Source organism: Burkholderia sp. BCC1988 (assembly GCF_905339895.1).
GTDB lineage: Bacteria > Pseudomonadota > Gammaproteobacteria > Burkholderiales > Burkholderiaceae > Burkholderia.
The window spans coordinates 57,110-170,073 of sequence record NZ_CAJPHA010000003.1 but is presented as its reverse complement, the minus strand read 5'-3'; the positions used below and the strand labels follow the sequence as shown (position 1 = coordinate 170,073).

106 protein-coding genes and 1 other RNA gene (1 of these 107 cut by a window edge) are annotated in these 112,964 nt (G+C 68.2%); 44 read left to right on the top strand and 63 right to left on the bottom strand.

Annotated features, from left to right (window positions below):
* The 4 genes from U4012_RS05690 to U4012_RS05675 all read left to right on the top strand — a co-directional run.
* Positions 1-212: the final stretch of a site-specific recombinase gene (locus U4012_RS05690; protein WP_321796858.1), read on the top strand. The gene continues 1,912 nt to the left of window position 1, outside the view; the window shows 212 of its 2,124 coding nt (coding positions 1,913-2,124); its start codon lies beyond the left edge, outside the window; the stop codon is at positions 210-212.
* A gap of 168 nt (positions 213-380) precedes the next feature.
* Entirely contained in the window at positions 381-1,679 is a 1,299-nt protein-coding gene (locus U4012_RS05685; protein ID WP_044848269.1) for a THUMP domain-containing class I SAM-dependent RNA methyltransferase, read from the top strand.
* Between the two features lie 279 nt (positions 1,680-1,958).
* Positions 1,959-2,369, top strand: a complete 411-nt coding sequence (locus tag U4012_RS05680; protein WP_044848270.1) for a VOC family protein — start codon at positions 1,959-1,961, stop codon at positions 2,367-2,369.
* A 73-nt stretch (positions 2,370-2,442) separates the two neighbouring features.
* Positions 2,443-3,129, top strand: a complete 687-nt coding sequence (locus U4012_RS05675) for a helix-turn-helix transcriptional regulator (RefSeq protein ID WP_044848271.1) — start codon at positions 2,443-2,445, stop codon at positions 3,127-3,129.
* Between the two features lie 220 nt (positions 3,130-3,349).
* Here U4012_RS05675 and U4012_RS05670 read toward each other — a convergent pair whose 3' ends face one another.
* Complete coding sequence (locus tag U4012_RS05670; RefSeq protein ID WP_044848272.1) at positions 3,350-4,273, bottom strand: carbon-nitrogen hydrolase family protein; 924 nt, start codon at positions 4,271-4,273, stop codon at positions 3,350-3,352.
* 80 nt (positions 4,274-4,353) lie between these two features.
* Here U4012_RS05670 and U4012_RS05665 point away from each other — a divergent pair, with 80 nt between their 5' ends.
* The 4 genes from U4012_RS05665 (at position 4,354) to U4012_RS05650 (ending at position 9,022) form a co-directional block, all read left to right on the top strand.
* Positions 4,354-5,274, top strand: coding sequence for a LysR family transcriptional regulator (locus U4012_RS05665; RefSeq protein WP_124520272.1), 921 nt, complete (start codon positions 4,354-4,356; stop codon positions 5,272-5,274).
* A 343-nt stretch (positions 5,275-5,617) separates the two neighbouring features.
* Entirely contained in the window at positions 5,618-6,127 is a 510-nt protein-coding gene (locus tag U4012_RS05660; protein WP_321796851.1) for an NUDIX hydrolase, read from the top strand.
* The gene (gene mnmA / locus U4012_RS05655; protein ID WP_321796849.1) at positions 6,124-7,284 is read left to right on the top strand and encodes a tRNA 2-thiouridine(34) synthase MnmA; all 1,161 of its coding nucleotides are present in this window, start codon (positions 6,124-6,126) and stop codon (positions 7,282-7,284) included. The genes U4012_RS05660 and mnmA overlap by 4 nt, the downstream gene beginning before the upstream one ends.
* Before the next feature lie 118 nt (positions 7,285-7,402).
* Complete coding sequence (locus U4012_RS05650) at positions 7,403-9,022, top strand: FMN-binding glutamate synthase family protein (RefSeq protein WP_044848276.1); 1,620 nt, start codon at positions 7,403-7,405, stop codon at positions 9,020-9,022.
* A gap of 94 nt (positions 9,023-9,116) precedes the next feature.
* Here the strand turns inward: U4012_RS05650 and U4012_RS05645 are convergent, their stop codons facing one another.
* Positions 9,117-9,728, bottom strand: coding sequence for a glutathione S-transferase family protein (locus U4012_RS05645; protein WP_044848297.1), 612 nt, complete (start codon positions 9,726-9,728; stop codon positions 9,117-9,119).
* A 187-nt stretch (positions 9,729-9,915) separates the two neighbouring features.
* Here U4012_RS05645 and U4012_RS05640 point away from each other — a divergent pair, with 187 nt between their 5' ends.
* The 9 genes from U4012_RS05640 to U4012_RS05600 all read left to right on the top strand — a co-directional run bounded on the left by U4012_RS05640 (position 9,916) and on the right by U4012_RS05600 (position 19,301).
* On the top strand, positions 9,916-11,313 hold the full coding sequence (locus tag U4012_RS05640) for an aminopeptidase P N-terminal domain-containing protein (protein ID WP_321796846.1): 1,398 nt from the start codon (positions 9,916-9,918) through the stop codon (positions 11,311-11,313).
* 113 nt (positions 11,314-11,426) lie between these two features.
* Positions 11,427-12,605: a UbiH/UbiF/VisC/COQ6 family ubiquinone biosynthesis hydroxylase gene (locus U4012_RS05635; protein ID WP_321796843.1), complete on the top strand. Its 1,179-nt coding sequence runs from the start codon at positions 11,427-11,429 to the stop codon at positions 12,603-12,605.
* 136 nt (positions 12,606-12,741) lie between these two features.
* The gene (dusB, locus tag U4012_RS05630; protein WP_006751898.1) at positions 12,742-13,809 is read left to right on the top strand and encodes a tRNA dihydrouridine synthase DusB; all 1,068 of its coding nucleotides are present in this window, start codon (positions 12,742-12,744) and stop codon (positions 13,807-13,809) included.
* Entirely contained in the window at positions 13,806-14,039 is a 234-nt protein-coding gene (locus U4012_RS05625) for a Fis family transcriptional regulator (RefSeq protein ID WP_006476892.1), read from the top strand. The genes dusB and U4012_RS05625 overlap by 4 nt, the downstream gene beginning before the upstream one ends.
* A gap of 44 nt (positions 14,040-14,083) precedes the next feature.
* Positions 14,084-15,649 carry a bifunctional phosphoribosylaminoimidazolecarboxamide formyltransferase/IMP cyclohydrolase gene (gene purH, locus U4012_RS05620; RefSeq protein ID WP_044848279.1) on the top strand — a complete coding sequence of 522 codons (1,566 nt, stop codon included), beginning with the start codon at positions 14,084-14,086 and terminating at the stop codon, positions 15,647-15,649.
* 151 nt (positions 15,650-15,800) lie between these two features.
* Positions 15,801-16,343: a crossover junction endodeoxyribonuclease RuvC gene (ruvC, locus tag U4012_RS05615; RefSeq protein ID WP_044848280.1), complete on the top strand. Its 543-nt coding sequence runs from the start codon at positions 15,801-15,803 to the stop codon at positions 16,341-16,343.
* Positions 16,344-16,565: 222 nt separating this feature from the next.
* Positions 16,566-17,147, top strand: coding sequence for a Holliday junction branch migration protein RuvA (gene ruvA / locus U4012_RS05610; protein ID WP_044848281.1), 582 nt, complete (start codon positions 16,566-16,568; stop codon positions 17,145-17,147).
* A gap of 108 nt (positions 17,148-17,255) precedes the next feature.
* A complete protein-coding gene (gene ruvB, locus U4012_RS05605; RefSeq protein WP_044848282.1) occupies positions 17,256-18,323 on the top strand; it encodes a Holliday junction branch migration DNA helicase RuvB in 1,068 nt (355 codons plus the stop codon).
* A 24-nt stretch (positions 18,324-18,347) separates the two neighbouring features.
* Complete coding sequence (locus tag U4012_RS05600; RefSeq protein WP_321796837.1) at positions 18,348-19,301, top strand: oxygenase MpaB family protein; 954 nt, start codon at positions 18,348-18,350, stop codon at positions 19,299-19,301.
* Between the two features lie 40 nt (positions 19,302-19,341).
* Here the strand turns inward: U4012_RS05600 and U4012_RS05595 are convergent, their stop codons facing one another.
* From U4012_RS05595 to tyrS, 3 genes are read right to left on the bottom strand one after another with little or no spacing between them, the layout of a single operon-like run.
* A complete protein-coding gene (locus U4012_RS05595) occupies positions 19,342-20,007 on the bottom strand; it encodes a histidine phosphatase family protein (RefSeq protein ID WP_321796835.1) in 666 nt (221 codons plus the stop codon).
* 23 nt (positions 20,008-20,030) lie between these two features.
* Positions 20,031-20,489 carry a D-aminoacyl-tRNA deacylase gene (gene dtd, locus U4012_RS05590; protein WP_006751891.1) on the bottom strand — a complete coding sequence of 153 codons (459 nt, stop codon included), beginning with the start codon at positions 20,487-20,489 and terminating at the stop codon, positions 20,031-20,033.
* A complete protein-coding gene (gene tyrS, locus U4012_RS05585) occupies positions 20,486-21,727 on the bottom strand; it encodes a tyrosine--tRNA ligase (RefSeq protein WP_044848285.1) in 1,242 nt (413 codons plus the stop codon). Before tyrS ends, dtd begins: the two co-directional genes overlap by 4 nt.
* Positions 21,728-21,869: 142 nt before the next feature.
* Here tyrS and U4012_RS05580 point away from each other — a divergent pair, with 142 nt between their 5' ends.
* Positions 21,870-23,018: an anhydro-N-acetylmuramic acid kinase gene (locus tag U4012_RS05580; RefSeq protein WP_321796831.1), complete on the top strand. Its 1,149-nt coding sequence runs from the start codon at positions 21,870-21,872 to the stop codon at positions 23,016-23,018.
* A 158-nt stretch (positions 23,019-23,176) separates the two neighbouring features.
* Here the strand turns inward: U4012_RS05580 and erpA are convergent, their stop codons facing one another.
* From erpA to rplM, 3 genes are all read right to left on the bottom strand, one after another.
* Positions 23,177-23,548, bottom strand: a complete 372-nt coding sequence (gene erpA, locus U4012_RS05575) for an iron-sulfur cluster insertion protein ErpA (RefSeq protein WP_006401687.1) — start codon at positions 23,546-23,548, stop codon at positions 23,177-23,179.
* Positions 23,549-23,755: 207 nt separating this feature from the next.
* A complete protein-coding gene (gene rpsI / locus U4012_RS05570; RefSeq protein ID WP_011883283.1) occupies positions 23,756-24,148 on the bottom strand; it encodes a 30S ribosomal protein S9 in 393 nt (130 codons plus the stop codon).
* An 11-nt stretch (positions 24,149-24,159) separates the two neighbouring features.
* Positions 24,160-24,588 (bottom strand): 50S ribosomal protein L13, encoded by a 429-nt coding sequence (rplM, locus tag U4012_RS05565; RefSeq protein ID WP_009687896.1) that lies wholly within the window; start codon positions 24,586-24,588, stop codon positions 24,160-24,162.
* Positions 24,589-24,899: 311 nt separating this feature from the next.
* On the opposite strand from rplM, the gene U4012_RS05560 reads away from it, so the two are divergent.
* Together U4012_RS05560 and U4012_RS05555 are read left to right on the top strand one after the other, a co-directional pair.
* Positions 24,900-25,205, top strand: coding sequence for a DUF1090 family protein (locus tag U4012_RS05560; RefSeq protein WP_044848287.1), 306 nt, complete (start codon positions 24,900-24,902; stop codon positions 25,203-25,205).
* Positions 25,206-25,641: 436 nt separating this feature from the next.
* The gene (locus tag U4012_RS05555) at positions 25,642-26,106 is read left to right on the top strand and encodes an OsmC family protein (RefSeq protein ID WP_072465471.1); all 465 of its coding nucleotides are present in this window, start codon (positions 25,642-25,644) and stop codon (positions 26,104-26,106) included.
* 70 nt (positions 26,107-26,176) lie between these two features.
* Here U4012_RS05555 and rnpB read toward each other — a convergent pair.
* From rnpB to pyrC, 3 genes are all read right to left on the bottom strand, one after another.
* Positions 26,177-26,588, bottom strand: an RNA gene (rnpB, locus tag U4012_RS05550) — RNase P RNA component class A.
* A gap of 12 nt (positions 26,589-26,600) precedes the next feature.
* Positions 26,601-27,479, bottom strand: coding sequence for a DUF3025 domain-containing protein (locus tag U4012_RS05545; RefSeq protein WP_321796827.1), 879 nt, complete (start codon positions 27,477-27,479; stop codon positions 26,601-26,603).
* Positions 27,476-28,540, bottom strand: coding sequence for a dihydroorotase (gene pyrC / locus U4012_RS05540; RefSeq protein WP_044848289.1), 1,065 nt, complete (start codon positions 28,538-28,540; stop codon positions 27,476-27,478). Before pyrC ends, U4012_RS05545 begins: the two co-directional genes overlap by 4 nt.
* Before the next feature lie 202 nt (positions 28,541-28,742).
* Between pyrC and U4012_RS05535 the strand changes: the two genes are divergently transcribed.
* Both U4012_RS05535 and U4012_RS05530 read left to right on the top strand, forming a co-directional pair.
* Positions 28,743-29,657 carry a class II glutamine amidotransferase gene (locus U4012_RS05535; RefSeq protein WP_321796823.1) on the top strand — a complete coding sequence of 305 codons (915 nt, stop codon included), beginning with the start codon at positions 28,743-28,745 and terminating at the stop codon, positions 29,655-29,657.
* A 630-nt stretch (positions 29,658-30,287) separates the two neighbouring features.
* Positions 30,288-35,525 (top strand): autotransporter outer membrane beta-barrel domain-containing protein, encoded by a 5,238-nt coding sequence (locus U4012_RS05530; protein ID WP_321796821.1) that lies wholly within the window; start codon positions 30,288-30,290, stop codon positions 35,523-35,525.
* A gap of 126 nt (positions 35,526-35,651) precedes the next feature.
* Here U4012_RS05530 and U4012_RS05525 read toward each other — a convergent pair whose 3' ends face one another.
* The 6 genes from U4012_RS05525 to U4012_RS05500 all read right to left on the bottom strand — a co-directional run bounded on the left by U4012_RS05525 (position 35,652) and on the right by U4012_RS05500 (position 41,548).
* The gene (locus U4012_RS05525; RefSeq protein ID WP_044848292.1) at positions 35,652-36,377 is read right to left on the bottom strand and encodes an amino acid ABC transporter ATP-binding protein; all 726 of its coding nucleotides are present in this window, start codon (positions 36,375-36,377) and stop codon (positions 35,652-35,654) included.
* On the bottom strand, positions 36,374-37,051 hold the full coding sequence (gltK, locus tag U4012_RS05520; protein WP_044848293.1) for a glutamate/aspartate ABC transporter permease GltK: 678 nt from the start codon (positions 37,049-37,051) through the stop codon (positions 36,374-36,376). Before gltK ends, U4012_RS05525 begins: the two co-directional genes overlap by 4 nt.
* Positions 37,051-37,791: an amino acid ABC transporter permease gene (locus U4012_RS05515; RefSeq protein WP_044848294.1), complete on the bottom strand. Its 741-nt coding sequence runs from the start codon at positions 37,789-37,791 to the stop codon at positions 37,051-37,053. Before U4012_RS05515 ends, gltK begins: the two co-directional genes overlap by 1 nt.
* A gap of 84 nt (positions 37,792-37,875) precedes the next feature.
* A complete protein-coding gene (locus U4012_RS05510) occupies positions 37,876-38,769 on the bottom strand; it encodes a glutamate/aspartate ABC transporter substrate-binding protein (RefSeq protein WP_321796817.1) in 894 nt (297 codons plus the stop codon).
* 252 nt (positions 38,770-39,021) lie between these two features.
* Positions 39,022-40,308, bottom strand: coding sequence for a Glu/Leu/Phe/Val family dehydrogenase (locus tag U4012_RS05505; RefSeq protein ID WP_226211072.1), 1,287 nt, complete (start codon positions 40,306-40,308; stop codon positions 39,022-39,024).
* 286 nt (positions 40,309-40,594) lie between these two features.
* The gene (locus U4012_RS05500; RefSeq protein ID WP_044848296.1) at positions 40,595-41,548 is read right to left on the bottom strand and encodes a LysR substrate-binding domain-containing protein; all 954 of its coding nucleotides are present in this window, start codon (positions 41,546-41,548) and stop codon (positions 40,595-40,597) included.
* A 298-nt stretch (positions 41,549-41,846) separates the two neighbouring features.
* On the opposite strand from U4012_RS05500, the gene purB reads away from it, so the two are divergent.
* Complete coding sequence (gene purB / locus U4012_RS05495) at positions 41,847-43,235, top strand: adenylosuccinate lyase (protein ID WP_044844148.1); 1,389 nt, start codon at positions 41,847-41,849, stop codon at positions 43,233-43,235.
* Positions 43,236-43,382: 147 nt separating this feature from the next.
* Here the strand turns inward: purB and U4012_RS05490 are convergent, their stop codons facing one another.
* From U4012_RS05490 to edd, 4 genes are all read right to left on the bottom strand, one after another.
* Entirely contained in the window at positions 43,383-43,880 is a 498-nt protein-coding gene (locus tag U4012_RS05490; RefSeq protein ID WP_044844149.1) for a gluconokinase, read from the bottom strand.
* Positions 43,881-43,893: 13 nt separating this feature from the next.
* Complete coding sequence (locus U4012_RS05485; protein WP_044844150.1) at positions 43,894-45,255, bottom strand: GntP family permease; 1,362 nt, start codon at positions 45,253-45,255, stop codon at positions 43,894-43,896.
* A 219-nt stretch (positions 45,256-45,474) separates the two neighbouring features.
* Positions 45,475-46,101 carry a bifunctional 4-hydroxy-2-oxoglutarate aldolase/2-dehydro-3-deoxy-phosphogluconate aldolase gene (gene eda, locus U4012_RS05480; protein ID WP_321796810.1) on the bottom strand — a complete coding sequence of 209 codons (627 nt, stop codon included), beginning with the start codon at positions 46,099-46,101 and terminating at the stop codon, positions 45,475-45,477.
* Between the two features lie 19 nt (positions 46,102-46,120).
* Positions 46,121-47,977, bottom strand: coding sequence for a phosphogluconate dehydratase (gene edd, locus U4012_RS05475; RefSeq protein WP_124519971.1), 1,857 nt, complete (start codon positions 47,975-47,977; stop codon positions 46,121-46,123).
* Between the two features lie 293 nt (positions 47,978-48,270).
* On the opposite strand from edd, the gene U4012_RS05470 reads away from it, so the two are divergent.
* A complete protein-coding gene (locus U4012_RS05470; protein ID WP_044844153.1) occupies positions 48,271-49,119 on the top strand; it encodes a MurR/RpiR family transcriptional regulator in 849 nt (282 codons plus the stop codon).
* 151 nt (positions 49,120-49,270) lie between these two features.
* On the opposite strand, the gene U4012_RS05465 is transcribed toward U4012_RS05470, so the two are convergent.
* The 9 genes from U4012_RS05465 to U4012_RS05425 all read right to left on the bottom strand — a co-directional run bounded on the left by U4012_RS05465 (position 49,271) and on the right by U4012_RS05425 (position 58,568).
* Positions 49,271-49,693, bottom strand: coding sequence for a CopD family protein (locus tag U4012_RS05465; RefSeq protein WP_124488267.1), 423 nt, complete (start codon positions 49,691-49,693; stop codon positions 49,271-49,273).
* Between the two features lie 17 nt (positions 49,694-49,710).
* The gene (locus tag U4012_RS05460) at positions 49,711-50,982 is read right to left on the bottom strand and encodes a glutamate-5-semialdehyde dehydrogenase (RefSeq protein ID WP_044844155.1); all 1,272 of its coding nucleotides are present in this window, start codon (positions 50,980-50,982) and stop codon (positions 49,711-49,713) included.
* A 138-nt stretch (positions 50,983-51,120) separates the two neighbouring features.
* A complete protein-coding gene (holA, locus tag U4012_RS05455; protein WP_124488266.1) occupies positions 51,121-52,215 on the bottom strand; it encodes a DNA polymerase III subunit delta in 1,095 nt (364 codons plus the stop codon).
* Between the two features lie 18 nt (positions 52,216-52,233).
* Positions 52,234-52,788: an LPS assembly lipoprotein LptE gene (lptE, locus tag U4012_RS05450; protein WP_044844157.1), complete on the bottom strand. Its 555-nt coding sequence runs from the start codon at positions 52,786-52,788 to the stop codon at positions 52,234-52,236.
* 38 nt (positions 52,789-52,826) lie between these two features.
* Entirely contained in the window at positions 52,827-55,421 is a 2,595-nt protein-coding gene (gene leuS / locus U4012_RS05445) for a leucine--tRNA ligase (protein WP_044844158.1), read from the bottom strand.
* A gap of 311 nt (positions 55,422-55,732) precedes the next feature.
* Complete coding sequence (locus U4012_RS05440; protein WP_321796801.1) at positions 55,733-56,188, bottom strand: biopolymer transporter ExbD; 456 nt, start codon at positions 56,186-56,188, stop codon at positions 55,733-55,735.
* A gap of 22 nt (positions 56,189-56,210) precedes the next feature.
* Complete coding sequence (locus U4012_RS05435; RefSeq protein ID WP_044844160.1) at positions 56,211-56,879, bottom strand: MotA/TolQ/ExbB proton channel family protein; 669 nt, start codon at positions 56,877-56,879, stop codon at positions 56,211-56,213.
* Between the two features lie 19 nt (positions 56,880-56,898).
* Positions 56,899-57,696: a 4-hydroxy-tetrahydrodipicolinate reductase gene (gene dapB / locus U4012_RS05430; protein WP_044844161.1), complete on the bottom strand. Its 798-nt coding sequence runs from the start codon at positions 57,694-57,696 to the stop codon at positions 56,899-56,901.
* 65 nt (positions 57,697-57,761) lie between these two features.
* Entirely contained in the window at positions 57,762-58,568 is an 807-nt protein-coding gene (locus U4012_RS05425) for an outer membrane protein assembly factor BamE (protein WP_321796798.1), read from the bottom strand.
* Positions 58,569-58,710: 142 nt separating this feature from the next.
* On the opposite strand from U4012_RS05425, the gene fur reads away from it, so the two are divergent.
* On the top strand, positions 58,711-59,139 hold the full coding sequence (fur, locus tag U4012_RS05420) for a ferric iron uptake transcriptional regulator (RefSeq protein WP_011350926.1): 429 nt from the start codon (positions 58,711-58,713) through the stop codon (positions 59,137-59,139).
* Between the two features lie 209 nt (positions 59,140-59,348).
* Here the strand turns inward: fur and U4012_RS05415 are convergent, their stop codons facing one another.
* The 3 genes from U4012_RS05415 to U4012_RS05405 all read right to left on the bottom strand — a co-directional run bounded on the left by U4012_RS05415 (position 59,349) and on the right by U4012_RS05405 (position 62,318).
* The gene (locus tag U4012_RS05415; protein ID WP_044844245.1) at positions 59,349-59,873 is read right to left on the bottom strand and encodes an ureidoglycolate lyase; all 525 of its coding nucleotides are present in this window, start codon (positions 59,871-59,873) and stop codon (positions 59,349-59,351) included.
* 14 nt (positions 59,874-59,887) lie between these two features.
* Positions 59,888-60,895 (bottom strand): allantoicase, encoded by a 1,008-nt coding sequence (gene alc, locus U4012_RS05410; protein WP_321796795.1) that lies wholly within the window; start codon positions 60,893-60,895, stop codon positions 59,888-59,890.
* Positions 60,896-60,998: 103 nt separating this feature from the next.
* Complete coding sequence (locus tag U4012_RS05405) at positions 60,999-62,318, bottom strand: C4-dicarboxylate transporter DctA (protein WP_044844246.1); 1,320 nt, start codon at positions 62,316-62,318, stop codon at positions 60,999-61,001.
* Between the two features lie 202 nt (positions 62,319-62,520).
* Here U4012_RS05405 and U4012_RS05400 point away from each other — a divergent pair, with 202 nt between their 5' ends.
* On the top strand, positions 62,521-63,243 hold the full coding sequence (locus U4012_RS05400) for a FadR/GntR family transcriptional regulator (protein ID WP_185640885.1): 723 nt from the start codon (positions 62,521-62,523) through the stop codon (positions 63,241-63,243).
* A 57-nt stretch (positions 63,244-63,300) separates the two neighbouring features.
* Here U4012_RS05400 and cynR read toward each other — a convergent pair whose 3' ends face one another.
* Positions 63,301-64,191, bottom strand: coding sequence for a transcriptional regulator CynR (gene cynR, locus U4012_RS05395; protein WP_321796791.1), 891 nt, complete (start codon positions 64,189-64,191; stop codon positions 63,301-63,303).
* 305 nt (positions 64,192-64,496) lie between these two features.
* On the opposite strand from cynR, the gene U4012_RS05390 reads away from it, so the two are divergent.
* Positions 64,497-65,696: an MFS transporter gene (locus tag U4012_RS05390; RefSeq protein WP_321796789.1), complete on the top strand. Its 1,200-nt coding sequence runs from the start codon at positions 64,497-64,499 to the stop codon at positions 65,694-65,696.
* 103 nt (positions 65,697-65,799) lie between these two features.
* Here the strand turns inward: U4012_RS05390 and U4012_RS05385 are convergent, their stop codons facing one another.
* The 4 genes from U4012_RS05385 to U4012_RS05370 form a co-directional block, all read right to left on the bottom strand.
* A complete protein-coding gene (locus U4012_RS05385) occupies positions 65,800-66,858 on the bottom strand; it encodes an L-idonate 5-dehydrogenase (protein ID WP_124488258.1) in 1,059 nt (352 codons plus the stop codon).
* 10 nt (positions 66,859-66,868) lie between these two features.
* A complete protein-coding gene (locus U4012_RS05380; protein WP_321796786.1) occupies positions 66,869-67,825 on the bottom strand; it encodes a 2-hydroxyacid dehydrogenase in 957 nt (318 codons plus the stop codon).
* A 73-nt stretch (positions 67,826-67,898) separates the two neighbouring features.
* Positions 67,899-69,353 (bottom strand): MFS transporter, encoded by a 1,455-nt coding sequence (locus tag U4012_RS05375; protein ID WP_321796784.1) that lies wholly within the window; start codon positions 69,351-69,353, stop codon positions 67,899-67,901.
* A 180-nt stretch (positions 69,354-69,533) separates the two neighbouring features.
* Positions 69,534-70,307 (bottom strand): SDR family NAD(P)-dependent oxidoreductase, encoded by a 774-nt coding sequence (locus tag U4012_RS05370; RefSeq protein ID WP_321796782.1) that lies wholly within the window; start codon positions 70,305-70,307, stop codon positions 69,534-69,536.
* Between the two features lie 149 nt (positions 70,308-70,456).
* Here U4012_RS05370 and U4012_RS05365 point away from each other — a divergent pair, with 149 nt between their 5' ends.
* On the top strand, positions 70,457-71,347 hold the full coding sequence (locus tag U4012_RS05365) for a LysR family transcriptional regulator (protein WP_321796780.1): 891 nt from the start codon (positions 70,457-70,459) through the stop codon (positions 71,345-71,347).
* Positions 71,348-71,426: 79 nt separating this feature from the next.
* Here U4012_RS05365 and gap read toward each other — a convergent pair whose 3' ends face one another.
* On the bottom strand, positions 71,427-72,437 hold the full coding sequence (gene gap, locus U4012_RS05360) for a type I glyceraldehyde-3-phosphate dehydrogenase (protein ID WP_044844172.1): 1,011 nt from the start codon (positions 72,435-72,437) through the stop codon (positions 71,427-71,429).
* 87 nt (positions 72,438-72,524) lie between these two features.
* A complete protein-coding gene (gene tkt, locus U4012_RS05355) occupies positions 72,525-74,597 on the bottom strand; it encodes a transketolase (RefSeq protein WP_044844173.1) in 2,073 nt (690 codons plus the stop codon).
* 215 nt (positions 74,598-74,812) lie between these two features.
* On the opposite strand from tkt, the gene speE reads away from it, so the two are divergent.
* The 3 genes from speE to U4012_RS05340 all read left to right on the top strand — a co-directional run bounded on the left by speE (position 74,813) and on the right by U4012_RS05340 (position 77,086).
* Positions 74,813-75,670 carry a polyamine aminopropyltransferase gene (speE, locus tag U4012_RS05350; protein ID WP_044844174.1) on the top strand — a complete coding sequence of 286 codons (858 nt, stop codon included), beginning with the start codon at positions 74,813-74,815 and terminating at the stop codon, positions 75,668-75,670.
* Positions 75,671-75,884: 214 nt separating this feature from the next.
* Positions 75,885-76,301 (top strand): VOC family protein, encoded by a 417-nt coding sequence (locus tag U4012_RS05345; RefSeq protein WP_044844175.1) that lies wholly within the window; start codon positions 75,885-75,887, stop codon positions 76,299-76,301.
* Between the two features lie 17 nt (positions 76,302-76,318).
* On the top strand, positions 76,319-77,086 hold the full coding sequence (locus U4012_RS05340; RefSeq protein ID WP_321796776.1) for a 16S rRNA (uracil(1498)-N(3))-methyltransferase: 768 nt from the start codon (positions 76,319-76,321) through the stop codon (positions 77,084-77,086).
* 191 nt (positions 77,087-77,277) lie between these two features.
* Here the strand turns inward: U4012_RS05340 and U4012_RS05335 are convergent, their stop codons facing one another.
* The 3 genes from U4012_RS05335 to U4012_RS05325 form a co-directional block, all read right to left on the bottom strand.
* Positions 77,278-77,841 (bottom strand): barstar family protein, encoded by a 564-nt coding sequence (locus tag U4012_RS05335; protein ID WP_044844247.1) that lies wholly within the window; start codon positions 77,839-77,841, stop codon positions 77,278-77,280.
* 16 nt (positions 77,842-77,857) lie between these two features.
* Positions 77,858-78,289: a ribonuclease gene (locus U4012_RS05330; RefSeq protein WP_006760307.1), complete on the bottom strand. Its 432-nt coding sequence runs from the start codon at positions 78,287-78,289 to the stop codon at positions 77,858-77,860.
* 375 nt (positions 78,290-78,664) lie between these two features.
* A complete protein-coding gene (locus U4012_RS05325) occupies positions 78,665-81,007 on the bottom strand; it encodes an NADP-dependent malic enzyme (RefSeq protein ID WP_311766318.1) in 2,343 nt (780 codons plus the stop codon).
* A 100-nt stretch (positions 81,008-81,107) separates the two neighbouring features.
* On the opposite strand from U4012_RS05325, the gene thiL reads away from it, so the two are divergent.
* From thiL to U4012_RS05310, 3 genes are read left to right on the top strand one after another with little or no spacing between them, the layout of a single operon-like run.
* Complete coding sequence (thiL, locus tag U4012_RS05320) at positions 81,108-82,142, top strand: thiamine-phosphate kinase (RefSeq protein WP_321796771.1); 1,035 nt, start codon at positions 81,108-81,110, stop codon at positions 82,140-82,142.
* On the top strand, positions 82,132-82,677 hold the full coding sequence (locus U4012_RS05315; protein WP_044844179.1) for a phosphatidylglycerophosphatase A: 546 nt from the start codon (positions 82,132-82,134) through the stop codon (positions 82,675-82,677). Before thiL ends, U4012_RS05315 begins: the two co-directional genes overlap by 11 nt.
* Before the next feature lie 31 nt (positions 82,678-82,708).
* Positions 82,709-83,209: a CinA family protein gene (locus U4012_RS05310; protein WP_044844180.1), complete on the top strand. Its 501-nt coding sequence runs from the start codon at positions 82,709-82,711 to the stop codon at positions 83,207-83,209.
* A gap of 42 nt (positions 83,210-83,251) precedes the next feature.
* Here the strand turns inward: U4012_RS05310 and U4012_RS05305 are convergent, their stop codons facing one another.
* The 18 genes from U4012_RS05305 to mpl form a co-directional block, all read right to left on the bottom strand.
* A complete protein-coding gene (locus tag U4012_RS05305) occupies positions 83,252-84,310 on the bottom strand; it encodes a haloacid dehalogenase-like hydrolase (protein WP_321796768.1) in 1,059 nt (352 codons plus the stop codon).
* Positions 84,311-84,518: 208 nt separating this feature from the next.
* Positions 84,519-85,346, bottom strand: a complete 828-nt coding sequence (gene pyrF / locus U4012_RS05300; RefSeq protein WP_044844182.1) for an orotidine-5'-phosphate decarboxylase — start codon at positions 85,344-85,346, stop codon at positions 84,519-84,521.
* Between the two features lie 39 nt (positions 85,347-85,385).
* Complete coding sequence (locus U4012_RS05295) at positions 85,386-86,450, bottom strand: aldose 1-epimerase (RefSeq protein WP_321796766.1); 1,065 nt, start codon at positions 86,448-86,450, stop codon at positions 85,386-85,388.
* A 74-nt stretch (positions 86,451-86,524) separates the two neighbouring features.
* On the bottom strand, positions 86,525-87,340 hold the full coding sequence (locus tag U4012_RS05290; RefSeq protein ID WP_321796764.1) for an SDR family oxidoreductase: 816 nt from the start codon (positions 87,338-87,340) through the stop codon (positions 86,525-86,527).
* A gap of 23 nt (positions 87,341-87,363) precedes the next feature.
* Entirely contained in the window at positions 87,364-88,380 is a 1,017-nt protein-coding gene (araH, locus tag U4012_RS05285; protein ID WP_044844185.1) for an L-arabinose ABC transporter permease AraH, read from the bottom strand.
* 80 nt (positions 88,381-88,460) lie between these two features.
* Positions 88,461-89,981, bottom strand: coding sequence for an L-arabinose ABC transporter ATP-binding protein AraG (gene araG / locus U4012_RS05280; RefSeq protein ID WP_321796761.1), 1,521 nt, complete (start codon positions 89,979-89,981; stop codon positions 88,461-88,463).
* Positions 89,982-90,048: 67 nt separating this feature from the next.
* Positions 90,049-91,044 carry an arabinose ABC transporter substrate-binding protein gene (locus tag U4012_RS05275; RefSeq protein WP_257768646.1) on the bottom strand — a complete coding sequence of 332 codons (996 nt, stop codon included), beginning with the start codon at positions 91,042-91,044 and terminating at the stop codon, positions 90,049-90,051.
* 102 nt (positions 91,045-91,146) lie between these two features.
* The gene (locus U4012_RS05270; RefSeq protein WP_321797086.1) at positions 91,147-91,926 is read right to left on the bottom strand and encodes an SDR family oxidoreductase; all 780 of its coding nucleotides are present in this window, start codon (positions 91,924-91,926) and stop codon (positions 91,147-91,149) included.
* On the bottom strand, positions 91,926-92,603 hold the full coding sequence (locus U4012_RS05265) for a 2-dehydro-3-deoxy-6-phosphogalactonate aldolase (protein WP_321796758.1): 678 nt from the start codon (positions 92,601-92,603) through the stop codon (positions 91,926-91,928). The genes U4012_RS05270 and U4012_RS05265 overlap by 1 nt, the downstream gene beginning before the upstream one ends.
* A 22-nt stretch (positions 92,604-92,625) precedes the next feature.
* Positions 92,626-93,651, bottom strand: coding sequence for a 2-dehydro-3-deoxygalactonokinase (locus U4012_RS05260; RefSeq protein ID WP_321796756.1), 1,026 nt, complete (start codon positions 93,649-93,651; stop codon positions 92,626-92,628).
* Positions 93,648-94,547 carry an IclR family transcriptional regulator gene (locus U4012_RS05255; RefSeq protein WP_321796754.1) on the bottom strand — a complete coding sequence of 300 codons (900 nt, stop codon included), beginning with the start codon at positions 94,545-94,547 and terminating at the stop codon, positions 93,648-93,650. The genes U4012_RS05260 and U4012_RS05255 overlap by 4 nt, the downstream gene beginning before the upstream one ends.
* 345 nt (positions 94,548-94,892) lie before the next feature.
* Positions 94,893-95,297 (bottom strand): hypothetical protein, encoded by a 405-nt coding sequence (locus U4012_RS05250; RefSeq protein ID WP_044844191.1) that lies wholly within the window; start codon positions 95,295-95,297, stop codon positions 94,893-94,895.
* Positions 95,298-95,381: 84 nt separating this feature from the next.
* Positions 95,382-96,992, bottom strand: a complete 1,611-nt coding sequence (locus tag U4012_RS05245; protein WP_321796751.1) for a S10 family serine carboxypeptidase-like protein — start codon at positions 96,990-96,992, stop codon at positions 95,382-95,384.
* Between the two features lie 428 nt (positions 96,993-97,420).
* On the bottom strand, positions 97,421-98,158 hold the full coding sequence (gene mtgA, locus U4012_RS05240; protein WP_321796749.1) for a monofunctional biosynthetic peptidoglycan transglycosylase: 738 nt from the start codon (positions 98,156-98,158) through the stop codon (positions 97,421-97,423).
* 14 nt (positions 98,159-98,172) lie between these two features.
* Positions 98,173-99,039 carry a shikimate dehydrogenase gene (gene aroE / locus U4012_RS05235; protein WP_124892855.1) on the bottom strand — a complete coding sequence of 289 codons (867 nt, stop codon included), beginning with the start codon at positions 99,037-99,039 and terminating at the stop codon, positions 98,173-98,175.
* Entirely contained in the window at positions 99,036-101,135 is a 2,100-nt protein-coding gene (locus U4012_RS05230) for an RNB domain-containing ribonuclease (RefSeq protein WP_321796746.1), read from the bottom strand. Before U4012_RS05230 ends, aroE begins: the two co-directional genes overlap by 4 nt.
* A gap of 81 nt (positions 101,136-101,216) precedes the next feature.
* Complete coding sequence (locus U4012_RS05225) at positions 101,217-101,786, bottom strand: YqiA/YcfP family alpha/beta fold hydrolase (protein ID WP_044844196.1); 570 nt, start codon at positions 101,784-101,786, stop codon at positions 101,217-101,219.
* On the bottom strand, positions 101,783-103,321 hold the full coding sequence (gene mpl, locus U4012_RS05220) for a UDP-N-acetylmuramate:L-alanyl-gamma-D-glutamyl-meso-diaminopimelate ligase (RefSeq protein ID WP_321797084.1): 1,539 nt from the start codon (positions 103,319-103,321) through the stop codon (positions 101,783-101,785). Before mpl ends, U4012_RS05225 begins: the two co-directional genes overlap by 4 nt.
* A gap of 80 nt (positions 103,322-103,401) precedes the next feature.
* Between mpl and U4012_RS05215 the strand changes: the two genes are divergently transcribed.
* The 10 genes from U4012_RS05215 to U4012_RS05170 all read left to right on the top strand — a co-directional run bounded on the left by U4012_RS05215 (position 103,402) and on the right by U4012_RS05170 (position 111,678).
* Complete coding sequence (locus tag U4012_RS05215) at positions 103,402-104,046, top strand: UDP-N-acetylmuramate--alanine ligase (RefSeq protein WP_124488239.1); 645 nt, start codon at positions 103,402-103,404, stop codon at positions 104,044-104,046.
* A gap of 7 nt (positions 104,047-104,053) precedes the next feature.
* Complete coding sequence (locus U4012_RS05210; RefSeq protein WP_124488238.1) at positions 104,054-104,608, top strand: TlpA family protein disulfide reductase; 555 nt, start codon at positions 104,054-104,056, stop codon at positions 104,606-104,608.
* 194 nt (positions 104,609-104,802) lie between these two features.
* Complete coding sequence (gene aroQ, locus U4012_RS05205; RefSeq protein WP_040143361.1) at positions 104,803-105,255, top strand: type II 3-dehydroquinate dehydratase; 453 nt, start codon at positions 104,803-104,805, stop codon at positions 105,253-105,255.
* 64 nt (positions 105,256-105,319) lie between these two features.
* Positions 105,320-105,793, top strand: a complete 474-nt coding sequence (gene accB, locus U4012_RS05200; protein ID WP_044844199.1) for an acetyl-CoA carboxylase biotin carboxyl carrier protein — start codon at positions 105,320-105,322, stop codon at positions 105,791-105,793.
* Between the two features lie 85 nt (positions 105,794-105,878).
* Complete coding sequence (accC, locus tag U4012_RS05195) at positions 105,879-107,246, top strand: acetyl-CoA carboxylase biotin carboxylase subunit (RefSeq protein WP_044844200.1); 1,368 nt, start codon at positions 105,879-105,881, stop codon at positions 107,244-107,246.
* Positions 107,247-107,248: 2 nt separating this feature from the next.
* Positions 107,249-108,151 carry a 50S ribosomal protein L11 methyltransferase gene (gene prmA, locus U4012_RS05190; RefSeq protein ID WP_257768705.1) on the top strand — a complete coding sequence of 301 codons (903 nt, stop codon included), beginning with the start codon at positions 107,249-107,251 and terminating at the stop codon, positions 108,149-108,151.
* Between the two features lie 45 nt (positions 108,152-108,196).
* Entirely contained in the window at positions 108,197-109,576 is a 1,380-nt protein-coding gene (locus U4012_RS05185; RefSeq protein ID WP_321796738.1) for a DUF3426 domain-containing protein, read from the top strand.
* 72 nt (positions 109,577-109,648) lie between these two features.
* A complete protein-coding gene (gene tpx, locus U4012_RS05180) occupies positions 109,649-110,152 on the top strand; it encodes a thiol peroxidase (RefSeq protein ID WP_321796736.1) in 504 nt (167 codons plus the stop codon).
* Positions 110,153-110,246: 94 nt separating this feature from the next.
* Positions 110,247-111,185, top strand: a complete 939-nt coding sequence (locus U4012_RS05175) for a carbohydrate kinase family protein (RefSeq protein ID WP_321796734.1) — start codon at positions 110,247-110,249, stop codon at positions 111,183-111,185.
* Between the two features lie 19 nt (positions 111,186-111,204).
* Positions 111,205-111,678, top strand: coding sequence for a glycine zipper 2TM domain-containing protein (locus tag U4012_RS05170; RefSeq protein ID WP_011883213.1), 474 nt, complete (start codon positions 111,205-111,207; stop codon positions 111,676-111,678).
* 215 nt (positions 111,679-111,893) lie between these two features.
* On the opposite strand, the gene U4012_RS05165 is transcribed toward U4012_RS05170, so the two are convergent.
* Together U4012_RS05165 and U4012_RS05160 are read right to left on the bottom strand one after the other, a co-directional pair.
* Positions 111,894-112,601: a histone H1-like DNA-binding protein gene (locus tag U4012_RS05165; RefSeq protein WP_044844205.1), complete on the bottom strand. Its 708-nt coding sequence runs from the start codon at positions 112,599-112,601 to the stop codon at positions 111,894-111,896.
* Between the two features lie 28 nt (positions 112,602-112,629).
* On the bottom strand, positions 112,630-112,956 hold the full coding sequence (locus U4012_RS05160) for a hypothetical protein (RefSeq protein ID WP_321796730.1): 327 nt from the start codon (positions 112,954-112,956) through the stop codon (positions 112,630-112,632).
* Positions 112,957-112,964 lie beyond the last annotated feature (8 nt).

The window sequence follows — 112,964 nt, the reverse complement described above, 5'->3', positions numbered from 1 at the left end:
CCGGCGCCGGCGTGCTGAGCATGGCGATCCTCAACGTGCTCGTAAGCTTCGCGCTCGCGTTCACGATGGCCGTGCGCTCGCGCAGCCTGCGCCGCACCAAGGTGCGCGCGCTGGTCGGCGCGATCGTCCGCACGGTGCTCGCGAAGCCGTCCGCGCTGTTCTGGCCGGCCGGCGGAACGGCCGCGCGCGCCGGCCAGACGGGCTCGCACTGAGCGTTCGACGGCGGTGCGCCTGCCCGGGCGATTGCCGCCGCGCGGGGCCCGGCGGGCCGCCCGTCACGGCCGGCCGACCCGCGCCGGCGTCCCGAATCCGACGCAACGCCGGCCCCGGGCGCCCGCGCCGCGTACAATAGTGGACTTTTGCACGTCCTCACCCGCCTTATGTCCTCGCCCACCCTGTACGAATTCTTCGCTCCCTGCCCGCGCGGCCTCGAAGCGGCGCTTGCCGCCGAGCTGGCCGAAATCGCCGGCCGCCATCTGGATGGCGCGCCGTTCACCGCGGGCGCGCAGGTGCCGGGCGGCGTCCACTTCCGTGGCGGCTGGGCCGCCGGCATGGCCGCGAACCTCCATTCGCGAATCGCGAGCCGGATCCTGCTGAAGATCGCGCACCGCCCGTACCGCAACGAACAGGACGTCTACGCGCTCGCGCTCGAGCAGCCGTGGGAACGCTGGTTCGCGTCGACGCAGACGCTGCGCGTCGACATCACCGCGATCAAATCGCCGCTGAAGAGCCTCGAGTTCGCGACGCTGCGCGTGAAGGACGCGATCTGCGACCGGATGCGCGACAAGACCGGTTCGCGCCCGAGCATCGACACCGGCGCGCCGGACGTGCGCGTGTTCGCGTTCCTGACGGCCACCGAGTGCACGCTGTACCTCGATACGTCCGGCGAGCCGCTGTTCAAGCGCGGCTGGCGCCTCGACAAGGGCGCGGCGCCGCTGCGCGAGAACCTCGCGGCCGGCATCCTGCGCCTGACGGGCTGGACGCCCGGCACCGCGCTGTACGACCCGATGTGCGGCAGCGGCACGTTCCTCGCGGAAGCCGCGCAGATCGCGCTCGGCGTCGCGCCGGGCGTCGAGCGCCGGTTCGGCTTCGAGAAGCTCAAGCAGTACGACATCACCGCATGGCAGGGCCTGAAGGTCGCAGCGCTCGACGCGAAACGCGCGGCGCGCGGCAAGCGCGATTCGCTCGGCGTATACGGCAGCGACATCTCGGGCGACATGCTCGAGAAGGCGCGCGCGAACCTCGAGCGCGCGGGCGTGCCGTCGGTGTGGCTCAAGCAGGTCGACGCGCGCGGCATGACGCCGCCGTGCGACGGCCCGGGCATCATCCTCGCGAACCCGCCGTACGGCGAGCGGATCGAGGTGCGCGGCCGCAGCGCGCGCGGCGAGGTGCGCGAGACGGGCCGCAACCGCGGCAACGACGACGCATTCCGCCGCACGCACACCGACGCACCGGACAGCGAGTTCTTCAACGCGCTCGGCGATGCGCTCAAGCAGCGCTTCACCGGCTGGCAGGCGTTCCTGCTGACGTCGGACCGCTCGCTGCCGGGCCAGCTGCGCCTGCGCGAATCGGCGAAGACGCCGCTGTTCAACGGCGCGCTCGAATGCCGGCTGTTCCGCTTCGACCTGATCGCCGGCAGCGTGAAGGCACGCCCGGCCACGCCGGAAGGCGACGCCTGATACGCGAGGCGGCGGCTGCGGCCGCCTGCTGACACCGTGACGATGCCCGGCCAATCGGCCGGGCATTTTTCTTTCCGCCGCACCCAGGCGAGCGGCGCCACGCGCGCCGCCGAGGTTCCGTGCGGTCGGTGTGGGAGCGAAGCCGCCATTTGTCGGCGTCATTTGTCAGCGTCGCCACGACTACTGACAGCACGCTGTCAGCAGCCCCCGGTCACACTGCAATCCCGGCGCAATGCAAGGCTGGTTTCCATCAAGAACCCGAACAACACGGAGCTCGTCATGACGTCCGCAACTGCAACCGACACCGCAACCCTGGAACGCGCGATCGCGTGGTTCGACATCCCGTCCCTCGATTTCGACCGGGCGATCCGTTTCTACGAAACCGTGCTGCAGACGACGCTGCAGCGCGAAGTCATCGGCGGCGTGCCGATGGCCATGTTCGATCACGAAGCGTCGAGCACGGGCGGCAGCATCGTGTTCGATCCGCAGCAGATGAAGCCGAGTGCGAACGGCGTGCTCGTCTACCTGAACGCCGGCGAGTCGGTCGTCGCGGCACTCGAACGCGCGAAGCGCGCGGGCGGCGTCGTGCAGGGTTCGGTCGTCGAGTTGCCGAACAACTACGGCTACATCGGCTACCTGATCGACACCGAAGGCAACCGCGTCGGCCTGCACGCGCCGAAATGCCACTGAGCGCGTCTACCCTTCGGCCGGCGCGGCGCTATCATCGCGACGTCCCCGTAGCCGTTGGAGTCGAGGTGCAGCCATGACGCGCCGTGCCGACCGCCTGTTCCAGATCGCCGAGCTGCTGCGCGGGCGACGTCTCACGACCGCGCAACAGCTCGCCGACTGGCTGTCGGTGTCGCCGCGCACGGTCTATCGCGACGTGCGCGACCTGCAGCTGTCGGGCGTGCCGATCGAAGGCGAAGCCGGCATCGGCTACCGGCTGAACCGCAACGCGAGCCTGCCGCCGCTCACGTTCACGGCCGAGGAGCTCGCGGCGCTCGCGGCCGGCGCGCGCATGCTCGAGACCTGGGGCGGCGCGCGCTTCGCGGGCGGCGCGCGTTCGGCGCTCGCGAAGATCGCGTCGGCGATGCCGGCCGACAAGCGCACCGCGCTCGATCGCCTGCCGGTGTTCGCGCCGTCGTTCCACATCGACGAGACGTTCTGCGCGAAGGTCGACGCGATCCACCAGGCGGTCGACACGCATCACGTCGTCAGCTTCGACTACCGCGACCGGCTCGGCGCGCACACGAAGCGCCGCGTGTGGCCGCTCGGGCTCGTCTACTGGGGCGGACGCTGGACGATCGGCGCATGGTGCGAGCTGCGCGACGACTTCCGCACCTTCGACATCGCGCGGATGGGCGACATCTCCGTGCACGAGCAGTTTCCGGACATGGAAGGCCGGCGGATCGCCGACTACATGCGGATCGCGGAAGCGCCGATGCGCTGAGGCGGGCAGGCTCGGGCCGCTGCCCGCTGAATGACGCGCCGCTGTTCGGCTGTTCGGCTGTTCGGCTGTTCGGCTGTTCGGCTACCTGGTTGTCCGGCGGTCTGGCTGGCTGTCCGGCCGCCCGACTGTCTGGTTGTCCGGCTGTCTGTCCGGCTGCCCGACTGTCAAGCCACCTCGCCGCCATTCGCACGCCGGGGCGTCCGCGCCCCGGTCGCGCCCGTCACTCGCCGAACACCACCGACCGCTTCGGCCGCTCGTCGACGTGCAGCGAAAACACGTCCGGGCGCGCATAGTGCCCGACCACATCGAAGTCGTAACGCGCGCGCACGAGTTCATCGGTATCGATACGCGCGGTCACGAGCCCGGCCTCGCCGATCAGCGGCTCGGTCAGCAGGTCGCCGAGCGGCCCGACGATCACGCTGCCGCCGCGGATCAGCGGCCGCTCAGGATCCCAGCCCGGCACGTCGATGCCGAGCGCGCGCGGCGACGGCTGCACCTGGCAGGCGCTCACGACGAAGCAGCGTCCCTCGTGCGCGATGTGCCGCATCGAGCTTTGCCACAGGTCGCGCTCGTCGACGGTCGGCGCGCACCAGATCTGCACGCCTTTCGCATACATCGCGCAGCGCAGCAGCGGCATGTGGTTCTCCCAGCAGATCACGGCGCCCGCGCGGCCCGCGGCCGTGTCGACCACCGGCAGCGTCGAGCCGTCGCCCTGCCCCCAGATCAGCCGTTCGGTGCCGGTCGGCATCAGCTTGCGGTGCTTCGCGACGAGCCCGTCGCGCGGATCGAAGAACAGCGCCGTGCAGTACAGCGTGCTGCCGCCGCGCTCGATCACGCCGACCACGAGGCTCGCGCCCGTGCGCTGCGACAGCGCGGCCAGTTCGTCGGTTTCGGGGCCCGGCACGTCGATCGCCTGCGCGGCGTAGCGCGCATACGCGTCGCGGCCCTCGGGCAGCCGGTAGCCGAGCCGCGTGCCGAAGATCTCGCCTTTCGGATAGCCGCCGAGCACGGCCTCGGGCAGCACGACGAGCGACGCGCCGCTGTCGCGGATCGCGGTTTCGTAGCCGAGGATCGTGTCGAGCGTGGCGCGCGTGCCGGCGGGCGATGCGCCGATCTGCAGCGCGGCGATGACTGAGGTGGACATGAGGACGTCTCCGGTGAATGGGGTGACGCCATCTTTATCGATATCATTTCATCGATCAAATCGATACAACGATAACTGACATGAATACGGATGATATCGCCGGGCTCGACCTGAACCTGCTGAAGGTGTTCGAGGCGCTGTACGAGGAAGGCGGCGCGAGCCGCGCGGCGCTGCGGCTCGGCCTCACGCAGTCGGCCGTCAGCGCGGCACTCGCGCGGCTGCGCGTGATCTACGCCGACCCGCTGTTCGTGCGCACCGGCCGCGGGCTCGCGCCGACGCCGCGCGCGGACGAGCTGAAGCCGATCCTGTCCGACGCGCTCGACCGCTGCCGCGCGAGCCTCGCGATCGCGGCCGACGGCGGCGAGCGGGTCGGCCGCACGATCTCGATCGGGCTGTCGGACGACTTCGAGATTGCGCTCGGCCGCGCGCTGATCGACGCGGTCGCGCGGGAAGCCGCGGGCATCCGGCTGATCTTCCGGCAGACCCACAGCGGCATCGCGGGCGACGCGCTGCTGCGGCACGGCGTCGATCTCGCGATCGCGTCGGGCGGGTTCTCGGCGAACGGGCTCAGCCGGCGCGCGGTCGCGACGGGCGGCTACGCATGCCTGATCGATCCGGCCGGCCGGGCGCGCGCGCCGCGCACGCTCGCGCTCGCCGATTTCCTGCGGCGCGATCACCTGCTCGTGTCGTCGGGCGGCGTGATCGGGATCGTCGACGAGGCGCTGGCCGCGCTCGGCCACAAGCGGCGCGTGGCGGCGTCGACCACGCATTTCGCGGCGCTGCCGTACCTGCTCGCCGGCTCCGACGCGGTGGCGACGATACCGGCGCACGCGGCCCGCGCGATCGCGCAGTCGACGTCGCTGCGTGCGCTCGCGTGCCCGGTCGAGCTGCCGCGCTACCCGGTGGAAATCGGCTGGCGCACGAGCACGCAGCGCGACCCGGCGATCGTGCGCGTGCGGGACACGATCGCCGCCTGCGTCGCGACGATCGTCGCGCCATAAAAGGGCGCGATACGGCGTGCATCGGTGAAGGGCGTTCGTCCCGTTCACCCTATTCGTCCGCTTCGCCCCGTTCGTCCGGTTTGCCCGATTCGTCCGGCTTGCCCCCTTCATCCGGCTTGCCCCCTTCGTCCGGCTTGCCCCGTTCGTCCGGCTTGCCCTCTTCGTCCGCTTCGCGCCATTCACCCGGCCCGCCGGTGGTCCGGCTTATGCGCCGCGCCGTGCGGAATGCGGCGCATGTCGTTCGACCTGCCATCGACCGGGCCACGGGCGAAAGCAACCGGGGTCGGATTCGTCTGACTTGATGGCCGGCAGCGTCCGGGCGCAACCGGTAAAATGCCAATCCATGAAACCCGAAATCTGGACCCCGCATGTGACCGTCGCGGCGCTCATCGAGCGCGCCGGTCGCTTTCTCGTGATCGAGGAAGAAACCTCGACGGGCCTGCGCATCAACCAGCCGGCCGGCCATCTCGAGGCCGGCGAGACGCTCGCCGACGCCGTAATCCGCGAGACGCTCGAGGAAACCGCGCATCCGTTCGTCCCCGATGCGCTCGTCGGCGTCTATCTCGCGCACTACGACCGCCCCGGCAGCGCCGGCGCGACCTACCTGCGCTTCACGTTCTGCGGCACGGCCGGCGAGCCGCTGCCGGGCCACGTGCTCGACGACGGCATCGTCCGCACGCTGTGGATGAGCGCCGACGAGTTGCGCGCGTGCAGCGAGCGTCACCGCTCGCCCGCGGTGATGCGCTGCGTCGACGACTATCTGGCCGGGCGGCGCATTCCGCTCGATTTCGTGCACACGCATTCGGTCGCGCCGCGCCCGGACGCATTCGACCGTCAGGCGGTAAACAAATGAGCAAGCGCCGTGTAGTAGTGGGCATGTCGGGCGGCGTCGATTCGTCGGTGACCGCGTGGCTGCTGAAGGAACAGGGATACGACGTGGTCGGCCTGTTCATGAAGAACTGGGAAGACGACGACGACGGCGAATACTGCTCGACGCGCCAGGACTGGATCGACGTGGTGTCGGTGGCCGACCTGATCGGCATCGACGTGGAAGCCGTGAACTTCGCGGCCGAATACAAGGACCGCGTGTTCGCCGAATTCCTGCGCGAATATTCGGCCGGCCGCACGCCGAACCCGGACGTGCTGTGCAACGCCGAGATCAAGTTCAAGGCGTTCCTCGACCACGCGATGTCGCTCGACGCGGAAATGATCGCGACCGGCCACTACGCGCGCGTGCGCGAGCGCGACGGCCGCTTCGAACTGCTGAAGGCATTCGATCATACGAAAGACCAGTCGTACTTCCTGCACCGGCTGAACCAGGCGCAACTGTCGAAAACGATGTTCCCGCTCGGCGAGATCCCGAAGACGAAGGTACGCGAGATCGCCGCGCAGATCGGCCTGCCGAACGCGAAGAAGAAGGACTCGACCGGCATCTGCTTCATCGGCGAACGGCCGTTCCGCGACTTCCTGAACCGCTATCTTCCGACGAAACCCGGCCCGATGAAGACGCCGGACGGCAAGGTGGTCGGCGAGCACATCGGCCTCGCGTTCTACACGTTCGGCCAGCGCAAGGGCATCGGCCTCGGCGGCAGCAAGAGCGGCAGCGGCGAGCCGTGGTTCGTCGCGGCGAAGGACATCGCGTCGAACACGCTGTACGTCGTGCAGGGCCACGACCATCCGTGGCTGCTGTCGCGCGAGCTCGTCGCCGGCAACGTGAGCTGGGTCGCGGGCGAACCGCCGGCCGACGGCTTCGCGTGCGGCGCGAAGACGCGCTACCGGCAGGCCGATGCGGCATGCGCGTTCGGCGCCGCCGCAACCGGCCCGGCCGGCGAAGCCCGCTTCTCGCTCGCCTTCGACGACGCGCAATGGGCGGTCACGCCCGGCCAGTCGGCCGTGCTGTACGACGGCGAGATCTGCCTCGGCGGCGGCATCATCGAGTTCGCGGCCACCGGCCAGACGGCGCCGGCACCGGCGGCCGCCCGCGCGGGTGCGCTCGCCGAAGCACGCTGACATCCATTCGGTTTAGACTTGCGGCACGCCGCGCCCGGCGGAACACGATTCCGCCGCGGCCGGTGCGCCGCCGCGCAGCGTACGCATGGCGGCATTTCAAGATTCTTACGGAGTCCCCATGCTTTCCAGACGCTACCTCGCGATGTGGTGTGCCGTCCTGCTGCTCGTTGCCGCGGCCGCGCTCGCGTCGATCCACGTGCTTTCCTGGCTGTGGATCATCATCCCCGTCGCCCTCGTCGCCGTCGGCCTGTACGACCTGAACCAGGACCGCCACGCGATCCTGCGCAACTACCCGCTGTGGGGCCATTTCCGCTTCCTGTTCGAGTTCATCCGGCCTGAAATCCGCCAGTACTTCGTCGAGGACGACACCGACGAGAAACCGTTCTCGCGCGCGCAGCGCAGCCTCGTCTACCAGCGCGCGAAGAACGTCGCCGACAACCGTCCGTACGGCACCGAACTGAACGTGAAGTCCGTCGCGCACGAATGGATCAGCCACTCGCTCGCGCCGACGAAGCTGCCGAACCACGACTTCCGCATCCGGGTCGGCGCGAATCGCGCGCAGCCGTACGACATCTCGATCTTCAACATCTCGGCGATGAGCTTCGGCTCGTTGTCCGCGAACGCGATCCGCTCGCTGAACCTCGGCGCGAAGAAAGGCGGGTTCGCGCACGACACCGGCGAAGGCTCGCTGTCGAAGTACCACCGCGAGAACGGCGGCGACATCATCTGGGAAATCGCGTCCGGCTACTTCGGCTGCCGCAACGAGGACGGCACGTTCAACCCGGACAAGTTCGCGAAGCAGGCCGCCGATCCGCAGGTCAAGATGATCGAGATCAAGCTGTCGCAAGGCGCGAAGCCGGGCCACGGCGGTGTGCTGCCGGCCGCGAAGATCACGCCCGAGATCGCCGAGACGCGCGGCGTGCCGATGGGCAAGGACTGCATCTCGCCCGCGACGCACTCGCAATTCTCGACGCCGCGCGGGCTGCTCGAATTCGTCGAACGGCTGCGCACGCTGTCGGGCGGCAAGCCGACCGGCTTCAAGCTGTGCATCGGCCATCCGTGGGAATTCTTCGGGATCGCGAAGGCGATGCTCGAGACGGGCATCGTGCCCGACTTCATCGTCGTCGACGGCGCGGAAGGCGGCACCGGCGCGGCGCCGCTCGAATTCACCGACCATGTCGGCGTGCCGCTGCAGGAGGGCCTGCTGCTGGTGCACAACACGCTCGTCGGGATCGGCGTGCGCGATCGCGTGAAGATCGGCGCGAGCGGCAAGATCATCAGCGCGTTCGACATCGCACGCACACTCGCGATCGGCGCGGACTGGGTGAACTCGGCACGCGGCTTCATGTTCGCGGTCGGCTGCATCCAGGCGCAGCACTGCCACACCGACCGCTGCCCGACCGGCGTCGCCACGCAGGACCCGGTGCGCCAGCGCGCGCTCGTCGTGCCCGACAAGGCCGAGCGCGTGTTCAACTTCCACCGCAATACGCTGCACGCACTGCAGGAACTCGTGCAGGCGGCCGGCCTCGGCCATCCGTCCGAGCTGCGCGCGCATCACATCGTGCAGCGCGTCGCGCCGCACGAGGTGCGGCTGATGTCGCAGCTGCTGAAGTACCTGAAGCCCGGCGCGCTGCTCGACGGCCAGACCTGCGGCTATACGCTGTACGACAAGTGGTGGCCGATCGCGCGCAGCGATTCGTTCGTGCTCGGCGAAACCGTTTACACGTCGATCGAGTAACGCGCGAGCGCCCGCCGCCGGGCGGCTCGCCAAAAAGAAAAGCGCCCCGCGGGGCGCTTTTCTCTTGTCTGCCCGATCCGCCGGCGGCGGCCGGTCAGCCTTGCGGCAGCGTGTCGACGAACGTCTGCCGCTGCGACAGCTTCACGAAATGCTTGTCGAGGTTCGGATGGCGGTCGCGCCAGTTGAGTTCGGACATCCGGAAGTCGAGGTAGCCGAGCGCGCAGCCGAGTGCGATGTCGGCGAGCGTGTAATGATTACCGACGCACCACGTCTTGCCGCCGAGGCCCTGCGACATCGCGACGAGCGCGTCGTCGATCTTGCGCTGCTGGCGCGCGATCCAGCTCGCGCTGCGCTGCGCTTCGTCGCGCAGCGTGTGTTCGAGACGGATCGCCACGGCCGCGTCGAGCACGCCGTCGCCCAGCGCTTCCCAGCACCGCACTTCGAGCCGCTCGCGCCCCGACGGCGGAATCAGCTTGCCGACCGGCGACAGCGTGTCGACGTATTCGCAGATCACGCGGGAATCGAACACCGCGGCACCATCCTCCATCACGAGACACGGGACCTTGCCGAGCGGATTCGATGCATGAATGTCCGTCTCCGGCGCCCATACATTCTCGAGCTCCAGCTTGTAGTCGATCTTCTTTTCAGCAAGCACGATCCGCGCCTTGCGGACGTACGGGCTGCTGAGCGAACCGATTAATTTCATCATCTGCCTTTTCAAGGGAACTGCCGAGAGTATACGTTGTCGCCGATCATAACCGGCCGGCGCGGCCCGATAGAAAATCGCCCGTCCGGCCTGTGGATGGTTTGCAACAGCCGCCGCCGAGCCCCGTCCGGCGCGGCTTGCGGCCGTGTCTCTCACGCGCCGCGTCCGGCGGCGCTACAATCGCACGATGAATGCGCCCCTCGATACCGCCATCGCCGTCGACGTCTACCGCCAGCGCCGTGAACGCGTGCTTGCCGCACTGCGCGCCGCGGGCGGCGGCGTCGCCATCGTTCCCACCGCGCCGGAAATGCTGCGCAATCGCGATACGGCCTTTCCGTACCGGCATGACAGCTACTTCCACTACCTGACGGGCTTCACCGAGCCGGACGCCGTGCTCGTGCTGAACGCGGCCGGGTCGCACGGCGCGCCGGAATCGATCCTGTTCTGCCGCGCGAAGAATGCCGACCGCGAGATCTGGGAAGGTTTCCATTACGGGCCCGAGGCCGCGCGCGATGCGTTCGGCTTCGACGCGGCCTACGCGGTCGACGTGATCGACACCGAAATGCCGCGCCTGCTCGCCGATGCGGGCACCGTGCACTACCGGTTCGGCGCGTCGGCCGAGTTCGAGCGCCAGCTCGCCGGCTGGATCGATGCGGTGCGCGCGCAGGCGCGCAGCGGCGTCGCCGCACCGGACGCGCTGCTCGACCTCACGCCCCTGCTCGACGACATGCGGCTCGTGAAGGACGAACACGAACTCGCGATCATGATGCGTGCCGCACACATCTCCGCGCTCGCGCACCGTCGCGCGATGCAGGTGTGCCGCCCGGGGATCCGCGAGTACGAACTCGAGGCCGAGCTGCTGTACACGTTCCGCAAGCATGGCGCGCAGGCACCCGCGTACGGCTCGATCGTCGCGGCCGGCGCGAACGCGTGCGTGCTGCACTACCCGGCCGGCAACGCGGCCGCGCGGGACGGCGACCTGATCCTGATCGATGCCGCGTGCGAACTCGACGGCTACGCGTCGGACATCACGCGCACGTTCCCGGCCAACGGGCGCTTCTCGCCCGCGCAGCGCACGCTGTACGACATCGTGCTCGCCGCGCAGCAGGCCGCGATCGACGCGACGCGCGCGGGCGTGCCGTTCGAGGCGCCGCACGACGCGGCCGTGCGGGTGCTGGCGCAAGGGCTGCTCGATACGGGCATCATCCCGAAGACGCGCTTCTCGAGCGTCGACGACGTGATCGCCGAGCGCGCGTACGCACGCTTCTACATGCACCGCACCGGCCACTGGATCGGCATGGACGTGCACGATTGCGGCGACTACCGCGAGCGGCTCGCCGCGCGCGACGCCAACGGCGCGCTGCCGTGGCGCACGCTGAAACCCGGCATGACGCTCACCGTCGAGCCGGGCCTGTACGTGCGGGCCGCCGACGACGTGCCGCCCGAATACTGGAACATCGGCATCCGCATCGAGGACGACGCGATCGTGCGCGAGCACGGTTGCGAGCTGATCACGCGCGACGTGCCGGTGGCGGCCGACGAGATCGAGGCGCTGATGCGTGCGGGCGCGGCGCACGGCGCGTGAGCGTGCCGCAGGTTGCCATCGCGCCGGTGCCGGGTCGCCGTTGGCCCGGTGTTGATCTGCCGTTGACCTGCCGTTGACCCGCAGTTGACCGTTACCCCGTTTCACGAACACAGATGACGACCGCTTCCTCCCCGGCCACGCCGGACCATGACCTCGCCATCGTCGGCGCGGGCCCCGTCGGGCTCGCGCTCGCCGGCTGGCTCGCCCGACGCAGCGCGACGCAGCACGCGTCGATCGCGCTGATCGACGCGCGCGAGCCGGCCGCGAGCGCGAACGACCCGCGCGCGATCGCCGTGTCGCACGGCAGCCGCGTGCTGCTCGACACGCTCGGATGGCCGGCCGACGCAACGCCGATCGAACACATCCACGTGTCGCAGCGCGGCCATTTCGGCCGCACGCTGATCGATCGCGACGAGCACGACCTCGCCGCGCTCGGCTACGTCGTGCGCTACGGCTCGATCGTGCAGGCGCTCGCGCAGGCCGTGCGCGGCACGCGCGTCGACTGGCTCACGTCGACCACCGCACACACGCCGCAACAGGACGCCGACGGCGTCACGCTGACGCTCGACGGCCCGCAAGGCGAGCGCACGCTGCGCGCGCGCATCGTCATCAACGCCGAAGGCGGGCTGTTCCACGAACAGCAGGCCGATACCGGCAAGCAACGCCGCGACTATGGCCAGACCGCGATCGTCGGCACGGTCACCGTCTCGGCGCCGCGCCCGAACGTCGCCTGGGAGCGCTTCACGCACGAAGGCCCGCTCGCGCTGCTGCCGCTTGGCGGTGCCGATTATTCGCTCGTGTGGTGCTGCGCGCCCGACGAGGCGGCCCGCCGCGCCGCCCTTCCCGACGACGCGTTCCTGCGCGAACTCGGCGCTGCATTCGGCGAGCGGATGGGCCGGTTCGTCGCGATCGCGGGGCGCGCATCGTTCCCGCTCGGATTGAACGCGGCGCAGACGCTCGTCAACGGGCGCATCGCGATCGTCGGCAACGCCGCGCAAACGCTGCATCCGGTCGCCGGCCAGGGGCTGAACCTCGGACTGCGCGATGCGCACACGCTCGTCGACGCGCTGTCCACGCAGGGCTTCGAAGCGACCGCGCTCGCCACCTTCAACGCACGGCGCGCGCTCGACCGGCGCTTCACGATCGGCGCGACGGACACGCTCGCGCGCCTGTTTACCGTCGACGCCGGCCCTCTTCCGCTGCTGCGCGGCGCTGCGCTCACCGCGCTCGAATTCGTGCCGCCGCTCAAGAAGGCGATCGCACGCCAGATGATGTTCGGCCAGCGCAACTGACACGCCGCGCGTTGCGCGCCGTCAGGCCGCGCAAACCGGGTCAAATCGGCGGGGCATGGGAATACGGTAAAATAGCCGTTTTCCCTCTGCCCTTTTTTGTCCGCGACGCCCGGCGCTCGCGGGCGGTGCCATTGCGATGCCCGTTATCGGCTCTCACGTATTGCGTAACAACCTGTTCGTCGCCCCGATGGCCGGCGTGACGGATCGTCCGTTCCGCCAGCTGTGCAAGCGGCTGGGGGCCGGGTACGCCGTGTCCGAGATGGTCGCGTCCAATGCGCAGCTGTGGAAGAGCGCGAAGACGATGCGACGGGCGAACCACGAAGGCGAGGTCGAGCCGATCGCGGTGCAGATCGCCGGCGCCGATCCGGCGATGATGGCCGAAGCGGCCCGCTACAACGTCGACAACGGCGCGCAGATCATCGACATCAACATGGGTTGCCCGGCGAAGAAGGTCTGCAACGTCGCGGCCGGCTCCGCGCTGCTGCAGAACGAGCCGCTCGTGCAGCGGATCGTCGAGGCCGTCGTCGCGGCGGTCGGCACGGGGCCGGATGCGGTGCCCGTCACGCTGAAGATCCGCACCGGCTGGGATCGCGAGCACAAGAACGCGATCACGGTCGCGCGCCTCGCCGAGGCGGCCGGCATCTCGATGCTGACCGTACACGGCCGCACGCGCGCCGACCTCTACCGCGGCGACGCGGAATACGACACCATCGCGGCCGTGAAGGCGGCCGTGCGCATCCCGGTCGTCGCGAACGGCGACATCACGTCGCCCGCAAAAGCGAAGGCCGTGCTCGACGCCACCGGCGCCGACGCACTGATGATCGGTCGCGCCGCGCAAGGCCGGCCGTGGCTGTTCCGCGAAATCGATCATTTCCTGCAAACCGGCGAGCTGCTGCCCCCGCCGCGGATTGACGAGATCCAGCACGTGATGAACGAACACCTGGAAGACCACTACGCGTTCTATGGTGAATTCACGGGCGTCCGTACTGCGCGCAAGCACATCGGCTGGTACACTCGCGGCCTTTCCGGTGCCAACGGGTTCCGGCACAGGATGAACACGCTCGATTCCACCCGCGAGCAACTCGCCGCCGTCAATGCATTCTTCGAGGCGCAAAAGGCGCTGTCGGACCACCTCGTCTACGTCGATGACGAAGAGGAAAACGGCCAGGGCGAGTCGGACGACCATAACCAGTTAGCAGCATGAGCAAGCACAACATCGAACAATGTGTCCGCGAGAGCCTGGACGTGTATTTCCGGGATCTAGACGGCTCCAATCCGCACGACGTCTATGAAATGGTGATGTCCTGCGTCGAAAAGCCGATGCTCGAGGTCGTGCTCGTACAGGCCGGCGGCAACCAGTCGCTCGCCGCGGAGTACCTCGGCATCAATCGCAATACGCTGCGCAAGAAGCTGCAGCAGCACGGCCTGCTGTAGGCGGCCGTCCCGTCCCCGTTTCCCTGGCTATTGGTGGTTCCATCATGATCAAGCAAGCGCTCATTTCCGTTTCCGACAAGACCGGCATCGTCGACTTCGCGAAGTCGCTGTCCGACCTCGGCGTCAAACTCCTGTCGACCGGCGGCACCGCGAAACTCCTCGCCGACGCGGGCCTGCCCGTGACCGAAGTCGCTGACTACACGGGCTTCCCGGAAATGCTCGATGGGCGCGTGAAGACGCTCCACCCGAAGGTGCACGGCGGCATCCTCGCCCGCCGCGACCTGCCCGAGCACATGCAGGCGCTGGAGCAGCACGGCATCCCGACGATCGACCTGCTGGTCGTGAACCTGTACCCGTTCGTCGCGACGATCGCGAAGGACGACTGCACGCTCGCCGACGCGATCGAGAACATCGACATCGGCGGCCCGACGATGCTGCGCTCGGCCGCGAAGAACCACCGCGACGTGACGGTCGTCGTCGACCCGGCCGACTACGCGGTCGTGCTCGACGAAATGAAGGCGAACGGCAACGCGATCGGCTATGCGACCAACTTCCGCCTCGCGACCAAGGTGTTCGCGCACACCGCGCAATACGACGGCGCGATCACGAACTACCTGACGAGCCTGACCGACGAGCTGCAGCACGCATCGCGCAGCGCGTACCCGGCCACGCTGAACATGGCGTTCGACAAGGTGCAGGACCTGCGCTACGGCGAGAACCCGCACCAGAGCGCGGCGTTCTACCGCGACCTCGCGGCGCCGGCCGGCGCACTGGCGAACTACCGCCAGCTGCAGGGCAAGGAACTGTCGTACAACAACATCGCGGATTCGGACGCGGCGTGGGAATGCGTGAAGACGTTCGACGCGCCGGCCTGCGTGATCATCAAGCACGCGAACCCGTGCGGCGTCGCGGTCGGCAACGACTCGGCCGACGCGTACGCGAAGGCATTCCAGACCGACCCGACGTCGGCGTTCGGCGGCATCATCGCGTTCAACCGCGAAGTCGACGAGACGGCCGCGCAGGCGGTGGCCAAGCAGTTCGTCGAAGTGCTGATCGCGCCGTCGTTCACGGACGCCGCGAAGCAGGTGTTCGCCGCGAAGCAGAACGTGCGCCTGCTCGAAATCGCGCTCGGCGACGGCCATAACGCGTTCGACCTGAAGCGCGTGGGCGGCGGCCTGCTCGTGCAGTCGCTCGATTCGAAGAACGTGCAGCCGAGCGAGCTGCGCGTCGTCACGAAGCGTCAACCGACCGCGAAGGAAATGGACGACCTGCTGTTCGCATGGCGCGTCGCGAAGTACGTGAAGTCGAACGCGATCGTGTTCTGCGGCAACGGCATGACGCTCGGCGTCGGCGCAGGCCAGATGAGCCGCGTCGATTCGGCACGCATCGCGAGCATCAAGGCGCAGAACGCGGGCCTCACGCTGGCCGGTTCGGCCGTCGCGTCGGATGCGTTCTTCCCGTTCCGCGACGGTCTCGACGTCGTCGTGGCGGCAGGCGCGACCTGCGTGATCCAGCCGGGCGGCTCGATGCGCGACGACGAAGTGATCGCGGCGGCCGACGAGCACGGCATCGCGATGATCCTGACGGGCGTGCGCCACTTCCGTCACTGATCGCACGCGGCCCGTGTGGCCGCCGCACGAAAACCCGGCGGCATCATACCCGCCGGGTTTTTTATTGCGCGGCGCCGGCGCACGCAGCCACGCGGCCGGCCCCGCGCACCATTCGTTGTAGTATCGCGGCATCAGGTTTTTCTCCTCACTCATGCGAATTCTCGGCATCGACCCCGGCCTGCGCGTCACCGGCTTCGGCGTCATCGACGTCAGCGGCCACCGGCTCGCCTATGTCGCAAGCGGCGTGATCCGCACGCCCACGGCCGACCTGGCCACCCGGCTCGGTACGATCTTCCAGGGCGTATCGACGCTCGTGCGCGAACACGCGCCCGACCAGGCCGCGATCGAACAGGTGTTCGTGAACGTGAACCCGCAGTCGACGCTGCTGCTCGGCCAGGCGCGCGGCGCCGCGATCTGCGGGCTCGTCTCCGGCGGCCTGCCGGTGGCGGAATACACCGCGCTGCAACTGAAGCAGGCGGTCGTCGGTTACGGCCGCGCGACCAAGTCGCAGATGCAGGAGATGGTCACGAGACTGCTCAACCTGACCGGCCAGCCTGGCAGCGACGCGGCCGACGCGCTCGGGATGGCGATCTGCCACGCGCACAGCGGCAATACGCTCGGCACGATCGGCGGCCTCGCGCCGGCGCTCGCGAAAAGGGGGCTGCGCGTGCGGCGCGGACGGCTCGTCGGCTGACGCGACGGCACGCATCCCCTCGGCGCGGCGCGCGGCTACCCGCATCGCGCGTATTGCGCCTGCCACCGTCCTGCCTACCCGCCCGCCTGATCGCCTGATCGCCTGATCGCCTGATCGCCTGATCGCCCCGCGTCGCGCGGCGCCCCGACCTGACGGCCAACCCATCGGCATCGCGCCGCAGCTGCGCTACACTCGCGCTTTCTTCCTCGCATCCCGCCATCCATGATCGGTCGCATCGCCGGCATCCTGCTCGAAAAGAATCCGCCTCACCTGCTCGTCGACTGCAACGGCGTCGGTTACGAAATCGACGTGCCGATGAGCACCTTCTACAACCTGCCGCAAACGGGCGAGCGCGTCGTGCTGCTCACGCAGCAGATCGTGCGCGAGGACGCGCACCTGCTGTACGGCTTCCTGACGCCGCAGGAGCGCACGACCTTCCGCGAACTGCTGAAGATCACCGGCATCGGCGCGCGCATGGCGCTGGCCGTGCTGTCCGGCATGAGCGTGCAGGAACTCGCTCAGGCGGTGACGATGCAGGACGCCGCGCGCCTCACGCGCCTGCCCGGCATCGGCAAGAAGACCGCCGAGCGCCTGCTGCTCGAGCTGAAGGGCAAGCTCGGCGCGGACCTCGGCGCACTCGCCGGCGCCGCGTCCCAGTCCGACCACGCGACCGACATCCTCAACGCGCTGCTCGCGCTCGGCTATTCCGAAAAGGAAGGCCTCGCCGCGATCAAGAACGTGCCGGCCGGCACCGGCGTGTCCGAAGGCATCAAACTCGCGCTCAAGGCACTGTCGAAGGTGTAACGGCCGCCCGAGCCGGCTGTCGGAGCCAGTGTCGCGCCGTCGCGCGGCACGCGCCAGTCGGCCGTTCGGCCAGTTCGGCCTCGCGACGGCGCGCGGTACAATGGCCGCATGATTGAAACCGACAAACTCGCCGCCGAGCGGATCATCGCCGCCACGCCCGCCTCGTCGCACGAGGAGGTGTTCGAACGCGCGCTGCGGCCGCGCCAGCTCGACGACTACGTCGGCCAGGAAAAGGTGCGCGGCCAGCTCGAGATCTTCATCGAGGCCGCGAAGCGCCGCGCCGAGCCGCTCGACCACGTGCTGCTGTTCGGGCCGCCCGGCCTCGGCAAGACCACCCTCGCGCACATCATCGCGCGCGAGATGGGCGTGAACCTGCGCCAGACGTCGGGCCCCGTGCTCGAACGCGCGGGCGATCTCGCCGCGCTGCTGACCAACCTCGAAGCGAACGACGTGCTGTTCATCGACGAGATCCACCGGCTGTCGCCGGTCGTCGAGGAAATCCTGTATCCGGCGCTCGAGGATTACCAGATCGACATCATGATCGGCGAAGGGCCGGCCGCGCGCAGCGTGAAGCTCGACCTGCAGCCGTTCACGCTGGTCGGCGCGACCACGCGTGCGGGGATGCTGACCAACCCGCTGCGCGATCGCTTCGGGATCGTCGCGCGCCTCGAGTTCTACGATGCCGAGCAATTGTCGCGCATCGTGCGGCGCTCGGCGTCGCTGCTGAACGCGCAGATCGATCCGAACGGCGCGCTGGAGATCGCGAAGCGCTCGCGCGGCACGCCGCGGATCGCGAACCGGCTGCTGCGCCGCGTGCGCGACTATGCGGAAGTGAAGGCCGACGGCCAGATCACCGCGGCCGTCGCCGACGCCGCGCTCGCGATGCTCGACGTCGATCCGGTCGGCTTCGACCTGATGGACCGCAAGCTGCTCGAGGCGATCCTGCACAAGTTCGACGGCGGCCCGGTCGGCATCGACAACCTCGCGGCTGCGATCGGCGAGGAGCGCGACACGATCGAGGACGTACTCGAACCGTACCTGATCCAGCAGGGCTTCCTGCAGCGCACGCCGCGCGGGCGCGTCGCGACGCTGCTCACGTACCGCCACTTCGGGCTCTCCGCGCCCGACGCCGGCAACCCGGAACGCGGGATGTGGGATACCGCCGACGGGAAGTAACCCGCTGCCCGTGCCAAGCTCGCCATGACCACGCCGCCCAGCCCGCACCCCGCCCCGCCCACACCGGGCCCGCGCTGGGTCGAACCGATCCGCAAGCGGCTCGTGGCCGGCATCACGCACCTGACGACGGGCGGCGGCGGTCCGTCGATCGATCTCTCGTCGCCGCCCGGAGACCCGGGGCTGTTCGGCCCCGACGCGATCTGCTGGCGCGTGCATGCCGATTTCACGTCGATGATGACGGGCGGCATTGCCGCGCTGCTGCTGCAGGCGCTCCATCCGCTCGCGCTCGCGGGCGTCTGGGATCACTCGTCGTTTCGCACCGACATCCTCGGCCGCTTGCGGCGCACCGCCACGTTCATTACGGGCACGACGTTCGGCAGCCGCGCGGACGCGCTCGCGCTCATCGAGCGCGTGAAAACGATCCACGCGCGCATATCGGGCACGGCGCCCGACGGCCGGCCGTATCGAGCCGACGATCCGGCGTTGCTGACCTGGGTGCATGTCGCGGAAGTTTCGAGCTTCCTCGCCGCGCATTTGCGCTATGTGAATCCGTCGCTGTCGGGCGAGCTGCAGGACGGCTATTACGCTGAAACGGCATTGATCGCGGAGTTGCTCGGCGCCCGGGATGTGCCCCGTTCACGCGCCGAGGTAGCGGCCTATTTCGCGCGCATGCAGCCCGAACTCGAAGCCGGGCCGCACACCTTCGAGGTCATGGACATCCTGCTGAACGTGCCGGTCGCAACGCCCGCGCTGCGGCCAGCCGCGTCGCTGATCATGCATGCGGGAATCGACCTGCTGCCGCCCTGGGCGCAGCGCATGCTCGACGTGTCGACGTTCGCGCCGCTGCGACGCGCGGTGGTCCGGCCCGGTGTGCGGGCAGTCGCGCCCGTGCTGCGCTGGGCGCTCGTCAACGGCGCGTCGAAGCGCGCACGCCGCCGCGCCACCGCGACACCGCCCGACGACACCCCGCCCGCCTGACGATCGGCTTCTTCCGCCGGGCGGAGCCGGTACGACCGGATCAGAGTACCTTGCGATACCCGTCGTCGTCGTCGCTCGCGGCGTCCAGGTGCGACACGTCGGCCCATTGCACGACCTGTGCGCGACCATCGACGTAATCGACGACGTTGATGCTCGTGTTGAGCAGCTGATAGCTGCGCGGCGCCGACAGGTCGATACCGTTGGCGAAGCGGTACACGCAGTCGAGCACGCCGCCGTGTGCGACACACGCGATCCGGCCGCCCGGATGCGCGGCGACGATCGGCTCGAGCGCATGCAGCACGCGATGATAGAACTCGCGCTGCGACTCGCCGCCGTCGGGCGCGAAGCCCGGATCGCGCGTCTGCCACGCGGCGTAGGCGTCCGGAAACAGCGTCTCGATCTCGGTGCTGTCATGCCCCTGGAACACGCCGTACGCGCGTTCGCGCAGCCCTTCGCGCAACTGCAGCGGCAGCCCGAGCGCATCGGCAAAGGGTTGCGCGGTTTGTTGCGCGCGCATCAGGTCGCTCGAATAGATCGCGTCGATCCGCTGCCCTTCGCGCGCGTCCCGCGCGAGCCGGACGGCCAGCCGCTGCGCCTGCGCGAGCCCCGTGTCGGCCAGCGGAATGTCGATATGGCCCTGGATGCGCTTGATGCGGTTCCAGGCCGTCTCGCCATGGCGAATGAAGAGAATCTGCGTGGTGGCCATCGCGGCGCGTCTCCGGGAATGAATCAGGGCCGCACTTGCAGCCAGAACGTCACGGGGCCGTCGTTGACGAGCGACACCTGCATGTCGGCGCCGAACTCGCCCGTCTCGACGACCGGATGACGCTCGCGCGCGGCCGCGACGAAATAGTCGAACAGGCGCGCGCCTTCGTCGGGCGGCGCGGCCGGCGTGAAGCTCGGCCGCAGCCCGCTGTTGGTATCGGCCGCGAGCGTGAACTGCGACACGAGCAGCAGGCCGCCGGCGCCGCCCGCGCCGTCGATGTTCGACACCGGCAGGTTCATCTTGCCCGCCGCATCGCTGAACACGCGATAGCCGAGCAGCTTCGCGAGCAGCTTGTCGGCCGCGGCCTCGGTGTCGCCACGCTCCGCGCAGACGAGCGCGAGCAGCCCTGCGCCGATCTCGCCCGTCGTGCGGTCGCCGACGCGCACGTCGGCGCGCTTCACGCGCTGGATCAGCGCGATCATGCGGTCAGCGTGACGCGCGCGAAGCGGCGCTTGCCGACCTGGACGACGAACTCGCCGGCCTCGACCTTCAGCCCCTTGTCGGAGACGGTCGCGCCGTCGATCTTCACGCCGCCCTGCTCGATGTTGCGCAGCGCTTCGCTTGTCGACGGCACGAGGCCCGCCTGCTTCAGCAGCTGGCCGATCGCGAGCGGCGCGCCCGCGAGCGTGACCGACGGGATGTCGTCCGGCACGCCGCCCTTCGCGCGGTGGTTGAAGTCCTCCAGCGCACGCTCGGCATCGGCCTGCGAGTGGAAACGCGCGACGATTTCCTGCGCGAGCAGCACCTTGAAGTCGCGCGGGTTGCGGCCGCCTTCGGCGTCGCGCTTGAAGCCCGCGATTTCTTCGATGCTGCGGAACGACAGCAGCTCGAAGTAACGCCACATCAGCGTGTCCGAGATGCTCATCAGCTTGCCGAACATGTCGGTCGGCTTCTCGCTGATGCCGACGTAGTTGCCCTTCGACTTCGACATCTTCTCGACGCCGTCGAGGCCTTCGAGCAGCGGCATCGTGAGAATGCACTGCTGTTCCTGGCCGTACTGCTTCTGCAGTTCGCGGCCGACCAGCAGGTTGAACTTCTGGTCGGTGCCACCGAGCTCGAGGTCGGCGTTCAGCGCGACCGAGTCATAGCCCTGCATCAGCGGGTACAGGAATTCGTGGATCGAGATCGGCACGCCGCCCTGGAAGCGCTTCGTGAAATCCTCGCGCTCGAGGATCCGCGCGACCGTGTAGCGCGACGCGAGCTTGATCATCCCGTCCGCGCCGAGCGGCATCGACCATTCGCTGTTGTAGCGGATTTCGGTCTTCGCGCGGTCGAGCACGAGCGCAGCCTGCTCGAAGTAGGTCTTCGCGTTCGATTCGATCTGCTCGCGCGTGAGCGGCGGGCGCGTCGCGTTGCGGCCCGACGGGTCGCCGATCAGCGACGTGAAATCGCCGATCAGGAAGATCACCGTGTGGCCGAGGTCCTGCAGCTGACGCATCTTGTTCAGCACGACCGTATGGCCGATGTGGATGTCGGGTGCGGTCGGGTCGAGGCCGAGCTTGATGCGCAACGGCGTGCCGGTGGCCGCGCTGCGCGCGAGCTTCTGCGCGAACTCTTCCTCGATCAGCAGTTCGTCGACGCCGCGCTTCGTGACGGCGAGCGCATGGCGGACTTCGTCGGTGATCGGGAAAACAGGCTTGGAACTGGGTTCGGTGCTCATCGGGGCCGGGAAGAATGTCGCAAAGACAGGGATTTTCCCATAACTTGCGCGTGCATCGCTTAACGACGCGTCAGGTTGCGCGGATAATCGGGCGCAAGGCGCGTGGCACCGGCCCGCGCCGCTCGATCCAGGAGGACCCAACGTGCCGCAACGACATCCGCAACCCGCCCATCCGGCCGACGGCATCTACTTCGGGCTGATGTCGGGAACCAGCATGGACGGCGTCGATGGCGTCGCCGTGCGTTTCGAGACCGGCCGCGCGCCGGTCGTGCTCGCGGAAGCGTTCGTCGGCTTCGCGCAATCGCTGCGCGACGCGCTGTTCGCGCTGCAGCAGCCCGGCGACAACGAGATCGACCGCGAATCGGTCGCGGCGAATGCGCTCGTCGCGCGCTACGCGGTGTGCTGTCACGAGCTGCAGCGCACGGCCGGCCTGTCGCGCGACGAGATCCGCGCGATCGGCGTGCACGGCCAGACGGTCCGGCACCGTCCCGAGCGCGGCTACACGCGCCAGCTCAACAATCCGGCGCTGCTCGCCGAACTCACCCATCTCGACGTGATCGCCGATTTCCGCAGCCGCGACGTCGCGGCCGGCGGGCACGGCGCGCCGCTCGCGCCGGCGTTCCACGCGACGGTGTTCGGCGCGCCGGGCGAGACGCGGGTCGTCTGCAACCTCGGCGGCATCAGCAACATCACGATCCTGCCCGGCGAAGGCGGCGACGTGCGCGGCTTCGACTGCGGGCCCGCGAACGCGTTGCTCGACGAATGGGCGACGCGCCATCTCGGCAAGCCTTACGACGACGGCGGCAAGTTCGCCGCGCGCGGTACCGTGCACGCGGCGCTGCTCGACGCGCTGCTCGACGAACCCTACTTCGTCGCGCCGCCGCCGAAAAGCACCGGCCGCGACCTGTTCAATCCCGCGTGGCTCGACGCGAAGCTTGCCGCGTTCGCGCAGGTCGCGCCGGAAGACGTGCAGGCGACGCTGACGGCACTCACCGCCGTCTCGGTCGCGCGCGAGATCGCCCGGCACGCGGCCAGCTGCAAGGCCGTGTTCGTCTGCGGCGGCGGCGCCCGCAACCCGGTGCTGCTCGATGCGCTCCGGCATGCACTGCACGAGGCCGGCGTGCCGGCGACGGTGGAGACGACGGCCGCACTCGGCGTGCCGCCGCAGCAGGTCGAGGCGCTCGCGTTCGCGTGGCTCGCGTACCGCTTCACCGCGCGCCAGCCCGGCAATCTCGCGAGCGTGACGGGGGCAGCGGGCGAGCGCGTGCTCGGCGCACTTTATCCGCGCTGATACGAGAAAACGACGAAACGAGCGGGAGCCCCGATGCGGCGCGTCCGGGACGCGCCGACAGGCCGCCCGCGCGGTTCGTCGCGTACAACGGACGCAAAAAAACGGGGCATCAAGCCCCGTTTTTCATTCCGGCGAACCGGACAGGATCCGTCGTGCGTTCAGACCGAGAACGACGAGCCGCACCCGCAGGTGGTCGTGGCGTTCGGGTTCTTGATCACGAACTGGGCACCGTTGAGGTCGTCCTTGTAGTCGATCTCGGCGCCGACCAGGTACTGGTAGCTCATCGAGTCGATCAGGAGCTGGACGCCGTTCTTGTTCATCACGGTGTCGTCCTCGTTGACTTCCTCGTCGAACGTGAAGCCATACTGGAAGCCCGAGCAGCCGCCACCCTGCACGAACACGCGCAGCTTCAGGTCGGGATTGCCCTCTTCGTCGATCAGTTGCTTGACCTTGTCGGCCGCGGCGTCGGTGAAGACGAACGGTGCCGGCATTTCGGTGGTCGTTGCTGCGGATTCGGTAACAGCGTTCATGCGAACTCTCCAAAAAGCTTTAGCCGCTATTGTAGGGCCGATCAGAAGATCGTGCTGATGTCCATGAAATCAATAGGTTCTTGTTGATTTCAGTAAAGGAAACCGCCCGCGGGGCGCCGCCGCGCGGGCATAAAAAAACCGCCAGCGCGAAAACTGGCGGTTTTTCCGGCGGACGCCGCCCGGAAGCGGCGCGGCCATGAAGCGGAATTAACGCTTCGAGAACTGCTTTGCGCGACGTGCCTTGCGCAGACCAACCTTCTTACGCTCGACTTCACGTGCATCGCGCGTGACGAAGCCTGCGTTCGACAGCGACGGCTTCAGCGTTGCATCGTAGTCGATCAGCGCGCGGGTGATGCCGTGACGCACTGCGCCTGCCTGACCCGTTTCGCCGCCGCCGTTGACGTTGACCTTGATGTCGAACGTCTGGCCGTGGTTCGTGAGTTCCAGCGGTTGACGCACGATCATCAGCGACGTTTCACGCGAGAAGTAGTCGGCGATGGGCTTGCCGTTGACGATGATGTCGCCCTTGCCAGCCTTGATGAAGACACGTGCGACTGCGCTCTTGCGGCGGCCCGTACCGTAGTTCCAGTTACCGATCATGTGGGCTCCCCTTAGATCTCGAGCGCCTTCGGCTGTTGAGCCGAATGCGGATGCGTAGCTTCAGCGTAGACCTTCAGCTTCTTGATCATCGCGTAGCCGAGCGGGCCCTTCGGCAGCATGCCCTTGACCGCCTTCTCGAGCGCACGGCCCGGGAAGCGTTCTTGCATCTTGCCGAACGTCGTTTCATAGATACCGCCCGGGTAGCCCGAGTGACGGTAGTACTTCTTGTCCAGAGTCTTGTTGCCCGTGACCTTCAACTTGCTCGCGTTGATGATGATGATGAAATCACCAGTGTCGACGTGCGGGGTGAACTCAGGCTTGTGCTTGCCGCGCAGACGGCGTGCCACTTCGCTGGCAACACGGCCGAGAACCTTATCCGTCGCGTCAATCACGTACCATTCGCGCGTCACCTCATGGGCTTTTGCGGAAAACGTCTTCATGATCGATCCAAAAAAAATGCTTTGCCCGATGTGTTCTTCCTGCTTGTCTGTGTGCGCTTCGAGGCGCGGTGCAGGCTCTCCCTGTTCTTTTTCCGTGGGCATGAATGCGGAAAAGCCCTGAATTATAAAGGAAATACCGCAGCGCGGTCAAAGAGAATCCACGCCCCGTGCCGGCGGCGCCCGAAATGGGCCAAAATCCGGTCGTGCCCCGATACACCAGGCGAACCGAGCGCCTGGGGCGGCACCCATCGACGCGCGGCACCTGACCTGGCCGCGCCAGACCGGCCGATCACGGAAAACAACAAACAAGCATGATGAAACAACGACTTACGCCCTTTCTCGCGGCCGCGTTGCTGGCCGCCGCGGCGCCCGCCGTCGCCGCCCGGGCCGGCTGCGAGGCCAAGCTCGACGCCCTCGACGCCCGCATCGCCGACGCCCGCCACGCCCATGCCGAAGATCGCATCGCCCGCCTGCGCGCGGTGCGCGAACGCGTACGCCACTTCTGCGCGCGCGGTCATGGCCATGCATCGGCCGCACACGTTCCGCCCCCTGCCGCCCGTTCGACGGACACGCCGCCCGGCGCGGCATCGCAGCCAGCCGCGCGGCGGCCGGCGTAAACGGGAGTCAATGACGGATATCGACGCGCGCAAACTGCGCGCCGATGCTTGCATGGGACGAAAAAAAGCCCGAACGGCTGGTTCGGGCTTAATCCACCTTAGGAGGAGGGTGGAGGAGACATGCGGAGGTTGCCGCAGCGCGACAACCAATGAGGCTCATTATACGAACGCGTCGCCGACTGCACAAGAAAATTTGCATTGCGAAATCCAACACCATAATGCGGAATCCAGTGAGCCTCACGCGGTGAATGGATTTTCCCTTTTAAAATCAATCAACTGGGAAGAAAGCGCGCAGCCGGAAGCCCGCCACGCCTAGAGTAAAACCCCTAAAGACAGCAGGGAAATCGCCGTTCGGCGCCCCGCCGGGCGCCGCACGCGGCGGCATGGCGTGGCGCGTCGTGCAGCGCATCAGCCGAGCGAAGCGCTGCGGGCTACAATGCCGGATCGAATCCGAATCAGGCAACGCTGGAGTGCAAGCATGGAATGCAAAGTAAGCTGGATGGGTCAGGACGGCATGGCGTTTTCCGCCCAGACCGGAAGCGGGCACCTCGTCGCGATGGACGGCGCGCCGGAAGGCGGCGGCCACAACCTCGCGCCGCGCCCGATGGAAATGGTGCTGGTCGGCACCGGCGGCTGCACCGCGTACGACGTCGTGCTGATCCTGAAGAAGAGCCGCCAGGAAGTCACCGGCTGCTCGGTCACGCTGAAGGCCGAACGCGCGAGCGAAGATCCGAAAGTGTTCACGAAGGTCCACTTCCACTTCACCGTCACCGGCCGCAACCTGAACCCGGCCACGGTCGAGCGCGCGATCAACCTGTCGCACGACAAGTACTGCTCCGCGTCGATCATGATCGCGAAGACCGCCGAACTCACGCATTCGTTCGACATCGTCGCGGACTGAACGCACGGCAGCCACGCATGAAAAAAAGGGCCGGCGCTCCTGACGGAGCGCCGGCCCTTTCGCATTCGAACGGCAAAGCAGGCCGATAAGCCGGATTCTGTGCACGCTGCACGCCGAAGCGCGCGGCGCGTGGCAGCCATTCCTCTAGGCGCGCCATTGCTGACGCGCTCAAGCTTCCTACCCGCAGACGAGACGGGGGCCCCGTCCTGCATCCGAAAATGCGCGCCTGCCTACTTGGAATTGCTCCGGGTGGAGGTTACCGTGCCGGCGGACGTCGCCGTCGCCGCGGTGCGCTCTTACCGCACCGTTTCACCCTTACCTGATCCCGGCTTGCGCCGGGCCATCGGCGGTTTGCTTTCTGTTGCCCTGTTCCGCGTGTCGCCACGGATGGCCGTTAGCCATCACCCTGCCCTGTGGAGTCCGGACTTTCCTCGCCCCCGCCTGCCCGAAGGCGGCGAGGCCGCGACTGCCTGGCCTGCTTTGCGACGCGCATTCTAGCACTGTGCGCCGCCGCCGGCAGCGCGCGAGCGGCGGCCGCTGCGGAAAACCGCCGGATCGTCGTAGAACGCGGGCGCGGCATTCGCTTCGCACCAGCCCGGCACGCCGAGCACCGGCAGCGGCGCGAAATCGCGGCTCGTCAGGTCGCGGGTCGCGAGTTCGCCGGCGATCCGCGCATCGACATGCGCGGCACGCTGCACGTCGGGCCACGAAAAATAGTCGTCGCCCACTTCGACGATCCATGCGTGCGCGGTGCACGACTTGTAGGGCGCAACGAGCTTCTCGAGCAGCGCATGGCCGACGAGCCGCGCCTCGCAGCGCGTGCCCCACGCGTCGCGCGCCGCCACCAGCAGCTGCTGCCAACTGAAGCCGCGCAGCGCGTCGGCGAGCGTGCGGTCGGCCGTCACGAACAGCGCGGCATTTTCGTCGAACAGCGTCAGCGCATCGCGCAGCGTGCCGCGCACCGGCCCGACGCCGCCCGCGGCATCGATCGCCGCGGCCTGGCGTGCGTTCAGCGCAGCCTTGGTGCGCGGATACGCGAACCAGACGAGCGCATTGAAGAAGTCGTGGAGATTGTGGCGGGTCGGGACGCCGCCGGTCGCGGCGATATGGGTTTCGTATGCGATGCCGGGCGGCAGCTCGGCCTGTGGCACGAAGCGCAGCGGCTTGCCGCAGCCGCTGACACGGGCATCACCGCGCAGTGCGCCGTTCAGTGCGTCGAGCAGCGCGGCCTCGCCGGCGAGCGCGGCCGCCTGAAGCGTGCGGCCCGGTTCCGCGTAACGCGCGAGCCACGGCGCGGACCAGTCGATCCGCGCGAACGCCGCCGCGCCGCCGCCGGCCGCGTGGCCGGCCGCGCGCGGCGGCGTGCCGGTCACGCGAACTTCCAGCCGATCGATTCGCCGGCGCGCAGCGGCACGACCGGCGTATCGCCCGCGAACACCTCGCGCGGCAGTTCCCAGGTCTCGCGGCGCAGCGTGATCGTCTCGGTGCTGTGCGGCAGCCCGTAGAAATCGGCGCCGAAGCGGCTGGCGAAATTTTCCAGCTTGTCGAGCGCGCCCGCCTTGTCGAACGCTTCCGCATACAGCTCGAGCGCGTGCAGCGCCGTGTAGCAGCCCGCGCAGCCGCACGCGGTTTCCTTCGCGTCGCGTGCGTGCGGTGCGCTGTCGGTGCCGAGGAAGAAGCGCGGGTTGCCCGACGTCGCGGCTTCGACGAGCGCGACGCGGTGCGTTTCACGCTTCAGCACCGGCAGGCAGTAGTAATGCGGGCGGATCCCGCCGACGAACAGCGCGTTGCGGCTGTACAGCATGTGCTGCGGCGTGATCGTCGCGCCGAGCAGGCCCGGCGCCGCATCGGCGTCGCGCACGTAGTCGGCCGCGTCCTTCGTGGTGATGTGCTCGAACACCACCTTCAGGCCGGGGAAATCGCGGCGCAGCGGCGTCATCACGCGGTCGATGAACACCTTCTCGCGATCGAACATGTCGATCGCCGGATCGGTCACCTCGCCGTGCACGAGCAGCGGCATGCCGGTTTCCTGCATGACCTCGAGCGTCTTCGCGCACTTCGCGAGATCGCTGACGCCGTGGTCGGAGTTCGTCGTCGCGCCGGCCGGATACAGCTTCACGCCGTGCACGAAGCCGCTGTCGCGCGCGCGGCGGATTTCGTCGGGCGACGTGTTGTCGGTCAGGTACAGCGTCATCAGCGGCTCGAACGCCATGCCCGCCGGCAGCGCGGCCAGGATTCGCTCGCGATAGGCCTGCGCTTGCGCGGTGGTCGTGACGGGCGGCTTCAGGTTCGGCATGACGATCGCGCGGGCGAACTGGCGCGCCGTGTGCGGCAGCACCGCGGCCAGCATGTCGCCGTCGCGCAGGTGCAGGTGCAGGTCGTCGGGACGGGCGAGCGTGAGCGTCGCCGGAGAGGAAGCGTTCGAGGCAGTCATAGGAGGCGTCGTGAGGAACGGGCTGGCCATCTGCGGGGCCGGAACGCGCGTGCGCGGGCCGACTGACGGCAAACCGCAACACGGGGCCTTCGGCCGGCGGAATCCGCTTTTTACCGCTCAAGGCTCGGTGATATGCTAGAAGCCACATTGTACCGGGGTTCACCCGGTTGGTTACCCTGCTTCCGCCCCCGCCCCAAGTAAAATGTGCCAACTCCTAGGAATGAACTGCGCCGCGCCGACGGACGTCACATTCTCCTTCACAGGTTTCGCGGCCCGGGGCGGCCTCACCGATCACCATGCCGACGGCTGGGGGATCGCGTTCTTTGAGGACAAGGCCTGTCGCCTCTTCGTCGACCACCAGGCATCGGCCACGTCGCCGCTCGCCGAAATGGTCAAGCGCTACCCGATCAAGTCCAAGAACACGATCGCGCACATCCGCAAGGCCACGCAAGGCCACATCCTGCTCGAGAACAGCCACCCGTTCATGCGCGAGCTGTGGGGGCGGCACTGGATCTTCGCGCATAACGGCGATCTGCAGGAGTACGAACCCGATCTCGACGGCAGCGTCTACCACCCGGTCGGCACCACCGACAGCGAGAAGGCGTTCTGCGTGCTCATGCAGGGGCTGCGCGAAGCGTTCCCCGGCGCGCAGCCGCCGTTGCCGGAGCTGTTCGAGCGCGTCGGCGAGCTGACGCGCGACATCACCGATCACGGCGTGTTCAACTTCCTGATGTCGAACGGCCAGGCCCTCTTCGCGCACTGCTCGACGCGGCTGCACTACCTCGTGCGGCGCTGGCCGTTCTCGACCGCGCATCTGGTCGACGAAGACCTGTCGATCGACTTCGCGAAATACACGACGCCCGAGGATCGCGTCGCGGTGATCGCCACGCAGCCGCTGACCGACAACGAAATCTGGACCTCGTTCGAACCGGGCGAGCTGATCATGTTCCAGTGCGGCGACGTCGCCGCGCGGATGCAGATTCCGGTGCCCGAGTGCGTGCTCGAGAAACTGCGCAACCCGGCGCTCGACGCGTCGGCGTCCGCGCCGTGCGGTACGCAGCACGCCGCACTCGCGGCCGGCGCCGACGGCGATTCCGACGACGCGATCGATTTCTGAGCGCGCCGCGCCGCCGCCGGGCGCGCCCTTCGTGCGTTGCGCTGTTCCGCCAGCGTCGCGGTCCGGCGAACCCGCGTCATGCCCGGATCGTTGAACCACGCATCCGCCGATGATTGCCCTCATTGAAAATCTCCCCCGACAACTCCATTCAGGCTGCCATTTCAAGCACGCGTGCGTCGCCACACGACATTCACTTTTATTTAATTAATTTTCAAGTGAAAATGATTAACCGTCGAAACAAATAAAACAAGACATTCGAAACCGGACAATCCGCAAGCCTCAGCTTAAAGCAAAATCCCCACGCCTATCGTGCGCCAGCCTACCGAACCGGCGCTTCCACCTGTTCTATAAAAAATCCACCAAGCCCTTACCCACAAAGGCTTTCAGTTCGATTACCCACACAACTCAGAAATACCACTCAATACCGTTACCATCCCCACATTTCCCGATTTTTTGAAAATCGCCCGCCCCGCCAATTAGTAGACTCGCTCCATCTTCGGTGTAACGAAACCCGACCGGCGCGTCATGCAGCCACGGCTGCCGCATGTCCATTCGCGTCACGCGGCACCGTGGAATGCGCATTCGCCGCATGCGGCGAATACCACTTCAAAACAAGAAAGAGGGCATGTCGTGAATCACTCATTTCGATCGATCTGGAGCGACGCCGCCGGCTGCTGGGTCGCGGTCGCGGAAACGACACGGGCGCGCGGCAAGCGTTCACGCCGGGAATCGGGCGCAAGCACCCGCGCCGGCCGCACGGCGATGCGCCGCTCGCCGCTGCGCGTCGCCGCGCTCGGTGCCGCGCTGGCCGCGCTGTCGGCCGGCTCCGCGTACGCGTCGAGCTGCGGCGACGGTTCGGCGGTCGCGAGCGGCGGCAGCTGCGCGCTCGGCAGCGTCAGCCCGACCGTGAACGACAACCTGGCCGGCGCCACGACCGTGTCCGGCGGCGACGCGGTCGGCGTGACGGGCGCATGGACGGCGCAGAACAGCGGCGACGCCGGCTACACGCGCATCCCGTTCGGCACGACGACGATCGTGTCGGGAAATCCGGATCAGCCGCTGGTGTCGCTCGGCGGCAAGACGCAAAACATCGGCACGCCCGACACGATCACGGGCACCCATACGTCGGTCGCCACCTACGACTCGTCCGCGTTCTCCGCGTCGACGGTCGGCACGACCGACGTGCCCGTCTACCGCGACGTCAACGGCGACCAGTACGTGAACACGCGGATCGGCACCGTCGACCGCTCCGGCGGCACGCTGAACGTGTCGATCGGCAATCCCGCCAACGCGCCCGGCTCGGCCGGCAACGCAATCACGATGGCCGCGAAGCAGACGGACCTCACCGTCGCGGACGGGACGGGCGCCACCCCGAGCGTCGTCAACTGGAATTCACGCAACCAGGTCTGGTTCACCACCGGCGACTACCTCGCGAGCGGCGGCTCCGTCGGCAACCTCCAGCTCGACGTGCCGGCCTATGCGGGCACTTTCACCGCGTTCGACGGCAGCACGTGGACCGTCAGCGACGCCGCGTCGCTCGCCGCCTACAACGACTTCCTCGTGCGTTCGGTCCGGAGCGGCGCGCTCGGCTCGCAGGCCGCGTACGACACCGCGTTCGGCCAGGCCGTCACGTTCTCGAAGGAGACCTTCCAGTACGCGAACAACGTGTCCGCCGGCGACAAGAACACGCTGCCGATCGATCACCTGTCGGCAATGCACGGCACCGGCCCGAACGCGACGCTGCAGATCGGCAAGGACGGCCAGATCGACTTCCGCGGCACCAACACGATCGCATCGAGTTCGGCCGTCCTCGCGGAAAACGGCGCGCACTTCGTCAACGACGGCCGCCTGTCGGGCGATTTCACGCTGGTGCGCCTGCTGAGCGGCGCGAGCGGCGTCAACAACGGCGTGATCTCGTCCGGCTACGCGTCCGGCGACAATTTCGACACGAGCAGCGGCACGCCGCCCGACAACTTCGGGTTCCATGCGTACAGCGAGGGCAACGGCGTGTACGCGAACGGCTCGGGCACCTCGTTCGTCAACCACGGCGTGATGAACGTCGGCGCATGGACGCTCGCCGGCGACCGCCCCGACCTGCAGAACTACGCGGTGGCCGTGACGGGCGGCGCGAACGCGTCGAACGCCGGCACGATCAACGTCGGCGTCAACGCGACGACGCTCGACAGCCAGGTGATCGGCGGCTTCGCGGCGGGCGGCACCTTCACGAACGCGGCCGGCGGCACGATCTATCTCGGCCGCGCGGCCCAGTACGGGCCGGGGGCGGCGGCCAACGACGTCGCGCTGTCCGCGCATGCGTACGGGATCCTGCTCGGCGCGTCGGGCACCGCCAGCAACCTCGGCTCGATCGTGATCGGCTCGCAGACGCAGAACGGCGCCGGAATGGCGAGCATCGGTTCGTCGTCCGGCACGCTGCGCAACGCGGGCACGATCGTCGTGAACGGCGCGGCGCCCGGCACGCCGTTCGCCAACGTCGGCATGCTCGCGGCCAACACGGCCGCGACCGTGACCAACACCGGCACGATCACGCTGAACGGCGTGAACGGCATCGGCATCATGGTGGTCGGCACCGGCTCGACCCCGACGGCCGCAACGTCGACCGGCACGATCAACGTGGCCGGCGGGCTCGATCCGGCATCGGACACGCGCAACTACGGCGTGTGGGCCGAAGGGCCGCGCGCGAAGGCCACGGTCGACGGCGCGCTCAACCTGAAGGGCACCGGTGCGATCGGCGTCCATGCGCGCTCGGGCGCGACGATCAACGTCGACGCGAACGCGGTGCCCCACTTCATGTCGGGCACGAACCAGATCGGCTTCTATGCGTATGGCGCAGGCTCGAAGATCAACGTCGCCGCGCAGCACCTGAGCGTCGATACCGACGATTCGACGCTGTTCCGCATGGCGGGCGGCGCGGCCTATACGGGGGCATCGGCCGCCGGCACGCTGACGACCGACGTCAACGGCCAGCGCGCGCGCGGCGTGCTCGCGACCGGTGCCGGCACGACGCTGTCCACCGGCCACGCCACCTACAACGTCAACGGCGCGAACGGCATCGCGGTAGCAGTCGAAGGCGGCGCGAAGGGCACGATCGACTCGGGCGCGACCATCAACCTGAACGCGGCCGGCGCGATCGCGGGCGTCGTCGACGGCCAGGCGCACGACCTCGCCGGCGCGAATGCCGGCGCACCGGTCGCGACGACGCTGACCAACGATGCCGCGGTCACCTCGTCGACCGCGGGCGTGACGGGTTTCGTCGCGCAGAACCTCGGCACGCTCGACAACCGCGACACGGTGCTGCTGAGCGGCGCAGGCTCGACGGGCGTCGTGGTCGGCACGCTCGGCACCGTGAACAACGCGTCGGCGATCCGCGTGGCCAACGGCACCGGCGCGCTCGTGCAGGGCGCATCGGCGACGCTCGCCAACGCGGGCACGATCGAGGCCGACGACGGCGTCGCGGGCGTGCACCTGACCGGCGCGGGTGCGTCGGTCGCGCTGTCGGGCGCGGGCACCGTCGTCGCGAACGGCAGTGCCGACGGCGTGCTGATCGACTCGACCGTCTCGAACGGCGGGATCGCGGCCGGCGCGACGTCGATCGCGGCGGGCGGCGCCGGCAAGGGCATCGACAACCTCGGCACGAACACGACGATCGTGCTGTCGGGCACGCAGATCGGCACGACCGGCAATGGCGCCGACGGGCTGTCGTCGACGGGCACGGGCGCACGCATCGCGACCGACGCGGCGACCGTCGTACGCACCGCCGGCGACAACGCACGCGGCCTCTTCGTGACGGGCGCGGATTCGACGCTCGCGGCCGACGGCACGACCGTCGCGACGACCGGCGCCGGCGCGCATGCAATCGTCGCGGGCAGCGGCGCGACCGTGTGGCTGTCGGGCACGAAGGTCTCTGCGGCGGGCGCGGCAGCGGACGGTCTCGTCGCGCGCAACGGCGGCCGTATCGGCGACACGGGTTCGTCGCTCGCGAGCGCGGCCGGCAACGGCGCGACCGTCGACGGCGGCGGCGTGCTCGCGCTGACGGGCACGACGCTCAAGGGCGCGACGGCCGGCGTCATGAGCACGGACACGCTCGCGACCGGCGCGACGAGCTCGGTGCGCGTCGACGGCGGCAGCGTCGCGTCCGTCGCCGGGCCGGCGTTCGCCGCACGCGGCGGCAGCGTCGACATCGCGGTGCGCAACGGCACCGTCGTGACGGCCGGCAACGGCACGCTGCTGGACCTCGCGAACGGCAGCACCGCGACCTTCAACGCATCGGCCGTGAATCTCGCCGGCGACATCGTGTCGGACGCGTCGAGCACCGGCAACGTGTTCCTGACGAACGGCACGACCCTGACCGGCGCGATCGACCCGGTCGCGCTGAGCGTCGACGGCTCGAGCACGTGGCACATGACCGGCAGCTCCGTGCTGAGCAGCCTGAACAACGCGGGCCTGGTCGCGTTCGCCGCGCCGTCCGGTTCACCGACGGCCGCCGGCAGCTACCGGACGCTGACGACCGGCAGTTACGTCGGCAACGGCGGCACGATCGCGCTGAACACCTACCTCGGCGCCGACGCATCGCCGACCGACCGGCTGATCGTGAACGGCGGCACCGCGAGCGGCACGACCGGGCTGAAAATCGCGAACACCGCCGGCACCGGCGCGCAGACGACGGGCGACGGGATTCCGGTGGTCGTCACGGCCAATGGCGGCACGACGACCGCGTCGGCGTTCCATCTCGCGGGCCCCGTACAGGCCGGCGCGTACGAATACCGGCTCTACCGCGGCGGACAGGGCGATGCGAACGGCTGGTACCTGCGCTCGCAACTGGACCCGACGGACCCCGGCGATCCGGTCGGCCCGTCCATCATCGACGACGGCGGCGATCTCGCGTACCGTCCTGGCGTCGCGGGTTATGCGATGACGCCGCTGCTGAACGCCGACTACGGCTTCTCGACGCTTGGCAAGCTGCACGAGCGCGTCGGCGACATCTACAACCTCGAGAAGCAGGCGCCGGGCAACCGCGACGGCGTGTGGGGCCGCATCGGCGGACAGAGCCTCGACGCGAACGCGGGCCGCTTCGCGGCCGACGAGCGCACGTTCTTCGCGCAGTTCGGCAAGGACTGGACGCTCGACCAGGCGCCCGCCGGCGGCAGCACGCATGCGGGCGTGACGGCGAGCATCGGCGTCGCGAACGCGAGCTTCAGCGACACGGCACGCGCCGACACGGCCGGGCTGTCGACGTCGACGGGCTCGGTCGAGATGCACGCGCAGAGCGTCGGCGGCTACTGGACGCGCTACCTGTCCGACGGCACCTACTTCGACAGCGTCGGCCAGGTCACGCACTACGGCAACCGCTATCGCGACAGCTACGGCAACGAGGCCTCGCAGAACGGCTTCGGCATCGCGCTGTCGCAGGAGGTCGGCAAGCCGTTCGGGATCGGCGGCACGCCGATCGCGGTCGAGCCGCAGGCGCAGCTGATGTACCAGTACCTGAAGCTGAACGGGTTCAACGACAACGTATCGGCCGTGTCCGGCACGACGACCCACGCGCTGCGCGGACGCGTCGGCGTGCGCGTCTTCCGGCCGAACCTCGACGCGAACGCGGGCGGCGGCGCCGCGACACCGTACTTCACGGCCGACGTGCTGCACGACTTCCTGTCGCCGGGCCAGACCGTCGTCGGCGGCACGCCGTTCGCGACGCACCTGGGCCGCACGTGGTACGAGCTCGGCCTTGGCGTGACCGCGGGCTTCGGCAAGTCGGGCGCGTTGTACGCGAACGTGAAATATGCGCGCAACATCGGCGGCGATTACCGGCGCGGCGTGACCGGGCAGGTCGGCTACCGCTACAGCTGGTAACGCCCGACTCGGCAACCCGTCCGCTGCCACCGGCGGGCGACGGGCAGTCCGCGAAAAAAACCGCCCGATGTTCAGCCGGGCGGTTTTTTCATCGGCGTGCATGCGGCGCACGCGCTGCACGAACGCTCAGTGCAGGATTTTCGCGAGGAAGTCCTTCGCGCGGTCCGACTTCGGATTCGAGAAGAAATCGTCCTTGCGGTCGTCCTCGACGATCGCGCCCTTGTCCATGAAGATCACGCGATGGGCGACCTTCTTCGCGAAGCCCATCTCGTGCGTGACGACCATCATCGTCATCCCTTCCTGCGCGAGTTCGACCATCACGTCGAGCACCTCGTTGATCATCTCGGGATCGAGCGCGGACGTCGGTTCGTCGAACAGCATCGCGATCGGGTCCATCGACAGCGCGCGCGCGATCGCGACCCGCTGCTGCTGACCGCCCGACAACTGGCCCGGAAACTTGTGCGCATGCGCCTTCAGGCCGACGCGATCGAGCAGCTTCATGCCCTTCTCGGCCGCTTCGTCCTTGCCGCGGCCGAGCACCTTGACCTGCGCGAGCGTCAGGTTCTCGGTGATCGACAGGTGCGGGAACAACTCGAAATGCTGGAACACCATTCCGACCTTCGAGCGCAGCTTCGACAGGTTCGTCTTCTTGTCGCCGACCGACTGGCCGTTCACGAGGATCTCGCCCTGCTGGAACGGCTCGAGGCCGTTCACGGTCTTGATCAGCGTCGACTTGCCCGAGCCGGACGGGCCGCACACGACCACCACCTCACCCTTCTTGACCTCGGTCGTGCAATCGGTGAGGACCTGAAACTGGCCGTACCACTTGGAAACGTTCTTGATGGAAATCATCTTGTGACCTTTTTCTGGAGACCTTTGACGAGGGCAGACGCCACCGAGCAAACCACGAAATAGCATGCGCCCGCGAACAGGACCATCTCGACGGTCGTGCCGTCGCGATCGCCGACGTTGGCGGCCGTGCGGAAGAAGTCCGCGAGACTGATCACGTACACGAGCGACGTATCCTGGAACAGGACGATCGCCTGCGTGAGCAGCAGCGGCACCATCGCGCGGAACGCCTGCGGCAGGATCACGAGGCGCATCGCCTGCGCGTAGTTCATGCCGAGCGCGAACGCGGCGTTGACCTGCCCGCGCGGCACCGCCTGGATGCCGGCGCGGATGATCTCGGAATAATACGCGGCTTCGAACAGCGAGAACGCGACCATCGCCGACGCGAGGCGAATGTCGATCGTCGGCGACAGCCCGAGCACGCCCTGCAGCACCTGCGGCACGATCAGGAAGAACCACAGCAGCACCATCACGAGCGGGATCGAGCGGAACACCGTCACGTACGCCTTCGCGAACCACGCGAGCGGCTTCACGCCCGACAGCCGCAGCAGCGCGAGCAACGTGCCCCACACGATGCCGACGACGATCGCGATCAGCGTGATCTTGAACGTGACGATCGCCCCCGTCCACAGCGTCGGTATCGCGCCGGGAATACTACTCCAGTCGAACTGATGCATCACTTGCCTCCGATGTAGCCGGGCAGCCGCGTGCGGCCTTCGATCCAGCGCATGAACGCCATCACGACGAGGTTGATGATCACGTACGCGAGCGTGACCGCGATGAACGACTCGTAGGTCTGCGCGGTGTAGTCGACAAGCTGGCGCGCCTGCGCGGACAGGTCGAGCAGGCCGATGGTCGACGCGACCGCCGAGTTCTTGAAGATGTTCAGGAACTCGGACGTGAGCGGCGGCACGATGATCCGGTACGCAACCGGCAGCAGCACGTAGCGGTACGTCTGCCATTGCGTGAAGCCCATCGCGAGGCCGGCCGCGCGCTGGCCCTTCGGCAGCGCGTTGATCCCCGAGCGCACCTGTTCGCACACGCGCGCGCCCGTAAACAGGCCGAGACAGATGATCGACGAGGTGAAGAACTGCGTGGTCGGCGGCAACTGCTTGATCCAGGTGCCGATCGACGCGGGCAGCAGTTCGGGCACGACGAGGTACCAGATGAAGAACTGCACGATCAGCGGGATGTTCCGGAAGATCGACACGTACACGGTGCCGATCGCGGACAGCCATTTGTTCGGCACCGTGCGCAGCACGCCGAACAGCGAGCCGACGATCAGCGCGATGACCCAGGCGACGAGCGACACCTCGATCGTCACCCAGAAGCCGGACATCAGCCATCCGAAATAAGTCGTCGGCTCGCCGGTCGAGACGGGGCTCAGGAAGACGCCCCAGTTCCAGTGGTAAGACATGGGCAAGACTCCAGCAAAAAGAAACGGAAGAAGCGTGGCCTCTTCCGTCTCAGTAGCGTCATTTCTGCGTCAACGGCCGCGTGGTCAGTCGAGCGCCTTGTCGTTCGGGGTCGCGTACAGCTTCTTCATCGAATCGGACAGCGGGAAGTTCAGGTTCAGCCCCTTCGGCGGGATCGGGTTCTCGAACCACTTCGCGTAGATCTTCGCGGCTTCGCCCGACTTCTCGACTTGCGAGATCGCGTCGTCGACGACCTTCTTGAAGTCCGCATCACCCTTGCGCATCATGCAGCCGTACGCCTCTTCCGACTGCGGCGTGCCGACGATCACCCATTCGCCCGGCTGCTTCGCCTTCGCGCGCTCGCCCGCGAGCAGCGCGTCGTCCATCATGAACGCGACCGCGCGGCCCGACTCGAGCGTGTTGAACGAGTCGCCGTGATCCTTCGCGCTGATGATGTTCATGCCCAGCTGCTTGTCGTTGTTCATCTTGCGCAGCAGGCGCTCGGACGTCGTGCCGGCGGTGGTCACGACCGTCTTGCCCTTCAGGTCGGCGAAGTCCTTCACGCCCGAATCCTTCTTCGTCATCAGGCGCGTGCCGATCACGAAGATCGTGTCGGAGAATGCGGCCTGCTGCTGACGCTCGAGGTTGTTGGTCGTCGAGCCGCACTCGATGTCGACCGTGCCGTTCTGCACGAGCGGGATGCGGTTCTGCGACGTGACCGGGATGTTCTTGACCTGCAGGTTCGGCAGGTTCAGCTTTTTCTTCACCGCGTCCACGACCTTCAACTGGAATTCGCGCGAATAGCCGACGACCTGCTGGTTCTGGTCATAGTAGGAGAACGGAATCGACGATTCGCGGTGGCCCAGCGCGATCACGCCCGTGTCCTTGATCTTCTTCAGCGTGCCGGTCTCCTGTGCGTGCGCGCCGCTCGCGAACGCGCACAGCGCCGCGACCATCAGGACTGCCTTGTGGTATTTCATTTTGGTCATCTCCTTGGCTAAAACCCGCGCCAGTGTATCAAAGTAATATTTTTGAAAGTACTGGTTGTTAACCGCACTACGAATCGCGCTGTGCGAAGCCGTCCTCCCGGCTCCGGGCGCCCGTTTCGGCACCTGAATGCGCGCGCGGGCGATGCCGGATTCGGCATCGCCCGCGAGGGTTCATGCACGCAATCGGGTGGATTGCGTCATGCTTTGATCGTAGTCAACCGATCGGCGATCGGCAACGACCGATCAGGGGTACAGGCCGCGCATTTCGCGCGCCATCAGGATGCGCTTGCACGCGACGATGAACGCCGCCGTACGCACCGTCACCTTGTGCTCTTCCGCGACCGCCCACACGCCGGCGAACGCTTCGCGCATCACGCGCTCGAGACGGTGGTTGATCTCGTCTTCCGTCCAGAAGAAGCTCGAGAAGTCCTGCACCCACTCGAAGTACGACACGGTCACGCCGCCCGCGTTCGCGATCACGTCGGGGATCACGAGCACGCCGTTCGCGCTCAGGATGTCGTCCGCCGCCGTCGTCGTCGGGCCGTTCGCGCCTTCGACGATGATCTTCGTGCGGATCTTCGCCGCGTTCTTTTCGGTGATCTGGTTTTCCAGTGCCGCCGGGATCAGGATGTCGGTCTCGACCGTCCAGAACTCGTCGTTCGGCATCGGCTCGGCTCCTTCGAAGCCCGCGACGCCGCCCGTGCGTGCGACGTGGTCGAGCAGCTTGTTCGAATCGAGGCCGGCCGGCTGGTAGATCGTGCCCGTGTGATCCTGCACCGCGATCACCTTCGCGCCCGCTTCCTGGAACAGCTTCGCCGCGATGCCGCCGACGTTGCCGAAGCCCTGCACCGCGATGCGCGCGCCTTCGATTTCCAGGCCCTTCTTCTTCGCCGCTTCGGAGCCGACGACGAACACGCCGCGGCCCGTTGCTTCCTTGCGGCCGAGCGAACCGCCGAGCGCGATCGGCTTGCCGGTCACGACGCCGGTCGACGTCTGGCCCTGGTTCATCGAGTACGTGTCCATCATCCACGCCATCACCTGTTCGTTGGTGTTGACGTCCGGTGCCGGAATGTCGGTGTTCGGCCCGATGATGATGCCGATTTCGCTGGTGTAGCGGCGCGTCACGCGCTCGAGCTCACCACGCGACAGCTTGCGCGGGTCGACGCGGATGCCGCCCTTCGCACCGCCGTACGGCACGTTCACGGCCGCGTTCTTCACCGACATCCATGCCGACAGCGCCATCACTTCCGACAGCGTCACGTCCTGGTGGTAGCGCACGCCGCCCTTGCCCGGGCCGCGCGACACGTTGTGCTGCACGCGATAGCCTTCGAAGTGCGCGACGGTGCCGTTGTCGAGCTCGATGGGGCAGTCGACGATCAGGATGCGCTTCGGACGCTTCAGCGTCTCGAGCCAGCGCGACAGCGAGCCGAGGTACGGCGCGACGCGATCGACCTGCTGAAGGTAGTTGCCCCACGGGCCGAGATCGTCGGCGTGAAGGTAGGACGGGATGGACTGCAGTTGCGAAGACATGGACACTCCAACGTTCAACGGATTGCGCACATTGTCGAAAAACCCGTTTTTTTAATCCAATGCCGTTTGCTTATTCGATTATGCGTTTCTTGCATGATCGTGATTTTTCGCAAATCCGCGGTCGATTTGCGCAAGAACGCACTCGATCGGCCATGCATCGCGTGCGTGAAAAATCGTCGGTGAAAGTCGCGGGATGCCCGCCGGGCGGGCGTTCGACAGGCGTCGAAAGCGGCTCGTCAGTCGGTCGCGCACGACCGGCACGGTTGGCCCGGTTAACCGCCCACGGTTAACCGGTGGTTTCGCGCAGTTCGTCGCGCACGACGTCCCACAGCGCGCGCACGAGTTTCTGGTGCGGATCGTCGCCCTGCAGCGCGAGCTTGTCGCAGTACAGGCGGATCTCCATCGTCAGCGTGAACGGATGGGTGCCGCCGCGCGCGGAACGGTCGAGCCGGATCAGGCGGCCGCTCGCCACCGCATCCTCGACCGCGCTGTGCGGCAGGAACGCGACGCCGTGGCCCGCGAGCGCCATCGCCTTCAGCCCCTCCGCCATGTCGGTTTCGTAAACACGATCGAGGAACAGCGACGTCGGTGCATTCGCCACGATGACTTCGGTCATCCGGCCGAGATACGCGTTCGGCGTATACGACAGGTACGGCACGCGCGCCTCGGCCGTGCCCGGCAGCGTATAGCGCGGCCGGCCCGCGCGGCCCGGCGCCGAAAACGCGCTGATCGGCTCGCTGCCGAGCACCAGCATGTCGTAGCGGGCCGGGTCGAGCGCGACCGGATGGCTCGGGTGGTGGTAGCCCATCACGAGATCGCAGCCGCCCTCGACGAGCGACAGCACGGCATCGTGCACGTTCAGCGCGCGCAGCCGCGTGTGGACCTGCCCCATCTTCGCCTCGATCCGCTGCAGCCAGCGCGGAAAATACGTGAGCGACAGCGTGTGCGGCACCGCGAACTCGATCGTCGGCACCGGGGCGCCGACGTGGCCGCGCAGCAGCGTGCGCGCCTCGTGCGCCTGCGACAGCATCGTCAGCGCCTGCTCGTAGAAGATCTGGCCGGCCTGCGTGAGCCGCGTCGGATAGACCGAACGATCGATCAGTTCGGTCGCGAGCCACGCCTCGAGCGCCTGGATACGCCGCGAGAACGCGGGCTGCGACACGTGCCGCAGTTCGGCGGAGCGGCTAAAGCTGCGCGTTTCCGCGAGCGAGACGAAGTCTTCGAGCCATTTCAGTTCCATGCAGGCGGGCGCGGCGGGCGGCGGTCGGGAAGAAGCCTGCATTCTACCGGCGGGCGGGCCGGCCCGGCGGCGTGGCGGGCAGCCCGGCGAGCCGCCGCACACGTCGGCAGGCAAGCCGACCCGACCGGCCGTCGGCGGGCCGCGCGGGCGCGTTGCCGGGGCGGTTTCGACGCGGCGCGCGCGCGATTTGTCCGCGCCGGCGCCGGCCGGACCGGTTCGGCCGGGATCGCCCCGCGGCGATGGTAAAATGCCGGATTCTTCCCCCCTCGCTCGACCCGGCCCCAAGGCCCGCCCGATCATGTCCGACACTCGTCCCGATACGCTTTTCGCCCTCACCGCGCTCTCGCCCATCGACGGCCGCTACGCCAGCAAGACCGAAGCGCTGCGCGACTGGCTCTCCGAAGCCGCCTTCATGCGCCACCGCGTCACCGTCGAGGTGCACTGGCTGATCGCGCTGTCGCGCGCCGGCTTCGCGGAAGTCCCGCGCTTCTCCGACGCGTCCGAACAATTCCTGCTGCAACTCGCGGAGCGCTTCACCGCGCACGACGCCGCCCGCATCAAGGAAATCGAGCGCGTGACGAACCACGACGTGAAGGCCGTCGAATACTGGCTGAAGGAATCGGTCAAGGGCCAGGCCGAACTCGAGAAGGCCAGCGAATTCATCCACTTCGCGTGCACGTCCGAAGACATCAACAACACGTCGCACGGGATGATGCTCGCCGGCGCGCGCGAGCACGTGATCGTGCCGGCGCTGCGCACGGTCCACCAGCGCCTCGTCGCGCTGTCGCACGCGCTCGCCGAGCAGCCGATGCTGTCGCGCACGCACGGCCAGCCGGCCAGCCCGACGACGCTCGGCAAGGAACTCGCGAACGTCGCCGCGCGCCTCGCACGCGCGATTACGCGCATTGAGAAAGTCGAGATCCTCGGCAAGATGAACGGCGCGGTCGGCAACTTCAACGCGCACCTGTCCGCGTATCCGGAATTCGACTGGGAAGCGTTCTCGCGCGACGTGATCGAGAACCGCCTGAAGCTCACGTTCAACCCGTACACGATCCAGATCGAACCGCACGACTACATGGCCGAGCTGTTCGACGCGGTTGCGCGCGCGAACACGATCCTGCTCGACCTCGATCGCGACGTGTGGGGCTACATCTCGGTCGGCTACTTCAAGCAGAAGACGAAGGCCGGCGAAATCGGCTCGTCGACGATGCCGCACAAGGTCAACCCGATCGACTTCGAGAACTCGGAAGGCAACCTCGGCCTCGCGAACGCGACGCTGCGCCACCTCGCCGACAAGCTGCCGGTGTCGCGCTGGCAGCGTGACCTGACCGACTCGACGGTGCTGCGCAACATGGGCGTCGCGCTCGGCTATTCGCTGCTCGCGTACGACTCGCTGATCCGCGGCCTCGACAAGCTCGAAGTCAACCCGCAGCGCCTGAACGAAGATCTCGACAACTGCTGGGAAGTGCTCGCGGAGCCGGTGCAGACGGTGATGCGCCGCTACGGCATCGAGAACCCGTACGAACAGCTGAAGGAACTGACGCGCGGCAAGGGCATCACGCGCGAAGCGCTGCAGGAATTCGTCGCCACGCTGGCGATCCCGCAGGACGCGAAGGACCGCCTGCTCGCGATGACGCCGGCGTCGTACATCGGCAAGGCCGTCGAACTCGCGAAGCGGATCGCGTAAGCGCCGCCGTCGCCGGACGGAAAAAAAGCCCGATGCGAAATTGCTCGCATCGGGCTTTTTCTTTGGCGGCTCGCGCGCGCTCGACGAAAAAAGGCGCCCCGAGGGGCGCCTGTCTCACTGCGGCATCACGATTGCCGCGAACCGCGCTTAGTGCGCGTGGCCGATCTTCGCCATCACCTGATCGACGATCTGTTCGGGCGTCAGCTCGATGCTGACCTCGATCGCCTCGTCCGGGCCCGGCTCCTCGAGCGTATCGAGCTGGCTCTTCAGCAGCGACGGATCGAAGAAATGGCCGGTGCGGCTTTTCAGGCGCTCGTGCAACACCTCGAACGAGCCCTTCAGATACACGAACCGCACGTCGGTGTCGGTGCCGCGCAGCACGTCGCGGTACGACCGCTTCAGCGACGAGCACGTGAACACGGCCGTCTCGCCGGCACGCTGCTTTTCCTCGATGGCCGCGCGGATCGTGCGCAGCCACGGCCAGCGGTCGTCGTCGGTCAGCGGAATGCCGTTGTGCATCTTTTCCTTGTTCGCCGCGCTGTGAAACGCGTCGCCGTCGGTATAGCTGCACGACAGGCGTTCTGCCAGCATTTCGCCGATTCGCGATTTGCCCGCGCCCGACACGCCCATTGCGATCAGAATCATTGACTACCCCTTGTTACAAAACCACGCTCAGCAGCAGCGTAAAGCTCAGACCGAGCACCGAGATGATGGTTTCAAGCAGCGACCAGGTCTTGAACGTCTGGCCGACCGTCATCCCGAAGTATTCCTTGATCAGCCAGAAGCCGCCGTCGTTCACGTGCGAGAAGATCAGCGAGCCCGAGCCCGTCGCGAGCACCAGCAGCTCCGGACGAACCGCCGCGCCCGACGCCGCCGCGATCGGCGCGACGATGCCGCAGGCCGTCGTCATCGCGACCGTCGCCGAACCCGTCGCGAGACGCATCAGCGCCGCGACGAACCAGCCGAGCAGCAGCGGCGACAGGTGCGCGTGCTTCGCGGTCTCGACGATCTGCTGCGAGATCCCGCTGTCGCGCAGGACGCCGCCGAAGCCGCCGCCCGCACCGACGATCAGCGTGATGCCGGCGATCGGCGCCAGGCATTCGCCGCAGAACTTCTGGATCTGGTCGCGGTTGAAACCCTGCAGCTTGCCGAACGTGAAGAAGCTCACCAGCACGGCGATCAGCAGCGCGACGTCGGAGTTGCCGGCAAAGCGCAGCAGGCTGTTCGGCAGCGACTTCGGCGTGAAGATCAGGTCGGCCCAGCTGCCGACCAGCATCAGGATCACCGGCAGCAGGATCGTGAACAGCGTGATGCCGAAGCTCGGCAGTTCGCGCTGCTTGCCTTCCGTGTGCGATTCGACGAACTGCGCGGCGAGCGGATTGTTCTCCGGCAGCTTGACGAATTTCGAGATCATCAGCGCGAACAGCGGGCCCGCGACGATCGCGGTCGGCACGCCGACGATCAGGCCGAACGCGATCGTCTTGCCGATGTCGGCACCGTATTGCTGGACGGCCAGCAGCGCGGCCGGGTGCGGCGGAATCAGCCCGTGCACGACGGACAGGCCCGCGACCATCGGCAGGCCGACGACGAGCAGCGACTTGCCGGTGCGCTTCGCGACGTTGAACGCGATCGGGATCAGCAGCACGAAGCCGACTTCGAAGAACACCGGCAGGCCGACGATGATCGCGACGAACATCATCGCCCAATGGATGTTCTTCTCGCCGAACCAGTCGATCAGCGTGGTCGCGATCCGCTCCGCGCCGCCCGATTCGGCCATCATCTTGCCGAGCATCGTGCCGAGGCCGACGACCACCGCGATGTGGCCGAGCGTGTTGCCGTTGCCGGTCTCGAACGACTTGACGATCTTGTCCATCGGCATCCCGACCACGAGGCCGAGGCCGAGCGAGACGATGATGAGCACCAGGAACGGATAGATCTTGAACCGCGCGATCATCACGATCAGCGCGACGATCGCGATCACGGTATAAATGAGCAGCATGCTGCCTTGGACAGCCCCCATGTGGCACTCCTCCTAGGATTGTTCGAACCGGGCGAGTTGTTGCGAGTATGCCCGGCTATGCAGGTCTCCGAAACACGGGGGTTCCCACCCCGCGAGGACGCTGAATTTTACTTATCTTTACGGTCCGCGGATAGAACCGGTTCCATCAGCAAAAACCCTCGGTAAAACAAGCACTAAGCGCTCGCTTACCGAGGGTCAAACGTTCGTTTCGTACAAGTCTTAACGAGGCAGCTGGCTCGCGGCTTGCGCGAGGCGCGTGACTTCGGCCCAGTCCTGCGCGGCGAGCGCGGCCTTCGGCGTGAGCCACGAACCGCCGACGCACACGACGTTCGGCAGCTTCAGGAAATTCGGCGCGGTGTCGACCGTGATGCCGCCCGTCGGGCAGAACTTCAGCGCCGGGAACGGACCGTGGAACGCCTGCAGCATCGGCACGCCGCCGGCTTGCTGCGCGGGGAAGAACTTGACGATCTCGTAGCCGAACTCGAGCGCCTGGATGATGTCGCTCGGCGTCATCACGCCCGGCAGCAGCGGCAGGCCGGCGTCGAGGGACGCGAGGTGCAGGTCCTTCGTCAGGCCCGGCGACACGCCGAACTTCGCGCCCGCGCGCTTCGCCTGCTCGCAGTGCTCGGGCTTCGTGATCGTGCCGACGCCGACGACGATGTCGTCCGCGAGCTGGCTCGCGCGCTGGATCGCCTCCAGGCCGGCCGGCGTGCGCAGCGTGATCTCGAGCACCTTGACGCCGCCCGCGTGCAACGCGCGCGACACGTGTTCGGCCTGCTCGACCGAGTCGAATGCGAGCACCGGAATCACCGGGCCCAGCTTCACGATTTCAGCAATCGTCTTCATCTGGAACACTCCTTGAAATTCATGCAGCGACGCTGACGGCCGTTTCGCCGACCAGCGTCCCGAAAACCGATGCGCCCTGCTCGGCCGGCGCGGCCGCCGCGCGGAACACGCCGAACAGTTCGCGCCCGAAACCCGTTTCGTTGTCGGCCTGGTGCAGCGGCTGCGCGACCGGGCGCGCCTGCCACTCGGCGTCGTCGACCTCGATGTCGAGGATGCCGGCTTCCGCGTCGATCACGAGCGTGTCGCCCGTCTTCACCTTGCCGAGCGGGCCGGCCAGCAGCGCTTCCGGCGACACGTGGATCACGGCCGGCACCTTGCCCGACGCGCCCGACATGCGGCCGTCGGTGACGAGCGCGACATGGAAGCCCTGATCCTGCAGCACGCCGAGCAGCGGCGTCAAACGATGCAGCTCGGGCATCCCGTTCGCGCGCGCGCCCTGGAAGCGCACGACCGCGACGAAATCGCGCTTCAGCTCGCCGCGATCGAAGGCCTCCTGCACGGCTTCCTGCGAATCGAACACGATCGCGGGCGCCGTCACCTTGCGGTGCTCGGGCGCGACCGCCGAGATCTTGATCACGCCGCGGCCGAGCCGGCCCTGCATCAGGCGCAGGCCGCCGTCCGGCTGGAACGGGTCGCGAATGCCGCGCAGCACCTTCGTGTCGTGGCTCTCGGCCGTGCCGTCGACCCACGTCAGCTTGCCGTCGATCAGCTTCGGCTCCTTCGTGTAGTGCGACAGGCCCTTGCCCGCCACGGTCGTCACGTCTTCGTGCAGCAGCCCGCCCTCGAGCAGGTTGCGCACCAGGAACGCGACGCCGCCCGCCGCGTGGAAGTGGTTCACGTCGGCCTTGCCGTTCGGGTAGATCTTCGCGAGCAGCGGCACGACCGCCGACAGCTCGTCGAAATCGTTCCAGTCGATCAGGATGCCGGCCGCGCGCGCGATCGCGACGAGGTGCAGCGTGTGGTTGGTCGAGCCGCCCGTCGCGAGCAACGCGACGATCCCGTTGACGATCGCCTTCTCGTCGATCACGTGGCCGATCGGCGTGTAGTGGCCGCGCTCGACCGTCAGGTCGAGCACGCGGCGCGCGGCTTCGGCGGTCAGCGCGTCGCGCAGCGGCGTGTGCGGATGGACGAACGCCGACCCCGGCAGGTGCAGGCCCATCAGCTCCATCAGCATCTGGTTGCTGTTCGCGGTGCCGTAGAACGTGCAGGTGCCGTGGCCGTGATATGCCGCCGATTCCGCTTCGAGCAGCGCGTCGCGGCCGACCTGGCCGGTCGCGAACTGCTGGCGGATCTTCGCCTTGTCGTCGTTCGACAGGCCGCTCGTCATCGGGCCGGCCGGCACGAAGATGGTCGGCAGGTGGCCGAACTGCAGCGCGCCGATCAGGAGGCCCGGCACGATCTTGTCGCAGATGCCGAGGCAGAGCGCCGCGTCGAACATGTTGTGGGTGAGCGCGATCGCGGTGCCCATCGCGATCGCCTCGCGCGAGAACAGCGACAGCTCCATGCCCGGGTTGCCCTGCGTGACGCCGTCGCACATCGCCGGCACGCCGCCCGCGAACTGCGCGACGCCGCCGTTCTCGCGCGCGGCGGCCTTGATGATGTCGGGGAAATCCTTGTACGGCGCGTGCGCGGACAGCATCTCGTTGTACGAGGACACGATGCCGATGTTCGGCTCGCGGATCGCCTTGATCTGGAACTTGTCGCTGCCTTCGAGACCCGCGAAGCCGTGCGCGAGGTTCGCGCACGACAGCGCGCCGCGCGCCGGGAACTTGCCTTGCGCGCCGTCGATGCGCTGCAGATAGGCGGAACGGGTCGATTGGCTGCGGGCGATCACGCGATCGGTGACTTTCGCCAGGGTGGGGTGCAGCGACGTCATGCTGGGCGCTCCTGTATGCCGGACGGACACCGGCGGTTGGAATCGTGGGGACGGTCGAGTGCATCGAACGAACGAAGTCAGTCTAGTAGAAAAACTACACGCGCGCAATGCGGATCAGCATACGCACAACTCACACCCCCGCCACCAGCAAGGCTTTCCTAGTGAAAACCCTAATCAGCGGCATCGCCCACTGCAGAAATTGCCGACGATAGAGCTAGCATTTTCATGTAGATTTTCTACAATTCGATTGCGATACACTCGCTCATCCGAACCCGATTTCCATCCGCCGTCCCATGCTGCCTCGCATTGAAGCGATCCGCGCCGACCTGCGCCCGTCCGAGCGCAAGCTCGCCGACTACATCCTCGCCGCGCCGCGCGAGGTGCTCGACCTCGCGATGACCGAGCTGTCGACCCGCGCGGGCGTCAGCCAGCCGACCATCGCGCGCTTCTGCCAGGCGCTCGGCTGCAGCGGCTTTCGCGAATTCAAGATCCGGCTCGCGCAGAGCGTCGCGCCGGGCGTGTCTTCCGTGTATCGCGACGTCGAGCCCGACGAGCCCGCGCCCGGCATCATCGGCAAGGTGTTCGACCGCACGATCGGCGCGCTGATCGAGGTGCGCAACAGCCTGTCGGCCGGCAGCGTCGCCGACGCGATCGCGCTGCTGTCGAACGCGTCGCGCATCGAGTTCTACGGCGCCGGCGGCTCCGGCATCGCCGCGCAGGACATCCAGCACAAGTTCTTCCGGCTCGGCGTGCCGAGCGTCGCGTATTCGGACCCGCACACGTTCTCGATGTCGTCGGCGCTGCTCGGGCCGCACGACGTCGTCGTCGCGATCTCGAACACCGGCCGCACGCGCGACATCGTCGAAGCCGCGCGCTCCGCGCTCGCGTGCGGCGCGAAGGTCGTCGCGATCACGCAGAGCCATTCGCCGCTCGCGAAGCTCGCGACGGTGAGCCTCGCGTCGAACGTCGCGGAGGAAACCGACGTGTTCTCGCCGATGACGTCGCGCATGTCCCATCTCGCGATCGGGGATATCCTCGCGGTCGGCGTCGCGCTGTCGCGCGGGCCCGCATTGATGGAGCGCGTCGGCCGCGCGAAGGAAGCGATCACGCGCCGCCGGATCGACGACGGCACGAAGGATTGACCCACGCACGGCGCCCCGCCGGCGCATGAGCGATGCAGAACCGACGCGCGGTCCGGCGCGTCAGCCAACACCCGACGCGCACGTAAACGAAGAACGGCGCCCCGAGGGGCGCCGTTGCGCATGGGTCGGTGCAGCCAACCGGCCGCTCAGCTCAGAACGGCTTGATCACGACCAGCGCGACCGCCACGAGCATGCCCAGCACCGGCAGTTCGTTGAACACGCGATACCACTTGTCGGTGCGACGGTTCTCGCCGCGCTCGAACACCTTCAGCAGATGCCCGCAATACGCGTGGTAGATGACGAGCAGCAGCACCACCGTCACCTTCGCATGGATCCAGCCCTGCCCCTGGCCGATGCCGATCACGAGCCACAGCCACAGCCCGCATGCGAGCGCCGGCACGGCGATCATCGTCATGAAGCGGAACAGCTTGCGCGCCATCAGCAGCAGGCGCCGCACCGCAGCCGGATCGGTCTCCATGGCCAGGTTCACGTAGATGCGCGGCAGGTAGAACAGTCCCGCGAACCACGCGGCGATCAGAACGATATGGAACGTCTTGACCCAGAGCATTGCCATCGGTTGTGCGCCTCGCTTTACTGGCGGCCTTCGCCGTGCCCGAGCACGACGTACTTCAGCGACGTGAGCCCTTCCAGGCCGACGGGGCCGCGTGCGTGCAGCTTGTCGTTCGAGATGCCGATTTCCGCGCCGAGGCCGAATTCGAAGCCGTCCGCGAAGCGCGTCGACGCGTTGACCATCACGCTCGCCGAATCGACTTCGCGCAGGAAGCGCATCGCGCGGTCGTGATCCTCGGTGACGATCGCATCGGTGTGGTGCGAGCCGTAATGATTGATGTGCTCGATCGCGGCGTCGAGGCCGTCGACGACCTTGATCGCCAGCACCGGCGCGAGATATTCGGTGTGCCAGTCTTCGTCGGTCGCGTCGACGAGCGGACCGACGCCCGCCTCGGCGAGCACCGCGCGCGCGGCTGCATCGACGCGCAGCTCGACCTGCTTGTCGCGATACAGCTTGCCGAGCGGCGGCAGCAGCGCGGCCGCGATGCCGCCCGACACGAGCAGCGTTTCCATCGTGTTGCAGGTGCCGTAGCGGTGCGTCTTCGCGTTGTCGCACACCGTCAGTGCCTTGGCGAGATCGGCGCGATCGTCGACGTACACGTGGCAGATGCCGTCGAGGTGCTTGATCATCGGCACGCGCGCCTCGTTGATCAGCCGCTCGATCAGGCTCTTGCCGCCGCGCGGCACGATCACGTCGACGTATTCGGTCATCGTGATCAGCTTGCCGACCGCCGCGCGATCGGCGGTCGCGACGACCTGCACCGCGTCCTGCGGCAGGCCGGCCGCCTCGAGCCCTTCGCCGATCAGCTTCGCGAGCGCCGCGTTCGATTCGAGCGCCTCGGAGCCGCCGCGCAGGATCGTCGCGTTGCCCGACTTCAGGCACAGCGCGGCCGCGTCGATCGTCACGTTCGGACGCGACTCGTAGATGATGCCGATCACGCCGAGCGGCACGCGCATCTGGCCGACCTGGATCCCGCTCGGGCGGTACTTGAGATTGCCGATCTCGCCGATCGGATCGGCCAGCGACGCGACCTGGCGCAGACCTTCGACCATCGTGTTCAGCGCCTTGTCCGACAGCGTCAGGCGGTCGATGAACGCCGCATCGAGCCCCTTTTCGCGGGCACGGGCGACGTCGCGCGCATTCGCGTCCTTCAGCGCCTGCGCGTCGCGCTCGATCGCGCGGGCCACGGCGTCGAGCGCCGCGTTCTTCGCCGCCGTGCTGGCGCGCGCCATCGCGCGGGAAGCGTGCCGGGCACGGCGGCCCAGGTCCGTCATGTACTGGTCGATATCCATCGTGTGACTCGAGAAGCGAGCCGCTTGGCGCGGCATGAATTCGTGGAGAAGCGTGAGGCGCGGCGGCAGGAAGGCCGCGCCGGCTATCGAAATATTGTAAGCGGGTTGCGATGCGTGCGCTGAAGGCCCGGACGGGGCTTAACGCCGCACGCGACCCGCGGTCGGCGGTCGTTCGCCGCGCGCGCCCGCCACCGTCATCGCGAGCTGGAACAGGCCGTCCCACGGATCGGGCGGCGGCTCGTCCTGCGTGCGGCGGCCCGGCGTGACGGCCGACAGCCCCTTCACCTGCCGGTCGAGCTTCGCGGCGAACGCGAGCGCCTTCTCGAGCACGCCTTCCGACACGCGGTTCAGCGCGGGGCCGATCAGCCGCTCGCGCGGCCCCCACACGCGGTTCTCGCGCAGCAGCGTGGCCAGCGGCTTGCCGGCCGTCGTGCCGCGCTTGATCCGCAGCAGCGTGCGCAGTTCCTCGACGACGGCCCACATCACGAGCACGATCGCCTCGCCCTCGCCCTTCAGCCCGTCGATCATCCGCGCAAGCCGCGCGGCGTCGCCCGCGAGCATCGCCTCGTTCAGCTTGAACACGTCGTAGCGCGCGACGTTCAACACCGCGTCGTGCACCTGCTCGAACGTCAGCACGCCCTGCGGATAGAGCAGCCCGAGCTTCTGGATTTCCTGGTGCGCGGCGAGCAGGTTGCCCTCGACGCGCTCCGCGATGAACTGCAGCGCGCGCCGGCCGTCGTCGCCGGGCGCGACGCGCTGGCCCTGCATCGACAGACGCTGGCCGATCCAGTTCGGCAGCTGCGCGCGGTCGACCGGATCGATCTTCAGCGCGACGCCGCCGTTCTGCAGCGCGGTAAACCACGCGGATTTCTGCGTGGCCGCGTCGAGGCGCGGCAACGTGACGAGCATCAGCGCATCGGGGTTCGGTGCGGCCGCGAGCGTCTTCAGCGCGTCGGCGCCTTCCTTGCCGGGCTTGCCCGACGGAATGCGCAGCTCGATCAGCTGACGCTCGCCGAACAGCGACATCGCCTGGGTCGCGCCGAGCAGCACGCTCCAGTCGAAACCGCGCTCGACCGTGTGCACCGAACGCTCGGTGAAGCCGGCCGCGCGCGCGGCCGCACGAATGCGGTCGCACGCTTCCTGCGCGAGTAGCGGCTCGTCGCCGTAGACGGTGTAGAGCCCGGCCATCCCCTTCGCGAGGTGCGGCTCCAGCGCATCAAGTCGCAATTGCATCGATACGTGCGCCGGCGATCAGAGCGGCGGCGGCGGCAGCGGTGCGCCCGGTGCAACGCCCGGCACCACGTCTTCCGGCGCCGGCGTCAGCGAGTGGACGATCGCGAGACGCCGCATCAGCTGGTCGACCGCGTCGTTCTCCATGTCGCCGTACAGGATCTCGGCTTCCTGCGCCTTCGCGTTCGTGTACTGGTCGCTGTACGTCATCGCGCGGTTCAGCGCGATCGCGCTCGGCGGGATCAGCACGGTGCCGTCCTTGCTCGTCAGCGTGTAGTTCAGCGTATAGAACAGCGCGTATTCCTGCGCCGAGCCGTACTTGTTGAGCGTCAGCGTGTTCTGCCCACGCGACTCCCACATGCGCAGCACGGCATCGGCGTCGTCCGCCGACTTGACGATCTTCGTGTCGCTGCCGGCCTCGACGAGGCGCACCAGGCGCGCCTCGACGGGCGCCGGCGCGCCGGCCACCAGCAGGCGCTTGAACGCGTAGTCCTGCTGGCCGCGCAACTGGAAACCGCATGCCGACAGCGCGAGCGCGCTGCCGACGGCGAGCATCAAAAACGATCTGCGGATCACCTTCGCTCCTTCTGTGTGCGCCCGGCGGCCAACGGCCGTCAGACGACGATGTTCACGAGGCGGCCCGGCACGACGACGATCTTCTTCGCCGGTTTGCCGTCGCTGAACTTCGCGAATGCTTCGTCGGCCACCGCCGCCGCTTCGATCGCCTCGCGGCTCGCGTCCTTCGCGACCTTCAGCGCGCCGCGCACCTTGCCGTTCACCTGCAGCACGAGTTCGATCTCGGCCTGCTCGAGCGCGGCCTCGTCGACCTTCGGCCAGGGGGCGTCGAGCAGCGGGCCGAATTCGTCCGCGTAGCCGAGCGCCTTCCACAGTTCGAACGTGACGTGCGGCACGACCGGGTACAGCACGCGCAGCAGCACGCCGTACGTCTCGCGCAGCACGCCGGGCGTCGCGCCCTTCGCGCCGTCGATCGCGTTCAGCATCTTCATCGCGGCCGACACGACCGTGTTGTACTGCAGGCGCTGGTAGTCGAAATCGGCCTGCTTCAGCACGCTGTAGATCTCGCGGCGCAGCGCCTTGTCGGCATCGCCGAGCGCGGCCGCGTCGAAGCCCGCGCGCGCGGCGAGCGCTTCGCGGTTCGTCGCGCCGAAGCTCCACACGCGGCGCAGGAAGCGGCTCGCGCCTTCGACGCCCGCGCCCGACCATTCGAGCTGCTGCTCGGGCGGTGCGGCGAACATCGTGAACAGACGCGCGGTATCGGCGCCGTACTGGTCGATCAGCACCTGAGGATCGACGCCGTTGTTCTTCGACTTCGACATCTTCTCGATGCCGCCGAGCACGACCGGCTGGCCGTCGGCGTTCAGCGTCGCGCCGACCGGGCGGCCCTTCTCGTCGAACGCGACGGTCACGTCGGCCGGGTTGTACCAGGTCTTCTTGCCCGATGCGTCTTCGCGGTAGAACGTCTCGTTCAGCACCATGCCCTGCGTCAGCAGGTTCTTCGCCGGCTCGCCGAACTTCACGAGGCCGAGGTCGCGCATCACCTTGGTCCAGAAGCGCGAATACAGCAAGTGCAGGATCGCGTGCTCGATGCCGCCGATGTATTGATCCATCGGCATCCAGTAATCGGTGCGCGCGTCGACCATCGTCTCGGCGTCCGGCGCCGTGTAGCGCGAGAAGTACCACGACGAATCGACGAAGGTGTCCATCGTGTCGGTTTCACGCTTCGCGGCCGCGCCGCACTTCGGGCACGAACAGTTCAGGAACGCTTCCGACTTCGCGAGCGGGTTGCCCGAGCCGTCCGGCACGAGATCTTCCGGCAGCACGACCGGCAGGTCCTGCTCCGGCACCGGCACGTCGCCGCACGACGGGCAGTGGATGATCGGGATCGGCGTGCCCCAGTAGCGCTGGCGCGACACGCCCCAGTCGCGCAGGCGCCACGTGACCTGCTTGTCGCCGAAGCCGCCGGCCTTCAGGTCGGCCGCGATCGCGTCGACCGCCGCGCCGTACGCGAGGCCGTCGTACTTGCCGCTGTTGATGCAGGTCGCGACTTCCTTGTCGCCGTACCACTCCTGCCATGCGTCGAGCGAGTACGTCTGGCCTTCGGCCGCGATCACCTGCTTGATCGGCAGGTCGTATTTCTTCGCGAATGCGAAATCGCGCTCGTCGTGCGCCGGCACGCCCATCACCGCGCCTTCGCCATAGCTCATCAGCACGTAGTTGCCGATCCACACCTCGACCGGCTCGCCCGTCAGCGGGTGCTTGACCGAGAAGCCCGTCGCGACGCCCTTCTTTTCCATCGTCGCGACATCGGCCTCGGCGACGCCGCCGCGCTTGCATTCGTCGATGAACGCCTGCAGTTCCGGCTTGCCCTGCGCGAGGCGCGTGGCGAGCGGGTGCTCGGCCGCGATCGCGCAGAACGTGACGCCCATGATCGTGTCGGCACGCGTCGTGAACACGCGCAGCAGCTTCTGCTCGCCGTCGAGTTCGTACGGGAAGCCGAAGTTCACGCCGAAGCTCTTGCCGATCCAGTTCTGCTGCATGATCTTCACGCGCTCGGGCCAGCCGAGGCCGTCGAGGTCGTTCAGCAGCTCATCCGCGTACTGCGTGATCCGCAGGTAGTACATCGGGATCTCGCGCTTCTCGACGAGCGCGCCCGAACGCCAGCCGCGGCCGTCGATCACCTGCTCGTTCGCGAGCACGGTCTGGTCGACCGGGTCCCAGTTCACGGTGCCCGTCTTCTTGTACGCGATGCCCTTCTCGAGCATCTTCAGGAACAGCCACTGGTTCCACTTGTAGTAGTCGGGCTTGCACGTCGCGATCTCGCGCGACCAGTCGATCGCGAGGCCCATCGACTGCATCTGGCCCTTCATGTAGTCGATGTTGTCGTAGGTCCACTTCGCGGGCGGCACGCCGTTCGCCATCGCGGCGTTCTCGGCCGGCATCCCGAACGCGTCCCAGCCCATCGGCATCAGCGTGTTGTAGCCGTTCATCCGCAGATAGCGGTACATCACGTCGTTGATCGTGTAGTTGCGCACGTGACCCATGTGCAGCTTGCCGGACGGGTACGGCAGCATCGACACGCAGTAGAACTTCGGCTTCTGCGAATCTTCCTTCGTCTTGTAGGCATCGGCTGCGCGCCAGTCGCCCTGAGCGGCGGCTTCGACGTCGGCGGGTACGTATCTCTCGTGCATGGTGTGGTTCGGACTAGGCTTTAAGCGGCGCGCCACGAGGCGGGCACGCGGAAGTGGACGAAATCGGGCAGCCCGGCGGCGGGGGCAGGCTCACGGTTCTCGTGCCTGCCTCATGATCCGGATATTCGCCGGATAACCCGGAGGGTCTCCAGGTTACCCGGCGAAACCCTGCCAACCGGGCGAAAACGACGATTATACCGTTCGTGGCGGGCGGTACGGCCGGTCTCGCCGGCCGGCCCGCATTCTTGCCTGCGGGACGACACGGATGGCGCGGATGGCGCGAGCGCCCGGTGCGTCAGCCGGTCAGCCGGTCAGCCGGTCGCGCCCGCGGCGGCCGGCGCGGCGGCGCCCGCCGGCGGCACGTCGGTCACGAAGCCGATCCGCGTGAGCCCGGCGGCCTGCGCGGCGCCCATCACCTGCGCGATCACGTCGTAGCGGGTCGCGCGCGAGGCGCGCAGCCGCAGCTCGGGCGGCGCGGCGCCCGCGGCGGCGGCCCGGAAGCGCGCCGGCAGCGCGTCGAGTGCGACGGGCGCGTCGTCCCAGTAGAGCTTGCCGGCGTCGTCGATCGACAGCGTGACCGACTGCGGCGTGTCGCGCGCGACGCCGGCCGCGACCTTCGGCAGGTCGAGCCGGATCGCGTGCGTCATCAGCGGCGCGGTGATGATGAAGATGACGAGCAGCACGAGCATCACGTCGATCAGCGGCGTCATGTTGATCTCCGCCATCGGCGCGGACGTCTTGTGGTGCTCCAGCCCGCCGAATGCCATGGTCGTTCCTCCCGGCCGCGCGTCAGGCGCCCTGCGCGCACACGAATACGTGCAGGTCGCGCGCGAAGCCGTCGAGTTCCTCGGCGAGCTGGCGCACGAGCCGCCCGAGGATGTTGTAGGCGAGCACCGCGGGGATCGCGACGACGAGCCCGAACGCGGTCATGATCAGCGCCTCGCCGACCGGCCCCGCGACGTTCTCGATCTGCGCCTGCCCGCTCGCGGCGATGCTGCCGAGCGCGTGGTAGATGCCCCAGACGGTGCCAAGCAGCCCGACGAACGGCGCGGTGCTGCCGATCGACGCGAGCAGCACCTGGCCGAACTCGAGACGCCGCTGCGAGCGCAGCATTGCGTGACGCAGCGCGCGCAGCACGCGTTCGCTGCGCTCGACACGCGCGGCGAGCGCGGCCGGATCGTGTTCGTCGGCCGCATCGCGCGCGGCTTCGGCGAGCGGCACGAACACGCGCTCGCGATCGGTGCCGGCGAGCGCGGCGATGCCCGCGTCGAGCGACGGCGCGCGCCAGAACGCGGCGAGCGCGCGCGGCCCCTGCCGCTTCGCGCGGACCAGCAGCCAGGCTTTCATGAGGAGGAAGCACCAGCTGGCGACGGACATCGCCAGCAGCACGTAGGCGACGGCGTGCGTGATCGCATCGCCGCTTTCGAGGTAGTGGACAACGCCGGTGGGAATCGCCATCGGAGTTTCCCCGTGAGGGTCAGCGCAGGCCGAGCACGTCCTGCATGTCGAACAGGCCGGCGCCGCGCGCCGACAGGAAGCGGACCGCACGCAGCGCGCCCTGCGCGTACGACACGCGGCTCGACGACTTGTGCGTGATCTCGATCCGTTCGCCGATCCCGGCGAACAGCACGGTGTGATCGCCGACGATGTCGCCGCCGCGCACGGCCGCGAAGCCGATCGTCGACGGGTCGCGTTCGCCCGTCACGCCCTGGCGGCCGTACACCGCGCAGTCGTCGAGCGAGCGCCCGAGTGCGCCGGCCACGGCCTCGCCCATCATCAGCGCGGTGCCCGACGGCGCGTCGACCTTGTGGCGGTGGTGCGCCTCGATGATCTCGATGTCGTAGCCGTGCGAGAAATGCTTCGCCGCGAATTCGAGCAGCTTCAGCGTGACGTTCACGCCGACGCTCATGTTCGCCGCGAACACGATGCCGATCTTGCCTGCCGCGGCCTGCAGCTCGGCCTTCTGCTCGGCGGTGAAGCCGGTCGTGCCGATCACGAGCTTCACGTCGTGGCGCAGCGCGGCCGCGACGTGCGCGATCGTGCCTTCCGGCCGCGTGAAGTCGATCAGGTAGTCGGCCTGCGCGAACACGGCGTCGAGGTCGTCGGTCAGCTTGATCCCGGTTTCCTTGCCGAGAAACGCGCCCGCGTCCTGGCCGAGGAACGGCGAATCGGCGCGGTCGAGCGCGCCGACGAGCTGCGCGTCGGAATCGTTGAGAACGGCTTCGATCAGCATCCGGCCCATACGGCCCGATGCACCGGCAATCGCAATCTTCATGGCTTTCTACACGACAGGTCTAAAGGCGGGCGGCGCATGCCGCCCTGTTTCCGCACGCCGGCCGCTTACTGGGCCGGCGCGGTGAGCGGCTGGTTCTGCAGGTTGTCCGAGCCTTGCGGGCCGACCGGCGGCGACGCCTCGTTCGACGCGTTCGGCTGCGGCGGGCGATGGAACTGGAACTGCGGCTGGATCGCCGGCGCGGCGCCCGGCGGCTGGCCGCCCGGCACCGGCGCGCCGCCCGAGGCCTGCGCCGACGGCGTGAAGCGGCGGGCGGTCGTGCCCTGCCCGGACACCTGGTTGGTCGCGCGGTTCGCCGCGCGCGCCGCCTGGGCATTCGCATCCTGGTCGACCGCCGCGCCGGAAACCGGCTCGACGGACGGGCTCGCGGCAGCGGTCGCCTGCGCGGCGCTCGCCGCAGCCGCGGCAGCGGCGGCTTCGGACGCCTTCTTCGCCGCGGCCGCGGCCTTCGCCTTCTTGCCGCCGCGATCGCCGTCGATATCGGCCAGCAGGTCGAGTTCGGACGGCAGGTTGTCGGCGCCCGTCCAGCTCGCGAGGCGATCGCCCGCGAACGTCAGCACGAGGTCGCGCTGCTGGACGACGGACGTCGAGCCGCGCTTGAAGTAAAAGAGGTAATCCCAGCGGTCGGCATGGAACATGTCCGACAGCAGCGGCGTGCCGAGCAACGCGCGCACCTGCTCGCGCGTCATTCCGGCCTGCAGCTGCGCGGCCTTCTCCTGCGACACGAAGTTGCCCTGCACGACAGTGATCCGATAGGGCGTGATGCTCTGCGCGATGCGCTGCGTCACGCTGTCGTACGACGAACAACCAGCCAGCGCGGCAACGGCGGCGGCAGCGATGATGGCACTCCGCATGCGACTCCTCTGATAGTGCGAAAGGGATTCCGGGAACATTTCCGTCACCGAGCTGGCCCGCGTCGCGGGTCGCGCGTGTTTCTGGAACGGCGAAAAGCCGGTAACATTGAAGCCCTGCATTGTACTCTAGGGATGCCTAGCCATGACCAATCCGACGGATCTCAAGAATATCGGGCTAAAGGCCACCCTACCGCGCCTCAAGATTCTCGAGATCTTCCAGCAAAGCCCGGTGCGTCACCTGACGGCCGAAGATGTCTACCGCAACCTGCTCAACGAGCAGCTCGACATCGGGCTCGCCACCGTTTACCGCGTGCTGACGCAGTTCGAGCAGGCCGGCCTGCTCACGCGCAGCAACTTCGAATCCGGCAAGGCCGTGTTCGAGCTCAATGAAGGTTCGCACCACGATCACCTCGTCTGCCTCGATTGCGGCCGCGTCGAGGAATTCTTCGATGCCGAGATCGAAGGCCGCCAGCAAGCGATCGCCAAGGAACGCGGCTTCCGGCTCCAGGAACACTCGCTCGCGATGTACGGCTCCTGCACGACCGAGAACTGCCCGCACCGCAAGCACTGATCCGCACCCTGCGCGCACGCGCGACGGCCCGGCCGGCAGCTCGCCGCCCGGGCCGTGTTGTTTTCGGGATGGAAAAACGGCCCGCACGTCGCGTGCGGGCCGGATCGGAACGTTTTCGGTCGATCGTGCGGGACGAGGCGCCGCGTGTCGCCGGCGCGCGGCGCTCGATCCACTCGAATCCGCTCAACCCCTGACCCTACCTTCGCGCGTCAGGCCGTGCTCGCGCACGCCGGCTCGAACTCGAGCGCCCACGCGTCGTCGAGCGGAATCTCGTCGCAGTTCGGCTGCGGGCCGCCACGGTCGACGATCACGAAGTCGCTGACCGCGTCGAGCGCGAGCAGCGGATGGTGCCAGACGCCCTTCGCGTAGTTCACGCCCTGCCAGCCTTCAGCGAGGAACGCGCGCATCGCGTCGGGCCGGAACTCGCCGGCCGGCGCGACGACGATCGCATAGCGCGACACGGCCGCCAGCGGGATGAACGCCTGGCTGCCGTGCGGATGGCGCTCCATCAGCGTGATCGCCACCGGCAGCGCGCGCGGCTGCGCACGAAACACGCTGACGAGCGGCCGGCCGCCGTCCGCGCAGACGTCGATCGTCGCGAGATCGTGGAAGCGCTCGGTCGTGCCGCCGTTGATCGGGAAGTGCCGCGCGCCTTCGAGCGCGATCACGTCGCCGAACGGCGCGAAGGCCTCGCGGGTCAGGCGCTCGACGCGCAGGATGTGTGGTCCGCTCATGCCGATGCCCTCCTTCAAGCCGGCTCGCCCCACAGACGCAGGCGCGACACGCCGCCATCCGGGAAGATGTTGAAGCGCACGTGCGTGACGGGGCCGAGCGCCGCGAGCTGGTCGAACGTATGCACGTGGTCCATCTGCAGCTTCTGCTCGCCGAGCAGTTCGGCCCAGAACATCGCCTGCGTGACGAGCGAATCGTCGGTGCCGCCGGCGACGTGCGCGGCCTGCAGCGAACAGCGGTCGGGGAAGTTGCCCTTGAAGAACGCCGTATCGACCTCGACGCGCCGGATGATGCCCGGCCGCGCCAGCGCGACGATCGCCCAGTCGTTGCCGGGCTCGCGGCGGCGCCGCGTTTCCCAGCCGTCACCCATGTTCGCGCCGCGCCCCGGCATCAGCATCTGCGAGGCCGAACCGAAGTGCTGGTTGTTCGCGGCCACCAGGTAGCCGCCGTTCTCGATCGCCGCGAGATCGACGAGTTCGCCCGCCGGCACGTGGCGCCAGTCGCGCTGCGGCTGGCCGTACACGCGCAGCCGCGCGAGCCCGCCGTCCGGATACAGGTTCACGCGCAGGTGCGTGACCGGCTGCGCATCGTCGACGCTCACGTAGTGATGCGAATTGCCCTGCAGCGTCGTCGCGGGGACGATCGTGCGCCATTCGGTGTCGTCCGGCGGCGTGTCGCCGTCCACCGCACAGGCCTCGATCGACGCGGCCGGCGGAAAGTTGCCGGTGAAGTGGCTCGTATCGAGATCGACGCCGTAGATCACGCCCGGCCGCGCGAGCCGGACCACGCAGAAGTCGTGGCCGGTGGTGCGCTTGCGGCGCGTTTCCCAGCCGTCCATCCACTTGCCGTGGTCGTCGTACTTGCCGGGAATGAACACGGCCGGCTCGGGATTCAGCATGCGCTCCTTCGGCGCGAAGAATTCGTCGCTGGCGAAGAGCGCCTGCGCGCCCAGGCGCGGGTCGGCGAGGTTCATGTAGCGCCGCGTGAAAGCCGGCGCGTTCGGGTCGAGGATGGGGGCTGCCATGTCGTCTCCATTATTTTGGCAAGGACCGGCGCATCGTCGCGCCGGCCACGGGACATTCGTTCGCGCGAAGCAGCCCGGGAGGCCGCTTCGCGCGCGGGTGCGCTCAGAGCGCGTGGGCCTGGTCGCCGGCGACCGGCGCGGCGCTGCCGGTTTCGTCGGCCACGTAGCGCAGTTCGCGGTTCAGCACGCGCTTCGCACGGGCCCGGTCGATGTCGTTCTCCCACACGGCGACGACCACCGTCGCGACGCAGTTGCCGATCAGGTTGGTCAGCGCGCGGGCAATGCCGACGAACCAGTCGACCGGCAGGATCAGCACGAGGCCGAGCACCGGAATCGCGGGAATCGCCGACAGCGTCGCCGCGAGGATCACGATCGCCGAACCGGGAATCCCGTGCGCGCCCTTCGACGTGACGAGCGACACGAGCAGCACGACGATCAGGTCGTGCGTGGACAGCGGCGTGTTGGTGGCCTGCGCGATGAACAGCACCGCGAGCGTCAGGTAGATCGAGAAGCCGTCGAGGTTGAACGAATAGCCGGTCGGGATCACGAGGCCGACCGTCGAATCCTTGATGCCCATGTATTCGAGCTTGCTCATCACCTGCGGCAGCACCGCGTCCGACGACGCCGTGCCGAGCACGATCGACAGTTCCTCGCGCAGGTAGCGGATCAGCTTGAACACCGAGAAGCCCGCGAGACGCATCACCGCGCCGAGCACGACCGTGACGAACACGAAGCAGCTCAGGTAGAACACCGCGACGAGGTAGCCGAGCTGCTTGAGCGACGCGACGCCGTACTTGCCGGTCGTGAACGCGATCGCGCCGAGCACGCCGAGCGGCGCGAGCTTGATGATGAAGCCGATGATGCGGAAGAACACGTGCGACAGTTCCTCGATCAGCGAATTGACACGCTGCGCCTTGTCGCCGAGCAGCGACAGCGCCGAGCCGAACAGCACCGCGAACACGAGGATCTGCAGGATGTCGCCCTTCGCGAACGCGTCGATCGCGGTCTCGGGGATGATCTTCATCAGGTAGCCGGCCGTGTCCTTCAGGCTTTCGGCGTTCTTCGCGTACGTCGAGAGCGAGGCCGCGTCGAGCGAGCGCAGGTCGATGTTCATGCCGACGCCGGGGCGCGTGAGCCACGCGAGGACGAGCCCGATGCCGAGCGCAAGCGTCGTCATGATCTCGAAGTAGACGACCGCCTTCAGGCCGACCCGGCCGACCTTCTTCAGGTCGCCCGCATTGGCCATCCCGCTGACCACGACGCAGAACACGATCGGGCCGATGACCATCTTGATGAGCTTCAGGAAGCCGTCGCCGAGCGGCCTGAGCGACTCGGCGAAATGCGGGAAGAACGCGCCGAGCGCGACCCCCAGGATCAATGCGACGACTACCCGGCCAAACAGCGAATTGAGGAATTTCGACACGGCGCTCTCCCGATCCAACGGTTGCAGTTTCGTCTGTTCATACTGGTAAGACCAGTGATGTTATGGTGGATAGTAGGAAGCCGATATAGTCGAGTCAAGGACGGACAAAATAGGGATTTCCCGCCCCTGTGCCCCGCACCGTGCGGGGGCGGATCGTGGCTTTCCCGTAGGCCGGTCGTGCACCGCGCGCGTGCGGATTACAATGCCGGTCAGACCGGCCATCGTTCACATCATGAAAAACGTTCCGCACACCGTGACCGACGCCGCCATCGCGACGATCCGCGACCGGATCGAGGCAGGCGTGTATCCGGTCGGCAGCCTGCTGCCGGCCCAGCGCCAGCTCTCCGAGGAGCTGGAGATCAGCCGCGCGTCGCTGCGCGAGGCGCTGTCGACGCTCGAGGCGCTCGGGATGCTGCGCATCCGCGCCGGCAAGGGCGTGTACGTCGAAAGCGCGCAGGCGTCGGCCGCGCATCCGTGGCAATTCGCCGAGCAGTCGTCGCCGCCCGATACGTACCAGATGCGCTATGCGCTCGAAGGGTTCGCCGCGCGGATGGCGGCGCACGTCGTCAGCGACGACGACATCGCGTGGTTCGAGGACAACCTCGCCGACCTGCACGTCGCGCTGACCGACAGCGCGCTCGACGAAGCGTCGCAGCTCGACTTCGATTTCCACATGCGGATCATCCATCTCGCGGGCAACGCGGCGATCGAGTCGGTGCTGCGCAGCAGCGCCGACATCATGAAGGAAAGCCAGCGCATGCCGTTCTACCGGCGCGAGCTGCTGCTGTCGACGTGGCACGAGCACCGCGCGATCGTCGACGCGCTGATCGCCCGCGATGCGGCCGCGGCCGGCACCGCGATCGAGACGCACATCGCGAACGCCGCGCAGCGCGCGGGCATCTTCTTCCCGACGCCGGGCACCTGACGCAGCCGCCGGCCTACGGTCGCGGCCGGCGCGGCAGCGGTTCGCCGGTCGTACCGGTCATCCCCCCGAAGGAGCGCGATACGCGAGCGCGCGCTCGATGAACGCGCGCGCCGCGACGCTGCGGTATGCGCCCTTGCGCGTGAGCAGCGCGGCCGTGCGCGACGGCAGCGGCGGATCGAGTTCCAGCGCGCACAAGTCGCCGCTCTCGCGCGCGATCGCGTCGGGCAGCACCGTCGCGAGCCGCCCGCGGCGCACGAGTTCGAGCACCGCGCTCACCGTATTCGTCTCGATCGCGACCCTCGGCTGCACACCCTGCTCGATGAAATACCGGTCGATGCTCGCGCGCGTCGCGAACGCGCGGCTCAGCAGCACCAGCGGCTCGCCGGCGAGTTCGGCCGGGCTCACCGCGCGGCGGTGGCGGGCGAGGCGGTGCGCGCGGCCCGTCACCAGGGCGAGCGGTTCGTCCCACAGCGGCAGCGCGTCGATGTCGGGCGCGCGCGGCGGCATGAACGCGAAGCCCGCATCGAGACGGTCGTCGGCAAGCTGCGCCTCGATGCGCTCCTGCGACATCGCGTCGATCGTCAGCGCGACGTTCGGGAAATCCGCATGGAACGCATCGATCAGCGAGCCGCTCAGGTAGGCCGCGAAGGTCGGCATCATCGCGAGCCGCAGCGAGCCGCTGCCGAGATCGGCAACGTCGTGCAGCGCTCGCTGCCCGGTGTCGAGCTCGTGCAGCGCCGCGCGCGCGTGGCGCGCATAGACCTCGCCGAATTCGGTGAGCCGCACCGTGCGGCCCGAGCGGTCGAACAACGACACGCCGAGCGTGTCCTCCAGCTGGCGGACCTGCTGCGACAGCGTCGGCTGCGACACGTGCAGCGCATCGGCCGCGCGCGTGAAGCTGCGCTGCTCGGCGACGGCCAGGAAATAGCGGATGTGGCGGAGTAGCATGGCGGCCCGGGTATTGGTAGAACCAATGAATACCATAAGGATCCAGTCTTGGACGCTATGGTTTGGTTCCCGCATCATACGCACATCCGCTCCCGCGCACGCCGCCTGGCCGCCGCACCGGAGCGGCCCGCCCGGGCCCGCCCTCCCCCGCCCGCCGCACGACGTTGCGCCGCCGCCTCGACCGGGCGCCGGCCACGCGCCGCCCGGCGCGCATCGTCGATCCGCTGACGCCGGCCCCGATTTCCGCAACCCCGCGTTGCCGATGGCCCGCGCCGCCGGCCGGCACCGCTGCTTCTTTCGCGACCATGGAACCGCATCAAGACAACCATCCTCCCCTGACCCGCGCGATGACGCTGCTGTTCGCCTGCGCGTGCGGCATCGTCATCGGCAACATCTATTACGCGCAGCCGCTGCTCGCCGCGATCGCGCACAGCTTCGGCCGCCCGCCCGCCGAACTCGGCTATCTCGTCACGCTGACGCAGCTCGGCTATGCGGCGAGCCTGATGCTGATCGTCCCGCTCGGCGACGCGGTCAACCGCCACACGCTGATCGTGCGGCTGCTCGTGCTCAACGTGATCGCGCTGGCCGCCGTCGCGTTCAGCACGAACTTCACGATGTTCGTCGTCGCGAACATCGCGCTCGGCTTCGTCACCTGCTCGACGCAGCTGCTCGTGCCGTTCGCCGCGTCGCTCGCCGATGCGCGCACGCGCGGCCGCGCGGTCGGCACCGTGATGAGCGGGCTGCTGCTCGGCATCCTGCTCGCGCGCGTCGCGGCCGGCGCGATCGCCGACGGGTTCGGCTGGCGCGCGGTGTACGGCATCGCCGCGGCGATGATCCTCGCGCTGACCGGCGTGCTCGCGGTGAAGCTGCCGAAGGATCGCCGCCACGCGCGGCTCGACTACGCGGCGCTGATGCGCTCGCTGGTCGCGCTGCTGCGCGCGCAGCCGTTGATCGCGCTGCGCTCGGCCTACGGCGCGCTCGTGTTCGCGTGCTTCAGCCTGCTGTGGACCGGCCTCACGTTCCTGTTGAGCCAGCCGCCGTACAGCTATTCCGAAGGGCAGATCGGCCTGTTCGGGATCGTCGGCGCGGTGGGCGCGCTCGCGGCGACGTCGGCCGGCCGGCTCGTCGATCGCGGCCACGGCAACGCGGCGACCGGCCTGTTCGCGGCGGCCGTGCTCGCGTCGTTCGCGCTGATCGCGGCCGGCGCGCATTCGCTCGTCGCGCTGATCGCGGGGATCCTGCTGCTCGACGTCGGCGTGCAGGGCATGCACATCTCGAACCAGAGCGTGATCTATGCACTCGCGGGCCACGCGCGCAGCCGCGTGACGACGATCTACCTGACGAGCTACTTCGTCGGCGGCGCATGTGGATCGTTCGCGGCGAGCGTCGCGTACGGCATCGACGGCTGGCGCGGCGTGTGCATCGCGGGCGCGGCGCTCGCGGGCGTGCTGATCGCCCTGTGGCTCGCGTCGCAGCGGATCGGCGCGCGGCAAGTCACGCAATGATCCGGTTTCGCTCCGGCCAATGAAAAAGGCACGCTCCGCCAATCGCGGGCGTGCCTTCTTTGCCTTTTTGCCTTGCGCGCCGTCGCGCGCCATCAGCAGACGATCATGCCGCCGCGTCCGCGAAATCGATCAGCACCTTCATCGCGCGCTGCCGGTCGCCGGCCAGCTCGAACGCGCGATTCGCATCGCGCATCGGGAACACGCCCGTCACGGCCGGGCGCAGGTCGACGCGCTCGGCATTGATCAGTTGCACCGCGAGCGCGAATTCAGCATGGAAGCGGAACGAGCCGCAGATCGACAGCTCCTTCGCGACCACGACGTTCTGCGGCAGGCTGACGTCGCCGCCGAGCCCGAGCTGCACGACGACGCCGCGCGGCCGCATCACGTCGAGACCGTCGCGCAGCGCGCGCGCATTGCCCGAACACTCGATCATCACGTCGAACGTGCCCTTGTCGGCACCGTAGCGCGCGACCCAGCCGGTGTCGGCCGCCGCGTTGATCGTATGGTCGGCGCCGAGCGCGCGGGCGACCTCGAGCGGCGCATCGACCACGTCGGTCGCGACGATCTCCGCCGCGCCGTGCACCCGCGCCGCCGCGACCGCCAGCACGCCGATCGGCCCGCACCCCGACACGAGCACGCGCCGGCCGATCAGCGGGCCCGCGCGCGACACCGCATGCAGCCCGACCGCGAACGGCTCGGCGAGCGCCGCGAGCGACAGCGGCACATGGTCCGCCACCTTCACGCACTGCGCGGCATCGCACACGAGCGCGTTGCGAAACGCGCCCTGCACGTGCGGCATGCGCATCGCGCTGCCGTAGAAGCGCATGTCGAGACACTGGTTCGGCAGCCCTTCGAGGCAATAGCGGCACGCGCCGCACGGGCGGCTCGGATTCACCGCGACGCGATCGCCGACCTTCACCGACGTCACGTCCGGTGCGACCGCCGCCACCGTGCCGGCGACTTCATGGCCGAGCACCATCGGCTGCTGCAGCCGGATCGCGCCGAAGCCGCCGTGCCGGAAGTAATGGAGATCGGAGCCGCAGATGCCGCCCATCGCGACCTCGACACGCACCTGGCCCGGGCCGATCTCGCCCGCGTCCTGCTCCTCGAGCCGCAGGTCGTTCGGCCCGTGGATCACGAGACACATGCAACGCATACGCATGACAGCCTCCTCAGACGACCGGCGTGAGCAACGGCGCGCCGGCGAAGTGCGCGGCGAGGTTGTCGCGCACGAGCCAGCCCATCGCCTGACGCGTCTCGACGGTGCCGCTCGCATGATGCGGCTGCAGCAGCACGTTCGGCAACGCGAGGAAACGCGGGTCGATGCGCGGCTCGTTCCAGAACACGTCGAGCGCCGCGCCGGCGATCGCGCCGCGTTCGAGCGCGTCGAGCAGCGCGGGCTCGTCGACGGTCGTGCCGCGCGACACGTTCACCAGATAGCCGCGCGGGCCGAGCGCGTCGAGCACGCCCGCGTCGACGAGGTGGCGGGTCGACGCGCCGCCCGCCAGCGTGACGATCAGCACGTCGCACCAGCCGGCCAGTTCCGCCAGCCGGCCGAAGAAGCGATGCTGGCTGTCGTCGCGCGGCGCGACGTCGAAGTAGCCGAGTTCGACGTCGAAGCCCGACAGCCGGCGCGCGAGCGTCGAACCGATCCGGCCGAAGCCGACGATGCCGACGCGCTTGCCGTACAGGCGCGTGACGAGCGGCATGTCGCCGTCGGACCATGTGCCGGAGCGGACGTACGCGTCGCCGGCGCCGATCCGGCGCAGCAGCGCGAGCGTGAGGCCGATGCCGAGATCGGCGACGTCACCGGTCAGCACGTCGGGCGTGTTGGTCACGCGGATCCCGCGCTCGCGGGCGGCCGCGAGATCGATCGCATCGGTGCCGACGCCGTAGCACGCGATGATCTCGAGCTTCGGCAGCGCGGCGATCAACGCCGCGTCGGCGCCGAGGTCGCCGCGCGTCGCGATCGCGCGCACGCCGGCGCCGCGTTCGGCGAGGCATGCCGCGCGATCGGCGGCCTCCCACAACCGATGGACGTCGTAGCCGGTCGACAACCATGCGTCGTCCCACGGCTGGTAAGGGCCCGTCATCAGCAGCTCGGGCCGCCGGTTCGATTCGTGCGCCATCTGCGCTTGCTCCTGTCGAAAAGCGTTGAAAGTCGAATGCGTGCCGGGCCGCGTCGGCCGCCCCCCGGCCCGTTCATGCATGCCGTGCGAGCGATTCGGCGTCCGGGGCCGATTGCGCCTGCGCGGCGTCGAGCGGATCGTCGAGATCGCGGTTCAACGTCTCCGGCATCCGCGCGGTGGTGAACAGCGTGATCAGCGTCAGCAGCACCAGGTACGCGGCGATCGGCACCCATGCATGCACGCCCGCCGCATGGTCGCCGCCGTGCCGCGCGATCACGGTCGCGATGAGCGTCGCGCCGACGAGCGGGGCGATCCCGCCCGCGAGCACGGCCGACACTTCGCGCGAGAACGACACACCCATGTAGCGATGCCGCGCGCCGAACAGTTCGGGCAGCAGCGCGGCCTGCGCGCCGAGCATCCCCCAGTTCGCGAAGCCCTGCGCGATCGAGATCGCGATCACGCTCGCCACCACGTTCCCCTGGCTGAAGATCCACCACACCGGAAACGCGAGCGCGAGCTGCAGCCACGCGAACGTACGGTACACGCGCACGCGGCCGTAGCGATCGCTCAACCGCCCGGCCAGCGGCACCGTGCACGCGCCGACGGTCGCCGCGCACACCAGCGCGAGCGCGCCGATCGGTCCCTTCATCCCGATCACGCCGGCGAGATAGCTGACCGCGAGCGCCTGGTAGATCGACGAGCCGCCGTTCTCGGCCATCCGCAGGCCGATGCCGATCAGCAGCGTGCGCTTCGAATGCCGGACCGCGCTCTTCAGCGGATTCGCCGACACCTGCGCGCGCTTCTCGAGCCGCACGAAGGTCGGCGACTCGTGCAGCCGCACGCGCATGTAGAGCCCGACCGCGACGATCACCGCGCTGAACAGGAACGGCACGCGCCAGCCCCAGCCGTCCGTCACGCGCTCGAGGTTCGCGAGCAGCAGGAAATAGACGGCCGCCGCGAGCAGCGTGCCGAGCTGGATCCCGAGAAACGGCAGCGACGCATAGAAGCCGCGTTTGCCGGGCGGCGCGTATTCGGTCATCAGCACGGCCGCGCCGGCCTGCTCCGCGCCGGCACCCAGGCCCTGCAGGATGCGCAGCAGCACCAGCAGCGCCGGCGCCCAGTAGCCGGCGCTCGCATAGGTCGGCAGCACGCCGATCAGCGTGCTCGCGACGCCCATTAGCAGCACCGTCGCGGTCAGCACGAACTTGCGGCCGACGCGATCGCCGAGCACGCCGAACACCACGCCGCCGAGCGGGCGCACCGCGAAGCCGACGAAGTACGTGCCGAAGCTCGCGATCAGTCGCATCTCGGCGGTTTGCGCGGGAAAGAACAGCGGTCCGAAGACCAGCGCCGATGCGAGCGTGTACAGCGCGAAATCGTAGTATTCGAGCGCGCTGCCGAGCGAGCAGGTCCATGCCGCGCGGTTCAGCTGCTGCGTGTCGACGCCGCGACGCTCGGCGGCATCGGCCGGCGCGTCCGTGCCGGGCATTGCATCGCGCCGCGCGGGCGGCGGGGAAGTGCGATCCATCGTTGTCTCCTGTCTCCTGCGTTCCGTTCCGGAACCCGGCGCGAGACGCACCGGGATATCGGCCCGCTCGTGCGGCGGGCTCTTCTGGGCATTCGGATGCCGGCGCGAGCCGGCATTGGCCGGCATTGGCCGGCGCTCACCGGCGCAACGACGCTGCGCTCACGGCGCAAGCGCCGTCGCTCAGACGGCGCTGGCCAGCCCGCCGTCGACGAACAGCGTCTGACCGTTCACGAAATCGGATGCGGCCGACGCGAGGAAGATCGCCGCGCCGCACAGCTCGTCGACCTGCCCCCAGCGGCCGGCCGGCGTGCGCTTGCACAGCCAGTCGGAGAACGCCGCGTCGTCGACCAGCGCACGATTCAGTTCGGTCTCGAAATAGCCGGGCGCTAGGCCGTTCGCCTGGATGCCGTGGCGCGCCCAGTCGGCGCACATCCCTTTCGTCAGCATCCGCACCGCGCCCTTCGTCGCCGCATACGGCGCAATCGTCGGCCGGGCGAGCTCGCTCTGCACCGAGCAGATGTTGATGATCTTGCCGCGGCCGCGCGCGATCATGTGGCGCGCCACCGCCTGCGCGACGTTGAACACGCCGTCGAGGTTCACGCGCATCAGCGCGTGCCAGTCGTCCGGGTCGAATACGTCGAGCGGCGCGCGGCGCTGGATGCCCGCGTTGTTCACGAGGATGTCGATCGCGCCGACGCGCGCCTCGAAATCGTCGATCGCCGCGCGCACCTGCGCGTGCTCGGCGACGTCGAACACCGCGTAGTCGGCCGCGAAGCCTTCCTCGCGGAAATGGCGCGCGAGCGTCGCGGCCTTCTCCTCATTGCGATCGTTGATCACGATCGCCGCACCGGCCTCCGCGAGCCCGCGGGCGAGCGTCAGGCCGATCCCGCGTCCGGAACCCGTGATCAGTGCGCGGCGGCCATCCAGGCGGAACCGGTCAAGCGCGTTGTTCATGCATGTCTCCTCGTGCCATCGAGCCGACCGCCGGTCGCGGCCGGTCTCGCGTTGAGGGTATCTTCGGCGCTCGGCCGGGCGTCGCGCCAATGGTCTTTTTTGATCCGGTTATCATGAAATTTGATTACCGCCCACGGGGCTCGCCCACCATGGAACTCAAGCAATTGCGCGCCTTCGTCACGCTCGCGGAAGAACTGCATTTCGGGCGTGCCGCGCAGCGCCTGTTCATCGTGCAGTCCGCGCTGAGCATGCAGATCAAGGCGCTCGAGGAGGATCTGGGCGCACGCCTGTTCGAGCGCGACCGTCACAAGGTCGAGCTCAGCGATACGGGGCGCGTGTTCCTGCCCGAAGCGCGGGCGACGCTGCAGCAGGCCGCGCGCGCGGAGCAGATGGCGCGGCTGTCGAGCCGCGGCGAGATCGGCACGCTGCGCATCGCGTTCGTGTCGTCGGTGCTGCCGGCGCTGCTGCCGGCCGTGCTGCGAACGATGCGCGAGCGTTATCCGCTGATCGCGCTCGAACTGAAGGATTTGCCGACGCCCGACCAGATCGCCGCGCTGCGCGACCGGCGCATCGATTTCGGGATGATCCGGCTGCCGGCCGCGTATGCGGGCATTGACACGCGCGTGGTGCTCGAGGAAGGCTTCGTGGTCGCGCTGCCGCTCGACCACCCGCTCGCCGCGCACGACACGATTTCACCGTCCGCGTTGCGCGGCCAGCCCGCGTTCGTGCTCGCGCGCCGCTACGCGCCCGGCTTTCACGACGACATGCTGCTGGCACTGAGCCGCGCGGGCACGACACTCGAGATCGCGCAGGAGTTCGGGGAATTCACGACGATGCTCGCGCTCGTCGCGGCCGGCATGGGGATCGGGCTGATCCCGGCGGAAGCCGCGAGCGCGCTGCCGCCGAACGTGCTCGCGCGGCCGCTCGACCTGGCCGGCCACCGGACCGGCATCGGCCTCGCGTGGACCGACCTCGACAGCCCGCTGAAGCGCGCGTTCGTCGACGCGCTCGAGCAGGTGACGGCGAACGCCGCGCAATAAAAAACCCGGCCGGGAAAAATTCCGGGCCGGGCTCGTTCGCCACGCAGGCCGCCGTGCGGCGGCCGCGCGACGTGCGGGATTACTTCGCGTTCGCGAATGCGACTGCCGTATCCAGCATGCGGTTCGAGAAACCCCACTCGTTGTCGTACCAGCTCGACACCTTGACGAGGCGGCCCGACACCTTGGTCAGCGTTGCGTCGAACGTCGACGAAGCCGGGTTGTGGTTGAAGTCGATCGACACCAGCGGTGCGTCGTTGTAGCCGAGGATGCCCTTCAGCGCGCCTTCCGATGCTTCCTTCATGATCGCGTTGACTTCCTCGACCGTCGTGTCGCGCTTCGCGATGAACGACAGGTCGACGATCGACACGTTGATCGTCGGGACGCGGATCGCGTAGCCGTCGAGCTTGCCGTTCAGTTCCGGCAGCACGAGGCCGACGGCCGACGCAGCGCCCGTCTTGGTCGGGATCTGGCTGTGGGTGGCCGAACGCGCGCGACGCAGGTCTTCGTGGTAGACGTCCGTCAGCACCTGGTCGTTCGTGTACGCGTGGATCGTCGTCATCAGGCCGGTTTCGAGGCCGATCTTGTCGTTCAGCGGCTTGACGAGCGGCGCGAGGCAGTTCGTCGTGCACGATGCGTTCGAGATGACGGTGTGCTCGGCCTTCAGCACGTCGTGGTTCACGCCGTAGACGATCGTCGCGTCGACGTCCTTGCCGCCCGGCGCCGAGATGATGACCTTCTTCGCGCCGCCCTTCAGGTGCGCGCTCGCCTTTTCCTTCGTCGTGAAGAAGCCCGTGCATTCCATCACGACGTCGACGCCCAGCTCGCCCCACGGCAGTTCTGCCGGGTTGCGGTTCGCGAGCACGCGGATCTTGTCGCCGTTCACGACGAGGAAGTCGCCGTCGACCGACACTTCGCCCGGGAACTTGCCGTGCGCGGTGTCGTACTGGGTCAGGTGCGCGTTGGTCTTCGCATCGCCCAGGTCGTTGATCGCGACGATCTCGAGATCGTGCTTCTTGCCGTTTTCATAGAACGCGCGCAGCGTGTTGCGGCCGATACGGCCGTAGCCGTTGATTGCGACGCGAATCGTCATGGTCTATCTCCTGATGGCTGAAAAAATTCGTTTCGTGCAGCTTCACGGTGCGACGCGCGCGAGGTGTGGCGCGCGTCGCGAATGCTTTTAGGCCAGCACGGCCTTGGCGGTCTCGACGACGTGCTCGACGGTGAAGCCGAAGTACTTGAACAGCACGCCGGCCGGCGCCGATTCGCCGAACGTGTCGATCCCGACGACGCCGCCTTCGAGGCCGACGTACTTGTGCCAGAACGCGGTCACGCCCGCTTCGATCGCGACGCGGCGCACGCCGTGCGGCAGCACGCGTTCGCGGTATTCGGCGTCCTGGCGGTCGAACACGTTGGTCGACGGCATCGACACGACGCGGGCCGCGATGCCCTGCTGCGCGAGCGGCTCGACGGCCTTCATCGCGAGTTCGACTTCCGAGCCCGTCGCGATCAGGATGATCTTGCGCGCGACGATCTCTTCGTCCCAGTCCTTCAGCACGTAACCGCCCTTCTCGATGTTGGCGATCTGCGCGTCGGTGCGCGGGTTGAACGCGAGGTTCTGGCGGCTGAAGATCAGGCTCGACGGACGGTCGGCAGCGACCGCGTGGGTCCACGCGACGGCCGTCTCGACCGTGTCGGCCGGACGCCAGACGTCATGGTTCGGGATCAGGCGCAGGCTCGACACGTGCTCGATCGACTGGTGCGTCGGGCCGTCTTCGCCGAGGCCGATCGAGTCGTGCGTGAACACGAAGATCGACGGGACCTTCATCAGCGACGCGACGCGCAGCGCGTTGCGGCTGTAGTCGGAGAACGTCAGGAACGTGCCGCCGAACGGCTTGTGGCCGCCGTGCAGCGCGAGGCCGTTGATCGCGGCGCTCATGCCGAATTCGCGCACGCCGTAGTTGATGTGGTTGCCGAGCAGCACGCCCGCGCCTTCCGGATTCGCGCGCACCGCCTTCGATGCCTTCCAGTTGGTCAGGTTCGAGCCGGTCAGGTCGGCCGAGCCGCCGAGCAGCTCCGGCAGTGCGGCGGCGAGCCCTTCGATCGCCTGCTGCGACGCCTTGCGGGTCGCGACCGTCTCGGCGCGCTCGTTCGCACCGGCGATGATCGCCGCAGCCTTCTCGGCCCAGTCGGCCGGCAGCTTGTTGGCCATCCGGCGCTCGAATTCGGCGGCTTCTGCCGGGAACTTCGCGCGATAGGCGGCGAACGTCGCGTCCCATTCGGTTTCGGCGCGCTTGCCGGCTTCCTTCGCGTCCCACGCTGCGTAGACTTCCTGCGGAATCACGAACGGCTCCCAGGTCCAGCCGAGCGCCGCGCGCGTCTTCGCGATTTCTTCCGCGCCGAGCGCCGCGCCGTGCACGTCGTGGCCGCCCGCCTTGGTCGCCGCGCCCTTGCCGATCACCGTCTTGCAGCAGATCAGCGTCGGCTTGTCAGACAGCTTCGCCTTCGCGATCGCCGCGTCGACCGCGTCGACGTCATGGCCGTTCACGTTCGGGATCACGTTCCAGCCGTACGCTTCGAAGCGCTTCGGCGTGTCGTCGTGGAACCAGTTCACGACGTCGCCGTCGATCGAGATGCCGTTGTCGTCGTACAGCGCGATCAGCTTGTTCAGCTTCAGCGTGCCCGCGAGCGAGCAGGCTTCGTGCGAGATGCCTTCCATCAGGCAGCCGTCGCCGAGGAACACGTACGTGTGGTGATCGACGATCTTCGCGCCGTCACGGTTGAACTCGTCGGCCATCAGCGCTTCGCCGAGCGCCATGCCGACCGCGTTCGCGAGACCCTGGCCGAGCGGGCCGGTGGTCGTCTCGACGCCCGGCGTGATGCCGTATTCCGGGTGGCCCGGCGTCTTCGAGTGCAGCTGGCGGAAGTTCTTCAGTTCTTCCATCGGCAAGTCGTAGCCGGTCAGGTGCAGCAGCGAGTACAGCAGCATCGAGCCATGGCCGTTCGACAGCACGAAGCGGTCGCGGTCCGCCCAGTGCGGGTTCGTCGGGTTGTGCTTCAGGTGGCGCGACCAGAGCGCGACGCCGATTTCGGCCATGCCCATCGGCATGCCGGGGTGGCCGGAGTTCGCTTGCTGGACGGCGTCCATCGCGAGCGCACGGATCGCATTGGCCATCAGGGTGGTGGAGGCGGGAGACGAAGTCGTCATGTCGAGTCCGGAGAACGAGTCGAGGAAACGGGGGCACGGCGGCATCCGGAAGCTCGAGCGTCAATCGTTCCCGGCGCGCAGTGCGGCGCCTGACGGACGCGAAGCGGACGGAGCCTACGGACGGGGCTGCAAAGCTCGTCATTTTAACAGATGGGCTGACATTTCCCTTGTCGGCGCGTAGTGTTCCGGCACGGTTTTCCGCCAAACCGCCCGCCTCCTATAATTCAGACGTCGGAACTGTCTGCCCGAGCGGCCCGCCCGTGAACACGACCCTTCTCTTCCATCCCACGCCCGACGTCGCGTACGGCTTCCCGAACGCACGCCGGCTCGCGCACGTCGCGTCGCCGCACCAGCACATCGAGGTCTGGGAAACCCCGCAGCTCGGCCGCCTGTTCACGCTGGACGGCCGGCCGATGACGTCGGTCGGCGACGAATACGTGTACCACGAGTGCATGACGCACCCGGCCGCGCTCGCGCATCCGTGCCCGAGGAAGGCGCTCGTGCTCGGCGGGGGCGACGGCGGCGCCGCGCGCCAGCTGCTCAAGCACGCGTGCATCGAGCGGATCGTCGTCGCGGAGCTCGACGACGAGGTGGTCGGCATGGCGCGCCGCTATCTCGACGACGTGCACCAGGGCGCGCTCGACGACCCGCGCGTCGCGATCGTGATCGGCGACGCCGCGCATTTCGTCGCGTCGACCGTCGAGCATTTCGATCTCGTCGTGTTCGACCTCACGCCGCCCGACTCGCCGGCAGCCGGCCTCTATACGCGCGAGTTCTACGCGCGGCTCAAGCGGATCCTCACGCCGTGCGGCGCGATCTCGATGCATCTCGGCTCGCCGGTGTTCCACACGGCGCGCATCGCCGCGCTGCTCGACGATCTGCGCGCGAGCTTCGCGGTCGTCGATCCGCTGTCCGCGCACGTGCCGCTGTACGGATCCCAGTGGCTGATGGCGATCGCGAGCGACACGCTCGACGCGGCCGCGCTGTTCGCGCACGACATCGACGAACGGCTCGCCGCACGCCGCGTGCAGGGCTTGCGCTACTACGACGCGCGACTCCATGCGGCCCTCTTTGCCCTGCCGCGCGCGCTGCGCGATACACTGGGCGTTCGTCGCTGAGCTGCCCGGCGGAGCATCGCTTCGCGGGCGGGCCACGCTTTCTGCCGCGCCCGACCCGCCACGCGCGTGCCCGGCGCGACGCAGGCGGCCCGCCTGCGTATCCTCTGCACGGCGCGGTGCCGCCCCGGGCACCCGCGCGCCAATATCCGTTGGACTGCAAAGCATGGGACCGGAGTCACCGCTCAAGGGCCAACCCCGTTCGACAGGAGATTTCATGACCGATCCACGTCCGGCCAACGTGCCTTGGTTGACGCCTTACCTGGCCGTGCGCAATGCGCACGCGACCATCGAGTTCTTCAAGGCCGCTTTCGGCTTCGAATTGCGCGACGTCCTCGACGAGGACGGCGCGATCATGCACGTCGAGATGACCTACCGCGGGCAGCTGATCGTGATGTTCGCGCCCGAAGGCGCCTTCGGCTCGATCGCGCTCACGCCGAAGAGTGCGCACGCAACCGCTCCGCAGTCTTTCTACCTGTATGTCGACGACGTCGACGCAACCTGGCAGCGCGCGCTCGACGCGGGCGCGCAATCGCTGACCTCGCCGCAAGATCAGTTCTGGGGCGACCGCTTCGCCCAGATCGAGGATCTCGACGGCTACCGCTGGGCGCTCGCGCGCCGCCTGGCTGCATGAACGGAGCCGCGATACGCATGAGTGAAGCCACCACCACCGCGGCCGTGCCGCGTTTCTTCGTCGAAGCGGCGCTGCGCGCCGATACGACGCTCGCGTTGCCGGCCGACGTCGCGCGGCACGCGCAAGTGCTGCGGCTGCAGCCCGGCGACGCGCTCGCGCTGTTCGACGGCAGCGGCGGCCAGTACCGCGCGCGGCTCGTCGAGATCGACAAGCGCGGCGCGCTCGCGCAGCTCGAAGCGTTCGATCCGGCCGAGGCCGAGCCGCCCTATCGCGTGACGCTGGCGCAAGGCATCGCCGGCGGCGACAAGATGGACTGGGTGATCGAGAAGGCCGTCGAGCTTGGCGTCGCGGCGGTCGTGCCGCTGTCGACGGCGCGCGGCGTCGTGAAACTGTCCGGCGAGCGCGCGGACAAGCGCGTTGCGCACTGGCGCGGCGTCGTGCGCGCATCGTGCGAACAATGCGGGCGCAACCGCGTGCCCGACGTCGCGCCGGTACGCGGCTTCGGCGCGTGGCTCGATGCGCTGCCGGCCACGCCGGCCGACGGCGAGCTGCGGTTGCTGCTGTCGCCGCGCGCGAGCATCCCGTTTGCGTCGCTGCCCGACGCGCCGCCCGCGGCGGCCGTCACGCTGCTGATCGGGCCCGAAGGCGGGCTGTCGCCGGACGAGGAACACGCGGCCCGCGCGCACGGGTTCACCGCGTTGTCGCTCGGCCCGCGCGTGCTGCGCACCGAGACGGCCGGCGCGGCCGTGCTGGCGGCGCTGGCCGCGCGCTGGGGCGGATGGTGATGCGTCGGGGCGCGGCCGGCGTGGCATGCGCCCGAAATGACCGACGCCGGCCCGATGCCTGATGCACGTTCGGACCGACGCCGCGCGTGACTTCCCGGCGCCCATCGGCCGGAACGCAGACGCAAAAAAGCCCGCGCGATGCGGGCTTTTTGCCGAATCGGCCGCGCTCGGGCGGCCAGCGGATCCGCGCTTTACGCGAACGAATAGAACACGCGGAACGCGACCTTGCGCTCGGCCCAGAACTCGGCGGCTTCGCGGAACACGTCGAGCAGCGTCTCGCGCCCTTCCTTGTCGAATTTCTGCGCGATCGGCAACCCTTCGAGAACGATCACGAAACCGGGCTGCGCGCCGGCCTTCGCGACGAGGTCGGTCAGGCAGTCGTACAGCGCGTCGTAGTTCTTGCCGAAATGCTTCGGAAACAGGAACGACGTCGCGATCGTCTCCATCACTTCCTGCTTCGACTGCGCGGCACCGCAATATGCGTACAGGAAATGCTGGCCGAGCCGGCCGGCTTCGTCGGCGAGATCCTGCACGCGGAACGCGCGGATCGACTGCACGAGATTGGGTCGCACGGTCGTGAAAAGGCTCATAGGCTCCTCGTTCGATGAAAGCCCGGGCTCGGCTTCCTGCTGCTCCGCCGCGACGCCAGCCTGTGCCGCCGCGTGAAGTTGGATCACGCGCTGAAACAGGTTGCCGTCGCCGGCCGCGAACAGTTCCGCCGCCGCCGTATCGTGCGCGTAGATGGAGTCGCTCATGCCGTTCATCCCGAAGTCATTCAACAATACGTTTAAAACTGTTGTAGTGGTCGTCCGTGTAATAACAGTTGTCGATCCGGCGCAATGGCCCGCCACAGACGATCCGGCGCGCGCCGCGATTGCGCGCGCGCGGCGTCGGCACCGTGTACTCGTGGTAGTAGCCGCGCTTCGCCTTCGGCAGGATCCGCTCGCGGTTGCCGAAGACGACGCCGTCCTTCTCGTACGGATAGGGGCCACCGGCGCCGATCAGGCCAAGCGTGGTCACGGCCTCGCGCGGCAGACGGGCGGTCGGGATCGTATCGACCCCGCCGACGGCCAGGTCGGCCGAAACGGCCTGCCGTGCGTAAGCGGCGGAAACCAGACTGCCCGTCGGTGTACCGACGATACCCATCGCGAACATCGCGAAGACGGACGCGAGCGCGCCGTTGCGGAGCCACTTGCGTGCCATGAACCAGGGTTCCCGCTGTTAAATCAAGTAGTTGACGACCAACCAAAGGCGTTAGCGTAGCGCTATTGTCCGCGCGAATCAATGTTCGTTTGGGAACCGAAAGGCTGGCTCCGCCCCGAATCGCGCATTTTTTACCGAAACAAGACTACATTTATCTTACGTGAGATAAAATATCCGCGGCATCTCTCGCATGGCAAGACCTGCCTCCTTGCCACGCCCGCTAACCTGGGTGGAGAGATGCCGCTGTTGCTTATGGGAAGCGCGCTTGCGCCCTGCCCGCGGCGTGCCCATTGCGGGCACGCCTCTTTTTGCTTTTGTTTACAATTTCGCCCGCCGCGCGGCAGCGGTTCGACCGACGCCGCGCGTTCATTCCGCTCAGCGTGCGGCGTTCACGTCGGCGACCAGCAGCGCCGCCATGTTGACGATGCGGCGAACGGTCGCCGATTCGGTCAGCACGTGCACCGGCTGGGCCGCGCCCAGCAGGATCGGCCCGATCGCGATGTTGTTGCCGGCCGCCGTCTTCAGCAGGTTGTACGCGATGTTCGCGGCATCGATGTTCGGCAGGATCAGCAGGTTCGCGTCGCCTTCCAGCGTCGATTCCGGCAGGATTTCCTTGCGCAGCGCCGCGTCGAGCGCGACGTCGCCGTGCATTTCGCCGTCGACCTTCAATTCCGGCGCACGTTCTTGCAGGATCGCGAGCGTATCGCGCATCTTCTGCGCCGAAGGCGCGTTGCTCGTGCCGAAGTTGGAGTGCGACAGCAGCGCGACCTTCGGTTCGATGCCAAAGCGGCGCACTTCCTCGGCAGCCATGATCGTGATCTCGGCGAGTTGCTCCGGGGTCGGATCCACGTTCACGTGCGTGTCGACCAGGAAGATCTGGCGGCCCGGCAGCACGAGGCCGTTCATCGCCGCGTACACGCTGCAGCCCGGGCGCTTGCCGATCACCTGGTCGATGAAGTGCAGGTGGCGGTGCGTGGTACTGATAGTGCCGCAGATCATCCCGTCCGCTTCGCCCTTCTTCACCAGCATCGAGCCGATCAGCGTCGTGCGGCGGCGCATCTCGACACGGGCCAGCTGCTCGCTGATGCCCTTGCGCGCCATCATCTTGTGGTACGTCTGCCAGAAATCGCGGTAGCGCTCGTCGTGCTCGGTGTTGACGACCGTGAAGTCGGTGCCCGGCGTGAGGCGCAGGCCGTAACGCTGGATACGGTGCTCGATCACCGACGGACGACCGATCAGGATCGGCTTCGCGAGTTTCTCGTCGACGATGATCTGGACGGCGCGCAGCACGCGCTCTTCCTCGCCTTCCGCGAACACGACGCGCTTCTTCTCCGCCGGCGCGCTGCGCGCGAGCTGGAAGATCGGCTTCATCGTCGTGCCGCTGTGATATACGAATTGCTGCAGGTGCTGCTTGTACGCTTCCATGTCCTCGATCGGGCGCGTCGCGACGCCGCCGTCCATCGCGGCCTGCGCGACGGCCGGCGCGATCTTGACGATCAGGCGCGGATCGAACGGCTTCGGAATCAGGTATTCGGGCCCGAACGACAGGTCCTGGATCCCGTAGGCGGTCGCGACGATGTCGCTCTGCTCGTGCTGCGCGAGTTCGGCGATCGCGTTGACGGCCGCGATTTCCATTTCACGCGTGATCGTCGTCGCGCCGACGTCGAGCGCGCCGCGGAAGATGAACGGGAAGCACAGGACGTTGTTGACCTGGTTCGGGTAGTCGGTGCGGCCGGTCGCGAGAATCGCGTCGGGGCGCACTTCGAGCGCCAGTTCCGGCAGGATTTCCGGCGTCGGGTTCGCGAGCGCGAGGATCAGCGGGCGCTCGGCCATGCCCTTCACCATCTCCTGCTTCAGCACGCCGGCGGCCGACAGGCCGAGGAAGATGTCCGCGCCGTCGATCACCTCGGCCAGCGTGCGGGCTTCGGTTTCGCGGGCGAAACGCTCCTTGTCCGGATCCATCAGCTCGGTGCGGCCCTTGTAGACCACGCCGGCCAGGTCGGTCACCGTGATGTTCTCGAGCGGCAGGCCGATGTCGACCAGCAGGTCCAGGCACGCCAGCGCGGCCGCGCCCGCGCCCGACGCGACGAGCTTCACCTTCTTGATGTCCTTGCCGACGACCTTCAGGCCGTTCGTGACGGCCGCGGCCACGACGATCGCGGTGCCGTGCTGGTCGTCGTGGAACACCGGGATCTTCATCCGCTTGCGCGCTTCGCGCTCGACGATGAAGCAGTCCGGCGCCTTGATGTCTTCCAGGTTGATCCCGCCGAAGGTCGGCTCCAGCGCGGCGATCACGTCGACCAGCTTGTGCGGGTCCGACTCGTTCAGCTCGATGTCGAACACGTCGATGCCGGCGAACTTCTTGAACAGTACCGCCTTGCCTTCCATCACCGGCTTCGACGCGAGCGGGCCGATGTTGCCGAGCCCCAGCACCGCCGTGCCGTTCGTGACGACGCCGACCAGGTTGCTGCGCGCGGTGAAGCGCGCGGCGTTCAGCGGGTTCTCGACGATCTCCTCGCACGCATACGCGACACCCGGCGAATACGCGAGCGCGAGGTCGCGCTGGTTGATCATCTGCTTGGTCGGTGCGATCGCGATCTTCCCCGGCGTCGGGAATTCGTGATAGTCGAGAGCGGCTTCGCGGAGCTTGGCTTTGGAGGAGGCTTGGGTCGACATGTGTCTCGTGGCGGGCGGATTAGAATGACTGTTCGACGGCATTGTAGCGCCAATCGAAGGCCGTCAGACCGGCGATTCGGGTGCGACAGCCGCGACATAAATGTACTGAACGGTGCAGGAACGGCACCGCTCACTGCGTACAATGCCATTCCTTTCACCGCTTCCGGGTTCCTCCGCCGTGCCAGCCGCCCTGTCCGAGTTTTCGCTGATCGATCGCTTCTTCGCGCGCCGCGCGGCCCGGGGGGCGCGTGCGTCGACGCTCGGCATCGGTGACGATTGCGCGCTGATCGCGCCGCGATCCGGAAAATTGCTGGCCATTTCGACGGACATGCTGGTCGAGGGCCGTCATTTCTTCCCCGATGTCGCGCCCGACGCGCTCGGCCACAAGACGCTCGCGGTCAACCTGTCGGATCTCGCGGCGATGGGCGCCGAGCCGCGCGCGTTCACGCTCGCGTGCGCGCTGCCGCGCGCCGACGCGGCGTGGCTCGAGGCGTTCAGCAACGGCCTGTTCGCGCTCGCCGAGCGGTTCGGCTGCGAGCTGATCGGCGGCGACACGACGAGCGGGCCGCTGAACCTGTGCGTGACCGTGTTCGGCGAAGTCGCGCCGGATGCGGCGCTGCGGCGCGACGCCGCGCGCGACGGCGACGACGTCTGGGTGTCCGGCACGCTCGGCGACGCGCGCGCGGGGCTCGGGCTCGCGCGCGGCGAATGGAGCGCCGGCGCGGCCGAAGCCGCCGCGTTCCGGCAAGCACTCGAGCGCCCGGAGCCGCGCATTGCGCTCGGGCTCGCGCTCGCGGGCGTCGCGCATGCGGCGCTCGACATCTCGGACGGCCTCGCCGGCGACCTGCGGCACATCCTGACCCGCTCGAACGTGCGCGCCGAGATCGACGCCGACGCGGTGCCGCGCTCGGCCGCGCTCGCGACGCTGCCGCCCGACGTGCAGCGACGCTGCACGCTGGCCGGCGGCGACGACTACGAGCTGTGCTTCACCGCGCCGGCCGCGGCCCGCGCGGCGATCGAGGCAGCGGGCGCGAGCGCCGGGGTTCCGGTCACGCGAGTCGGTACAATACATGCGTTGTCCTCGCCGTCGGAGCAGCCCGCGATCGCGTGGCGCGACGCCGCCGGCGCGCCCCTGACTCTCACGTTGCACGGTTTCGACCACTTCCATGCAGACTGACCCGACGACCGCGCAATCCGCGGCCGCGCCCGGCGCCGCCCGGAACGCGCCGCGGCGCGCCACCGCGCGCTTCATGCTGTCGCACCCGGCGCACATCGTGTCGCTCGGCTTCGGCAGCGGGCTCGCGCCGTTCATGCCCGGCACGTTCGGCACGCTGTTCGGCTGGCTCGCGTTCGTCGTGCTCAACCGCTACCTGACGGTGCCCGAATGGTGGGCGCTGATCGCGGTCGGTTTCGCGGCGGGCACGTGGGTCACCGGTTTCACCGCACGCAGGATGGGCACGAGCGATCCGGGCGCCGTCGTCTGGGACGAGATCGTCGCGATCTGGCTCGTGATGCTGTTCGTCACGCCCGCGACCTTCATCGGCCAGTTGTGGGCGTTCGTCGTGTTCCGCTGCTTCGACATGCTCAAGCCGCCGCCGATCCGCTATTTCGACCGTCGCGTGAAAGGCGGGCTCGGCATCATGGTCGACGACCTGATCGCCGCGTTCATGACGCTGCTCGTGATCGCCTTCTGGCGCTCCGTCGTCGGCTGACCGATTTCCCGACTCCCGTTTCCCGACGCGCATGCCAACCGATTCCGTCGTCCATCAGCTTGCGATCCGCGCAGGCAACAAGCTGCGTGACGAGCACCTGTCGCTCGCCACCGCCGAATCCTGCACGGGCGGCATGATCGCCGCCGCGATCACCGACATCTCCGGCAGCAGCCAGTGGTTCGAGCGCGGCTTCGTCACCTACTCGAACCAGGCCAAGATCGAGATGATCGGCGTGCCGCCCGACCTGATCGAGAAACACGGCGCCGTCAGCGAACCGGTCGCGCGCGCGATGGCCGAGGGCGCGCTGCGCAACAGCCGCGCGCAGGTCGCGCTGTCGGTCACCGGCATCGCCGGCCCGGCGGGCGGCAGCGAGAAGAAGCCGGTCGGCACCGTGTCGTTCGCATGGAGCAACCGGCTGCATACCGACGTCGAAACGCTCGTGTTCAAGGGCGATCGCGAACAGATCCGCACGCAGGCGGCCGCGCATGCGCTGCGCGGGCTGCTGAAGCTGCTCGACGAACGCGAAGGCTGATTCCCCCGCGCAACGGCAGGGGCGGCCGGCACCCCTGCTCGCTTACTGAATCGCGTCGGGCTTCACGACGATCCAGTTCCTGTCCGCCGTGACCGGCAGGCCGAGCGCCTTCTGCTGCGCGGCCGATTCGTCCGACCATGCGCGGATCTGCGCCATCTGCTTGTCCTTCTTGTTCACCCAGACGCGCACGCCGCCGCGCGCGACGTCGGTCGCGTTCAGCAGCATGTAGCCGTCGGATTTCGGCGTGTCGCCCGCGACGAGCACCGGCTTCTTCCACTGGTCGATCCAGCCGGCGATCGAGCCGAGCTTGCCTTCGTACCACGTCATCGGGTTCATCAGGAACGGCGTGATCACGAGGTTGCGGTTCGCGGCCTCGTCGTACTTGCCGGCCTTGATCTGCAGCCGCGACGTGGTCAGCGCGCCCGTCGCCGGGTCGCGCAGCAGCGTCGTCACGCCGATCACGTTCTGCGGCTTCACGTTGTAGCCGTATTTCGGATCGGACAGCACGAGCCGCGCGAGCTCCTCGTGCGCGGCGGTCATCACGTACACCTCGATCCCGTTCTCGCGCAGCGCGTTGTACAGCTCCTGCATGCCGCGGAAGAAGCGCGGCGGGTTCGCGGTGCCGTCGACGACCTTGTCGCCCTGCCAGTAGCGGATCGGCACCGGCTTGCCGTCGGCGAGCATCGCGTCGACGTGGCGCTTCAGGTCGGCCAGCGACAGCCCCGCGAACGCCTGCGCGATCCACGGGTAGCAGACCAGGTCGTCGATCTCGCAGAGCCGGTAGTAGTAGCTCGTCAGCGACTCCTTGTAGTCGGCCGAATCCTTGAACGGGATCAGCTTCAGCGACGGATCGAGCGAGTCGCGCGCCAGCACGCCGCGGTTCTCGAGATACGGCAGCAGCGACTCCTCGAGGTCGTAGCGATAGGTGGTGTTGTCGGCGTCGAACACCGCGTAGTCGCCGCGGTTCGCGTGCGCGGCGATCATCGCGTTCAGCGCCTTCGCGCTGTCCGCCGGCCAGTGCGACAGGTCCGCCGCGTGGGCGAACGACATGCACAACGACGCGGCAAGCGCGGTCAGAAGACGTCGGGACAGCTTGGGCATGGCGCCGCTCCTTTTATGACATTCTGGTGACGGATCGATGACAAGCGGCAGCATCGCGCGATTGTGGCGCGGGCATGCGGTGCGCAAGCGACGGGAAGTTGTTCGCGTGCGCCAGGACGGCAAACACGCGAGGCAGGCGCGCGGCCCGCGGATGCGGGTTCGGCATTGAAAGGCCGCCCGGGCGGGCGGCCTGTGGCTCAGCGATATTTCAGCGATGCGCGTTGATCGTATCGCGCGTCTTCTGCGCGGCGAGCGCGGCGGCTTCGGCGAAATCCTCGCCCTTGCTCGCGTACAGGATCGCGCGCGACGAGTTGATCATCATCCCGGTGCCGTCGGCGGTGCGGCCCGCGTTGACGGTCGCCTGCACGTCGCCGCCCTGCGCGCCGATGCCGGGGATCAGGAGCGGCATGTCGCCGACGATCCCGCGCACGATCTCGATCTCCTTCGGGAACGTCGCGCCGACCACGAGGCCGAGCTGGCCGTTCTTCGCATTCCACTTGTTCGCCGCGAGGTCGGCCACGACCTGGTACAGCGGCCGGCCACCCGTTTCGAGGAACTGCAGGTCCGACCCGCCCGGGTTCGACGTGCGGCACAGCACGATCACGCCCTTGCCTTCATGCTCGAAGTACGGCTCGACCGAGTCGTAGCCCATGTACGGGTTCACGGTGACCGCGTCCGCGCGATAGCGCTCGAACGCTTCGCGCGCGTACTGCTCGGCGGTGCTGCCGATGTCGCCGCGCTTCGCGTCGAGGATCACGGGCAGGCCCGGGTGCTGGAGGTGGATGTGCGCGATCAGCCGCTCGAGCTGATCTTCCGCGCGATGCGCGGCGAAGTACGCGATCTGCGGCTTGAACGCGCTCGCGTACTGCGCGGTCGCGTCGACGATCTGCCGGCAGAACTCGAAGATCGCGTCGGGCTGGCCGTCGAACTGCACGGGAAAACGCGACGGCTCGGGATCGAGGCCGACGCACAGCAGCGAATTCGTGCGCTGCCACGCGGCGCGCAGCGATTCGATGAAAGTAAGCGGGGAAGACATGGCGGATACTCGCGGCAAACCGTTGATAGACCGCGTATTTTACCCGCGTCGCCGGCGGCCTTCGCGCACGGCGGCGTCGACCCGTGCATCGGCCCGCTCGACGGTGAACGCGAAACGCCGCGTGAGCCGCTCGCCCGGCGCGAGCAGCGTCATCCCGTGCGCGGCCGCGCCGCCCGGCAGGTTCACCGCATTGATCGGATGATCGACCGGCTCGAAGCAGAAGAACGGCTCGCCGGGCGGCGTATAGAGCACGTACGCATCGGCGTCGGCCGCGATCGTCAGCAACAGCCCGCGGTGCGGCCAGCTCACCGTCGCGTGGCCGCCCCAGCCGGTGAACGCATGATTGACGAGCGTCGCCGGCAACGGATACGCGACGCCGAACTGCCAGGCCGGCGGCACGCACACGTGCCGCACCGGCAGGAAATCCGCGCCCGACAGCCACAGGCCGCCCGCGGCCGCGGCCAGCTCGGTCGCGTCGTCGCGCACCAGGAACGGGTGCAAGCCGAGCCCGAACGGCAGCCGCGCGCGCCCCGCGTTTTCGATCGTCAGCGCGATCGACAGCGTCGTGTCGTCGAGCGCGAACGACTGGATCGCACGAAACGCGTACGGCGCGCCGCTCGCGCGATCGAGCGACAGCTGCAGCGTGGTGTCGGTCGCGTCGTCCACCTGCCACGGCGCGAGCCAGCCGTCGCCGTGGATCGGCAGCGGCTCGTCGCGGCGGTTGCGCGGCACCGCGACGCTGCGCCCGTCGCATTCGAAGCGGCCGTTGCCGATCCGGTTCGAATACGGCAGCAGCGGATAGCACGCGAGTGCGTTCGGGTCCGTCGCCGTCTCCGGGTGTTCGCAGCGTCGGAACACCGGCACCAGCGCACCGTGGTCGCCGCGCCAGTCGAAGCGCGCGATGCCGCCGCCGAGGTGGGGCAGCACGTCGAGCCGCAGCGCCGCGTTCGACAGCGTGACGGCCGCCGCATGCGCGGCGCCGACGCCCTGCGCGAACGTGGCGGTCTGCGGGCCGGCGCTGACCGGCTGCGCGGCGGCAGCCAGGCGCGCACGGCGCGACTGGCTCGTGGACGACGACGCTGCGCGCGAGGACGTGGCGGTCATGGTGAACTCCTTTGCTTCGTCGATGAAGCGATACGGATCGTCGCGCGGTGCCGCGCGAACACGGACATCGGCAATCAGGCCCAGCCGCCGTCGACCACCACGTCCTGCGCGGTGATCATCCGGCTGTCGTCGGCCGCGAGAAACAGCGCCATCCGGGCGAGATCGTCCGGCAGCAGCTCGGCGTCGATGCACTGGCCGGCCTTGATCGCCGCCCGGCCCGCGTCGTCGAGCCACAGCCTGCGCTGCTTGTCGGTCATCACCCAGCCGGGCACCAGCGAATTCACGCGGATCCCGAACGGGCCGAGATCGCGCGCGAGCCCGCGGGTGAGGCCCTGCACGGCCGCCTTCGCCATCACGTAGACGGGATAACCGCCGTTCTTCAGCATCCAGCTGATCGAGCCGAGGTTGATGATCGCGCCGCCGCCGCGCTGCTTCATGTCGTCGATCACCGCCTGCGCGGCGAAGAACTGGTGGCGCAGGTTCACCGCGATGCCCGCGTCGAACGACGCGGGCGTCACGTCGCCGATCGCGTGGCGCGTGTCGTTCGCCGCGTTGTTCACGAGCACCGCGATCGCGCCGATCCGTGCCCGGATCGTGTCGATCGCATGGCGCAACGCGTCGACGTCGGTCAGGTCGCACGGCAGGAACAGCGGCGCGTGGCGCACGTCCGGCGCCTGCGCGAGGCTTTCCGCGAGCGCCTGGCCCGCCTGTGCGTCGAGATCGACGAACGCCACGCGCGCGCCCTGCCGCGCGAAGTGCTCGACGAACGCCGCGCCGATGCCGGTCGCGCCGCCCGTGATCAGCACCGCGCGATCCTCGAGGCTCGGGTAGCGCGCATAGTGCGCGTCGCTCGCGGCGCGCGGATCCGGCGCGGAAGTTTCGATGGTCATGCGAATCGTCTCCGTGGAATCGGTCAGTCGCGTACGCCGCGGTTCTTCAGCTGGTCGAGCAGCACGGCCGCGAGCAGGATCGCGCCGCGCACCAGGTACTGGTAGAACGCGTCGATGTTCAGCAGGTTCATCACGTTCTCGACGGTGCCCATGATCAGCACGCCGATCACGACGCCCGAGATCGTCGCGCGGCCGCCCATCAGCGACACGCCGCCGAGCACGCACGCGGAGATCACGTTCAGCTCGAAGCCCTGCGCGGCGTTCGGCTGGCCCGACGTGATGCGCGACGCGAGGATCACGCCGGCGAGCGCCGTCACCGCGCCCTGGATCAGGAAGATGTACACGCGCGTGCGTTCGACGTTGATCCCCGCGAGACGCGACGCCTCGGGGTTGCCGCCGATCGCGAGCGTGTTGCGGCCGTACACGGTCTGGTTCAGCAGCACGCCGAACACGATGAAGCACAGCAGCGTGACCCAGATCGGCAGCGACACGCCGAAGAGCGTGAGGCCGCCGAGCGCGATGAAGGTATCCGACGACACGCCGACCGCCTGCCCCTTCGACACGATGAAGCCGAGCCCGCGCACGATTTCCATCGTCGCGAGCGTCGTGATCAGCGCGTTGATGCGCAGGTACGCGATCACCGCGCCGTTCACGAAGCCGATCGCGGCGCCTGCCGCGACCGCCGCGACGATCGCGACGAACGTGTTGTCGGTCGCGTTCAGCACCATCGCGCACAGCACGCCCGAGAACGCGACGGTCGAGCCGATCGACAGGTCGAAGTCGCGCGAGGCCAGACAGAACATCATCGTGCACGCGACCATCCCGATCTGCGAGATCGACAGCGCGAGGCCGAGCATGTTGTCGATCGAGAAGAAGTGATCGACCGTCAGCGACATCGTCAAGAACATCACCGCGAAGATCGCGATGAGGCTGTATTCGGTGAGGTGCTGCCACCACTTCTGGCGGTCGCTCTGCTGTGGAACCAGCGCGTCGGCCGACGGCTTCACGGCTGCGCTGGCGAGGTTTTCCCTGACTTGCATGGTTGTGTCTCCTGCTCCTGCATCGCGCGGCCCGCGCCGCGCGTGATCGATTCGAATGTCCTGCGTCGCCCGCGGCGACCTCACACTGCGTCAGCCGCCTCGACGACGCTCGTCTGCGGCAGCGCGAGGCTCAGCACCGCATGCTCGTTCGCCCGTTCGCGCGGCAGCTCGCCCGCGATCCGCCCTTCGCGCATCACGACGATGCGGTCGGACACGCCGAGCACTTCCGGCAGCTCCGACGACACCATCACGATCGCGCAGCCGCGCTCCGCGAGCCGGTAGATCACGTCGTAGATCTCGTGCTTCGCACCGACGTCGATGCCGCGCGTCGGCTCGTCGAGGATCACGACCTTCAGGTCGGGCTCCGCGAGCCAGCGCGACAGGATCGCCTTCTGCTGGTTGCCGCCCGACAGGAAGCGGATCTTCTGCCGCCGGTTCGGCGTCTTGATCTTCAGCCGCTGGATGAAGCGGTCGGCCGTTTCGCTTTCGGTCTTGCGGTCGATGAACAGGCCCGCGCGCAGCGAATGACGGCGGCAGCTGATGTTGATGTTCTCCGCGACCGACGCCATCGCGATGATCCCTTCCTCCTTGCGGTCTTCCGGACACAGCACGATGCCGTGACGGATCGCGTCGCCGGTGCGCTTCACGTCGATACGCCGGCCGTCGAGCGTCAGCGTGCCCGCGCGCCGGCGGTCGGCGCCGTACACGAGCCGCATCAGTTCGCTGCGTCCCGCGCCGACGAGGCCGAAGAACCCGACGATCTCGCCCGCGCGCACCGAGAAGCTCGCGGGTTCGCGCAGCGCCGGACCATCGACGCCTTCGGCCGACAACCGCACGTCGCCGAGCGCGCGCGGCGCGTAATGGTAGATATCCGAAATTTCGCGCCCGACCATCTCGGCGACCAGCCGCTCGCGCGGCACGTCGGCGAGCGATTCGTGCGACGCGATCTTGCGCCCGTCGCGAAAGATCGTGCACGCATCGCACAGCCGGTAGATCTCGTCCATCCGGTGCGAGATGTAGATCAGCGCGCGGCCCTGCGCGCGCAGGTCGTCGACGAGCTTGAACAGCACCTCGGTCTCGCGATGCGACAGCGAGCTCGTCGGCTCGTCGAGCGCGATCACGCGCGCATTGCGCATCAGCGCCTTGCAGATCTCGACCATCTGCCGCTGCGCGATCGACAGCCGGCCGAGCTTCGCGTCCGGATCGAGATCGACGCCCATCGCCGCGAGCCGCTCGCGCACGTGGCGCTTCGCCTCGCCCGTCCTCACCCAGCCGAGCGCATTGGGCAGGCGGCCGAGCAGCAGGTTCTCCGCGACCGTCAGGTCCGGCACGTACTGCAGTTCCTGGTGAATCACCGCGATGCCGGCCGCGATCGACGCGGCCGCACTCGAGAAATGCACGGGCTGGCCGTCGACCAGCACGCTGCCCGCATCGGGCTGGTATTCGCCGCCGAGAATCTTCAGCAGCGTCGACTTGCCCGCGCCGTTCTCGCCCATCAGGCCATGCACCTCGCCCGCGTGCACGTCGAACGAGATGCCGTCGAGTGCGCGCACGCCGGGAAATACCTTGCCGATATTGTCAAAACGCAGTGCCGCTGACACGTCGTCTCCCCACTTGCAGATCCATCGATCGCCGGCCGCCGCATCGCCGCGGCGGCCGGCGTGCCGCTTACTTCGAGGCAAGCCCCATCTCCTCGCGCACCTTCGACACGTTGTCGCGCGTCGCGAGCATGCCGGTGGTCAGCGTGAGCGGCGCCGGCGCCTTGCCCTGCGTGATCCACGTGTACATCAGCTCGGAGGTTTCCTCGCCGTGGCGCTTCGGGCTGATGATCACGGTGCCGTAGAAGCCCGTCGGCTGCGGCTTCTTGAACTCGTTCAACGCCGAATCGGAACCGCCGATGCCGATGCCGATCATGTTGTCCGCCTTGAAGCCGCGCCCTTCGGCCGCGCGCACCGCGCCGAGCACGGCCTCGTCGTTCAGGCCGTAGGCGACCCAGTGCTTGAACTGCGGGTTCTTGGTGAGCGCGATGTTCGCCGCGTTGAACGCGTTCTCGGTATCGGTCTTCGCCTGCGGCGCCGCGATCACGTTCGCCTTCGGAAAGCCCGCGGCCACCAGCGCATCGGTCGCGCCGCTCGTGCGGTCGTGCGCGGTCGGCAGCTGCTCGTAGGTGATGTCGATCGCGCCGACCTCCTTCATGTTCCAGCCGCGCTTCTTGATCTCGGCCGCGATGCCGTCGCCGACCTGCTTGCCGATGTTGTACGCGGAGATCCCCATGTGCGGCACCGCCTCGATCGGCTTGCCCGCGCCGTCGACGAGGCGGTCGTCGACCGTCATCATCTTCAGGTTGTGCGACTTCGCCTTCGCGACGATGCCCGGCCCGAGCTTCACGTCGGGCGTGCAGATGATGAAGCCCTGCGCCTTCTGCGCGGACAGGTTGTCGATCGCGCTCATCACCTTCTCGCCCGACGGCGCGCCGATCTTCACGAGCGTGAAGCCCTTGTCCTTCGCCGCGATCTCGGCGAACTTCCATTCGTCCTGGAACCACGGCTCTTCCGGCTGCTTCACGAGGAAGCCGATCTTGACCGGGTCGGCCGCGTGCGCAACCGGGCTTCCCATCACCACCGCGGCCGCGGCGGCCAGCGTTACGAACGTTCTGCGTTTCATCTCCAGTGTCTCCTTGTCTTCATCGAACGGAATGCAGCCGCTTGTTGGTTTCGACGCAGCGTGCGCGCGGCCGTCGCACGTGCGGTCTGTCGAATCGTTGCGTCAGTCGTGGTACAGCGCCGCGCGCCCGCCGTCGACGGTGATGCACGCGGCATTGATGAACGGCGCCTCGTCGGACGCGAGGAACACGGCCGTCATCGCGACTTCCTCCGGTTTGCCGATCCGCTTCATCGGCTGCAGCGCGAGCGTCTCGGCGCGCGCCGCGGCCGGGTCGGCCTGCGCATCCCACCAGTCGCGCGTGAGCTGCGTCTCGATGTAGCCGGGCGCGATCGCGTTCACGCGCACGTTGCGCGCCGCGTATTCGATGCCGAGCGCACGCGTGAGGCCCAGCACGCCGTGCTTCGCGACCGGGTACGGAAAGCAGCCCGGGATGATCCGGAACGCATGCGTCGACGCGATGTTGACGATGCTGCCGCGGCCGCGCTCGACCATGCCCGGCAGCGCCGCGCGGCAGCCGTGCCACACGCCGTCGAGGTCGACCGCGAAGCAGCGGCGCCAGTCGTCGTCCGTCATCGTCAGCGGATCGGCGAACACGTTGATGCCCGCGTTGTTCACCAGCACGTCGAGCGGGCCGAAAGCCGCTTCGGTCTGCGCGAGTGCGTCGCGTACCGAGTCCTGCCGCGCGACGTCCGCATGCAGCGCCAGCACGCGCGCGCCGTCGATGTCGTCGGCGAGCGCCGCGGCCGTGCGCTGCGCCTGCGCGAAGTCGAGGTCGACGAGCGCGACGGCTGCGCCCTCGCGTGCGAACGCCTGCGCGATCGCGGCGCCGATCCCGCGGCCCGCGCCCGTCACCATCGCGACCTTGCCCGCGAGGCGTTCCATCATGCGGCTCCGCCGCGCGCCGCGCGCAGGCCGGCCTGGAACGCGCGTGCGTTCGCCGCGGTCGTGTCCGCCGACTGGCCGGGCCGGTACAGCGCCGAACCCAGGCCGAAGCCGTTGGCGCCTGCCGCGAGGAACGGCTGCATGTTGTCCGGCGTAATCCCGCCGACCGGAAGCAGCGGCACCGCGCGGTCGATCACCGCGCGCCACGCCTTCACGACGGGCACGCCGAGCTGCTCGGCCGGGAACATCTTCAGCACGTCGGCGCCGTTCGCGAGCGCGGCGAACGCCTCGGTCGGCGTCGCGACGCCCGGTGCGCTCGCGAGCCCGCGCTCGCGCGCGCGGCGGATCACCGCCGCGTCGCTGTGCGGCATCACGATCAGCGTGCCGCCCGCGTCCTGCACGCGGTCGACGAATTCGGCGCGCAGCACGGTGCCCGCGCCGACGATCATGTCGTCGGGCAGCGCGCGGCGCAGCGCCGCGATGCTGCCGAACGGATCGGGCGAGTTGAGCGGCACCTCGACGATCCGGAAGCCGGCTTCATGCAGCGCAAGGCCGTGGTCGACAGCGTCCGCGGGCGCGATGCCGCGCATGATCGCGATCAGCGGGCACGCGTCGAACGCGCGCATCAGCGCGGCGTGCGGCGTGTACGGCGCGGGCAGCGTAAGGTCGGACGACATTGGCGGTTCCTCTTCAATCGGTTCATTGGTCGGCGCAGACGGGTTCGCCGTCCGCGCGCACGAGTCCGGCACGCGACGCGATCCACCACAAGCCGCGCTCGGTCGCCTGTGCGACGACGCGTGCATGCGTGCAGCCGAATACGCTCAGCGCGTCGACGTAGCGCGCGCACAATCCGTCGTCGCCGATCAGCAGCAGCGGCTGGTTCGCGAGCGCGACACCGCGCTCCGCGAGCATCGCGTCGAGCGCGTTCAGCTCATGGCCGATCAGCAGCCCGGACAGATAGTCGCCCTGCGCATCGGGCGCGAGCCGGTCGGTCAGGCCGAGCGTGCGCGTGCTGAAGATCGTCGCGAGCAGCCCCGCGCGCTGCGCGCCGCGGGCCACCGCGACACCGCGCGCGAACGCCGCGCGGTCGGGCGACGCGCTCGCGCGCATCGTGCGGCCGAGGATCGTGTGATCGCGCAGCGCCGCGAACAGCTCGCCCGTCATGAAGGTCTGGAAGCGCTCGATGAGCCCGCCCTTCACCCATGCCCACTTCGCATGCGTGCCCGGCAAGCCGATCAGTACCCCTGAACGATCGGCATCAAGCATGGGATCGTTCGCGAGTGCGCCGAATATCTGCGTTTCTTCGCCGCGCATCACGTCGGGCAATTCGCCCGTCGCGATCACGCCCGGCACGATCGACACAGTCGTGCCGCGCGCCGTCGTCACCGTGACGAGCCCCGCGACGAGCGCGTCGGCGCCGGCCGGCACCGCGACGTACGGCGCCTCGCGCCAGCCCTGCGCGCTGCCGACCATCCCGGCCGCCAGCACCGGCACGCCCGGCGCGCGGTCGAGCCAGTCGCCGCACGCTTCCTCGAACACGACGTCGAAGGCACGCGCGCCGCCGGCCGGCACGTGCATCACGCCTGCCGCGCGGCTGCGCGTGTCGAGCAGCGCGCCGTGCGCGTCGAACAGATACGCGCGCAGCGACGTCGTGCCCCAGTCGAGCGCGATCAGCGACGGGGCGGCGGAGTTGGCGTCCGGAGCGGTCCGGGTCGAATGGGTCATCGTTTGATCCTGCGGGTACCCTGCGGCGGGCTCCAGCCCAGTTCCGCGGAAATGGCTCGCGCTTCGCGCTGCACGAGCGGAATCAGTTCGTCCATCCGGTCGTGCGGCATGTACGGGATCGTGCTCGCGACCGATACGGCGGCGACGATCGCGCCCGACGCGTCGCGGATCGGCGCGGCCACGCAGCGGATCGACGCTTCGTTTTCCTCGAGGTCGAACGTGTAGCCACCGGCCGCGTAATGCGCCATGCGCTGCAGGAACGCGCTCGTCTCGGGCCGGTTGTCCGGCTTGAAATTGACGCCGGCCAGCGCGCGCCGCGCGGCTTCGAACAGCGAGCGCCACCGGTCCGGATCGAGGTCGAGCATCATCGCCTTGCCGATGCCGGTCGACGCGAGCGGCATCCGGTGGCCGACGCGCGAACGCATCTCGAGGCCGCGCGTGCCGGGAATCTTGTCGATGTACAGCACGTCGTCGCCGTCGCGCACGCCGAGGTGGATCGTGTCGAGCGTCGCTTCGGCGAGCGCCTCGAGGTGCGGCCGTGCAACCGCCGTGAGCGGCATCTGCTCGAGCGCGATCGTGCCGAGTTCGATCAGCTTCGGGCCGAGCAGGTAGCCGCCCTGCACCTGGCGCAGGTAGCGCGCCTGCACGAGGCTGCTGACGAGACGGTGCGTCGTGCTGCGCGTCGTGCCGAGCGCGGTGCCGATCGCACGCATGTCGCGCGCGCCGTTCGCGATCGCTTCGAGGATCGCGAGGCCGCGCAGCAGCGTCTGCGTGCCGGCCTGCTGCGCGGCGAGGTCGAGCGGCGTGCTGGTCGCGCCGATGCTGTCGGTCAGCGGCGCATCGTCCGGCGTCGCGCGCCGGGCGTCGAGAGCAAGGGTATCGGGCATCTTGGTCATGGAACGGGCTTCTTCAGCGGAATCGGTCTAGCCGCTGTCGCGAGGCCGGAACGAAGCCCGGCGTAGCGGCAACGCGGCGGTCGATGCACCGAGGAAAGCGCCCGGCGAACGTCATGGAAGGTGTCTCCGTGTGCGTCGGGCGCCGCGCGATGCGTGGGTCCGAAGCTGTCGATGTGCTTCGGATTGTAGGAGCGCACGCACTCGCCTCCAATATTTGAGTGCGTTGTCCAGATAATGAGAAAAGCGACGGAAGCCGCGGCATTCGGCGCGGAACCGCCGCGCCATGCGCACGGGGGCGGAACCCGACACGTTGCGGGTCCCGCCCCCGTTATCCGCGCGGCGCGCTTACTGCTGGTTCGTGCTGCGCGCCTGCATGTAGCGCTGCACGTCGGAGAACGACACGCGGCCGCTACCGTTCGCGTCGATCTGCCGGAAGTGGTTCGCGACGTAGCCGAGGCCGGCCGCGCGCGCCTGCGCTTCGGTGATCGAGCCGGTGTTCTGCGTGTCGGCCGCGCCGAACTGCCGCGCGAGCTTGCGCACCACCTGCGCGTGCAGCGCGGCGCCCGTCGTCTGCGTGCCGGCGGTCGGCTTGCGCGCGGCCGGCGGCACGTACGGATCGCCGAGCTGCGCCTGGCGCGCGCGCGCCGGGGTGGCGGCGTCGCTCGCCTGCGCGAACGCGGACACCGATGCGGATGCTGCAACCCCGGCGCATGCGAGCGCCGCGGCAACGACGATGAAACGTTTCTTCATGTCAGGCTCCAGTCGGGAATGAGGTCGTCGACGGCCGGCGAACGGCGCCGCCGCGGGCGCGCGTCGCCAGGCCCGCACATCGCATCAGTGCGCGGCCGCGTTGTAGAAAGTCACGAGGTCGGCTTTCTCCTGCGGACGCGACGTATCGTCGAGATAGACCATGTGTCCACCCTGATAGTCCTTGATCGTCAGGTTCGGTTGCGTGCCGAGCCGCGCGAGGTCGAGCTCGGTCTGGTAGAACGGCGTCGCGATGTCGTGATACCCGTTCAGCGACAGCACCTTCAGCGACGGATTCAACGTCAACGCAGCCGCGAGATCGGGAATCGTGTCGGGCATCGCGAGGCCGTCGTGCGTCCAGTCCCAGGTCTCGATCGCATTGCTGCTGAGCGAATACGCCGACTGCGCGCTGTACTTCAGCACGTTCGGCAGGTAGCTGCCGATCGTGTCGGTGAACGGCTTCGTGATGAACGTGCTCGACGGGTCCCCGTCCGCCGCGAGCGGGCTCGACGACGACACGTTCACGCGTGCGTCGTAGCGGCCGATCAGCGTGCCCGGGATCAGCGCCACCTGGAAGCTGTTGTCGAAGAAGGTCGGGACCACGTTGAAGTCAGCATTCCAAAGCGACTGCTTCACGCCGGTCGAATTCACCATCGTCGTGACGAGCGCAGGCGGAGGCGGCGTGTGGCTCGCGAGATAGGCGTTCACGGCGGGCGTGTAGCTGCCGGCCGTCAACTGGCGCATCTGGTCCGCGTACTGCGGCAGGCTCGACGGGTTCGGATTGTCGAGCTGGTAGTACGCGCCGACGGTGCCGTAGGACGGCACGAAGCCCGCGCAGCTCACCGGGCTCGCCCCGTTGTTCGAGTTGCCGACATAGTCGCTCGCCATGTCGCAGTTCGCGTTGTAGTTCAGGATCGACGACTGCAGCACGATGCCGTCGAGCTTCACGCCGGCGGTCTCGAGCAGGTTCGCGAGCACGTCGGTGCGCGGCGTGCCGTACGACTCGCCGAACAGGTATTTCGGCGAATCGTTGCGCCGGTTCACGGCGATGTAGCGCGTCACGAAGTCGCGGAACGCGCCGCCGTCCTGGTCGACACCCCAGAACGTCTGGTTCGTGTTCGGCGCGATCGCCTCCGAGAAGCCGGTGCCGATCGCATCGACGAACACGAGGTCGGTCGTGTCGAGCAGGCTTTCCGCGTTGTCGACGAACGGGAACGTCGAGGCATTCGCGTTCGGGTCGCCCGTCTGGATCCGCTTCGGACCGAACGAGCCGAGATGCAGCCACACCGATGCGGAACCGGGGCCGCCGTTGTACAGGAACGTGACGGGCCGCTTCGCCGCGGGCTGGTTGTCCGCGGTGTACGCGATGTAGAAGAACGAGGCTTCGGGCGCGCCCGTCTGCGGATTGCGCGCGACGAGATGGCCGGCGGTGGCCGTGTAGCGAATCGTCTTGCCGTTCAGCGTGATCTGGTGATGGGTGACGGCGGCCTTTTCGACCGCGGCGGACGCGTCGAGCGACGCGCTCGCGCTCGATGAATAACTGTTGGGATCGTTGTACGGCCTGTCCACCTGAGCGGCGGGATCGGCTGAATTGTCGGTACCTGCTGCCGAGGACGGGGTCACGTCGTCGTTGCAGGCCGTCAGAATCAGCGAAGAGAACACAACTCCCAACCACAGCTTCGCTTTGCTCGCTGGCATCGTTGCTTTCCTTCTCTCGAATGTTTTTTTGTGTCGAGCAGCCGGGTGAGCCGCCCCCCGCCTCGATTGCGGCCGATAAGCCGAGGCGCCGGCCAATATACGCGAGCGGGTCGGCTTTGAAAAATTTGGAAATATTCGATCGGCGGGCGGTGCAGTGCACACCTTTCAGGAATGCTTCGATTCGCGAACCGTCGCTTTTCAGTCGCCTTTCGATTGCTTTCGTGTTTACTCCGGAGCACTAAAAATCACGCGGATTTCGTGCCATATCGACAAACAAAATTCCGCGCGTGCGGGCATTGCTCAGCAAAGCGAAATAGACGAATTCGTCTAATGGATGCGGCCCGAAATGCGGGCATCACGAATGCGCTGCAGTGCACCAATGGCGCACCGGCGACGGAACGGACAATGCGACGGCGCGGGTGCGCCGCTCACTGCGATTGCGGAAGTTCGGCCGCGCCCATCCGGCGGGCAATGACGGCCGCGCGCTGCGCCTGGTAGGCCGAGCCGCGGTGCGCGTCGAACCAGCGCGGCTTCGGCAGCATCACCGCGAGGCGCGCCGACTGCCACGCGCCGAGCCGGCTCGCGGGAATCCTGTAGTAATAACGGGCGGCGGCCTCGGCGCCGTACACGCCGCGACCCCATTCGACCGAATTCAGGTAGATCTCGAAGATCCGCTCCTTGTCGAGCACCGTCTCGAGCATCCACGTGATGATCAGCTCCTGCCCCTTGCGGATGTAGCTCTTCTCGCGCGACAGGAACAGGTTGCGCGCGAGCTGCTGGGTGATCGTCGAACCGCCCGCGACGATCCGGCCGCGCGCCTTGTTCTTCTCCCATGCCTGCAGGATCGCGTCGACGTCGTAGCCGTTGTTGGTCGCGAAGGTCGAATCCTCCGACGCGATCAGCGCGCGCTTCAGGTTGCGCGAGATCTGGTCGTACGGCACCCACTGGTGCTGGATCTGCGCGGGCGGCTTGTCGCGCGACAGCCACCATGCGTCGGTCCGCATGAACGCGGTCGAGCCGGGATTGATGAACGACCACGCGGCGATCTGCACGAGATAGAACAGCTGCGTCGCGAGCCATGCGCCCGCGAACACCGAACCCGCATAGACGAGCCAGCGCGTCGCGCCGACCGTGCGCGTGCGCTGCGTGCCGCTGACCGCCACCACGTGCCGCGCTCCGCTCAGGCGGCCGCGAGCGCCTGGCGCAGCGCGGCCAGCACCGGTGCGCCGTCCGGCCGCACGCCGCGCCAGATGAAGAACGATTCGGCCGCCTGCTCGACCAGCATCCCGAGCCCGTCGGCCGTGCGCGCGCCGAGCGACGCCGCATGCTGCATGAACACCGTCGGCTGCGCGCCGTACATCATGTCGTACGCGAGCGTGCCCGCGCCGAACGCGGCCGCGTCGCACGCCGGCAGCGCCGCATCGAGGCTGCCTGCCGTCGCGTTGACGATCACGTCGTACGGCTCGGCACGCACGGCGTCCGGGCCCCCGCCCGACAGTACGCAGCCCGCATCGTGCGCGGCCTGCGCGAACTGGCCGACGAGCGCCTCGGCCTTGCTCGCGGTGCGGTTCACGATCGTGATCGACAGCGGCGCGCGCTCGAGCATCGGCAGCACGACGCCACGCGCCGCGCCGCCCGCGCCGAGCAGCAGGATGCGCGCGCCCGCGAGCGACACGCCGAGATTCGATTCGATGTCGCGCACGAGGCCGACGCCGTCCGTGTTGTCGCCGTAGATGCCGCCGTCGGCATCGATGCGCAGCGTGTTCACCGCGCCCGCCGCCGCCGCGCGCGGCGACAGCGTGTCGGCGAGCGCGTGCGCGTCGAGCTTGAACGGGACCGTCACGTTCGCACCGCGTCCGCCTTCGGCGATGAACGCGCGCACGGCGGCCTCGAAGCCGTCGACCGGCGCGAGCCGGTGCTCGTAGACGATCGCCTCGCCCGTCTGCGCGGCGAACTGCGCGTGGATGAACGGCGACTTGCTGTGCGCCACCGGGTTGCCGAACACCACATAGCGGTCGGCGCCGCTCGTCGACGCGGCTGCGTTCATGATGCGCGCCCCTCTTCGCTTGCCGCGCTTTCCTGGCTGTTGCCGCTCGCGGCCTCGTCGCCCGCGGCCGTCGCGCCGTCCGCTTCGGCCAGTGCTTCGGCCTCGGCTTGCGCCGACGCGTCCTGCGCATCGACCAGCGTGTCGTCGCCGCCCTCGTTCTCGTCTTCGTCGTCGGCCGCGTCGCCGCTCGTCACGGTCGGCGCGTCGAGCACGTTAAGCAGCCGCACCGACGCCTCGATCGTCAGCTCGTCGAGCGACATCACGTCGAGCAGCACGCGCGTGCCGCGCGCATGCACGCCGAGCCCCGGCACGTGCAGCAGCAGCGGAATTTCCTCGAGGCGCACCAGATCGCCCTTCACCACGCTCGCGACGACCTGCTTCTTCTGCTCCTGCGCGAGCCAGCGCAGGCACCAGAAGTACTCCATCCGGCGCTGGTAGTCGGCGTACGCGGTATAGGTGTCGTCGAAGCCCTGCACGACCGCGTACAGGTCGGCGTCCTTCGGCTTGAACGGCGCGGCGAGCTTCGCGGTGACGCCGTGCTGCACGCATGCCAGCAGTTGCCACTGGTTCACGAGGTCGACGTAACGGCGCAGCGGCGAAGTGCTCCACGCGTATTGCGCGACACCGAGGCCTTCGTGCGGCGCGGCCGTCGTCTGCATCCGCGTGCGCTTCGGGCCCGGCGCGCCGAAGCCGCGCTGCGAGCGATAGATGCCGGGCACCGTGTGATCGTGCAGGAACGCGCCCCACGTCGAGTTCGCGAGGATCGCGAGCTCCGACACGATCAGGTCGAGCGGCGAGCCGCGGCGGCGCGGCGTGATCGTCACGTGCTCGCCTTCGACGTAGAAGTTGTAGTCGGTGTTGCGCTGCACTTCGCGCTTCAGGCCGTAGCCCGCGCGCGCGACCTGGCGCTTCTCGAACAGCGCCTGCGCGAGCGGCCATAGCACGGCGATGTCGTCCTTGTGCGGATAGTCGCCGGTGCCGGCGGCGAGCGTCTCTTCGTTGACGAGCTCGTCGAGCGTGTTGTGGCGCAGGTTGTTCTTCACGAACACGAGTTCGGCGCGCGTCTCGTTCGCGACGATCTCCTGCGTCTCGCGGTTGACGATGATGTACAGCGACAGCGCCGGGCGGTAGTCGCCTTCCTTCAGCGTGAACACCTCGACCACGTCGTCCGGCAGCATCGTGATCTTGTCGCCCGGCATGTAGACGGTCGACAGGCGCGCGCGCGCGATCGCGTCGACCGCGTCGCCGCGCACGATGCCGAGCGCCGGCGCCGCGATGTGCACGCCGATCCGCACGCGACCGTCGGACAGGTGCTCGACCGAGAACGCATCGTCGATTTCGGTCGTCGTGATGTCGTCGATCGAGAACGCCTCGACGTCCGCGCGCGGCAGGTCGTCCGGCAGCGGGCCGACCGTGACGGCCGGGAAGCCCGTGCCGTGCGGGAAGAATTCCGCAAGAAAACGCGCCTCGTGCAGCGCCCGCGGCGACGCGATGCCGCCGCAGTCGAGCATCAGCCGCGCCGGCGATACGCCGCGCGCGCCGGCCGCCGCTTCCATCGCCTTGTATTCGATCGCGTTCTTGTCCGGCCGCGTCAGCAGCCCGAGCACCTTGCCCGCGAACGCTTCCGGCAGCTTGCCGGCCTTCAGTTCCTCTTCATACTGCGCTTGCACCAGCGCCTGCTGGCGCTTGCGCTCGAGCGACGCGAGCGCCATCTTGAGCTGCTCTTCCGGCGCGCGCTGGTACTGGCCGCGCCCCTTGCGGCGGAAGTAGACGGGCGAGCCGTGCAGCCGCAGCACCAGCGCCGCGCGCTCGACCGGGCCGTAGGTCGCGCCGAAATATTCCGCGGCCAGCGCCGTATACGCGAATTCCTCGGCCGGCGCGCATTCCCACAGGAAATCCAGGTCGATCTGCTGCGCGGCCGTGTCGGCTTCCTGCATCAGCTCGCTCGCGGCCGGCTTCTCGAATTCGATCAGCACGTCTTTCGCGCGCACCTTCGCCCGCCGCCCGCCGGGCAACTCGACTTGAAACGCGTCGCCCTGGCGCGACAGCACGCTGCCCGCCTTGAAACTGCCCGATTCCTCGAAGAAAACGTTCACTCAGTACTCTCGTTCAGACTGCCGGGCGCCGCATCGGCGGCGCCGCATGATGTTGGGAATTCGATCGGCATGACGCCGGGTTCATGACGTTCGGTCGTCGCAAAAGGCGAGAACGTCGTCGACATAGTCGGCAAATTCGCTGATTCCGTGGTCGCTGCCTTCGATCACGCGCGTTTTCGCGCCCGGGTAGTGGGCGAGCATCTCGCGGTAGTCCAGCACTTCGTCGCCCGTCGCCGCGAACAGATAGTAGCGTTCGGGCCGCGAAATCGCCGGCACGCGCAGCGCATCGAGCTCCTGCAGGTGATGGCGTTCGACGACGATCGAGCCGCCGCCGTGCCACAGCGGCTGTTCGCCCAGATGCTGCTCGAGGTCGCGCTGCGGCACGATCGCCGGATTCAGCAGCACCGCCTTCCAGCCGTGCTTTTCGGCGAGCCAGGTCGCGTAGTAGCCGCCGAGCGAGCTGCCGATCACCGTCACGTCGCGCACCCCGGCCACCGCGGCTTCCGCGACGGCGATCGCCTCGAGCGGCGACACCGACAGCGACGGACAGCGCCATTCGGGCGTGCGGCCGAGCTCGGCCATGCGCGCGGCGAGGAGCCGCGACTTCTGCGACTCCGGCGACGACCGGAACCCGTGCAGGTACAGGATCACGCGCGGCTCCCGAGCGCGTCGAGCAGCTTCTGGTGCACGCCGCCGAAGCCGCCGTTGCTCATCACGAGCACGTGGTCGCCCGGACGCGCGGCCTCGATGACCGACTTCACCAGGAGATGGAGATCGTCGAACGCGCGAGCCTTGTCGCCGAGCGGCGCGAGCGCGTCGCCGAGGTTCCAGCCGAGCGCGTCGCGCCCGGTCGGCGCGCCGTAGCCGAACACCAGGTCGGCGTCGGCGAGACTGGCCGGCAGTTGCGCCTTCATCACGCCGAGCTTCATCGTGTTCGAACGCGGCTCGAGCACCGCGAGAATACGGGAGTTTTGGCGGCCGATGCGTGCACGAAGGCCGGCGATCGTGGTTTCGATCGCGGTCGGATGGTGCGCGAAGTCGTCGTAGACGGTTACCCCATCCACGCTGCCGCGCACTTCCATGCGCCGCTTCACGTTGCGAAACGATGCGAGCGATTCGGCCGCCTGCGCGGGCGGCACGCCGACGTGGCGGGCGGCGGCGATCGCCGCGAGCGCGTTCATCCGGTTGTGGTCGCCCTGCACCTGCCACGCGACCTCACCGACACGCTCGGCCTGCGAATACACGGCGAAGCGCTCGTCGACCGGCACGCCGTCCTCGGCCGGCAGTGCCTGCCAGCCGCCGTCGACGCCGAAGCGCTCGACCTCGCTCCAGCAGCCGCGCGCGAGCACGCGCTCCAGCGCGTCCGAACGGCCGTTGGTCACGATCCGGCCGACGCCCGGCACGGTGCGCACGAGATGATGGAATTGCGTTTCGATCGCGGCGAGATCCGGGAAGATGTCGGCGTGATCGAATTCGAGATTGTTGAGCACCGCGGTGCGCGGCCGGTAATGGACGAACTTCGAGCGCTTGTCGAAGAACGCCGTGTCGTATTCGTCGGCCTCGATCACGAAGAAGCTCGAATCGGTCAGCCGCGCCGACACGCCGAAGTTCAGCGGCACGCCGCCGATCAGGAAGCCCGGGTTCAGGCCGGCATCTTCCAGCAGCCAGGCGAGCATCGACGACGTGGTCGTCTTGCCGTGCGTGCCCGCGACCGCCAGCACCCACTTGCCTGCCAGCACGTGCTCGCCGAGCCATTGCGGGCCGGATACATAAGGCAGGCCGCGATCGAGGATCGCCTCCATCAGCGGGTTGCCGCGCGTGACGACGTTGCCGATCACGAACAGGTCGGGCTTCAGGTCGATCTGCTCGGCGCCGTAGCCCTCGATCAGCGTGATGCCCTGCGCCTCGAGCTGCGTGCTCATCGGCGGATAGACGCCCGCGTCGCAACCCGTCACCGTGTGGCCGGCCTCGCGCGCGAGCACGGCGAGACCGCCCATGAAGGTGCCGCAGATGCCAAGAATGTGGATGTGCATAGATGAATGCTTTCGCGCCGCCGGGCGCCGTCGATTCGGAAAGAATGGTCTGCGGCACGCCGGACGGGCCGCCCGGCCAACGACTTTCGCCGCGACACAAAGACCGTCATTGTAACTGACGGCCCGCCGTGCCCGGCGGCCCGAACGACGGATCCGGACGCCGCGCGGCACGGCAGGCGACGCGCGGCCGCACCGCGTTCGGCCGCCGCGCGATCGAGTATGATTGCCGGATCATGTCTCGCAAACCTCTTGTCGACCCGCGGCGCGCCCGCGAGGAAATCGCCCAGTCCGCCGCCCGCCTGATCGCGGAGGACGGCCTCGATTACGCCAGCGCGAAACGCAAGGCCGCGCGCCAGCTGTTCGGCGATACGCGCGTTGCCGGCGAATGGCTGCCGGATAACGACCTGATCGAGGAAGAACTGCGCGAGTACCTCGCCCTGTTCCAGAGCGACACGCAGCCGGACGAACTGCGCCGCCTGCGCGAGATCGCGCTCGACTGGATGCGCCGGCTCGCCGAGTTCAATCCGTACGTGACGGGCGCGGTGCTGAACGGCACCGCGAACGCGCATTCGGATATCCATTTGCAGATATTCACCGACAACCCGAAGGACGTCGCGATCTACCTGCTGAACCAGAACGTTCAGTACGACGTGTCCGAGACGCGGCATTTCGCCGGTCGCGCCGACGTCGAGACGCTCAGCTTCCTGTGGCGCCCGCGGCGCGACGTGGACGCGATCGGCATTCACGTCGCGCTCTACGCGAGCGACGACCTGCGCGGCGCGGTCAAGGCCGACGCGCGCGGCCGGGTCGCCCGCGCGGACGCCGCCGCATTGCGTGCGCTCGTCGAAGCCAGCAACGCCCCTTCCGAACCGGAATGATTCAACGATGATGATGAAACGCATGTTGCCGCTCGCGGTGGTCGCGGCCGCCGCCGTCGCCGGCGGGCTCGCCGCCGGCCACTGGTTCCGCGGCGGCAGCGCCGATGACGGCGTCGCCGTCGCCGCGCCCGCTGCGCAGGGCAGCCCGGTCGACCAGCTGTGGGCCGCGTCGCTGACCGGCGTCGACGGCAAGCCGGCGTCGCTCGCTTCCTTCAAGGGCCAGAAGGTCGTGGTCAATTTCTGGGCGTCGTGGTGCGGCCCGTGCGTCGAGGAGATGCCGGAGCTCGTCGCGCTGTCGCACCAATACAAGCAGAAAGGCATCCGCTTCATCGGGATCGGCGTCGATTCCGACCAGAACGTGAAGAACTTTCTGCAGAAGGTGAAGGTCGACTATCCGGTTTTCGTCAGCGGTTATGCGGGCGCCGATCTGGCCCGTAATTTCGGAAATACCGCCGGCGCGCTGCCGTTTACGGTCGTCATCGACGAAACCGGCAAGATTCGCGAGACAAAATTAGGACAAATCCAACCGGCCGAGCTGAAAAAGACCCTCGACGCGTTGTGATCGCCCTGAACGGCGGCCAGCACGTTGGCGGCGATTTGTACGTCGATCGCCGCAATTTCACGTGAATTCGCTGATACTTTGCAGCCGCACCGGTAATTCTTGCAGGTCCGGCGCGCTCGGCCGTTCGGCAAAACTAGACAAATTTCTCTAAATAGCGCTAAAGTTCGCGCAATTCCGCAGAAATAGAAGCGACCATGACACGATTGCTGGTGCTGCACGGCCCCAACCTGAACCTTCTCGGCACCCGGGAACCGGAGGTGTACGGCCGCGTCACGCTTGCGCAGATCGATCAGGCGCTTGCCGCGCGAGCCCAGGAAGCCGGCGCCGAACTGTCGTCGTTCCAGAGCAACCATGAAGGCGCGCTCGTCGACCGCATTCAGGCCGCGCGGGAGGAACAGACCGATTTCATCCTGATCAATCCCGCCGCGTATACGCACACGAGCGTCGCGATCCGGGACGCGATCGCCGGCGTCGGCATCCCGTTCGTCGAGGTTCACCTGTCGAACGTGCACCGCCGCGAAGCGTTCAGGCATCACTCCTACTTTTCCGACCAGGCCGAAGGCGTGATCTGCGGGCTCGGCTGGAAAGGTTATCTGTACGCGCTCGAGTACGCGCTGGACAAGCTGCAAGGCGCGTCGCGCGGCTGATTTCGCGATCTAGATTCAGCGCCGGTCCCACCGGCGCTTTCACGTATTGAAAGGGGAATTCCCGATGGATCTTCGTAAGCTGAAAACTCTGATCGACCTCGTTTCCGAATCCGGCATCTCCGAGCTGGAAGTCACGGAAGGCGAAGGCAAGGTGCGTATCGTCAAGAACGCGCCGCCGGTCTACGTGCAGCCGACGGCTGGGTATGCCCCGCAAGTCAGCGCGCCCGCTCCGTCGGTCGCGCTGCCGACCGAAGGTGCTGCCGCGCCGGCAGCAGGCGCCGCCGCCGCACCGGCCGCCCCGCAAGGCCACGTCGTGACGTCGCCGATGGTCGGCACGTTCTATCGCGCGCCGTCGCCGGGCGCGGACCCGTTCGTCCAGGTGGGCGACACGGTCAAGGAAGGCCAGACGATCTGCATCATCGAAGCGATGAAGCTGCTCAACGAGATCGAGTCGGACAAGGCCGGCGTGATCAAGGAAATCCTCGTCGAGAACGGCCAGGCCGTCGAATACGGCCAGCCGCTTTTCGTGATCGGCTAAGTCCGCCGCGCGGCCCGTCCGGCCGCGCGCCGCCGATGCTCGCCAGGCGCCGTTCGCGCGCCCCTCGAAGAGACGAATACTCGCTATGTTTGAAAAAATCCTCATTGCCAACCGCGGTGAAATCGCGCTGCGCATCCAGCGCGCGTGCCGCGAGCTCGGCGTCAAGACGGTGGTCGTCTACTCGGAAGCCGACAAGGAAGCCAAGTACGTGCGCCTCGCGGACGAAGCCGTCTGTATCGGCCCGGCCCCGTCGAACCTGAGCTACCTGAACATGCCGGCGCTGATCAGCGCCGCGGAAGTCACCGATGCCGAGGCGATCCACCCCGGCTACGGCTTCCTGTCCGAGAACGCCGACTTCGCCGAACGCGTCGAGCAGTCGGGCTTCACGTTCATCGGCCCGCGCCCGGAAACGATCCGGATGATGGGCGACAAGGTCACCGCGAAGCAGACGATGATCAAGACCGGCGTGCCGTGCGTGCCGGGCTCGGAAGGCGCGTTGCCGGACGATCCGAAGGAGATCGTCAAGATTGCGCGCGCGATCGGCTATCCGGTCATCATCAAGGCAGCGGGCGGCGGCGGCGGGCGCGGGATGCGCGTCGTGCACACCGAAGCCGCGCTCGTGAACGCGGTCAACATGACCCGCGAGGAAGCCGGCCGTGCGTTCGGCAACCCGCAGGTGTACATGGAGAAGTTCCTCGAGAACCCGCGCCACATCGAAATCCAGGTGCTGTCGGACGCGCACAAGAACGCGATCTGGCTCGGCGAGCGCGACTGCTCGATGCAGCGCCGTCACCAGAAGGTGATCGAGGAAGCGCCGGCGCCCGGCATTCCGCGCCGCCTGATCGAGCGCATCGGCGACCGCTGTGCGGATGCGTGCAAGAAGATGGGCTACCTCGGCGCGGGCACGTTCGAATTCCTGTACGAGAACAACGAGTTCTACTTCATCGAGATGAACACGCGCGTGCAGGTCGAGCACCCGGTGTCGGAGATGATCACGGGCGTCGACATCGTGCAGGAACAGATCCGCATCGCGGCCGGCGAGAAGCTCGCGCTGCGCCAGCGCGACATCGAGTTCCGCGGACATGCGATCGAATGCCGGATCAACGCGGAAGATCCGTTCAAGTTCACGCCGTCGCCGGGCCGGATCACGTCGTGGCATACGCCGGGCGGCCCCGGCGTGCGCGTCGACTCGCATGCGTACAATGGCTATTTCGTGCCGCCGAACTATGATTCGATGATCGGCAAGCTGATCACCTACGGCGCGACGCGCGACCAGGCGATCCGCCGGATGCGCATCGCGCTGTCGGAAATGGTCGTCGAAGGCATCCAGACCAACATCCCGCTGCACCGCGAGCTGATGATCGACTCGAAGTTCGTCGAAGGCGGCACCAGCATCCACTATCTCGAACACCGGCTCGCCCAGAAGCAGCAGGTCGCACCGGAAGAAGCGTAAGCATGAGCTATCGCGAACTCGTCGTCGAACTGGCCCGTGAGCATGCGGAGGCGCTGTCCGACGCGCTGCTCGACCTCGGCGCGCTGTCGGTGTCCGTCGAGGACGCCGACGCCGACACGCCCGACGAACAGCCGCTCTTCGGCGAGCCCGGCCTCGTTCCCGAACGCACCGCGTGGCAGCACTCGCGCGTGATCGCGCTGCTGTCGCCCGATCACGACCCGGCCGTGCTGCTCGCGGCGGCCGCGAACGAGATCGGCGTCGCCGACACGCCGAAGTTCGACGTGCGCGAAGTCGAGGAACAGGACTGGGTGCGGCTCACGCAGTCGCAGTTCGAGCCGATTCCGATCGGCGAGCGGATCTGGGTCGTGCCGTCGTGGCACGACGCGCCCGACCCCGACGCGCTGATCCTCGAACTCGACCCCGGTCTCGCGTTCGGCACCGGCAGCCACCCGACCACGCGTCTGTGCATGGAATGGCTCGAACAATCGGTGAAGCCCGGCCTGTCGGTGCTCGACTACGGCTGCGGCTCGGGCATTCTCGCGATCCTCGCGCGGAAATGCGGGGCGAACCCCGTGGTCGGCATCGACATCGATCCGCAGGCGGTCGAATCGGCGCGCCAGAACAGCGAACGCAACCATGCGGAAGTCACGTACGGGCTGCCCGATGCGTGCCCGGCCGGCGAATTCGACATCGTCGTCGCGAACATCCTGTCGAACCCGCTGAAACTGATGGCGTCGATGCTCGCATCGAAGGTGAAACCGGGCGGGCGCATCGCGCTGTCGGGCGTGCTCGCGCGCCAGGCGGACGAAGTCGCGGCCGTCTATGCGCGCTACGTCGACATCTCGGTCTGGCGCGAACACGAAGGTTGGGTATGCCTCGCCGGAACCCGGCGGGAAAGCCATTAGAATAGCGCTGTCCTTCACTCTGGCCAGCAGGCCGCCCGGCTCGACATGCTTCTTGCGACGCGCTGCCCTCATTGCGAAACCGTCTTCCGGCTGCAGCAGGAACAGCTCTCGCTGCATGACGGGCTCGTGCGTTGCGGACACTGTCAGCAGGTCTTCGACGCATCGCAGTCGCTCGTACCCGATCCGGCACCGCCGGAATCCGCACTGACCGAAGCGGCGCCGGTCGAGCCGGCCGCCGCCACCCCGCAACACGACGCCGCGCCCGCGCGGCTCTTCACCACCGACGCACCGGTCGAACCGGCAGCGGGTTCCGATTACCAGCCGGAAGGCTGGGACATGTGGGCGCCGTGGCTCGATGCCGGCGTCGACCCGTCCCTGCAGCACAGCGTCGAGACCGTGCGCGCCGAGCCGCTGATCCCGCTCGCGCTGCCGTCGACGGAATCCGGTGTGGTTCACCTGTCCGGCACGCCGGCGCCGATCGCATCGCAGCCGGCCGAGTTGCACGCCGTCGCCGCGCGATCGGTCGGACCGGATGCCGTGCCGCCCGAAACCGACGAACCGCTCACGCCGCTCACGCCGCTCACCGAACCCGACCTGCGCGAACCGCGCTTCGTCGCGCCCGCGCCGTCGGTCGAACCCGCCGCAGCAGCGCCCGTCGAACCGGTCGGCAACGCGCGCTTCGCCGTGCCCGACGACGAGCACGCGCCACGCGAACCGCGCTTCGCGTTCAGGCCGGTGCAAGCCGAGCCCGGACTCGAACCGAAACCCGAACCCGACACCCGCGCCGAACGTGCCGCCGCACCGGCCGCAGCCGCCAGCGAACCGGGTGCCGAACCGGACGTACAACCGGCCGTCCAACCGGCCGTCCCCTTCCCCGCCGCACTGTCCGACGACGACCGCCCGCCCTTCGCCGTGACGCGCGAGCCGCGCGCGCAGCAGCGACGCGGAACGCTCGGCGGCTTTTTCGGCGGCCTCGTCGCGGCCGTGCTCGCGGTGCTGCTCGTCGCGCAGCTCGCGTGGTGGCAGCGCGAAACCGTGATGATCTACTGGCCCGTCACGCAGGGCTGGTTCCGGCAGGCGTGCGCGCCGCTCGGCTGCAAGGTGACGCCGCCGCGCGCGATCGACGGCCTGCGGCTCGACGCGGCCGACCTGCGCCAGATCGACGGCCCGCGCGTGCTGGAGTTGAAGGTGCCGCTGACGAACCGCTACCGCGTCGCGCTCGCCTACCCGTCGCTCGAACTGACGCTGCTCGACGACACGAATCACGTGACCGTGCGCCGCGTGCTCGCGCCGCGCGACTACGTGCGCCCGGGCATGCCGATCGACGCCGGGCTGCCGCCCGGCACGACGCAGACGATGGTCGTCCGTCTCGACACGAACGGCGCGCCCGCCTCGAATTTCCGCGTCCAGATCTTCTATCCGTGACGCCCCGCGGCGCGCGCATGCGCGCCGTCTCAACCCGCGCGCCGCTGCGGCGCGCTATTTCGGAGCACGAACATGAGCAAAGTTACGCTGGGTGGCAACCCGATCGATCTCGCCGGCACGTTCCCGGCCGTCGGCTCGCAAGCCCCCGACTTCAAGCTGGTCGGCAAGGACCTCGCCGACCTGTCGCTCGCCAGCTTCGCCGGCAAGCGCAAGGTGCTGAACATCGTCCCGAGCCTCGATACGCCCACCTGCGCGACGTCGACCCGCAAGTTCAACGAAGCCGCGTCGTCGCTCGACGACACCGTCGTGGTGGTCGTGTCCGGCGACCTGCCGTTCGCCGCCACGCGCTTCTGCACGACCGAAGGCCTCGCGAACGTCGTGACGGCTTCGACGTTCCGCGGCGGCCGCGCGTTCGCGAACGCATACGGCGTCGACGTGACGAGCGGCCCGCTGAACGGCCTGACGGCCCGAGCGGTCGTCGTGCTCGACGCGCAGGACAAGGTGCTCCACGCGGAACTCGTCGGCGAGATCAAGGACGAGCCGAACTACGACGCAGCGCTCGCCGCACTGAAGTAACCCGCAGCCGCCCGGCCCTGCCGCGCGAGGCCCGACGGCCTGCGCGCGCCGGCCGGGCAGCCGCCTCCCTTTGCTCTCTACAGGAACGCACGCCTTGACTACGCTGATTTGCGGCTCGCTCGCCTACGACAACATCATGACCTTCGAAGGCCGGTTTCGCGAGCACATCCTGCCCGACCAGGTTCACCTTCTGAACGTGAGCTTCCTCGTGCCGACGATGCGTCGCGAATTCGGCGGTTGCGCGGGGAACATCGCCTACGCGCTGCACATGCTCGGCGGCGACGCGCGCATCATGGCGACGGTCGGCGCGAACGACGCCGATCGCTATCTCGAGCGTCTCGACAGCCTCGGCCTGTCGAAGGCCAGCATACGCGTGGTGCCCGAAATGCACACCGCGCAGGCGATGATCACGACCGATCTCGAGAACAACCAGATCACCGCATTCCACCCGGGCGCGATGATGCAGTCGCACCTGAACCGCGCGGACGAAGTGTCGGGCGTGAAGCTCGGCATCGTCGCGCCGGACGGCTTCGACGGGATGGTCCAGCACGCCGAGCAATTCGCGAAAGCCGGCATCCCGTTCATCTTCGATCCGGGCCAGGGCCTGCCGCTGTTCGACGGTGCGACGCTGCGCCGCATCATTGAACTCGCCACCTTCGTTGCGGTCAACGACTACGAGGGCAAGCTCGTCAGCGACAAGACGGGCTGGTCCGAACAGGAAATCGCCAGCCGGGTTCAGGCGTTGATCATCACGCGCGGCGAGCGCGGCGCCACCATTCTTCACAAAAACGGCGAAGAACAGATTCCGGTCGTGCAAGCCGAGCGTGTCGTCGATCCGACCGGCTGCGGCGACGCCTTCCGGGGCGGCCTGCTGTACGGCATCGAGAATGGCCTCGACTGGGCAACCACGGGCCGCCTCGCGAGCCTGATGGGCTCGATCAAGATCGCCCACCAGGGGCCTCAAACTTACGCACTGACGCGCGCCGAAATCGACGCGCGCTTCGAGGCTGCCTTCGGGTACAGTCTCAAATGAATATTGTGGGAGAGCAAAGATGTTGACCAAGAAAACCCTCACGCTCGCTGCCATGCTGACGGCCACGCTGACGCTCGCCGGCTGCTTCACGGCGCCGGGCTCGGCAGATGTCTATAGCGTCGGCCAGGCGCAGCGCGAGCAAACCGTGCGCATGGGCACCGTCGAAAGCGTCCGTGCGGTGCGCATCCAGTCCGATGGCGGCGGCAGCGCGATCGGCACGCTCGGCGGCGGCGCGCTCGGCGCAGTCGCGGGCAGCGCGATCGGCGGCGGCAAGGGATCGATCCTGACGGCCATCGCGGGCGGTCTCGTCGGCGCGGTCGCAGGCAACGCGGTCGGCGAAAACCTCAGCACGGCGAACGGTGTCGAAATCACCGTGCGCCTCGACAACGGCGACCTGCGCTCGATCACGCAGGCGGCGAGCGGCGAAGTGTTCCGCGCCGGCGAACGGGTGCGACTGCTGTCGAGCGGCGGCGTCACGCGCGTCACGCACTAACGAGCATCCTCAGCACGCGGCGCAAGCCGCGGTCGAACGCATGTGCGAAGCTGCACATGCGTTTTTTTTCGTCCGTGCCCGGCAGCCGGCCGGCCCATCGATGCAGGCGGACGAAAAAAATCCCGCCACCTGAACCAGATGGCGGGATCGATTGAGTAGCGCTACTCAACCCGCGGACACCGCGTGAGTGTCCGGGTAGTGCTGGTCAGCCGCGATTACGGACGGCTGCCGGTCGGGAACGGCCATGCCGCTGCCGGGTTGAGCGCGGTCTTCACGCCCGATGCCGGCGCGACCGATGCGGTCGACGCGGTGGTTGCCGGTGCAGCCTTCTTCACGACGGCCTTCTTCGGAGCAGCAGCCTTCTTCGGTGCAGCGGCCTTCTTCGCCGGTGCGGCAGCCTTCGGAGCAGCGGCAGCCTTCGGTGCAGCAGCGGCCTTCGGTGCAGCGGCAGCCTTCTTCGCAGGGGCAGCCTTCTTGGCAGGCGCAGCCTTCTTCGCAGCAGCCTTCTTCGCAGGCGCAGCCTTCTTGGCGGCAGCCTTCTTCGCCGGCGCGGCCTTCTTGGCAGCGGCCTTCTTCGCCGGTGCTGCCTTCTTCGCAGCAACCTTCTTCACCGCGACTTTCTTGGCTGCAACCTTCTTCGCAGCGGCCTTCTTCGCCGGTGCTGCCTTCTTCGCGGCAACCTTCTTCACCGCGACTTTCTTCGCAGCAACCTTCTTCGTTGCGACCTTCTTTGCCGCGACCTTCTTCGCAGCAGCCTTCTTCGCCGGTGCTGCCTTCTTCGCGGCAACCTTCTTCACCGCGACCTTCTTCGCAGCAACCTTCTTCACCGCAGCGGCCTTCTTCGCCGGAGCAGCAGCCTTCTTCGCAACGGTCTTCTTGGCAGCAACCTTCTTAGCAGCCGGTTTCTTCTTGGCAGTAGCCATGTTGTTCTCCTTCAGGTTCAGATGAGAGTCAGTTCAAACTACACCCTTCGTCAAAACCCGCTTCCCGCGGACGCTGTTCAGGACGTGCGCTTCGAAGCGGGCTATTCATCGGCGTACGCGGATACCACGCGCTTACGCTAATGAATACGGTATGGCGCGCGTGACCCCATGGCCTCGCGCGCCAAATCAAGTCGGTAGCCGGCACGCCTCGCGCCGCCACCCCTAATCGCTTGATCAAGCGGACCGCCACACGGCCGTCCGCTTTTTCCGGAGGGAAGTTTGCCCATCCCACTGAAGGGTTCGCAAAGTGCCGATCATGTCGTTGGGCCGTTAAGGCACCGGGCATGCTTTGCATCAGGCGTT

Excerpts from the sequence above, each read along its gene's own strand:
- aroE (WP_124892855.1), bottom strand. The coding sequence starts at position 99,039 with ATGAACGCAGCCGCGTCGACGAGCGGCGCCGACCGCTATGTGGTGTTC.
- U4012_RS05435 (WP_044844160.1), bottom strand. The coding sequence starts at position 56,879 with ATGGCGATTCCCACCGGCGTTGTCCACTACCTCGAAAGCGGCGATGCG.
- U4012_RS05370 (WP_321796782.1), bottom strand. The coding sequence starts at position 70,307 with ATGAACAACGCGCTTGACCGGTTCCGCCTGGATGGCCGCCGCGCACTG.
- eda (WP_321796810.1), bottom strand. The coding sequence starts at position 46,101 with ATGAAGACGATTGCTGAAATCGTGAAGCTGGGCCCGGTGATTCCGGTG.
- U4012_RS05270 (WP_321797086.1), bottom strand. The coding sequence starts at position 91,926 with ATGGAACGCCTCGCGGGCAAGGTCGCGATGGTGACGGGCGCGGGCCGC.
- U4012_RS05330 (WP_006760307.1), bottom strand. The coding sequence starts at position 78,289 with ATGGCACGCAAGTGGCTCCGCAACGGCGCGCTCGCGTCCGTCTTCGCG.
- U4012_RS05670 (WP_044848272.1), bottom strand. The coding sequence starts at position 4,273 with ATGTCCACCTCAGTCATCGCCGCGCTGCAGATCGGCGCATCGCCCGCC.
- U4012_RS05600 (WP_321796837.1), top strand. The coding sequence starts at position 18,348 with ATGACCACGCCGCCCAGCCCGCACCCCGCCCCGCCCACACCGGGCCCG.
- U4012_RS05160 (WP_321796730.1), bottom strand. The coding sequence starts at position 112,956 with ATGCAAAGCATGCCCGGTGCCTTAACGGCCCAACGACATGATCGGCAC.
- U4012_RS05255 (WP_321796754.1), bottom strand. The coding sequence starts at position 94,547 with ATGACCAAGATGCCCGATACCCTTGCTCTCGACGCCCGGCGCGCGACG.
- U4012_RS05660 (WP_321796851.1), top strand. The coding sequence starts at position 5,618 with ATGAAACCCGAAATCTGGACCCCGCATGTGACCGTCGCGGCGCTCATC.
- accB (WP_044844199.1), top strand. The coding sequence starts at position 105,320 with ATGGATCTTCGTAAGCTGAAAACTCTGATCGACCTCGTTTCCGAATCC.
- leuS (WP_044844158.1), bottom strand. The coding sequence starts at position 55,421 with ATGCACGAGAGATACGTACCCGCCGACGTCGAAGCCGCCGCTCAGGGC.
- pyrF (WP_044844182.1), bottom strand. The coding sequence starts at position 85,346 with ATGTCTTCCCCGCTTACTTTCATCGAATCGCTGCGCGCCGCGTGGCAG.
- U4012_RS05325 (WP_311766318.1), bottom strand. The coding sequence starts at position 81,007 with ATGCCGTCGAACAGTCATTCTAATCCGCCCGCCACGAGACACATGTCG.
- U4012_RS05500 (WP_044848296.1), bottom strand. The coding sequence starts at position 41,548 with ATGGAACTGAAATGGCTCGAAGACTTCGTCTCGCTCGCGGAAACGCGC.
- ruvC (WP_044848280.1), top strand. The coding sequence starts at position 15,801 with ATGCGAATTCTCGGCATCGACCCCGGCCTGCGCGTCACCGGCTTCGGC.
- U4012_RS05275 (WP_257768646.1), bottom strand. The coding sequence starts at position 91,044 with ATGAAACGCAGAACGTTCGTAACGCTGGCCGCCGCGGCCGCGGTGGTG.
- purH (WP_044848279.1), top strand. The coding sequence starts at position 14,084 with ATGATCAAGCAAGCGCTCATTTCCGTTTCCGACAAGACCGGCATCGTC.
- U4012_RS05250 (WP_044844191.1), bottom strand. The coding sequence starts at position 95,297 with ATGAAGAAACGTTTCATCGTCGTTGCCGCGGCGCTCGCATGCGCCGGG.
- U4012_RS05335 (WP_044844247.1), bottom strand. The coding sequence starts at position 77,841 with ATGAGCGACTCCATCTACGCGCACGATACGGCGGCGGCGGAACTGTTC.
- U4012_RS05185 (WP_321796738.1), top strand. The coding sequence starts at position 108,197 with ATGCTTCTTGCGACGCGCTGCCCTCATTGCGAAACCGTCTTCCGGCTG.
- araH (WP_044844185.1), bottom strand. The coding sequence starts at position 88,380 with ATGCAAGTCAGGGAAAACCTCGCCAGCGCAGCCGTGAAGCCGTCGGCC.
- gap (WP_044844172.1), bottom strand. The coding sequence starts at position 72,437 with ATGACGATTCGCGTCGCAATCAACGGCTACGGCCGTATCGGCCGCAAC.
- U4012_RS05680 (WP_044848270.1), top strand. The coding sequence starts at position 1,959 with ATGACGTCCGCAACTGCAACCGACACCGCAACCCTGGAACGCGCGATC.
- dtd (WP_006751891.1), bottom strand. The coding sequence starts at position 20,489 with ATGATCGCGCTGATCCAGCGCGTGAAGCGCGCCGACGTGCGCGTCGGC.
- gltK (WP_044848293.1), bottom strand. The coding sequence starts at position 37,051 with ATGCATCAGTTCGACTGGAGTAGTATTCCCGGCGCGATACCGACGCTG.
- U4012_RS05315 (WP_044844179.1), top strand. The coding sequence starts at position 82,132 with ATGCAGACTGACCCGACGACCGCGCAATCCGCGGCCGCGCCCGGCGCC.
- mnmA (WP_321796849.1), top strand. The coding sequence starts at position 6,124 with ATGAGCAAGCGCCGTGTAGTAGTGGGCATGTCGGGCGGCGTCGATTCG.
- U4012_RS05460 (WP_044844155.1), bottom strand. The coding sequence starts at position 50,982 with ATGGATATCGACCAGTACATGACGGACCTGGGCCGCCGTGCCCGGCAC.
- U4012_RS05245 (WP_321796751.1), bottom strand. The coding sequence starts at position 96,992 with ATGCCAGCGAGCAAAGCGAAGCTGTGGTTGGGAGTTGTGTTCTCTTCG.
- U4012_RS05165 (WP_044844205.1), bottom strand. The coding sequence starts at position 112,601 with ATGGCTACTGCCAAGAAGAAACCGGCTGCTAAGAAGGTTGCTGCCAAG.
- U4012_RS05555 (WP_072465471.1), top strand. The coding sequence starts at position 25,642 with ATGCCGGATCGAATCCGAATCAGGCAACGCTGGAGTGCAAGCATGGAA.
- U4012_RS05505 (WP_226211072.1), bottom strand. The coding sequence starts at position 40,308 with ATGTCTTCGCAACTGCAGTCCATCCCGTCCTACCTTCACGCCGACGAT.
- U4012_RS05365 (WP_321796780.1), top strand. The coding sequence starts at position 70,457 with ATGGAACTCAAGCAATTGCGCGCCTTCGTCACGCTCGCGGAAGAACTG.
- U4012_RS05595 (WP_321796835.1), bottom strand. The coding sequence starts at position 20,007 with ATGGCCACCACGCAGATTCTCTTCATTCGCCATGGCGAGACGGCCTGG.
- edd (WP_124519971.1), bottom strand. The coding sequence starts at position 47,977 with ATGACGTCGCTGCACCCCACCCTGGCGAAAGTCACCGATCGCGTGATC.
- U4012_RS05415 (WP_044844245.1), bottom strand. The coding sequence starts at position 59,873 with ATGAGCGGACCACACATCCTGCGCGTCGAGCGCCTGACCCGCGAGGCC.
- dapB (WP_044844161.1), bottom strand. The coding sequence starts at position 57,696 with ATGAAGATTGCGATTGCCGGTGCATCGGGCCGTATGGGCCGGATGCTG.
- U4012_RS05380 (WP_321796786.1), bottom strand. The coding sequence starts at position 67,825 with ATGGCGCACGAATCGAACCGGCGGCCCGAGCTGCTGATGACGGGCCCT.
- aroQ (WP_040143361.1), top strand. The coding sequence starts at position 104,803 with ATGACACGATTGCTGGTGCTGCACGGCCCCAACCTGAACCTTCTCGGC.
- U4012_RS05400 (WP_185640885.1), top strand. The coding sequence starts at position 62,521 with ATGCCGGTCAGACCGGCCATCGTTCACATCATGAAAAACGTTCCGCAC.
- U4012_RS05290 (WP_321796764.1), bottom strand. The coding sequence starts at position 87,340 with ATGACCATCGAAACTTCCGCGCCGGATCCGCGCGCCGCGAGCGACGCG.
- fur (WP_011350926.1), top strand. The coding sequence starts at position 58,711 with ATGACCAATCCGACGGATCTCAAGAATATCGGGCTAAAGGCCACCCTA.
- U4012_RS05470 (WP_044844153.1), top strand. The coding sequence starts at position 48,271 with ATGCTGCCTCGCATTGAAGCGATCCGCGCCGACCTGCGCCCGTCCGAG.
- ruvA (WP_044848281.1), top strand. The coding sequence starts at position 16,566 with ATGATCGGTCGCATCGCCGGCATCCTGCTCGAAAAGAATCCGCCTCAC.
- U4012_RS05525 (WP_044848292.1), bottom strand. The coding sequence starts at position 36,377 with ATGATTTCCATCAAGAACGTTTCCAAGTGGTACGGCCAGTTTCAGGTC.
- U4012_RS05560 (WP_044848287.1), top strand. The coding sequence starts at position 24,900 with ATGATGAAACAACGACTTACGCCCTTTCTCGCGGCCGCGTTGCTGGCC.
- U4012_RS05650 (WP_044848276.1), top strand. The coding sequence starts at position 7,403 with ATGCTTTCCAGACGCTACCTCGCGATGTGGTGTGCCGTCCTGCTGCTC.
- accC (WP_044844200.1), top strand. The coding sequence starts at position 105,879 with ATGTTTGAAAAAATCCTCATTGCCAACCGCGGTGAAATCGCGCTGCGC.
- U4012_RS05210 (WP_124488238.1), top strand. The coding sequence starts at position 104,054 with ATGATGATGAAACGCATGTTGCCGCTCGCGGTGGTCGCGGCCGCCGCC.
- U4012_RS05510 (WP_321796817.1), bottom strand. The coding sequence starts at position 38,769 with ATGAAATACCACAAGGCAGTCCTGATGGTCGCGGCGCTGTGCGCGTTC.
- U4012_RS05635 (WP_321796843.1), top strand. The coding sequence starts at position 11,427 with ATGACGACCGCTTCCTCCCCGGCCACGCCGGACCATGACCTCGCCATC.
- U4012_RS05295 (WP_321796766.1), bottom strand. The coding sequence starts at position 86,450 with ATGACCGCCACGTCCTCGCGCGCAGCGTCGTCGTCCACGAGCCAGTCG.
- U4012_RS05515 (WP_044848294.1), bottom strand. The coding sequence starts at position 37,791 with ATGTCTTACCACTGGAACTGGGGCGTCTTCCTGAGCCCCGTCTCGACC.
- cynR (WP_321796791.1), bottom strand. The coding sequence starts at position 64,191 with ATGCTACTCCGCCACATCCGCTATTTCCTGGCCGTCGCCGAGCAGCGC.
- dusB (WP_006751898.1), top strand. The coding sequence starts at position 12,742 with ATGCCCGTTATCGGCTCTCACGTATTGCGTAACAACCTGTTCGTCGCC.
- U4012_RS05385 (WP_124488258.1), bottom strand. The coding sequence starts at position 66,858 with ATGCGTATGCGTTGCATGTGTCTCGTGATCCACGGGCCGAACGACCTG.
- U4012_RS05375 (WP_321796784.1), bottom strand. The coding sequence starts at position 69,353 with ATGGATCGCACTTCCCCGCCGCCCGCGCGGCGCGATGCAATGCCCGGC.
- purB (WP_044844148.1), top strand. The coding sequence starts at position 41,847 with ATGTCCGACACTCGTCCCGATACGCTTTTCGCCCTCACCGCGCTCTCG.
- U4012_RS05310 (WP_044844180.1), top strand. The coding sequence starts at position 82,709 with ATGCCAACCGATTCCGTCGTCCATCAGCTTGCGATCCGCGCAGGCAAC.
- thiL (WP_321796771.1), top strand. The coding sequence starts at position 81,108 with ATGCCATTCCTTTCACCGCTTCCGGGTTCCTCCGCCGTGCCAGCCGCC.
- U4012_RS05260 (WP_321796756.1), bottom strand. The coding sequence starts at position 93,651 with ATGACCCATTCGACCCGGACCGCTCCGGACGCCAACTCCGCCGCCCCG.
- U4012_RS05645 (WP_044848297.1), bottom strand. The coding sequence starts at position 9,728 with ATGAAATTAATCGGTTCGCTCAGCAGCCCGTACGTCCGCAAGGCGCGG.
- U4012_RS05640 (WP_321796846.1), top strand. The coding sequence starts at position 9,916 with ATGAATGCGCCCCTCGATACCGCCATCGCCGTCGACGTCTACCGCCAG.
- prmA (WP_257768705.1), top strand. The coding sequence starts at position 107,249 with ATGAGCTATCGCGAACTCGTCGTCGAACTGGCCCGTGAGCATGCGGAG.
- tkt (WP_044844173.1), bottom strand. The coding sequence starts at position 74,597 with ATGCCGCCGTGCCCCCGTTTCCTCGACTCGTTCTCCGGACTCGACATG.
- erpA (WP_006401687.1), bottom strand. The coding sequence starts at position 23,548 with ATGAACGCTGTTACCGAATCCGCAGCAACGACCACCGAAATGCCGGCA.
- U4012_RS05340 (WP_321796776.1), top strand. The coding sequence starts at position 76,319 with ATGAGTGAAGCCACCACCACCGCGGCCGTGCCGCGTTTCTTCGTCGAA.
- U4012_RS05265 (WP_321796758.1), bottom strand. The coding sequence starts at position 92,603 with ATGTCGTCCGACCTTACGCTGCCCGCGCCGTACACGCCGCACGCCGCG.
- U4012_RS05625 (WP_006476892.1), top strand. The coding sequence starts at position 13,806 with ATGAGCAAGCACAACATCGAACAATGTGTCCGCGAGAGCCTGGACGTG.
- U4012_RS05345 (WP_044844175.1), top strand. The coding sequence starts at position 75,885 with ATGACCGATCCACGTCCGGCCAACGTGCCTTGGTTGACGCCTTACCTG.
- U4012_RS05425 (WP_321796798.1), bottom strand. The coding sequence starts at position 58,568 with ATGCGGAGTGCCATCATCGCTGCCGCCGCCGTTGCCGCGCTGGCTGGT.
- U4012_RS05685 (WP_044848269.1), top strand. The coding sequence starts at position 381 with ATGTCCTCGCCCACCCTGTACGAATTCTTCGCTCCCTGCCCGCGCGGC.
- U4012_RS05390 (WP_321796789.1), top strand. The coding sequence starts at position 64,497 with ATGGAACCGCATCAAGACAACCATCCTCCCCTGACCCGCGCGATGACG.
- U4012_RS05485 (WP_044844150.1), bottom strand. The coding sequence starts at position 45,255 with ATGGGGGCTGTCCAAGGCAGCATGCTGCTCATTTATACCGTGATCGCG.
- tpx (WP_321796736.1), top strand. The coding sequence starts at position 109,649 with ATGAGCAAAGTTACGCTGGGTGGCAACCCGATCGATCTCGCCGGCACG.
- U4012_RS05535 (WP_321796823.1), top strand. The coding sequence starts at position 28,743 with ATGTGCCAACTCCTAGGAATGAACTGCGCCGCGCCGACGGACGTCACA.
- U4012_RS05305 (WP_321796768.1), bottom strand. The coding sequence starts at position 84,310 with ATGCCCAAGCTGTCCCGACGTCTTCTGACCGCGCTTGCCGCGTCGTTG.
- U4012_RS05215 (WP_124488239.1), top strand. The coding sequence starts at position 103,402 with ATGTCTCGCAAACCTCTTGTCGACCCGCGGCGCGCCCGCGAGGAAATC.
- U4012_RS05675 (WP_044848271.1), top strand. The coding sequence starts at position 2,443 with ATGACGCGCCGTGCCGACCGCCTGTTCCAGATCGCCGAGCTGCTGCGC.
- alc (WP_321796795.1), bottom strand. The coding sequence starts at position 60,895 with ATGGCAGCCCCCATCCTCGACCCGAACGCGCCGGCTTTCACGCGGCGC.
- rplM (WP_009687896.1), bottom strand. The coding sequence starts at position 24,588 with ATGAAGACGTTTTCCGCAAAAGCCCATGAGGTGACGCGCGAATGGTAC.
- ruvB (WP_044848282.1), top strand. The coding sequence starts at position 17,256 with ATGATTGAAACCGACAAACTCGCCGCCGAGCGGATCATCGCCGCCACG.
- U4012_RS05440 (WP_321796801.1), bottom strand. The coding sequence starts at position 56,188 with ATGGCATTCGGCGGGCTGGAGCACCACAAGACGTCCGCGCCGATGGCG.
- U4012_RS05170 (WP_011883213.1), top strand. The coding sequence starts at position 111,205 with ATGTTGACCAAGAAAACCCTCACGCTCGCTGCCATGCTGACGGCCACG.
- holA (WP_124488266.1), bottom strand. The coding sequence starts at position 52,215 with ATGCAATTGCGACTTGATGCGCTGGAGCCGCACCTCGCGAAGGGGATG.
- U4012_RS05465 (WP_124488267.1), bottom strand. The coding sequence starts at position 49,693 with ATGGCAATGCTCTGGGTCAAGACGTTCCATATCGTTCTGATCGCCGCG.
- tyrS (WP_044848285.1), bottom strand. The coding sequence starts at position 21,727 with ATGAGCACCGAACCCAGTTCCAAGCCTGTTTTCCCGATCACCGACGAA.
- pyrC (WP_044848289.1), bottom strand. The coding sequence starts at position 28,540 with ATGACTGCCTCGAACGCTTCCTCTCCGGCGACGCTCACGCTCGCCCGT.
- U4012_RS05490 (WP_044844149.1), bottom strand. The coding sequence starts at position 43,880 with ATGATTCTGATCGCAATGGGCGTGTCGGGCGCGGGCAAATCGCGAATC.
- U4012_RS05665 (WP_124520272.1), top strand. The coding sequence starts at position 4,354 with ATGAATACGGATGATATCGCCGGGCTCGACCTGAACCTGCTGAAGGTG.
- rpsI (WP_011883283.1), bottom strand. The coding sequence starts at position 24,148 with ATGATCGGTAACTGGAACTACGGTACGGGCCGCCGCAAGAGCGCAGTC.